The sequence below is a fragment of the Velazquezella soli genome, from assembly GCF_977018685.1.
This window is the reverse complement of record NZ_CDRNXF010000001.1, coordinates 169678-281782: the sequence shown is the minus strand read 5'-3', so window position 1 is coordinate 281782 and position 112105 is coordinate 169678. Positions and strand designations below refer to the sequence as shown.

Here is a 112105-nt window from a genome sequence, read left to right as displayed (position 1 = left end):
GAGATTGCCGCCGTATCCGCAGCCGGCATTCCGGCTGGACGCTACGGACGACCGGAGGAATTCGCCGCCGTTGCCGTTTTCCTCGCCTCCGAGCCCGCCTCATACGTGACGGGAAGCAAGATCAGAGTGGATGGCGGGGCCATCAGATCCGTCTGAAGCCGGATTAAGCAAAACGGACGGACATCAAATGGTCCGTCCGAAACTCCCTCGCCCCGAGCACGACATGCCATCGGATATGCAAGGCTTCGGCAGATGAATGGATCAGGCAGTCAGAGGATCCGCCATCTCCACATTGTGAAAGGTTTTGTGCGCTGGCCCGTGATGTTGGGATCAATAGAGGCAGTACGCATTCCAAGTAGTGCGCGGTCCTGCGGTGCTCATCAAGCGGCCCTGCGGACTTGAATACCTCGTAAATCACAAAGCTGTGGGGGCGCACAAGCGGATAGCCTTGGGTTGTGGGGCTACGGAAGGACCCGCCCGATCTCCGGCAGACTGGCGTGCCGCGCAAGTCCTAAAACGGCAGCGTCCTTCAGCTCCGGAAGGGTTTCAAAGCCTTTGCTACTTTCAATGCTCGAAGATCTATGCGCGTACATTTGTCCAAAACGATTTGACAGGAAGGCGCCAAGTCTGATCTCTTCCTGCCGGACAAACCCAGACGCCGGCAGCTGACCTTCAGCCAGCAAATCGAGCACCGCTGAAATACCTGCAGCGGTGGTGATCTGGATGGCGCTCATCCTGTGGCCTGCCACCGTCCCAGCATAGATTTTGTTGGCATAGGTCTCCTGAAGATATCGCCCGTCCCTCCAGCCGCAAACGGTAACGAAGATCACGACGACATCCTGATTGGTCGCTGGTAGAGCGTTCTCGAAAAGGTCCTTCAGCACGTCACGGCGGTTGCGCAAATTGAAATCGTTGAGAAGAGCCTTCACGATCGCCTGATGGCCCGGGTAGCGGATGGTGCGATAGTTCATTGTACGCACCTTGCCCTCTAGGGTCTTTGCCAAGGTCCCAAGACCACCAGAGGTATTAAACGCTTCGTAGGTCACTCCGTCGAGCGAAAACTCCTCCCGCTCCTCCATTGCTGGAACCGAGATTAAGCGCCCCTCAACTACAGCCTCGCAGGGCTCGATGTACTCGTTGATCAGTCCGTCCGTGCTCCAGGTGAGATTGTAGTTTAGAGCGTTTGAGGGATACTGCGGCAATGCGCCTACACGCATGCGCACGCTGTCGAGCGTATCAAACCGGCCTGCAAGATCGGCCGCGACGATAGAGATGAAGCCGGGTGCAAGACCACATTGAGGAATCAGTGCTGACTTTGCTTGCTCAGCGAGGCTTTCTACCCTGCGGGTGGTTGTCACGTCTTCCGTCAGATCGAGATAGTGAGTACCTGCGTCAACTGCAGCTTTTGCCACGAGACCGGTTAAATGGAAAGGTGCAGCAGACAAAACTGCAAATTTGCCCGTGAGAAGAGATACGAGACTGGTGTGATCTTTGATATCAACGAGGGACGTTGTGATCCCGCCAAGTGAATTGAAGCCTACGAGTTGAGCATCATTCGCATCGGTTAATGTGACTTGATAATCCTTCGTGGCTGCCAACATGCGAGCAACCGCACCGCCAATTTTTCCCGCGCCGACAATAACAATCTGCTTCATTTGAAACCCATGCCTCCGAATTCGCTGTCAGACAGACACTCTTATGAGGCACCTCCGATTCATAGCGGCAAAATCAACGAAATACGGTATCAATTTGTGCAAATCGACTGGAGGATCTGTACGGAATGCAAGTGACTGCGAAAGATCGCGAGCTTCTTGGCCTGCTCGCTGAAAATGCCCGAATGGCTGTGGCAACACTGGCAAGGCGGCTGGGGCTATCGCGCACCACCGTGCAAGCCCGTTTGGACAGGCTGGAAAGAGAAGGCGTCATTGCAGGCTATAGCGTGCGGCTTTCAGACGAGTATCTTTCAGGGCTGATCCGCGCCCATGTGCTGATCACCATTGCCCCAAAAGCACTTGCTGCCGTTACTGTAGAACTTGAAGCGATACAGGAAGTTCGATCACTGCATTCGGTGAATGGGCTCTACGATCTGATTGCCGTTATCGCCTCGCCGTCCATCGCCCATCTGGACCGGCTGATTGACCTTATTGGGGAACTGCCTGGCGTGGAGCGCACGCTTTCCTCCATCATCCTCTCCGACCGGATTGTACGTTGAAGATGTGGCGTGCAGAGAACGCTACGACCCTTGCCTGACTTCTAAACCGCGCCGGGTTCGCCGGAGGCTCCAACTTCTGAGAAAGTCGAGCGATCATGAGCAAGACAACTAACAAGTTTTCACCTGAAGTCCGTCAACATGCCATTCGTATGGTGCTGGATCGCGAAGCCGAGCACCTTCGCGGTGCTTCGGTCTTCTAAAGGCCTTTCGTCGGTGATGAGGAAGGCGTGCTCGAGATCATCGAGCGCGCCAAGGCGGCGGGCTATGCCTACATATGCGCCACCTATTCGCCGATCCGGCAATGGCGGGAACGAATGATGGAAGACCGGTTCTCGCTTCGTTACGAGGTCTCGCCCTCGAACTTCGGTACTGGCAAGTCGGATCCCGCAGCGACGCTGGAATTGCTGCAGCGCGAATTTCGTTTAATGCTCGGTCATCTCGAGTGTTCGTCGGTCGACGAACTTTCGACCACTGTACTTGAAGAGCAGCCGCACAATTTGATGTTCCGAGCCTCCGATTAGCTGTTGTATCGCCTTGAACCAATTCGAACCAACGACCCGGTCGAGAGCTGGTCGTTATCCGCTAAGGTGTATGGTCTAGTTGGCTTCACGTCGGAATCGTACTCAAGAAGCTCTGCGATCATGTTGCCAGCGAAAGGCAGCTCTAGTCCAATGTCCTCTTGGAGATCTCGGTGGCTCATCCATGAGTGCGATCGACTAGAGCCATAATGACCATCCCCGATGCTACGCCGGCTGCGAACAGGCTCAGTCCAAGAGTAACACTCCTGGCTGACAGTCGCCTCGGCTTGGAGACACCTGTATGGGCTTCATTTACAGCTGAGGCCTCAAGCTTGTTGTCTTCCTGTATCTGCTCTCGGGATGGTCGGGGCTCCCGGGCAGCCGGTTGCGTGACTTCCGAGGCCGGGACGTTGGCGACCGTCACCTGCCGAATATTTTCTTCATCGTATTTCACGGTGAATCCTACGGCGCCATCTGACTTCAACTTCGTGAGAACTTTCCGAGCTGCTTCGACTTCATCCGCGCCTTCCATGAGCGACGTCTGGGTGACGAGGTAATATGGCATGCGGGACTGCCTCCTATTCGCGCGATTGCAGTGTGATCGAGCAGAACGACTTGCGCCGTCAAGGGCACCGCAGCCTTGCTACCCCTGCTCCTCTTCCGAAATCGACAAGCAGGCAATGAGCGAGCCGCCGCCGACCGAGCTGCGGCGCGTTGCGCGCTGATCAGCAATGAAACGCGCGCGAGGCGGAAGGTGACCCTTTGCAAAGCCAAGTTCGACCCCAATATCAGCACGGCGTCCAAGACCTCGTCACATTTTGCAGCGTTACCACTCCCCTCATCGCAGCCACAGATCCAGATACGTCAAGTTAGACAATCATTGCCAGCGCGGGCGACTAAAGGCCGCCGTCACCAGGCCGTCATAAAAGTGGACATCGCGCTGGAAACTATCGCGAAAAGTCGGCATCTAGGGGAATGAAGTCTGTCAAGAACGCGTCCAAGCAATCACCTTTCAAGCCGCAAACTCTGCTGCAGCAGTTAGCCCAGATGCCGGACAAGCTGTTCAATGGCAAGTTCAGGCAGCAATATGCAGCACTCTGCTATCGGCACGCGTCTGACCGCGAAGGCATAGAGATACTCGTCATCACCTCGCGCGACAGCGGTCGCTGGGTCATTCCTAAGGGCTGGCCTATGAAAAAAAGAAACCCCATGAGGCCGCGGAGATTGAGGCATGGCAGGAAGCGGGCGTACGTGGCCGGGTCAAGAAAAAGCCGATTGGTAGTTACACATACTTGAAATGGCTCGCCAACGGCGACGTTGCGCCGTGCGTGGTTGAAGTTTACGAAATCGAGGTGGAGGAAGCTGCATCTGACTACAAGGAGCGTGGTCAGCGCGCGCTGGAATGGGTTTCTCCCGACGAAGCTGCTCGGCGAGTTCGAGAAGTGGAGCTGAAATCCTTGCTCGTCGATTTCAAGCCGCGGCGTAAATCTGCGACATCCACTGCAAAGTAAGTGGTCATCCGCTGGACGAAGACTACGCCGTGATCGGATGCGAGCCAGCGACCGTCGGGGCTGCACCATAGGACGTAGTTATCCAAAGCGGCGGCTTATGGACTTGATAGGAACCGAACTTGACCGTCTGCACCGTGCACGGATTAGTTTGCGTCTGCCACTTCATTGATAGGTTAGGCTAGTTCACGAGCATCTGGAACCATAGGTCGAGGAATTTGCTGCGCTTAATCGTGTCGCGATACACCATGAGCTCGGGTCCGAGTTCGATCCTTTGGAGACCATCGAGGCGTATGATGTCGGCGGGATATCTGAATCCCGCCGCGGACAGTCCCGGCATGATTTCTGGCGAATAGAGCGCATGAAGGACGGTGCGCGCACCGTTGAGGTTCGCTGCTCCCTTCGGCATCAACACGGTCCACGGAACGCCTAGCACGTAGTCCTGCGGCACCACTACCTGCACGCCATCTGGCATAGCTTCGCCAGACGAAAGGACGGAAAGCGGGACATTGTAGAGGACATCGACCTCGCCGCTCCGAAATGCCCCCATAAGATCTTCTGGCGTATCATAAATCCTAGCTTGGGCAGCGCCGAACGCCTGCATTAGTCTCCAATAAAGAGACGTGCGTATTAAGTCCTGCGAAGCAAGCAAATAGCTCACATCATCTATGCCAATGTTGACGATGCCAACACGGCGCGAGAACCTGCCGCTATTTTGTTCTAGGGTGCGTACAAGCTCTATGCGAGTTCGGGGCATCCGATCAGGAAATGCATTCTGGCGAAGGACCATAACGGCAGGATCCGACCAATAACTAAATACCTCATGGCGCCACTGCGAGTCAGCGAGGGCGGCGGCCGTTCCGTCAGAGGCAACATAACCTTCGTTAGCCACCGAGACCGCGATGTCTGGAGACGAAAAGATGGCTATGTCGAACGGCGCATTTAAGCGTTTCGCTTCTGTGGCAATCTGCGCGGACGGAAGTCGCACGTAGGACAAATCCGCGCCGGGTAAACGGGCGGCAAGCGCCGTCATCAAAGGTGCTATTCGCGCTTCGGCGACGGTGCCAGCGATCCGGGCAGTCAGGGCCTGCCCAAGGGCCGACGAAGCTAAAAAGCACGTCAAAAATAAGATGGGTAAGGCAGTTCGCAGCGCCAGTGTACGGGACATCATATGCTCACTTCCTCAGCTGCAACCGGAAGGATCACCTCAACGACAAGGCCTCCACCGTCGCGGTCGGCTACAGAAATTACGCCGCCAAAGGCCACGGTGATATCTTTTGCAATAGCGAGACCAAGACCTGTTCCCGGATGTCGTGAACCCGCGCGCGCGAAGCGCTGAAAGACCTTGTGCTTAGAATCATCCGGTATGCCCGGCCCCCGATCCATTACCAGCAAGACCGCACCTTTCTCGGAAACGGCAAGCTTTACAAACGTTGGCCCTGGCGCGTGGATAAATGCGTTCTCGATGACGTTCCGCACCATTTCGCGCAGGACAACAGCTTCCGCAACGACTAGCACAGGGTCCTCTTGGATTTCGAGGATAAGTGAGTGGAGCAGATTGGCATAAGAACTCTCCGCACGGAGCATCTGCAGGGCGTCGGCGACGGTATGGCCAAAATTAACAATCTCTCGTTCTTGCGTTTCAAGTCGATGCATTGTCGTTGCATCGGAAAGCAACATGGTCGCAAGTAGTCCCGCTTCGCGCGCATTGTGATGGATTCGCGAGAGGCGATGCCGCATTTGTGGATCTTGCGCCTCGTCAAGGCCAACCTCAGCCTGCGCCTGGATAGCAGCAAGTGGCGTGCGAAGCTGATGCGCAGCGTCTGCGGTGACACGCTTGATTCCATCTAGCACCGCTCCTAGGCGATCCATGAATTCATTTAGCGCCGAAACAAGTGCAGATATCTCAACCGGGACCTCCTGGTCGATGCGGCCCAGATCCGATGGGCGGCGAGCGCGCAAATTGCTCTCGATCACGCGAAGCGGCAAGAAGGCGGATCGCACCGAAACAAGGATGAGTCCGCCGGACACAAGCGCGATCGCAACGGCCGGAAGAATTCCGTTGAAGGTCAACTGCCTGGCTAGCTCTTGGCGCGCTTCGCGTGTTTCCGCCACCATAATACCGACCCACCCACCCGATCCCGTCGCTGTATCGGCCCGATAGCGCTGGACGGAGGCTATGCGTACTGGATCTCCACGATACATCGAGTCATGAAGATGCAAATGCTCATCATGTGCGATCTCTATGTCCAGTGCCAGGATCGGCGATCCGGTCACGAGACTGCCATCTGGTGCCGTGATCCTATAAAACACTCGATTGAGACGAGACGTACCGAGTATGGCGAAAGCGGAATACGGAATGTCCACCGTAACGGAGCCTTCCTCAATCCCGACCGTGTCGGCAATCGACAGGGCTGAGGCTGTCAGAACTCGATCAAAAGCTTCGTCGGCAGCGCGCCTTGCGTAGGCGCCAACTGTCAGCGCTAGCACGCTTCCGATTACCAAGAAAAGACAGGCGGTGGTGATAAGCAACCGCCTTTCAATCGAGCCTCGAACCATCAGGTAACCGCTTCGATCTTGGCGCGAAGCATGTATCCTACCCCACGATGCGTGACGATCTCAACATCCACGGGTTCCAGCTTCTTGCGTACACGTGATACCAAGAGTTCGACAGCATTGGGCGTTCCAATGTCCTCATGGCCAAATAATTTTAGGTAAAGACGATCTTTGCTAACGGTATTGCCCGTATGAGAAGCGAGCGTTTCGAGCACCTCAAACTCTCGCCGCCCGAGATCAAGTGGCCTGCCATCCGCCCTTGCTGCTCTTGAGGTCAGATCAACTTCCAGCAAACCAATACGGATGAGCGACTTGGCAATCCCTTGGTGTCGGCGCGTGACCGCTCTCAGTCGCGCCTCGAGCTCGCCGAGTGCGAACGGCTTGACGACATAGTCGTCGGCACCAAGATCCAGCAGGCTGATCTTGTCGTTTAGTTGGTTTCTGGCCGTAATGACAAGGACGGGCGTCAGCGAGTTACGGTCCCGCATGTGCATCATGACGTCGAATCCGCTTCGGCCGGGAAGGTTGATATCAAGGACCACCACATCGAACTCGCCATATATCGCCAGTTCTTCGCCTAAAATACCGTCATGCGCCAAGGTCACATGGTGTCCAGCCCGCACGAGTTTCGATTCAATTGCCTCGGCAATGTCAATGGAATCTTCTATAATCAAGACACGCATGAGGTGACAGGACTCTGACAGTAAATTCGGAATACTATTCATCCTACAGGACGTTGCCGAACGCGAGACGGTAAATTTCTTTGGGAGGAGAAATGAAACACAACATTATCGTTGTGTGCGCAGCGCTGGCCACTTCATTGTGGGCCGGCAGTGCCGTGACACAAGCAGGGCTGTGCGAACATAGCGGAACTTTAGATGCGGCATACTGCGATGCCAATGGTGACCTCGTCGCCGACCCGCCGACCGACAAGTCAAAGCTCCGCGATCCTGATAGCTTGGTATGGGCTTTCGCCCCCATCGAAGACCCCGCCGTCTACGCTCAACTGTTTCGCCCGTTTACGAAACATCTCTCGGCCTGCCTTAAGCGCCAAATCGTCTACTATCCCGTGCAGTCGGCTTCGGCGGAGATCGCAGCCATGAAGACCGGTCGGCTTCATTTCGCTGGCTTTTCCACAGGTCCCACCGTTAAAGCAGTCAATGAGGCTGGTGCCGTTCCCTTTGCTGCGAAGGGACAAGGTGGCGCAATTCGCGGCTATCGTCTCGTCGCCATCGTGCGTTCGGATTCTCCTTTCTTCACAATGGCAGATCTGAAGGGCAAGCGAATTGCCCACGTCTCTGTCGCCTCCAACTCGGGCAACTTGGCCCCTCGTGCACTCTTTCCAACAACAGGCCTCAGGCCGGAAACGGACTACCGACCAATTATGTCCGGCGCGCATGACAAGTCAGTTATGGGAGTGCTGTCTGGAGACTACGACATGGCGGCGGTCGCGTCGGACGTTCTTGAACGTCTGGTTGAGCGCGGCGCAATCGAGCGTACGTCTATCCGCATCCTTTATGAAAGCCCTCTTTTCCCGACTGCGGCCTTTGCTTACGCTCACGACCTCGATCCTAAATTGGTGGATCAGTTGAAAGGATGCTTCTTTTCCTTTGTATTTCCACCAGACATGACTGTGGCGTTCAACGGCGACGAACAGTTCGTTCCCGTCCGATACGACGAGGTTTGGCGAACGGTGCGGGCCGTGACTGACGCAGTCGGCGTCCTGCCCGACTGAAGACCAAATACGCTGTTTAACCGAGTAGTGATCCCATGACGTTGCAAAGCACTTTGCCGGGGGGCCCCATGCGTCCTCAGCAAACTTCCGCCTTCAAAAGGCTTGCCTATCTAGCTCGCGTCAACTGCGCTGAGCCGACGCTGTTGCTGGCACTGGTGCTGCTAGCCGTGTTTAGCTATCTAATCCTCGCCCCCATTTTGCTGCTGCTGATGGATGCGGTTACAGTGCACTTCGCCGATCTTGCCCGCACGCGGCAACAGATAGGCGAGCTGACCTATTATTATCTGTACCGCGTCCTGATATCACCGATTTCGCGTGATCTCTTCTGGTGGCCTCTTGCCCATACGGCGATCATTTCCGCCGGCGCCATAATCATCGCTTTTTTCGTCGGAGCACCTATCGGCTGGCTTTTGAGCCGTACTGATTTGATCGGCAAAAAGTGGTTTGCGACCGCCCTACTCGTTCCCTACATGCTGCCATCCTGGACCTTCGCCCTTGCTTGGCTAACCTTATTCAAGAACCGCACCACCGGCGGCCAGCCCGGGTGGATGGAGACCTTCGGCTTCTCCCCGCCTGACTGGCTGGCTTATGGGGCGCTGCCGATCTCTCTCATCCTGGCTCTGCACTACGCCCCTTTCGTCATCCTGCTTTTCGGTAATGCGTTGAAACAGTTTGATACACAGCTCGAGGATTCTGCCCGGAGCCTCGGCGCCGGCCCGGTCGTCGTCGCTCGCCGCATCATCTTGCCCCTAATGATGCCGTCGCTGGTTTCGGCCGCAACGCTGATCTTTGCCAAATGCCTCGGCGATTTCGGTGTTGCCTATGTACTCGGCGTGCCGGTCGGCTTCGACGTGCTCGCCACCTCGCTGTTCCGCGCCATCTCGACCAGCCAGGCGGGCGCCTCTGCTGTGATTGCCGGCGTCATCGTGCTCCTCGGCACCCTATCAATCGTGATCGACATGCGACTGCTTAAAGATGCCAAGCGCTTCGTGACGATCGGGGCGAAGGGCGCCATGGTCCGCGAGACGTCACTCGGCAGATGGCGCATGCTGGCGTTCGTCTGGTCCTTGGCGATTTTCCTTATAAGCGCCGGAATACCGCTTTTCGCCTTGACCATGACCACCCTGATGCGGGTGCCAGGCTCGTTCAGCCTCGACAACTTCACCCTCGACTACTGGATCGGCTCCGACCTCGGAACAACCGCGCTACGTCAGGGCATCCTTCTGACCGGGGAATTCTGGATAGCGCTGTGGAACACTGTCTGGATGGTGGGACTTGCAGCCTTGGGGGCCGGCATGCTGGGTCTGCTAGTCGGCTACAGCGTGGTCCGCTCGCCGGTCCGTTTCGTCTCGGTGGCGTTGCGGCAGATCACCTTCCTGCCCTACCTGGTGCCCGGCATCGCCTTTGCCGCGGCTTACCTTTCCATGTTCGCCGTCGCCCGGCCGCCGCTGCCGGCGCTCTATGGTACGCCGATCATCCTGGTGCTTGCCATCCTTGCGGACCAGATGCCGTTTGCCTCGCGCGCCGGTATTTCCTCGATGATGCAGTTGGGGCGGGATCCGGAGGAAGCAGCTCAAGTGGTCGGCGCCGGCTGGTTCCGCCGCATGCGCTCCATCGTCCTGCCGATTCAGCGTGGCGCGCTGGTTTCGGCGATCCTGCTGCCGTTCATCTCCGGCATCAAAGGTCTCAGCCTCGTCGTCGTCCTTGCCGTTCCGGGCACGGACCTTTTGACCACCTACGCAATCCGCCTTGTCGATTACGGCTACAGCCAGGCGGCCAACGCCGTGGTGGTGATGCTCTGCATCGTCGCCTTTGCCGGCACGATGCTCGTCAAGATGATCGGCAAGAGCAATCTTTCAGACGGCATGGGAACCCAATAATGTCCAGCATCACCTTGGAAAACATCCGCAAGAGTTATGGCGGCAACGGCCCCGCTGCCATCAGCAACCTCAGCATGGAAATCGGCGCGTCGGAATTCCTCTGCCTGCTCGGCCCCTCCGGCTGCGGCAAAACGACGACACTGCGCATGATCGCCGGCCTCGAACACCCGACCGATGGTCGCATCTTGGTCGATGGCAAGGCGATCGTCTCCGTCGCAGACGGCATCTTCACCGTGCCGGAGAAGCGCAATATGGGTCTGGTATTCCAGAACTATGCGCTCTGGCCGCACATGACGATCCGCGAGAACGTTTCCTTCGGATTGACCTTGCGCAAGACGCCTGCCGCCGAGCGCGACGCCATCGTAAACCAGGTTATGACGAAACTGGGTATTGAAAGATACGCCGATCGCTATCCCGCGCAGCTTTCCGGCGGCCAGCAGCAACGCGTGGCACTGGCCCGTATGCTGGCGCTCAGCCCTTCCGTCATCTTGCTGGATGAGCCGCTCTCCAATCTTGACGCCAAGCTGAGGCTCGAAATGCGAGCGGAACTGAAGCGTATTCACGCCGAGGCCGGTTCGACCATCGTCTTCGTCACCCACGACCAATGGGAGGCAATGACACTCGCCACGACGATCGCAGTGATGAGCGAGGGCGCGCTGCAGCAGGTTGGCACGCCGGACGACATCTACGAGCGCCCGGCCAACCGCTTCGTCGCGGAATTCGTCGGCAGCCTGCCGATCAACATCATCGAGCGGGACCGGGGCGGGTCCGGTCCGTTGCACCGTTTCCTCGATCAGGTTCTCGCCCACCTCGGCATAGACGGCGCCGCCGTCGGTTCGGCCGGCATCCGTCCGGAAGCCACGCGGTTGGGGACGCTGTCGGCGCAAGAGGCCACCGGCTGCGCGGCGGGACAAGGAACCGTCGTCGATATAGTTCCGACCGGCGGAAGCTGGATCGTCGAACTAGACGTCGATGGCAGCCGCTTCATCGCCATCGCCACCGAGAACCCGCGCACGGCGGCGGGCCAGCGCACCCATTTCTGGGTTGAAAGACAGCACCTGCATCTCTTCGACCGGGACAAGAAGCGCATCGCCCTTTGATGGGAGATGCAAAGATCATCAACATGGAGGAATACATGCCTAGAACACTGATCCATCTACTGGCGGGCGCGTCCGTTATGACCATCGGCCTGACGGCTGCCGCGGGGCAAGAAGCAAAGGACATCGGCATTGCCGACAGCGCCTACTCGTTGGAGGCGCTGATCAAAGCGGCTAAGAAGGAAGGGCCGATCACCGTCATCGACGCCACCGGCAAGATCGTCTCGATGGCCGAAAACTTTTCGCAAAAATACGGTCTGAAGGCGACCGGCGTCAAGATGAGCGGCCAGGACCAGGAACAGATCATCGCCCGTGAAGCAGCAGCAGGCAATGTACGCACCGACGTCTTCAACATGAGCAATTTGCCGTCGGTGGCGAGCCAGATCCTGCCCCAGGGTTTCGGGATCTCCTGGCTTGCGCCGGACCTCAAGGCTAAGATCCCGATGCAATACCAGAGCCCGGCGATTACCAGCAACAATCCATGGGTCTTCGCCTATAACACAAGCGTGCACGGCGAGACCTGCCCGGTCGACAATCTCTGGGCCTTGACCACACAGGAATGGAAAGGCCGCGTTGCCATTCCTGATCCGCTGCTGCGCAATGAGACCATGTTCTGGTTCAACCAGCTTGCGACCCACGAGGACGAGGCCATGCGCGAGGCCTATAAGGCCCAGTTCGGCGAGGAGTTGAAGACCAACGAGGCAAGTGCGACCGCCGAATGGGTCAAACGCCTGGCCCAGAACAAGCTGAAGGTTACCAAGAGTGATACCGATGTCGGGCCGATCGTCGGCGCTGCGGACGAAAAGCCCCCGATCGGCTTTCTTAGCGCCGCCATTTTTCGCGACGCCAAGAAGGATGGTTATGGCATGGGCATCTGCAAGGAAATGAAGCCTTGGGTCGGCCAACTCACCCCGCGAGTCGCGGTGATCGCTGCCGGCACGAAAAGCCCGAACACCGCCAAATTGTTTGTCCACTTCATGATGACCGAAGAAGGAATGGCACCGCAGCTGTCCGACGGCAAGATCTCAACCAACACGGACGCGAAAATGCCTGCAGACGAAGCATCCGGTATCGCCAACGTCATCGACCGCCTCTACGTCAACCATTCGGAAACGACGCCGGACGACTTCGCCAAGCTTCAGGACTGGCAGGATTTCTGGCTGACCAATTCGCGATAAAGGCTCCGCCCCACGTTGAAATACGTGGGGCTCGTTCTCAACGACTGCTGCTCATCGCCTAAGTAAGCAAGTGTCGGTCGTCTAGTAACGCCCGTTTTCTTGAAGAGTTTAGATGCATCTAATTTCTCGCGTTTAACTTGCGATGATCAGACGAAACCACGACTTGCTCCACTACCAACCGCCCACTATCGGCTTGACACAGTTAGATTTATGACAGTTTTATGACACATCTCACCCACCTAAATCAGAGATTTAGCTTGGGTGTGCATTTCCCGTTTAAAGAAGAAGAATGCTGCCACTAATGCCAATCGGCTGATAGAGAAGGAACCCAAATGCGTCATACCCACTTCCTCACCACAGCAGCACTCGCGATCGCAGCGTTTGCTACTGCGGTAATTCCGAACGCCTTAGCTCAAGAACAAGGCAAAATCGCCGGAACTACACTTGTCGTCTACACACCGAACGAACAAGGCATGCTGGATAGCCTCGTTCCGGTCTTCGAGGAGAAATCAGGCGTCGAAGTCCAAATAGTTACGGCGGGAACTGGAGAACTCTATCAACGAGTTCGCTCAGAGTCGGCAAATCCCCAGGGCGACGTCATGTTCGGCGGCGGTGCTGCGCAGGCAAACACCAATATCGAGCTTTGGGAAAAATACGTCTCGCCACAAGATAGCAACATGGTGGACGCAGGAAAAAACGCGACTGGATTCTTCACGCCGTACCAGGCGGATGGATCTAATCTTCTTGTAAATAAAGATGCGGCCAGCTCGGCAGGCCTTACAATTACAAGCTACGCCGACCTGCTAAAGCCAGAACTTAAGGGTAAGATTGCTTTCGGCGACCCGACCAGTTCGTCATCTGCATTTGCCCAGCTTACAAATATCTTGAAGGCTGTCGGAGGCGATTATGAATCTCAGCAAGGGTGGGATTTTGTTCGCAAGCTTGTCACTCAGCTCAACGGGATTACAATTAGCTCCTCAAGCCAAGTTGCGAAAGACGTGGCTGCCGGCGAATACGTTGTCGGCCTTACCTACGAACCGCTTTCACTAAATTTCGTGAACAGTGGCGCACCCGTTGAGATCGTTTATCCGAAAGAAGGTGCCGCTTTCTTGCCGGCCACGATCCAAGTCATCAAAGGTGGCCCAAACCAGCCTGCTGCCAAGGCCTTTGTCGACTTCGTCATTTCGGAAGAAGGTCAGACTCTCTTGGCCGAGAAAACCGCGGGCCGCCCGCTACGCAACGGAGTTACCAAACCCGGCCTGCCAGCTTTGGCCGACATTCCTACCATTCAGGAAGACGGCCCCTACGTCGCCAAACACCGCGGCGAAATCGTTGCGAAGTACAAAAAGGTTCTTGAGGAAGCGCTCTAACACCGGCTTTGGGTCAGGAACTGTATCATGACAAAAATTGCGCTGCGCTCCCTTCGCAAGGAGTACAATGGCCAGGTTGCTATTGAAGACCTCAGTCTCGAAATCGAAGATGGCGAATTTTTCACTTTGCTGGGTCCGTCCGGTTGTGGAAAGACTACGTTGCTAAGAATGATCGTTGGTTTCAATTCAATTGAGTCCGGAACGATTGCCTTCGACGGAGTTCCGGTCAACGACCAACCCCCTGCCGATAGAAACATTGGCATGGTTTTTCAAAATTACGCTCTCTTTCCGCACATGACCGCAGCCAAAAACGTTGTCTTCGGTTTAGAGACCCGCTCGGTCGGGCGTCCCGAAAGCGAGAGGCGTGTGCAGGAGGCGCTAGCTTCCGTTCATATGGATCACCTCAGAGATCGGCTTCCCGGACAAATGTCCGGGGGCCAGCAGCAGCGTGTCGCACTAGCCCGCGCTCTTGTCATCCAGCCTGCCGTTTTGTTGATGGACGAACCGCTTTCCAACCTTGACGCCAAGCTTCGCGTCGAGATGCGCGACACTATCAAAGACGCACAACGCAAAGCGGGCATCACAACGGTCTACGTCACACATGACCAGGAAGAGGCGATGGCGGTGTCAGACAGGATCGCTATTATGAACCTCGGCGTGGTGCAGCAAGTCGGGCCGCCTTCTGAAATTTATAGAAATCCGGCAAATCGCTTTGTTGCCGAATTTATAGGGAAGACCAACCTCTTACAGCGCGTCTTGACGCTGAAGGACGGCGCTTCTCACGTCGATATGGGTGATGGCGCCGTTATAGATGTATCTTCGGTTATAGATCCGACATTCAGCGGACCTGTTATCGTTTCTATTCGCCCAGAGGCTGTAGCAGCCGCTGCAGACGGTCTGAAGGCGGAGATCGTAGATGAGACATTCCTCGGGTCCCACTCGCAGGTTCGCGCGCAACTGAATAATGGCGAACTAGTCGAATTTCTGGAGTTCTCCCATCGCGCATCATTGTGGAGAAAAGGCGAGAAAGTCTCTCTCACGTTCAACTCTGAGATGCTTACCTTTTTCGATGCCTCGACCGGCCACTCTATTATGACTGGGGGCAGGACATGAGCGCGCGCCGGCAGCGTTTCGATGGATGGACTTCCATCGCCGTTGGTCTAACAACTGGCTATCTGCTGTTGGTGATCTGGCCACTGATACAAGTACTCATCAGCAGCGTCATGCGTGGAGACGAGTTCAGTCTCGAGGGCTTCAGAACGTTCTTCTCTTCCCGCCTGTACTATATGACGCTTTTGAACAGCGTTCTGGTTACGGTTTGCGTGACGGTGCTGGCTCTCGTCGTGGCCTTCCCGCTCGCTTATTTCATGGCGATGTATCGGGTGCGCGGAAACCGCACAATCCAGATCCTTATCCTGGCATCGATGATGTCACCGCCATTTATCGGTGCATACTCATGGATTCTGCTGTTGGGCAATAACGGCATGCTCTCGCGCGCTATGCAGACCATGTTCGGCATAAAGCCGCCAAGCATCTATGGATTTTCCGGTATTATACTCGTTTTGACACTGCAACTCGTTCCGCTCATTTTCACGTACCTGATGGGAGCCTGGCGAACGGTTGATGTCTCCGTTCTCGAAGCCGCAGAAAACCTTGGGGCGACTGGATGGCGTCGCATCCGCAAAGTGATCCTTCCGCTGCTATGGCCAACAGTGCTTGCTGGAAGTCTGCTCGTGTTTGTGAGGGCATTTGCGGATTTCGGAACGCCTATGCTCATTGGACAGGGCTTCCGCACCATTCCTGTTCTTATTTACACTTCCTTCGTCGGGGAAGTAAGTACCGACCATAACTTCGCGGCGGCAATCGCCGTCATTGTCATGGCTGTAACGCTAACGGTCTTCGTGGTTCAGAGATATTTTGTTGAACGCCGCACATTTACCATGACGGCAATGCGCCCTATCGAGCCACGCTCTTTAAATGGTTGGAGGCTGTGGGCAGTACATAGTTATGTGTACGGGTTTGTGACGCTTGCTCTCGCGCCTCTCGTTGTCGTCATTGTTAGTTCTTTCCGCAAAACGCTCTATGGCCAGTTCGTCAATGGCTACACGTTTGAAAACTACACGAAGTCTCAGCGCGATATAATTCGATATGTGACCAACACTTTCGGTATTGGCCTCGCCGCCCTCGCAATTCTTGTCGTGGTCGCCGTTTTGGTCGCGTATCTGACGGTGCGACGCAAAGGTGCTCTCAGCAGCGCGCTCGATACAATGACGATGGTGCCATACGTCGTACCTGGCCTCGTGATCGGCATTGCGCTTGTAGCAACGTTTAACGACGGAGCTTTACCGTTAACGGGCACCATCGCCATTATGATAATCGCACTCACAATCCGGCGGCTCCCTTATTCTGTGCGTTCAACTACTGCTTTGATGCATCAACTCAGCCCGACAGTTGAAGAAGCGGCTATTAGCCTCGGAGCCTCAAAATTTCGCACGTTCACACGGGTCATTATTCCAGCACTCGCGCCAGGGATACTATCAGGCGCCGTTCTTAGCTGGGTAACGATCATTACTGAGCTAAGTACGACGCTATTTTTGTATAATGTTTCGACCCAAACACTTTCGCTCGGGATCTACGCAGAGGTGATTAGAGGTCAGCTCGGGACTGCAGCAGCTCTCTCCACGCTACTACTTTGCCTAACCATTCTTTCTCTTATTCTGCTCATGCGGATGCCTGGAGGTCAGAAGGAACTACGGGTATAACAAGCAGGGCGCCCCTATAGTACGCGTCTGCACCCACATCGGGTACCAGACGCGTAAGGGGATATGTCGCTAATCACCTAACGCAATGTATGGACCGAAGGGCTTCCGCATCTTACTGAAAGCGCAACAACCTACGTGATGCGGAGCACGTCGAGATGCAAAGCTCGACCGCCTTTACAGGGACTCTATCCAGATAGACATAGCTTACCGCAGGAAGACGATAGCATGGCTCCGGGTAGCATCGCCGATATGAAGCGCAGTCTTCATTCGGGCTAAAAAATTGTCATAAAGGGAGCTCATCATGATCCAAAGAAGCATTTGCCTACTTGCTCTATTTACAGCTCTGAGCACATCACCCGCCCTCGGATTCGACCAGTCCAACGCAGGCCGCATCAAGGAACTCGTTGATACTGGTATGCGATATTACTGGACGGGGGGAGACGTCAAAAAGGCCGAGAGTGAAGTCTTCAAGGGCATAACGCTTCACGGAAAGTACGACGTTGTCGAGGCTGCCTTTGCCGAGGCTTCCAAGCTTGCACCGGAGCGTATGGACTTCCGTTACGCCATCGCGTCCACGCAAATCCTCCAGAAGAAGCTGGATGAAGCAGCGTTGACATACCAAGGCATCCTCGAGAAAAATCCTAATGCCTTCGAGGCGCAGGCATGGCTTGAGGCCATCGCCCATATCAAGCAGGACAAGGATAGTGCGGAACTCGCGCACACGGCGCTAGCCGGCATGGATATGGATCGGGCTGACGCCTACCGCAAACGTTTCCTAGCCGCCGAGAAGATCATGGCGAACACCCTGAATTTCGATGTACGAACCATCACCGGCAAGGTCGTCATCCTGACGCTCGGCTACGCCCTCGGAGATGGTGGCATCATGCAACAGCCCTTGCTTGACAGGCTTGATGTTACGCTCAAGGCGGCACTAGCCAATCCGGAGGCCATGATACTGGTATCCGGCGGCGTCCCGAAAAGCGGCGTAACCGAGGGTGATCTCATGATGAAGTGGCTCGTGGAGAAAGGGATCGACCGCGGCCGTATCCTCATTGAGGACAAGTCGAGAGACACGATAGGCAATGTCCTCAACGCCGCGACGTTGTTGACTCGCCACCAGGCAGACACCGTACTGCTCATTACTAGTTCTAGCCACATGCGGCGGGCTCACACGTTGCTAGAAGAAGCACTGGCTCAGAAGGACTTGCGCACTGTCGTCACCCCACTGAATGCGCTTGATGCAGACAACGCTGCCAAGGCTGCGAAGGTTACCGAAGCAGAAAGAATGACGATCTACAGAGATCTGATGCGTGTATCCGGCATTTGGGCCTATCCAGGGCTGCAACAGTGAATGAACTCATGGCCGCTATGTCCCGATGACTGTTCGTTGACAACCCGACCTGTCTACCAGGATCTGCATGATCGCAGTTTCAGTGCGGGGATGCGCCTACCGTGCTAACCCGGACACTGGGCGTCAAAGCGTCGAAGGCTCGCCTTGGACCAATACGAACCATGGACACGTGGTCCGGTGCAAGTAAGCAGATAATTTACGGCTCTTTTCGACGTTCTAAGTTCATTGCGGCATAAGCTACTAGCTGGGAATTCATTTTGCTCGGGCATTTATGAAATGCTCCTTGTTGCACCAACGCGCAATCAGGATATCCAGGGGTGTCCAAAGTGATGCGTGACGTAAACTGTGCCTGATCGCACGGGCTCGCTAAAGCTACAAAATACGAAAGAAGTTGCAGACCGGGTCATACCTGGAAAAGAGCGAGGTTACTGATCGAAGCCGGTGAGTGAGGTATTCTGCACACCTCTTGTTGGAATTTCAGCTCAGCACATCGACTACGGTTCTGGCGAGAGCCATCGTACCGAACGCAATCGAGCGCTCGTCGGGCTGATAGTTTGGACTGTGCACCGTGTCCTTCCGGCCCGGCTGCGATGAGCCCACGAGCAAGCGGAATGACGGCACCATTGCGGCCATGAGCGCGAAATCCTCGCCTCCCATGCTTGGCTCAAACTCTATGGAGACGTCTCCCAGCTGTGCGGCGATCGCTTCGACCGTTTTCGTCAGCATGCCTTCATCATTGAAGATTGGGGGCGTTCCACGGGTGTAGGTCAGGTCGCAGGTCGCCCTGAATGCCAGTGCCACACCGTCGCACAGACGCTGCAAACCGATTTCCGCAGCATCGCGCGCCTCGGGCTGGCGGCTGCGCACGGTCCCCTTCAATTCGCAAATTTCCGGTATGATGTTTCGCGCCTCACCGGCATGAATAGAGCCGACTGTCACCACGCAGGCGTCAAGCGCTCGCACATCTCTGGAAACGATTGTCTGGATTTGACCGACCAAATGGGCGGCAATGACAATTGGATCGACGGCAGCATAGGGCCGAGCCGCGTGCCCACCTTTGCCGCGCACGACGATGTCGAACGAATCTACCGACGACGTGGCGTATCCATGCACGATGCCGAATTTGCCGACTGGCAGTTCCGGACGGTTGTGAAGGCTGAGCGCCATGTCGACGCCCTCCATTACGCCATCGGCAATCATTTCTTTGGCGCCACCGATCGCCTCCTCTGCAGGTTGGAACACCAGCCGGACATCCCCGCAAAGGCGATCTTCCAGCTGCTTCAAAACCCCGCCCACTGCCAAGACGGTAGCGGTATGGAGGTCATGACCGCAGGCATGCATCCGGTTCGGGATCTTGCTGGCATAGCCAAGCCCGGTCTCTTCCTGCATGGGCAGAGCGTCCATGTCTCCCCGGATCAACAGTGTCGGACCTGGCCGTTTGCCCCTGATATGCCCAACAACGCCGGTTCGCCCTATGCCTGTCGTATGTTCAATACCCAGTTCTGTCAGCGTACGGGCTACAAGTGCTGCCGTGCGGACTTCCTCGAAAGCTATCTCGGGATATTCGTGGAGCTGCCGGCGAATCTGAATAAACCGCTGCTCATCTTGTTTCACCAAGTCAGCGATGAGAGCGCCTATGTCGTTGATGCCCGACGTAGAGGATTGTTCAGTCATAGTCTGATTTCCTGATAGATGTGGTAAGGGTCAGTCGTTGAGGTGACAGGCCGAAAAATGACCGGGACCGACTTCCTTTTTGAGCGGGATCTCAACCCGACAGCGGTCCATTGCGAACGGACAGCGCGGATGGAAATGACAACCGTTTGGCGGATTGAGTGGGCTTGGCAGCTCGCCCTCGACCGCCTTGAACCGTCGCTTGCCGGGTTCGATACGCGGGACCTCCGCAAGCAGCGCCTGAGTGTAGGGATGGTTGGGTCGGCGAAATACCTCCTCAACTGGCGCTTCCTCGACGATACGCCCAAGATACATGATCGCCACGCGATCCGAGATGTGCTCGACGACCCCGAGATCGTGGCTGACGAACAGATAGGTCAGGCCGAGCCGGTCGCGCAGGTCCATGAACAGGTTTATGACCTGCGCCTGGATCGAAACGTCCAGCGCAGCGACGCTCTCGTCGCAGACGATGAACTCCGGCTGCACGGCCAGCGCCCGGGCGATGTTGACGCGCTGTCGCTGACCGCCGGAGAACTGGTGCGGATAACGGCTTTTCATCGTCGGATCAAAACCGGCCAAAGTCAGATAGCGGTCGATATAGTCGGCGCGCTGTCCCTTCGGGATAAGCCCATGCGTCCTTGGCGCCTCGGAGACAAGCTCTTCCACCGTCATGCGGGGGTTGAGCGCCGCCATCGGGTTTTGAAAAATCATCTGGGTTGCAAGGCCCGCGATATGCTGTTGGCTCGATGTCATCTTCGCGCGATCGACGCCATTCCATGCCACTTCACCGTCGCTTGGCGGGATAATACCGGCGATAACGCGGCCGAGCGTCGACTTGCCGCAGCCGCTTTCGCCAACCAGGCCGACGACCTCGCCACGGCGGATCGTCAAACTGACATCGTCGAGGGCATGGACGATCGGCGATGGCTTGGCGATGCGCAGCTTCAAAGCGATCTTTTCGGCCAGGTCAGGCTTGGAGCCGAAACGGCGGGACACGTGGCAGGCTTCGATCAAGGGAGTTTCGATCAGGGGGGCTTGTATATCGGTCATCAGGCTTCAGCCTTCCTGTAGGGATGGATGCAGCGGAAGGCGCGGTTGTCTTCGGGGATGAGCGGCGGCATGATCAGACAGCCCTCGGATACGCGTTCACACCGGGTCTGGAAACTACAGCCCTTCGGCAGCCGGGTGATCGACGGCGTCATTCCGGGGATTTGCCGCAAAGGCTCGCCACGACGGTTTTCCGAAGGAACCGATGCGATCAGGCCGCGGGTATAGGGATGTCGCGGGTCCCCCAGCACTTCCATCACCGTGCCGGTCTCGACGAGCCGGCCGGCATACATCACAGCTATGTCGTCCGCGAGCCGCGAGACGATTGCGAGGTCGTGGGTGATCCAAATGACCGCCGTATTCGACTGTTCAGCAAGCTTCTGGAATTCCGAGATGATCTGGCTCTGGATGGTGACGTCCAGAGCTGTCGTAGGTTCGTCGGCGATGATCAGGTCCGGCTGGTGCAGGACGGCGATGGCAATCGCCACACGCTGGCGCATACCGCCTGAAAACTGATGCGGGTAAGCGGACAGCCGCTCTTCCGGGCTCGGGATACCGACGAGCCCAAGTGCGTCACGGGCGCGCTGGCGAGCGACATCCTTGGAGACGTCATCATGCGCGCGAACCGCCTCGATCATCTGGGTGCCAATGGTGAGCACCGGGTTCAGGGTCATCATCGGATCTTGGAAAACCATGGCGATGCGCTTGCCGCGCAGGCGCCGCATGCCTTCGTCCGAGACCTTCGCCAAGTCTTGGCCATCGAACATGATCTGGCCTGATGCCACCCTGCCCGGCTTGTCCAGGAGCCTCATGATCGAAAACCCGGTAACGGATTTGCCGGAGCCAGATTCTCCGACCAGTCCCAGCACCCGTCCGCGCTGCAGGCTGAACGAGACGTCGTTGACCGCCCGCAGGCCAGGGCTTTTTGGGGATCCACCGAATTCGGTGACCAGATTGCTGACTTCAAGAAGAGCTGTCATCAGACATTCCTCGGGTTGAGCACATCACGCAGCCTGTCGCCGACGAGATTGATGGAGACGATGGTGACGAGCAGTGCGATGCCGGGGAAGAAGCTGATCCAGTAAAGACCGGTCAGGAGATATTGGTAGCCGGTGGAGATCAGCATGCCCAAAGACGGTTCGGTGACCGAAGCTCCAAGGCCAAGGAAGGACAGTGTCGCCTCAAGTCCGATGGCGCGTGCCACCTGCATGGTACCGATGACGATCACCGGCGCGAGACAGTTGGGCAGCAAGTGTTTGAAGAGGATGCGCCAGCCCGGCAGCCGCAAAGTCCTTGCCGCCTCAATATACTCCTTCTCCCGCTCGACCAGTGCCGCAGCGCGCACGGTGCGGGCATAGGTGGCCCACTCGGCGATGATCAGCGCGATGATGACGTTGGTGACACCCTTGCCGAGCACCGCCAGCATCATCAATGCCATCAAAATGGTCGGAAAGGACAGCTGGAGATCGACCAGCCGCATCATGAACGTCTCTGTGCGGCCTCCGACATAGGCAGCGAACAGACCGGCGGATGTGCCGATCACCGCTGCAGCAATAGCCGACAGGACGCCGACCGCGAGCGAGGTCCGCAGGCCGTACAGAATGCCCGAAAGAATGTCGCGACCTTGGCTGTCTGTTCCGAGATGATAGGTCAGCCCCGTCATCGATTCCGACCCCGGTGGCAAGCGGCCATCCATGATATCAAGCTGCATCAGGTCATATGGATTCTGCGGCGAGATCAGCGGCGCGAGCAAGGCAAGACAGATGATGACCAAGAGTACCGTGAGGCCGGCGACCGCACCGGGGGAGCGCATGAAATCGCGCAGCTGCCGACGCAGGCGGCTTGGTTCTGGTGGGATGCTGGAGGTTTCTGGAGTGGGGGCTTCGATCATGACTTTAAGCCTTGGAGTCGAGCCGGACACGAGGGTCCAGCAGCGTGTAGCAGACGTCGATCAGGAAGTTCAAAACGACGAATAGCAGGACCATCATCATCAGGTAGGCGACGATAACGGGACGATCGAGCAGGTTGATCGAGTCAATAATCAGCTTGCCCATGCCCGGCCAGGCAAAGATGCTCTCGGTCACGACGGAAAATGCGATTAGTGAGCCGAATTCCAGGCCGATGATGGTGACAACCGGGATCATCAGGTTCTTGAGCACATGCACAAAAATCACCCGCCGCTCGCGCAGTCCCTTTGCACGGGCAAATTTAACGTAATCTTGCGGCAGCACTTCCTGCACGCCGGCACGGGTCAACCGCAGGATCAGCGAAGTCTTGAAGAGTGCAAGGTTGAGCGCCGGCAGCATCAGATGCCAGAGGCCATTCTGGGTCAGGAACGACCATTGTACGCCCAGCAACTCGCGTGTCGGGCCTCGACCATTGGTCGGCAGCCAGCCGAGTTCGACCGAAAACACCATGATCAGCATCAGCCCGACCCAGAATGTCGGCAGCGAGAAGCCGAGGATCGAGCCGGTCATAATAACACGCGACGAGATCCGGTTGGGGTAGAGACCGGCATAGAGGCCGAGCGGCAAGCCGACGACAAGTGCCAGCCCGAGCGCTGTTACCGCCAGTTCCAAAGTTGCCGGCAGGCGTTCGAGGATCAGGCCGAGAGCCGGTCGCCCATAGACGAAGCTGTCGCCGAAGTTACCCTGAGCGAGGCCTTGCAGGAACAGAAAATATTGCTTCCATAGAGGCTGATCGAGCCCGTAGTGGGCAATGACCCTCGCCCGTTCAACCTGATTGGCATCAGGGTTGATAAGGATATCGACTGGGTTTCCAATGACGCTCACACCGACAAATACGATCACCGTCATCGCAAGGACGACGAAGAGCGCTTGGATCAGTCTTCTGATGATAGACGTAACCATGAAGCAGTTCCTTTATCAGTCGACGGACAGCGACAGTCCATCGCGCTGTGGATCGGCCGCGCCCCTCGACACACCGTCTTCGATCTTGATGGCATGGACAGCGGCAAAAGCATAAGTCTGCGGCGTTCGCGCCACGTCGTATCCCTCGCTGCGCAGTTCTTTCTCCACCGAACGACGAATGCGGTTAGAGATATCGATCTTGTTAGACACTCCGACAACGCGCGGAGCGGCGACCGCTTCAAGCACCGGCATGTCGAAATCGATCATGTTCATCAGTGACTGGGCAATTGCCGGGGCTATGTAGCTGCCACCCGGCGCACCGACGACGATGTACGGCTGCTCGTCCTTGAAGACAATTGTCGGTGCCGCGGAACTTGGCCGGCGCTTGCCGGGAGCAATCGAACCCGGCTTGCCTGGGAACGGATTGAACCGGCTCATGGTGCCGTTGTACATGAAGCCGAGACCGTCGGTGATAGCGCCGGACGGGCTGCCAAGCGTATGGGTCATCGCCACCGCATTGCCATGCTTGTCGATCACTGAGATATGCGTGGTGTCGCGCTGCGAGCGGTCCAGGCGAGAAACGGCGACACGTTCGCCGGCCTTGATCGAAGCCGCATGGGCGGCAGCATATTCTTTGGAAAGCAGCTTTTCGAACGGCACGTCGACATAGGTCGGGTCGCCCATATGCGCATCCTTGTCGATCGTCATGCGCTTCATCGCTTCGAACAGCGTGCGGACATGCTTCGTCCCCGAATGCTGCATGGCGCCAATGTCGAAATTCTCTAGGATGAGAAGGAGTTCGAGCATCGGAAACCCGGAGCCAGGTGGTGGCGAAGTTGCGATGCGATGTCCCCGATACTCGCCCCAGATCGGGGCCACCTTCGAAAGTTCGTATTTTGCCAGGTCATTCAGCCCAATGAGACCGCCGTTGGCAGCAAAGTCGGCAGCGATCTGCTGCGCGATCTCACCATGATAGAAAATGTCCGAACCACCACTTCTGGCAATACGCTCCAACGTGTCTGCCATGTCCCGGTTGACCAATGTCTCGCCCACATCGCGTAGCGAGCCGTCTTCCCGGAAATAGACATTACGCCCCGTTGCCGAGTATCGGAGCTTGTCCTGAGTATTAGCAAAGCCATCGTTGGACTGATCCTTCGACCAATACCAATGCATGTGACTGCGGATCATGAAGCCGTTGCGGGCGTAGTCGATAGCCGGCGCCATCAGGTCGGCCCAATCGAAGGTGCCGTAGTCGCGTAGCGCAGTTTCATAGCCCTTCAGCGAACCCGGCGTGCAAACGGCAAGGTAGCCGATGTCAGAGATGTTGCCGTCGAGGATATAGCCGAACCCATCTCGGCTCTCGCCCTTGACCCTTTCCACCCACATGTCAGGTGTCGCGGCCAGCGGTGCACGCGCATAGAACTCGAGGATATCGTGTACGCCCTTGCCGGGCATATAGACATGCATCGAGCCGAAACCACCGATACCCGACATCTGCGGATCGACGACGCCCTGCACGAATGCGCAGGCCAGCGCTGCATCGATGGCGTTGCCGCCGCGCTCGAGAACCGCAGCACCAGCCTCTACGGCCTCCGGTTGCGGCGCGACGATCGTTGCATTCTTCATTTCATGCGTCTTTCATTCAAAATCTTGGCAAGGAAGGCTTTGACGTGGCCGAGAACCTTGATGCGGTCGTGTGACACACCGGCGACCTTGTCGAAGGTTACATCGACGCCAGCCGCGCGGAACGAATCGGCAAGTGCTTCGAGGCGCGCAGGACGGTTTTCACCGGCGTCATTGGCGCCTTCCATGTAATATTTGCTGCCAGGCTTGTGGGTGATTTCCCAGGTTTCGAGATCGGCATCTCCAACCACCATATGCACGGGCACTCTGGATAGCGCTTCGGCGTCAAAAGCCTTGCCGAAACGAACCTCGAGGTCCCGCACGCCAACCCACCAGTCACGCTCGGGGTCGAGCAACGTCACCGAACCTGGTGCGCCGACGGATGCAGCCCAAAGCCGCTCGGGATGCAGGATCGCGAAACGATGCGCGAAGTGGCCGCCTCCTGAAAATCCAAAAATTGCGAACTTCGACCAGTCCTGATCGTATTTCGCAGCCATTTCCTCGACCATTGAAAGCACGATCCGGTCGTAGCGGATGTCGCCCTCTTCCATAAACTTGTAGCCGGATCGGGCACCGTCGCCCAGAACGTTCATCGGGAAGATCGGACAGAGGATGGCACAGTCGTTGTAAAGCCCGAACTCAGCAAAGCCGTCGCGGAAATCGATTGCCGAGGTGCGGCCTGTGCCATGCACGGCGACCAGCAGGTCGATCCTTCGCCCATCCGCCGCTGTCGGCGGGACATAAAGCAGCATATGAAGGCGGGGATCCGCTGTCGACGCGAAGATTGCCGTCTGACCGTAGTCGTAGATCTCCCGCGCACGGGCGGCAGCGCCGCTCGTTCCAAGTTCCTGCATCGTTATCTCCTGAAATTTGCTTGGCGGGTGGCCCGAGGGCCTACCCGCCGTTGCCGCGTTACTTCGCGGGCTTCACATAGTAGGCGAGCGTGTATTTGTCGCCGCGCGTTTCATAGGTCACCGACTTCTTCGCACCGAGAACGACATTCTCGTAATGCATCGGCAGCAGCCAGAGCTTGGAGAAGGCGAGCGTCGAAAGCTCCTCAAGCAGCGGCAGGCGGTCCGCTTCCTCAAGTGTCGAGGTTGCTTTGGCAAGGACTTCGTCGATTGCCGGATCCGAGATGCCACCGCCGTTGTAACGACCGGTACCTTTCTTCTCGTCACGAGTTGCTGTTAGCGCAACAGTCGGATTGGTAGTTTCACCGGTGTTGACTCCCCATGAGCCGAGGAACGTACTGTAGCTGCCCTTCGAATAGCTATCGGAATACATCGACCAGGGCAGTACCTCGACCTTGGACTTGATGCCGATGCGAGTAAACATCTGGCCAACGGCCTGCAGCACTTCGGTATCCTTGACGTAACGGCCAGCCGGACCATGCAAAGTCAGACCGAAGCCATCCGGATAACCGGCTTCTGCAAGCAGCGCTTTTGCAGCCGCCGGGTCATAGGTGACTGGCGCTACATCCTTTGAATGGCCGGCATAGCCTTCGGCGACATATTGGTCGGCGACGGTACCGTTCTTCTGCATGACACGGTCAACGATCGCCGGGCGGTTGATCGACATCAACATGGCGCGGCGGACGCGTTCGTCCTTCAGAGGGTTCTTTTGCAGGGGCGAGCCATCGGATGCCGTCACGAACGGTGAGACATCACGGCTGACATCCATGCCCATATAAACGAAGCGCGAGGAGCGGCCGTTGATGACCTGCAGCTTATCACTTGCTTCAACACGTGCCATCCCGTCGGCCGGAAGGGCTTCAACCACGTCGATCTCGTTCGACAGAAGCGAGGCGAGACGAGCACCATCGTCAGGCAGAAAACGAAGATTGACTTCAGACCAGTCCGACGCTCCGGCGTAATATGCATCGTTGCGCTTCAACTTCAGACTGCTGCCTGGCGCATAGGAGACGAAAGAGAAGGCACCGGTGCCGACCGCGCATTTACCGCCGTCAAAATCCTGGACAGGCGCCTGCGCACAGTCCGCGCTGATGATGCGGATGCGGCTAAGCGAGTTCAAGATAAGCGGATCAGGCACCTTGGTTTCGACCACGATCGTCAGACTGTCGGTCGAGGTGACATTGGCGATGTTGCGCGTATACGAAGCAAAGCCCTGGCTGGGCTTGTCGCGGGCGCGCAGCAGCGAGGCGACAACGTCAGCTGCATCGAATTTGCTACCGTCGTGGAAGGTCACGCCATCCCGCAGCTTGAATTCCCAATGCGTCGGATCAATCAGCTTCCATTCTGTCGCCAGTTCCGGCGCACTACCGGAAGTCCCTGTCAAGTTGACGAGACTATCCCAAATGTGGCGCGAAGTCGCACTGTTGGGAGCCGAGCTGTCTTCGTGCGGATCGAGTGTCGTCGGCGTTGTCGACATGCCGATCGTCAAGGGAGATTCCTGCGCAGCAGCGAGTGCTGGGATTGCGATTGAACCGAGCAGAGCAATCGCTGCACGTTTCCAATATGTAAGGGCCATGATCCCACTCCTTATGGCTTGATTAATGCTCGGTCTTAGCGCCGGCTTTTGAACGAGTTGTCTCCGTTTCCATCAATATTGGTAGGACCCTGTCATCAAGCTGTCAAACTTAATTCGCTCGTGTTACGGTGTACGTAATGCGAGACCGGTGCCTTTTGTTTGGGCAGATATAATTATTTTGGGTGAGAAAGGTCATTGGTCATGGAAGAAAAGAGCCAAATTGTCCAATCTGTCGACACAGCTATTTCAGTATTGATGGCAGTCGCGAAAACTCCAGACATTCGACTGTCGGAAATTTCTCGAAATATCGGTGAAACAAAGCCTCGAGTTCTACGAATGTTACGCACACTGGAACATCGAGGAATGGTTCGCAAGGCCCAAGACGGCGCCTACCGCCTTGGCACCGCAGTGATTGTTCTTGGAACTGCAGCCTCGACCCAGGTGGATTTGGTGAGAGTCGCCAATCCGATCCTCGAGCGGTTAGGTCAAAAGGTGAATGAAACGACGCAGCTCCGTATCATCGACAACGGCGAATCCCTATGCGTGGCAAAATTCGAGCCAACACGTGATCTACGCGTGCACTCGATGATAGGTAGGCGGCGCCCACTTCACGCGGGATCCTACAAGGTGCTGCTGGCCTTCCTGCCACCTCAGATTCAATCGCAAATGTTGCCTGAGGTGCTGGAAAAATTCACATCCCGCACCATCACGGATCGCGACAAGCTTGAAGCTGAGCTCAAGACAATCAAGCGACTTGGCCACTGCATCAGTCGCGGGGAAGTAAGTGATCAGCTGGTTTCCGTTTCGGTGCCAGTCTTAGCGTTTGACGGTTCGGTCATCGCCGCAGTCAACATCGCAGCCCCAGCTTTCCGTACACAGGAGAGCGACATGGAGCGATTTGCTGTGCTGTTGAAAGATGCCTCAAAGCAAATTTCTGCTGGCTTGGGGTGGTAAAGTCAATCTAGGACGCATCGGCGAAACGGTATTTGAACCGACGACCAGTTATCCCAGGCATCAGTTTCGAGGCCCGGCCAGATTGGAGAGTGCTTAGTCACTGCTTCGCGCAATGAAGTGTGAAGATCACGCCGCCGACGGCGCAACGCTTACCTTGCAATCATCGGGCCAACGAAAGGCAAAGAAGCCGTTTTCACGAACCCGCAATGCAGGTGATGGCGCCTGGACCATGCCCGACGTCAGGCATGGTAGCAAGTTCTCATTTCGATAAGACGGCTACGCCCTCCCTGACTTTGACACTGAGCGGCGCCTGACAATCGCGGCAATCAGCGGATAAGACCAGATGATCAACGTCGCTACACCAAGCGTCCCGGAAATCGGACGATTGAAGAAGTTGATGTAGTTGCCGTTTGCCTTGATGATCGAAGACATGAAATTCTGCTCGACTACCTGTCCAAGAACCAGACCGAGTATGAGCGGGGCTGCGGGATAGTTGTTAGCCTGCATCACCCACACGAGGATACCGATAGCCAGAACAATCCATAGCTCGAAGATGTTGTTACTGACAGCATAAGCACCATAGATGCACAGTAGCAGGATCAGGGGGTATAGAATTGCGTCGCGAACCGAAATTACGAACTTCCCAACATAGATCGACACGATGCCGAGCGGGATCAGGATCAGGTTGGCAAGCAGGAAGATTATGTAGATCGCGTTGACCATGTCGGCAGAGTTGACGAACACCAGCGGCCCTGGCTGAATTCCCTTAAGGATCAGCACACCGACGACGATGGCGGTGATGGAGTCACCGGGGATACCAAAGACAAGTGTCGGCACATATGCTCCGGCAATTGCAGCATTGTTGGCCGAGCCTGCGCCAGCAACCCCCTCAGGAGAACCTTTGCCGAAGAGCTCGGGATCTCGAGCGAACCGCTTCGATACGGCATACGTCACCCAAGCCGCGATATCGGCACCTGCACCCGGCAAGGCACCAATCAAGGTTCCCAGTACACCTCCCCTGACGATGTGTTTACGTTCCCGCCACAACAATGCATTAGACGGATAGAGCCGGCCGCTGATCTTGATCTGCGCTTTCAGTTGCTTGCCGTCGAAACTTTCGGACTTCCGGAAGATTTCCGCCAACGCGAACGCGCCAATCATGACGGCAATGAAGCCGATACCGCCTTGGAGGTTGATATTTCCAAATGTGTAGCGCTGAGTGCCGGTAACAAAGTCCAGTCCGACGACCGAAAAGAACAGACCCAGCATCAACGAGATCCAGCCCTTTGCCGCATCATCGCCGGCTACGAGCGTTGCACAGGAAAGCCCCAGAAGGGCCAGCCAGAAATACTCGTAGCTGGAAAAGTTCATAGCAAAATCGGCTAGCAAAGGTGCGCCGAACATCAGCACGATCGTGCCCATGATCCCACCTATCACCGAAGCCAGAACAGACATCCCAAGAGCTTCGTCCAAGCGCCCACGCTTTGTGAGCTCATGCATGTCATCGGTATAAGCTGCCGAGGCAGGAGTACCGGGAATGCGCAGGAAGGCGCCGGGAATGTCACCGGCAAACATAGCCATACCGGAGCACGTGATAATTGTCGCAAGTGCGGCAACCGGCGATAGCGTGAATGTGACTGGTACGAGAAGTGCGACAGCCATGGTAGCGCTCAGGCCGGGGATCATGCCAACGAAAAGGCCGAAGATCGCCGACACAACAATCGTGATCAGCACGTCGACCTGCATCACAAGTGCAAGGCCGTCAAGGAAAGCTGTCATCCTATGAAATCCTCTAGAATACCCGTGGGTAGAGGGATGCCGAGCAGGTGGCTAAATATGATAGATGCCGTAAACCCGGAGATAGCGCCGACGCCGATCGCAGTTAGAGGTCGTACGCCGTATATGAGACAGTGTGTCGTTACGATAAGAATAGCCATTGGAATGGAACCGACCAGCGGAGCAAGCAAACCGTAGGCAATGATGGCAACCGGTATAAACGCGATCAGCGCCATCTGTTGTGGTGAAGAAACCCATGCAGGCATCGCAACGTCCCCTGCGTTGCGCCAGCCGCGCAACGCGATCACGCCGCCCAAGACGGCCATGATGCTTCCGATGATCGTCGGAAGGAGTTTTGGGGAGGCCGCGCCTGCCGAAACGTGAAAGCCTTGTGCCAGCAATGCAATGGCCACGCCAAAGATTGCAAAGGCCAGGCCCGTCCAGAAGTCGGGCAGGCGCATTGTACTACTCCTTGCGCTGGGCGATGCCCAGATCGTTCATGATTGTACCAACCTGCGTGTATTGCTCGGTCAGAAACTGTCCGAAGCCAGCTGTATCAAGAACGCGGATGCCAAATCCCTTATCGTTCATGAACTTCACGAAGTCTTCGGAGCCGGCCACCTTGACGACAGCGTCGCTGAGTTTTTTCTGGACATCCACAGGAAGCTTCTGAGGTCCAACCACCCCGCGCCAGGTGCCACCGCTGAACGCTACGCCCGTTGCCTCTTCGGCAGTCGGTACATCCGGAAACGCTGCGATGCGCTTTTCGGCAAACACGGTCAGCGGCTTTGTCTTCCCCGCCTGCATCATCGCGATGCCTTCAGGTAGCGAAGACAAAACGACATTTGAGCCCCCTGCCGCCAGTTCCTGGAAACCGGGTGCAGCACCTTGCGACGGCACGAGCGTAACCGAAAGCGGATCGACCCCATTTGCTTTCAGGAAGCCGGCAAATGCCAGGTGGTAGGCTGCGCCTGTGCTCGTGCCGGTCACGGTGTAGGTACCGGTCGGCTTCGACTTGATATCCGCGAGAGCGGATTTGACATCCTTCCAGTCACCAGACGTCGATACGTGGAAGGCGCCAGAGTCAAAGTTCACAAGAGCGATTGGATTGAAATCTGTTGCCTTGTACTGGCTTTGGCCAGCCCAATAGAAGCTTGCGAGCTCAGCTGTCGCGAATCCCAACGTATAGCCGTCAGGTTTAGTCGACAGCATTTCCGAATGGCCGATGACGGAACCGCCGCCGGGCTTGTTGACGACGTTGACCGAAACACCGAGTTCCTTCTCCATACCGCCGGCCAGAAGGCGTGCGATCGCGTCCGTACCGCCGCCAGCGGCCCAAGGAACGATGAGCGTGATTGCTTTCTCTGGATATTCCGCAAGAACTGCGCCTGCGGATACGCCAAGGACGGCGGCCGATAGTATCAGTGATTTCATAAATGGCATTGGGTTCTCCTCCTCTTTGCCTTGGTCTATTCGATCAGCTTCGCGACCTTCATTTTCTCCGTCGTAAACTGGATCGTATCGAGCATTGCGCGCTCAGCGGCCGTGGGATCACGAAGTCGTATGGCTTCAAGAACCGCCAGGTGATTGCTAAGATTGGCGCGAAAATTTTCCATGTGGTTGGCGGTGACCCCGAACAGCACCCCGAGGATGCTATCAATCGCACTATCGAACGCCTGCAGGATCGGGTTGCCGGTTGCTTTCAGTATGGCGAGATGGAACTCACGGTCGGCGAGTACAGCTGCCTCCGCGTCGCCACGAAGGGCTGCGTCCTCCATTCGTGCGTAGGCAGTCTCGATGTCGATGATCTGCAACCGCGTCGCTCGTTTCGCCACAAGAGCGGCGGACGCCGGCTCGAAGACCCGCCGTGCCTCATCTATCGCTTCAAGAATGCCCGGTGTCATGACCTTGCTGCCCATCAACCAGCGAAGCACATCTCGGCTGAGCGTATTCCACTCTGAGCGATTGGTGACGGTTGTTCCGCGGCGAGGTGCGGTCGTGACCATGCCGAGACCGGCCAGTGTCGAGACCGCTTCGCGCACCGAAGACCGTCCCACGGAGTATAGCTCCATCAGTTCAGTCTCGGTCGGTATCGTCTGTCCGGTTGTGAGACGACCGGCAGCAATATCGGCGCCGAGCCGATCAAGAACATTATCCGAGCGACGTATCCGCGCGGTTACCGACATATCAGACGTATCCTCCCAATTATGAGATGATTTTTCACATTCATCTGATGATTGTCAACTTCATTCGTGTTAGCGTTCGCAATCGGAGGAAATGTGTGAGGGGAAAAACGGACGCCAATGTCTCTACTCTTTGTTCGTTTTCAGCTTTCATCAATTTTCGTTGGGGTCGCAATGAAGCAATTGACCCGACAACATCAAGGAGGAAATCATGGAAAATCTGACGCCGGAACAGATGGATGCGGAAACCATCCGCCGGATGCCGTATCAGAAACCGCAGCCTGAGGGCATGCTCCCTGACCTCGTCGTTCCGGACGCAATTCCTAAGGATGATCGTATTTGGGTGCCGCAGTCCGAAAATGTCTGGTTTCGCCCGCTCTGTCTGAACCGATCCGCCGGCTACTGGATGAACCTGCTTAAGGTTCGCAAATCCGGCGTGCTCAGCCGACATCGTCATCCAGGCCCGGTTCACGCCTTGGTACTAAAGGGAAGCTGGCGCTACCTCGAACATGACTGGGTCGCGACAGAAGGTTCGTATGCATTCGAACCCCCGGGCGAGATCCATACGCTGGTAGTCGACGAGGGCGTCGAGGAGATGATCACTTATTTCCAGGTAAACGGCTGCATGTATTACGTTGACCCGTGGGGTAACAACAACGGCTACGAGGACGTCTTCACCAAGATCGACATGTGCCGAGCACATTACGAGTCCGTCGGGCTAGGACGCGACTATGTTGAGCAGTTCATTCGCTGATCAGTCTTCTGGCCTGTCCATTCCTGGCCCAGCAAGGTCACGGATGGCAGGTGCTCTCATCGACGCATTCTGTTTTCATTGCACGAGAAATTACCATGACATTCCAAACGGATCTCTTCTCCGGAAAGGTCGCCCTCGTCACCGGCGCCACCACGGGCATTGGCGCAGCAATTGCCACCCATTTAGCCGAATTGGGGGCGACCGTGGTTGCCGCGGGGCTAGGCGCCAACAAGTTTGAGGGTCGGCCGGAGCTAAAACTGTCCGCACAGGAACTGGACGTGTGCGATCAAGCTGCCGTCACCTCTCTGGTTGAGGACCTCGATCGTATCGACATCGTCGTCAACTGCGCGGGCGTTATCCGACGCGCGGAAGAGCATCAGATTGACGTCTTCGAAAAGGTATTGTCGATCAACCTGACGGGAACGATGCGCGTCTGCTCGGCTGCGAGATCCAAACTTGCAGCTTCAGGCGGAAGCATCGTTAACACAGCATCGATGCTGTCCTTTTTCGGTGGCGGCCTGGTTCCTGCATATAGCGCCAGTAAAGGCGGAGTTGCGCAGCTGACAAAGTCTCTTGCAATTGCCTATGCAGCGGAAAAGATCCGAGTAAACGCGGTTGCTCCAGGCTGGATCGCAACTCCTTTGACCCAGGCACTGCAGGATGATGCCGCTCGCTCGAAACCCATTATCGACAGAACGCCCCTAGCAAGATGGGGCCGACCGGAGGATATCGCAGGCGCTGTTGCTTTCCTTTGCAGCCCCGCCGCATCCTTCGTTACCGGCGTGGTCTTGCCGATAGACGGAGGATATTTGATCAGCTGAGGTGAATGAACTTTCGTCAAGCAATGCGGGTCGCCGCATTCGCGTATCGTTTCTATTTATCTAGAAGCGCCGCGCCAAGCGGGCAGCTGTCTCCGGTGCGGACATGACAACTTTCAGCGACTGTTAGCGGCAGGAGGTCATTGACCGTGTTTTATGGGATCGGGCGGCGCTATCGTTTCCTCACGTAACGCTGTTGCGAACAGGCGGGGGGCCAACATCGTCAATGCTCATGCCGGTCACGTCGTCCTTTGGAAGACCTTGTGGAGTGCAAGGTTTCTGTCAGACAGTCCCTCGGCCACGCAGCATTTTACCGCGAGGTCGAGGCCGCACATCTAGGTCTGATTTTTGAATTCTAACCGTCAAGATCGGATCAACTGCGTTTGGTAACGCGGCGGGTCAACCCTTTCGAATCCTGCTTTGCGAACGTTCCATTCTTCTGTCGGGAGGAATAACGCATCCGGATCACGTAGATTGGACCTGATCGCTTCAAGATTGAGGTCCAACCCAAGCCCAGGCCGATCGGGAACGTCAACATATCCGTTGCTCAGATAGTCCGGTGCTAAACCTGTCACTAGTTCTTCCCAGAAAGGCACGTCCAGCCCGTGATGTTCAACAGCCATCAGGCTATTGATCGAAGCGCCGCAATGGACGTTCGCCATGAAACCAATTGGAGAGCAACAGGAATGGAGCGCAGTCGGCAGGCCATAACGCGCGCCGTAGTCCGCGATACGCTTTGTCTCAAGCATACCGCCGGATGTAAGCAGGTCCGGGTGGAGAATGTCGAAAGCCTGGGTCTCGACGGCCTCCCGGAAACCGTCCACCAAATAAAGATCCTCGCCACCTGCAACGGGTGTCAGGAGCGCATCTGCTACTTTTTTGTGCCCCTTGATATCATGCCAGATGACCGGGTCTTCGATCCAGGCGAGATTAAATGGTTCCAGCGCTTGTCCGATGCGTATCGCCTCGTCGGCGGTCACATAACCCTCGCCGAAATGATCGACGCAGAGTGAAATCTCTGGACCAACTTCAGCACGGACTGCACGGACGATCTCGACCGCCGTCTCGATACCCTTTTCCGATATCTTGGCGCCACGCCCCGAGCCTGCAACCCTCGTGCTTCTGCCGAGGTCGTATTCATTTCTCGTTGCGGACCCTACCAGCGCACCCTCGGTTGTCTCGAACAATTTCGGCGGCAGGTCGAACTTGATAAACGTCAGCCCCATGTCTGCCCTGGCCCGCACTGCCTTGGCGTAAGCTTCGGGAGTAAGGTTTTCAGGCGCCGGCGTATCGCCGTAGATGCGGACGCCGTCACGGTATTTGCCGCCAAAGAACTGGTAGCATGGCACGCCATAGATCTTGCCGACAAGATCCCACAGGGCGATCTCGATGCCCGAAATACCTCCCCCCTCGCGTCCATCTCCGCCGTAAAGACGCAGCGCGTTGAAGATCATGTCAACGTTGCAGGGGTTCTGCCCAACGAGAAAGTTCTTGAGACGAAGCGCACTCTCCGGATGACCGCCGTCGCGGACCTCCCCTAGCCCGTAGATGCCCTGATTGGTGTCGATCTTGATGATTGGATAATAGCAGATCCCCGTCACGACAGCGATGCGCATGTCGGTTATCCGAATTTCCGACGGCCTGGAATGTGTCCGCACTGCATTTTCCACAGCGTCCAGTGCCATAGCCGGATTGATGGCCTTGTTCACGTTTATTCTCCTCTTGTCGCAGGCCAGTCTTGGGATCTCGGCCTCTGAATGGATGTCCCAGCCCCGTTGTTTAAGCGGCGTTAAGACGTGCGCCGGACTGTGTGTCGAAGACGTGAACCAGTTCCGGCGCAACCGAAGCCTCAAAAACCTCGCCAGCCGCCACCTGGCGCTCTCCGTCGATGACCGCAACGATGTCGCTCCCGCCGAGATCGAAGGTAATGTGAGTAAGAGCGCCGGTCGGTTCGACGAAGCGAGCAGGACCGGAAAGCTGGTTGCCGCTACCATGCGCGATCAAATGCTCCGGGCGGACCCCGAGCGTCACGGGCCTGCCTTCGTCCAAACGCATGCCATCGACACGGATAGCTGCTCCACTCGCCAGCTTTGCGATTGGACCGCGATCATCGCTACCGCCTACAGCTTCCAGGAAATTCATGGCCGGAGTGCCGATAAAGCCCGCCACGAAAAGATTGGCTGGCTTGCGATAGAGTTCCAACGGATGTCCCTGCTGCTCGATACGCCCACCATGCATGACAACGATGTGATCCGCGAGCGTCATGGCTTCGATCTGATCATGGGTTACGTAGATCGATGTGGTCTTGACCTTCTGATGTAGCGCTTTGATTTCGGAGCGCATCTGCACGCGCAACTTGGCATCCAGATTGGAAAGTGGTTCATCGAACAGAAAGACCTGCGGGTTGCGAACCACTGCGCGGCCCATGGCAACGCGCTGGCGCTGACCACCTGAGAGCTGCGAAGGACGACGTTCGAGGAGCGGTGTCAGGCCTAACATCCGGGCCGCTTCGCTGACGCGCGCTTCTATTTCCGCTGGCGACTTTTTCGCGAGCTTCAAATTGAAGCCCATGTTTTCGGCCACCGTCATATGCGGATAGAGTGCATAATTCTGGAAGACCATCGCGATATTGCGTTCACGTGGCGTTAGATCGTTGACAACTTTGCTGCCGATCCTGATCTCACCGCCAGACGTCTCCTCCAGCCCGGCAATCATCCGCAACAGCGTCGATTTTCCACAGCCGGACGGCCCAACCAGTGCGACGAACGAGCCGTCCTCTATTTTCAAGTCCAGGCTGTGAATGACATTCACTGCACCAAAAGTTTTTTTAACGCCGGTCATTTGAACGGAAGCCATAGATACTCCTCATTTATCGAGTGTGCCGGACGGTCACCCGCCCGGCAGTTGGCGTCAGCCAGCGCGGCGCATGGTGCGTTCCCAGCCGGAAGCAACCTCGTCCATGGCTTCCTTTGGTGACGCAGTTCCAAGCAAGGTCTTGGAGAGCCCGGCGCGTAGTTGGGCCTCGACGGCTCCCCAGTAGGCATCGCGTGGATTAGCAATCGCAGTCTTGAGCTGCTGTGCCATGACTTCGGTAAAACCGTAGGTCTTGATGACTTCCGGATCGGTCAATACCGAGAGGCGCGCAGAAGCATTGCCCTTCTCCATGGATCGTTTTGACCACTCACGGCTGGTAATGAACTGGACGAACTCGAAAGCCCATCCGGTATTCGCGCCCTTAGACGGCACGGCAAAGCTCCAGCCCCCGAGAGACGAACGGCTGTCGGCGGCGCTTTCCAGACCAGGCACCAGCGCCCAATCCCACTTACCCTTGGTCCGTGATTTGTCTGATCGGTTGATCGGCGTTGCAGACGCATTGAGGGTAATCGCCATGGCATAGCGGTCGTTTTGAGCATTAGCGATGATTTCGTCCCATTCCCAAGTCAGGGCATCCGGCGGTACGACTTTATCTTTGTTGAGTAGCCCGGCGTAGAACTCGAGCCCCTTCAGGGACTTCTCGTTATTGATCCAGATCTCCTTGGACTTGCTGTCGTAGAACCCACCCCCGGACGAAAGGAGATAGGGGCCGAAATGGTCAACGATCGCCCCGCCTTGGCGGGCACAGTAGCCAACGCCGTAGCGGTTTGGTTTGCCTGCTTCCGTGAGCTTCTTGGCGGCATCAAGATATTCGGCGAATGTGGCCGGGGGTGCTTTTATTCCTGCTGCTTCTAGCAGTTCGGGCTGGTAGTGCAGGATGTAAGTGGTGCTGCGATAAGGCACGCCACGCTGCACGCCGTCGATGCTGGCGAGATCAAGCGCGGCCTGTGAGAACTCATCCATGCCGAAATCAGCCGCATACTTTCCGCCTGCTTTCCCCATGAGCTCGGTGACGTCAGCCATGTAAGGATGCATCCAGCCGATCATCGATGCGCCCATCTGCATCACATCGAAGCTTGTCGTGCTTCCGCTAGTAAGCTCGGCCCGAGCGCGTGTGATAAGAGGTTCGTTAGGCAACTGGATGTATTCGACCTCGATGCCGGTTTCTTTTGTAAACGCGGGAATGGCATCATCGATGATCGTGCCCTTCCACGGCGCGCTATCGCCAAGAACTGTCAGCTTGGCGGGCTTGCTCTGAGCGAGAGCCGGCGTAAAAAGCGTTGAACTTATCAATCCAGCGCCGGCGACCGTGGCAGCCGATCCGATCAGCATACCTCTGCGGGTGACCGACGGTCCGCTGAGTATTCCTTTGTTCTTTTCCATTGGTGTTCTCCTCCACCGTTGATTTATTCGCGCTTACTTCACCGTACCAGACGACAAGCCCTGCACCAGATGCTTCTGGACAATCATCGAGAAGATGATGACGGGGATGACCACGAGCACGCCAGAAGCAGTGATCGCTCCCCAGTTGGTACCGGTCTCCCCACCGGCATAGCTCGCGAGCAGGACCGGGGAGGTCCGCGTCGCGTTGTTCGTCAAGATGGCTGCAAAGATGAAGTCGTTCCAGGCAAGCAGCAGCGAAAGGATCGCAGCCGTTACAATGCCGGGACGTGCCAGCGGCAGAACAATCTTGCGGAAGGCGAGCATGCGTGAGGCCCCATCGATGTATGCGGCCTCCTCCAGTTCCTTCGGCAGATTGGCAAAATAATCTTTCATGATCCAAACGATCAGCGGCAGGCTGAATGTCGTGTATGCGATAATGATCGAGAACAGAGTGTTGGAAAGACCAACTGCCTTGAACAAGACGAAGAGCGGCAGAAGGATCGCGACTGGTGGCAGCATTCGCATGATCAGCAGCGTTATCATTGCGATATTCTGCCCCGGAAAACGAAACCGCGCGAATGTGTAGGATGCCGGAATCCCGATCAGCAGCGACAATGTTACCGATGCTGTGGTGACCATCAGTGAGTTTCCGAACGACGCCAGAAAATCCGACTGCGTCAGCACTTGCCTGTAGTTCTCGAACGTCGGAACCCACAGGAGGACTGGCGGATTTGTGAATATCTGTTCACGGCTCTTAAGCGAAATGCCGACAATCCACAAAAGCGGGAACAGGAAGACAATTAGCAAGCCTACGAGTCCGGTATAGGTCAGCGTCGTATGAAGAAGCTTGCGGCGCTTGCCGCGAGACAGGCCGGGCATCACTGGATCTCCTTGGGCTTAGTGGCCAATATGAAGAGCACGCAAAACACCATGACAATCGCCAGCATGATCCATGAGGCAGCTGCCGCGAGGGTGAGGTCGAACGACAGGAACGACGCCTCGAACGTGTAGACCGAGAGAAGCTTGGTCGAGTTCGCGGGTCCGCCGCCGGTCATGACCCAGATATTTTCGAATGAACGGAACTCAAAGATGGTTCGCAGCAGCACCGCCACGACGATATAGGGCATGAGCAATGGCAGCGTCACATGACGAAATGTCTGCCACGAGTTCGCACCATCGACTGCCGCCGCTTCTACCGGTTCGCTTGGTAATGATTGCAGCCCGGCCAGAAGAAGAATGGCCACGAAAGGTGTGTTTTGCCAGACATTTACGATGCCGACCGCGACCAGTGCCAGATCAGGATCGCCCAGCCAGACTGTGTTCGTGCCAAGCATGGCATTCACCAGGCCGTAGGTCGGATCAAGCAATAATTTCCATGTCAGGGCGGCGACGATGGGCGTGATCATCATGGGGATGATCAAGGCAGTGCGGAAGATGCGCACAAAAGGTACGCGACTGTTGAGAAGAAGCGCAACTCCAAGTCCAAGCAACAGCTCAACGGTAACCGTCGATACCGTATACCCCATGGTCAGGTATAGACTGGACACAAACAACGGATCGGTAAACAGGTCCTGGTAGTTCGCGAAGCCGACAAATTTGCCAGCCAAAAGGCCGCTGTCGATCTTCCAGCCCTGGAAACTTAGAAGCAGCGAGAACGCCAGTGGTATCCCAAACACAAGAACGCTCGCGACGACGGTCGGTACTACGGTCAGCGGCACGAATATCCGGTCCTGCAACCTAACCCACGCGTTGCGACGTTCTGTCTGGGCATCGTCCTCGATGATGTCGGCGTAGTTACCCGCCGGCTCGAATTGCTGAGCCACCATTTATTCCTCCTCCTCCAGCAAGCCCCTCCAGGCTTGCACCGCCTCACGCTACCTAACGTTAAGCAACTTCATTCAAACCATTTACCTAACAAAATGCAAGACATTATTTCTCCGAGCATATTCTAGAGGCAAAACTGTATGCACAGACACACGCTCGTTACTGCCGAGAGTGCTCGGCGTCGTCGTGACAGAATTTGTTAGGTTGTTAGGTATTTCGCGTGACAGCTCTCGTCAGAAGCACGAGCGCGAACATGCCTGGATCATCCAGTCCGACGCTTTTCTCCGGGAAAAATTTCGCGCGCCCTATTCGGCATGGTTTTTCCTTGAACTCGGCAAGTGCCTCATCGACGGCCCGAGTGGCTGCCGATGCCACGCTTCCGGCATCAGCCTGTCCCGCTATTGCTTCGGCGATCGCATCAAGTCCATCCAGAACCGTTTTATCGCCGAGCTTCGCGCCGCCTCTCGCCATCATTCCATCGCGCGCGGTGGCTATCAGTCCGGCCAGATCGCCCCACGATACCGAAGTCTGGCCTTTGGTGTCTTTGGACAATGACAGCAAAGCGCTTGCGAAAAGCGTTCCTAGACTGGACCCGGTTGACGACATCGCCGCCCGTGCCATCCTGCCGAAAGCGTCGCTGACCGATGTTGCCGCCCCAGGATCGCTGGCCGCCATTGCCCCGATCGCGCGTACCAGCATGGAGCCGGTGTCTCCGTCGCCGAGCTTTGCATCCGCCTCGTTCAGCGTCTGTTCAAGGCTTGCAATCGCAACCGCTGCGCGGCGCACGCCGCTATCAATCTGGGCTACGGTGATTTCCATCAACCAACCCTCCAGAACGGGCACTCAGCCGGGGCCTGCAGGAGAGCCTTCAGCTCTTCATCGAGATGGAACAGGCTAACGGACACTCCCTGCATTTCCATCGATGTCACGTAATTACCAATCAACGGCTGGACGACGGAAAGCCCGGATTGATCGAGACGCGTTTTGACACGCCTGTACACGATGAACAGCTCATCCAGCGGAGTGGCGCCGAGACCGTTCACAAGTACCGACACCTCGCTTTGCTGCGATACCGGAGGCAAATCCGCCAGCAAACGCTCGACCATTTCGTCGGCGATGATGTCGGCCGTCCGCAGCGTGTCGCGCCAGATACCAGGCTCGCCATGGATGCCGATACCCATCTCGATTTGGTCTTCTCCCAAATCAAAACTCGGCTTAGCGGAGGATGGAAGGCGACAGGCGGCGAGTCCCACCCCGATCGTTCTCGTTGCGGCTACAGCTTTCGCCGCAATACGGGTCACCTCCTCCAGATCCGCTCCGGTATCCGCGCATGCGCCAGCAGCTTTATATGCATAGATAAGGCCAGCTACCCCGCGTCGACGTCCAATGTCGTCAGCGCTACCGCTGGCAATGTCGTCTGTGCCGAGTACGGTCGTACAACGAATGCCCTCATCCTCGAGCACTTCGCCCGCCATGTCGAAATTCATCCGATCACCGCCATAGTTACCGTAGAGCCTGAGCACGCCTCGGCCACCGTCGGCGAACCGGATCGCATCGATGCAGCTGTCGATATTGGGTCCTTCAAAAACGTTGCCGATCGAGCAGGTATCTATCAGGCCCTTGCCGACGTATCCCGTGAACAGTGGCAGATGACCGAAGCCCCCGCCGGAGGCGATCCCGACCTTTCCGTGGCGTGCGCCATCTGAACGACGGATGACGCGGCCATTCGCGCCGTCTCGAACAAGCGACGGGAAAGCGAGGGTTAGGCCGTCGAGAGCTTCGTCTACATAGTCGTTCGGATCGTTGATCAGTTTCTTCATGAAACAGAACTTTCAGTCGAGATTGGCATAAAAGCTGAAGGCATTGTCATGGAACAGCATCCGTCGCTCGGCCTCGCTCATCGGCATGAGGATGGCTCGTTTCGGGTCGTCATAGTCCCAGTGTGGATAGTCAGTTGCAAACATCATCCGGTCGAAGCCGATTAAGTCGAAGAGAAGACGGAGATCTTCGCGATGCTCCGGCTCTTCAGCTGGCTGGGTCGTGAACCACACGTTCTGTTTGAGATATTCTGACGGTGGACGTTTGCAGAGTGGGGTTTCATTGCGCATCTTGCGCCAGTGATTATCTAACCGCCAACCCAGTGATGGTACCCAGGCGAACCCGGCCTCAATCATCACAACGCGGACTTTGGGATAAACTTCGAAGACCCCTTCGAGGATCATGCTGGTAACCTGCGCATGAGCGCTGTGCGTCAAAACCTGATGATCCTCGATATAATAATCCGGCCAGCCGCTTGGTGAAGGCGCGTAGGGTGAAGGGCCGCCAACATGAAAGCCGATTGGAATGTCGTTGCGTTGCGCCGCCTCGAAAATCGGCCAATAGCGTTTGCGACCGATTGGTTCGACCGAACGGGATCCGAGCTGGATCTGGGCGAAATTTCGGTTTTGAGCACGTCTGTCGATTTCGGCGACGGCGAGCTCGGCATCCTCCGCACAAATATGGATGGACGCTTTAAGGCGTTTCTCCCTAGAGGTGAATTCATCTATCTGCCAGTCGTTGGTAGCAGTACACAGGGCTGCAGAGAGATCAGTGTTGCGGGTGTTGTTGGCGCCGACGATCGGCTGAAGGATACCGAACCTGATGTCATGAGCGTCCAGATGCTGGGTTTGCATGAATTCAAGATCGGAGCCCGGCGGACTACCGTTGGGCGGCCAGGCGTCACGTCTCGCAGTCTCCGGCGTAAATCGAGGATAGGGTCCACCCCGTGTTGCGTAGACGCTATGCGCCAGGCCTCCGTAAGTATCTAGGTGGTCGCGCCAGCGTTGCTCGATATAGGGATAAAGCGCCTTCTTGTGCTTAAGCGCCGGGTGGATATCGCAGTCGATGAACCGAAAATTCGTCTGTAGCTCACCTGTGTGCTCAATGATCTGCTCAAGGGCGTTCACTGGATCGTCTCCTGCAAGCGAGGATAGGTTGCAAGCGGATTGTCCCGGGCCATTTTTTCAATGAGGCGGCTCGGAATGCCATCTGGCAGGACGCGATCACCATCAAACTGCCAGTGGGGATAATCGGACGCAAACAAGAGCATGTCGTCGGAGCCGATCTGGTTGATAACCCTTTCGAGCACGGCAGGGTCGGCGGGTCCATCCATGGGCTGGGCGGTGAGCCGGACATGCCGACGGACGATATCTATTGGCGACTCGTTGACCCACGGAACCTCTGGCCTGACGGCGCGCCACGTCTTGCGAGAACGCCACAGAAACCCCGGTAACCACGTCACGCCGCTCTCAATCAGGACCACTTTCAAATCGGGGAACTTGACGAAGACACCCTGCGAAATCAGACTTAGAAGCTGGCTTTCGAACGCGTGATTATTGCCGACGTAATCCTGCAGGAAATGGCTCGGCCATCCGTTGGTTGTTGGCGCATAACGGTAAAGACTGCCCGCATGAAGGCCGATGGGGAGACTGTGCCGGACTGCCGCCTCAAAAATAGGCCAGTAGTGTTCCTTGCCCAACATCATATCGAGGGCCACCGGCATTAGAATCTGAACGAAACGGCGATCCCCGGCAATCCGCTCGATTTCCTCTACCGCAAGACGGGGGTTCTGGGTCGGCACTACGATCGAGGCACGCAGTCTGGGGTCGCGCGCCAGCCATTCGGCCTTCACCCAGTCGTTAACCGCAGCGCATATGGCAGCAGCCATAGTCTCGCTGATCGAAAAAGACCCTCCATAGAGCACGTTGCAAATCGCGAACCGTGATCCAAAGCCATCCAAAGCATGCTTCTGGAGGAGATCGAAATTACTGCCTGCAATGGCATCGCCGTCGCGCCAGTCAGGCCGGCAGCTGATGGGCGAATTCGGCAGATAACTGGCTGGTTGGAAACCATCTTGTCCACGGGCAATGAAAGCCTCTCGCCAGTAGTCACTCATATACGGAAGCAGCACCTTAATGGTGGGCACGCCAGGATGAATATCACAATCGATCGCGTCGGTTATGGACAAGACGGAACTCCTCATTCCCAAGCTTAGTTCGCGCGGTCATAGTTCCACGACGATATATTGGTCTTCGACGGAAACCCCGAATGTTTCGGCGACGTACGGCCCGGCGATGAGCGTATCTCCAAGCTCGACACTGAGGTCGTATGGCCTGGTTCGAAACTTCCGAGGGTCACACCATGACTGCCCGGTTCGCAGATCAAACTCCCAGCTATGCCAAGGGCAGCGGACGAATTCACCTGGGCGTGAATGGCAATATTCTCCCGGTTTGACCGATGTCGTTAAGCCGACTGTTGCGCCAGCCGCAAGGCTCCCGCCCTGATGCGGGCACGCGTCCGAAATGCCGAACAGCTCACCGGCAACATTAAACACTGCGATCGCGCGTCCTTTTACATTGACGAGCTTCTGCGATCCCGGAGGGATTTCCGCCAAGGTGGCGATAACATGCTTTGCCATGATTTCGTCCAAGTGCTGCCACCGGATTCTCCTCCTCGGTCCAGCACGCTTCTCCTCTATGAAGGCAATGAGAAGCTAACAACAAAAAACAACAAGCGCAATCTTGTTTTGCAAATATGCCCCTGACTTGACGCTAGACATTGGCTACGGCAAAACAGATCAAATAGGAACAGAAGTCACCATGGTTTCCAGCCGCGTTACGATACAGGATCTAGCCGACAATCTCGGGCTTTCAAAATTCTCGGTTTCAAGGGCTCTTTCCGGCAAGCCGGGCGTTGGGGAAGCAACCCGGAACCGCGTCGTTCGTGCCGCGCATTCAATGGGTTATCGCGTCGGTTTGGAACTGCCTTACACCGCGGGGCACATACTCTTCATCCGTCAGGAAATTGATCCCGTCAGTAGCGAGCTGTGGCTTAACATCATGCATGGCGCGGAACGCGAAGGCGAAAGGCTAGGGTTTTCCATCCTCCCTCGCCAAGCGCGCCACTTGAATGACACAACGGCGCTGGAACCTTCAGTCGTAGGGATAATACTGGCCGTGCCTCGTCCTGTAGAATGGTCGTCTCTTGCTGCCAAAACTGGCCTACCGGTTGTTTGTGCAAGCTATGTGAGCCCTATGGAGCAAATCGACCAAGTCGTTGGCGCCGATTGGGAAGCGGGTTTCGGAGTAGCACAATTGCTACTGAAACTCGGTCACCGGAGCATGGCTTTCGTTCACGGCAGCGCAACGCCGATGGGACGTGTGGAGCGTTTCCGGGGTTTCCGCGACGGAGCTTCTACACGCGATGACACGCAGATCGACGACATCGTCTTTGACGAGTCTGAGGGATTTCGCAGTGCGCTGCTTCGCTATCTTCAGTCGGGTCGAAAGCCGACGGCCCTTTTCTGTGCTCACGATGGTATTGCGATCTCCGTCATCTCGGAGCTCCTTCGATTGGGCGTGCGTGTTCCAGAAGATGTATCTGTAGTGGGTTTTAATGATTTTGCTTCTGCTATGCATGTGTCGCCGCGCCTGACGACAGTTCGTACACCACAGGTCGAAATGGGAGCGGCCATGATCCGATGCATAGCGGAGCGTTTGGCAAGCGCAGAGGCCCGAAACCGGCCACCGATGCGGCTAGCGCTCGTCGCTGATTTGATTGAACGGGAATCAACTTTGAAGGCGAGCAAGTCCGACTGGTCATCGCGCGTGTTGTCTGCAACGAGCTAGCAGTATCAAAATGCCAAACAAACATTCAACGACCTAACAAGTCGCGCAGATACCGCAACTTGATTGCGGTATTAGTTGACTGAAATCTCATGGAATGCGTATGTTGTCTATCGGGTGAGGGGGAGGAAGCCTTATCCGATCATATGACTGAGCGCAGCGCGCGCTCCAGTCTGGAGGATAACGAAGTGATAAAAGGATATCACGCGACGAGACCCGCGGTGCCATCGGCCGCCCCGATCTCGCAGCCTTCTAGTTTAGCTGAGAGTCCACTGCTCTGCGTTCGTCAACGCCCGAGACGGGGGTCGAATGTCGTCGGGGTTTCGTCACCTAGAAAGACTCACAACGGAGAACCAGGTGGGGACGGAGACGATTATTCAAGCCAGCTTTACCTGAAGGCAATTGTTGGTGGGAATAGCGTTGGGCTTGCAATCGGACGGTACAATACGGGAGAGCGGTTATGAGCGCGCTCCCCTGTGATACGGATGCATCACCGCAACAAGCTTTGCCCCCCATCTATCCAGATCGGCGAGCCGGTAATATGGCGGGACTTTTCGGACGCAAGGAAGGTTACGATCTCGGCCACATCTTCGCTCGTGCCAGCCTTACCTCCAGTGATCGGAATATCTCCTTCGGGCCAGATAACCGGAATCCGCGCAGCATCCTGGTTGCGTTTGATGGTGCTGTCCGGAATGTTTGTCTCGATCAGGCCGGGGCAGACCGCGTTGATGCGGATGCGAGATTTTCCGAGTTCGAGCGCGAGCTGCTGCACCATAGCAAGCTGAGCGGCCTTAGTTGCGGAATACGCCGTCGCACCTGCTGTCGTGAAAGTTCGTGTTCCGTTAATCGAAGAAACCACTACGATCGATCCGCCTCCGGCAGCCTTCATAAGTGGGACCGCATAGTGGATGCTGAGATACGTGCCTCGCAGGTTAACAGCAATCGTCTTGTCCCATTCGTCCGGCTGCAGATCGTCGATGGGCGCCCAGACGCCATTTATGCCGGCATTGGCGATCAAAATATCGAGCTTACCCCAATGCGATATCACAGCACCGACAGCGGACTCCATGTCGGCTTCAAGACTAACATCCGCTACAAGGGAAATAGCCTCGCCGCCAGCTGCTTCAATTTCCTGCGCTGTCTTCGAGATCTCGCTCGGAGTTCTGCTGAGAACCGCAACTCTCGCGCCGCGTGCTGCCAACATCAACGCCGACGCTTTTCCTATACCGGAGCCGGCTCCTGTAATCAGCGCAACCTTGTTTTTCAAATCCATCACACATCCTCCATATGGACCTAGCGGAGAACTGTTTCTAGCGCCCCGCAACTCGAATGAGTTTACATGAAGGGCGCGTTGTTTCCAGGCTAAGTTTCTGTTTTGGAACGCTTATCTCTACGCAGCAGGTACTCGAACGAGACTGCCCAGACAAAAAAAGGACCTATAATATGGAATACACAAAACTCGGCCGATCAGGCCTTGAAGTCTCGCGTATCTGCATGGGATGCATGACCTTTGGCGAGCCCGACCGGGGTAATCCCAAATGGACACTGGTCGAGGAAGACAGCAGACCGTTGATCAAGAAAGCTATCGAACTTGGGATCAATTTTTTCGATACCGCGAACATCTACTCAAATGGTTCAAGCGAAGAGATCGTAGGCCGAGCGATCAAAGATTTCGGTAAGCGCGACGAAATCGTACTTGCGACCAAGATAAATTCCCCGCTTCGTGACGGCCCTAATGCAAAGGGATTGTCGCGCAAAGCGATCATGCAGGAGATCGATCACAGCCTGCGCAGGCTGGGTACCGACTATGTCGATCTCTATCAAATCCATCGCTGGGATCCCGTGACACCGATAGAAGAAACCCTTGAGGCTTTGACTGACCTCATCAAAGTCGGGAAGGTCCGATATATTGGTGCATCTTCCATGCACGCATGGAAATTCGCAAAATCTCTTTACCTCTCAGACCGCAAGAACTGGGCGCGTTTCATTTCCATGCAGAACCATTACAACTTGCTCAACCGTGAAGAAGAACGCGAAATGGTTCCGCTGTGTGCTGCTGAAGGCGTTGGACTTATCCCTTGGAGCCCGCTAGCGCGTGGTCTTCTGGCTCGGGAGGAGAGCCATGAATCCCTCCGCAAAGGCACCGATCTCCTGCGACCGGTTCTCTACGGTAATACCGAGGAAGCAGACGGCCGCGTCATCAGTGCGGTGGCCAATGTTGCAAAGCGCCATGGTGTGCCGCGAGCCAGAATTGCCATTGCCTGGCTCCTTTCCAACCCTGCTGTAGCCGCACCAATTGTAGGGGTAAGCCGAGAGAGCCAGATCGTGGATGCTGCAGAGGCTGTCTCGATCCGCCTAAGCCCTGAAGATATCAAGGAGCTGACGGAACACTACGTTCCGCATCAGATCATGGGCTTTGAATAGCAAGTGTTTGCACCCCTCCCTGGTTGGGAGGGGTGTAGCTTAGTTAGATAAGGCCAATTGAACGCGACACGCCGGCCGGTCTATTCTTCAAACACCGGCTCGCGAACCCCCGCCACTGGCGCGCGCATTGCAAATACGCTCCCGGACGTCGGATACTGAAGCATCTCTTCCGCTGACCTGCGGCTTCCAGCACTTGTGACAAACAGAGTGCGCATGTCGGCGCCCCCGAATGCCGGCATTGTAGGGCATTTTACCGGGACCGGATATTCCGCTAGCAGATCGCCGGTAGGCGAAAACCGCTTCACTACCCCAGCACCAAAGATCGCGAGCCAGTAACAACCCTCCACATCAACTGTTGCGCCATCTGGCCGCGCTGCAGGATCATCAGGTATTTCAACCAACACCCGGCCTGCGGAAATGGTACCTGTTACAGTGTCGAAATCATGAGCAGTCACCTTTGAGGCCGGCGAGTCGACATGATAGAGGATTGTGCCGTCGGGAGAGAAACCCAGGCCGTTGGAAGTCCCAAGCCCAGCTATCAGAGGTGCAAGGCCGTTGCGGTCATAGCGATACATATTCGCTTTGTTCTGATGGCTTTCGTCAACCGTGCCTACATAAAATCGCCCATCAGGTCCTACACGCCCATCATTGAAGCGGCTGTGTTCGACGCCTTCAGGGTTATCGGCCAGCTTACGTATGACTTGACCGTGAGCGTCCAGCCGCCAAATACCTGACCGCAGACCAGCAATGAACCCGCCGTCCGAAACAAGACCGATACAGCCAATTTCCTCAGGCTGTACGAACTGCGTTAGTTCGCCTGTCGCTGGATTGAAACGGTTAATCGACGGGCCCCGGATATCTACGAAATAAAGCACCTGCTCAGCTTCACTCCAGACAGGGCTTTCACCAAGTTGAGAGCGGCTGTCGCAGACGAGGCTGAACACGCCTTCCTCCACTTTGTTTTTTTCCATTGACCGAGCCTTATTTCGCAGGGGTCTTTGCACGGACCCATGCTTCGTACTCGGGTCGTGCATCGTCATGTAGCGGGTAGTAGAGTTTCAACTCGCCGCCGGCGAGGAGGCGCTCTTTGGAAAACTCCTCCCAATCATGGTGGTTAGATGCCCTCCTGATGAGTTCCTCGGCATGGGCAACTGGAACGACGACCGCACCATCGTCATCGGCGATGATGATATCCCCTGGCATTACGAACGTTCCACCACAAGCAATCGGTACATTGACGCCCCAAGGCATGAGGTCGGTTTGCGTATGGAAGTTGGGAGTGAGGCCGCGGATCCACAAACCGAGATCGAGATGCTTAGCATTTGGATAATCCCTGAGACATCCGTCGATCACCACGCCTGCGCCGCCTTTCCCGAGAAAATAGGTTAGCATCATCTCCCCGAAGATCCCGCTTTTCATGTCGCCGCGCGCATCAACGACGACCACGTCACCTGGCTGGGTGTGGTAAAGCACGTGGCGATGAACTTGCTTCTCCGGTTGCGCGTATTCGTCCGCATCCTGAAGATCTTCGCGCTTCGGCACGAACTGAAGCGTCAGTGCCGGGCCGCACATCACCACCCCCTCCCTTCGTGAAACCGGACCGCAGATATGAGTATTTCGGATGCCCATCTTGCTGAGTTGGCTAGATGAGGTTGCTGCGCCGATATTCCTGATTGCCTCGATCCACTCCCGAGGAGGGCGCTTGATATCTTGTGTCTGGATCATGCTGGGTCCTGTTTCGCTTTAGGGCTTCAGGTGCAACTCACCAAGCCCACGTTAGTCTAGTCAATTCATATATGAACTACCTCTATTCAGATGAGAATGAAGGCTAGCGGGGCATGTGTCAACAAAGGACTGGTGTCATCACCTCGAAATTCGGGTACTGCTCCAAAAACCGAACGTGCATCATTCGCTGCTAAATTGCGGTAGAGGGCTTCATGAGCAACGAAACAACAGAAGATGAGAGGGACAGGAACGGCGTGCCTGTCCTTGAGAGAATGATGGAAATCCTGTCGGCACTTGAATTGCAGTCCTCCGGCGAAACAATTCGCAGCCTTTCGGATCAGCTCTCCATGCCTCGCAGCACTGTGTACAGGATCTTGAATACCTTAAGTTCTCATAACGTCGTCCGACGTCAGGCAGATGGGACGTATGCGCTTGGCACGCGGCTTTTGAGCCTTGCTTCCAAGGTCGGCGCTGATCCAGCGCTTGATCTTGTTTCTGTAGCACAGGCCGCCATGAAGCGGCTTGCCGAAGCCAGCGGTGAAGCCAACAAACTTTCCGTTCGGGATAATCAGGCGGTCGTTGTCGTTGCATCCGTTGCAGGACAGGGACAATACGCCCTCAATCCTGCCATCGGACAAAGTTTTCCGCTCCATGCGGGAGCCGCCAGCAAGATGTTACTGGCCCATATGCAGCCTGACGAGATCACCAAGTTCCTGTTAGCACCGCTTCAGAAATATACACCTCGCACGCTTACCGATCCGGGCGAGCTTTTGAGCGAACTTCAACGCATTAGGGACCAAGGATGGGCATGCGACCGCGGTGAACACGGCGCCAGTGTGTGGGCCGTTGCTGCACCAATCGCAACTCCGTCTGGACAAGTGATCGCTGCACTTAGCATTCCTTACCTCGCGGCCGACGAGGAAACGGATAAGAACGAGAGGTTACGTGATTTAGTAATTGGCTCTGCTCTTGAAATTTCCGCTCGAATACCAGAAACTTGAGAGGAGGCTCTCGTCGAACGGGAGACGTAGGCGTGACATTCGAGAATTTCATCTCAAACGCAACACACCGTGGGTCCCTTGGGCACTCGAAGATATCTGACGGAAATGTCGCAGGAACAGTTTCGAAGCGCCTATTAGGCAGCTTCTTAGGCGCGCCACGGGTCAACGAGGACAACACCGGTTCCCTGAAAATCTTGAATGTTCCGTGTCACGACAACTAGCCCGTGAACGATCGCCGTGGCGGCAATGAGTGCATCAGCTTCATTGCGGCGATCTGGAATATGCAAGTGAGCGCATCTCGTTGCAACGGCGTCATCGATAGGTATGATGCGCTCGGCGAACTCCGGACGAACTCGGCGATCCATCCAGGCTCGTAACCGGGAGCCCTGTTCAATGTCGCGGCGTTGGATGCCCAGTATCCCACGCTCCAATTCTAAAATCGTTATCGCAGATACATAAAGATCTCGAGCATCCTGCGCACTTATCCACGACGATACGTTCAGATCAGCTTTTCCGTCGCCAACCTTACGGAGTTCGGAGACAACGTTTGTGTCGAGCAGGTATTTCAATTCAGATCAACTTCGCGTGTCGCGAGGATCGATCGCGGTGGATTGAAAGCTATGTCCGACAGTCCGGGCATCGATAAGGCATCCACAAGATTTTGACGTTTGCCGGTCAGACGCTCAAACTCACCGTAGGTCATCAGAACGTGCGATGGTTTGCCTCGGTCAGTTATAACAACCGGGCCCGCTTCTGCTGCTCTTTTTGCTCTGCCAACGTCGTGATTTAACTCGCGGCTGGTCAAGCGGGTGGTAGCCATACAATGCCTCCATGTAGGAACGTACCTACACATAACGTCGTCTACCTCACCTTGCAATGCTTTCCTGATACGACTTACCTGAAATCGCTCTTACGCCTTGAACGGATTTGAACCTTCGACCTGCCGTTATTTCGCAAGCGAGCCGGCTGATGAAGCTTGCGATATCGCTCGCACCCGTGAAATCGTCGGCGATGACGCCTAGCAGCATGGTGTTCCCCTTCTTGCGATTTGCATGTCAGGCACGCTTGAGTTCATCGCGGCAATAGATCTGCACGATCTCCTCGAAACTGGCATCCGGGACAAAGCCAAAATCCAGCGCGGTGCGAGCATCGAAGGCCTTGGGCCAGGTGCTGACAATTGCATGAATGGCCGGATCCGGTTCCTCGCGGATGAGCGCGACCGCCTCGTCCCCGGCAACCTTCCGCAGAGCTTCGATCTGGTCTTCCACCGTCGCCGAAACGCCAGGCATCGTCAGCGTCCGCACGTCAAGGTCCGGGCCTGCAACTTCGGCGGCTCTGATGAGAAAACCGATCGCCGTTCGCGGCGACGCGAACCAGTGGCGCATGTCGCGCGGCACCGGAAGGACGGCTCCTTCGCCATTCAATGGCTCGCGAATGATCCCCGAATAGAAGCTCGATGCAGCCCTGTTGGGCTTGCCAGGCCGCACGCATATCGTCGGAAGGCGAATGCTCAAGCCATCGATGATTCCGCGCCGGGCATAATCGGCCACCAGCAGCTCCCCCATCGCCTTCTGCGCGCCATAGCTCGATAGTGGACGCAGGAGAAAGTCATCGGAGATGACGTCTGGAAGAGGCGCACCAAAGACCGCAAGCGAGGATGTGAACACGAAGCGCGGACGGTAGCCGCCGCCCACTGTGCGAACGGCATCGAGCAGCGCGCGGGTGCCCTCAAGATTGACCCGGTAGCCCTTGTCAAGGTCGGCCTCCGCTTCGCCTGACACCACGGCGGCAAGATGGAAGATGACGTCAGGGCGATGCGACACAATCCGCTCCGCCTCTCCGTCCTCCGAGAAATCAGAAGTCAACACTTCGACTTCAATATTCCCGGAAACGAGTGGCGCCGGATAGATGTCGTGAAGGGTAAATGCAGTGATGGCCTGTCCGGCAAGCTTTCCCTCTGTCGCGAGACGCTCGGTCAGCCGTCTGCCGAGCATTCCAGCTGCGCCCAAGATGGCAATACGCATTGGTCTTCTCCCATATCTGTACTCTTTCTGGCGATCAGCTCGCAGAACTCAAGCGGTCAACCCACGACAGCCCGCCGACCTGGCACCGCGAGGACGTGCCAAGGTGGCCCTCGCTAATATCCGGATCCGGGATAGTAGCCAGTTGGACGTGGCCGGTGAATCGGCGACGATGAACGCGATGTTCGCGGGTAGCTTTGATCTGAAATCGACGGTCCTTGCTCATTTCGATACTCGCCTCGCCGAGTGCGATACGCGCCTGTTCCGATTGGCCTCGATGTCTTTGATGAGGTTCATCGGTTCTGGACGGAACAGTCGTGCGTCCATAAGCCGGAGCTCAGGCGAGATGGCCGGCTTGAATGCCATGTGTGCAAGGATATCACGCTCGAGATCGATACCTGGTGCTATCTCGACAAGCTGAAGGCCGCCGTCTAGCACGTCAAACACCGCGCGCTCCGTGACGAACAGGGCCGTGCGCCCCTCTCTTCTCGCGAAGTCGGCATTGTAGCAGATCTGCTCTATGCGATTGACGAACTTCTTGTGCCGCCCCTCCTGGGCTATGGCAAGTTCTCCTTGCCCGGTCTCCAGCTCCAGCCCGCCGGAGGTAAACGTTCCGCTGAACACCATGTGCTTGGCATTTTGACTTATATTGATGAAGCCGCCGACACCGACGATCTTGGAACCGAAACGGCTGATATTGACGTTGCCGCCGGGATCGACCTCTGCAAAGGACAGGAAAGCGATATCCAGCCCGCCTCCGTCATAGAAGTCAAACTGGTAGGGCTGATCGACGATGGCATCGTAGTTTTGCGACGCGCCGGAATCCGGGCCCGTCAGCGGAGCACCTCCGATGAAACCCTGCTCGTTGGTCAGCACGATATGGTCAAGGACTGCCTCCTCGGACGCAACGGCCGAAATTCCGGTCGAGATACCCGCCCCAAGATTGCAGATTGCGCCGGGCACGATTTCCATAGCGGCGCGGCGCGCAACGATCTTGCGATGATCGAACGGAAGCCGGCGCAAGGCATGGAGGGGAACCTTGAGCTCGCCGGAATAGGCCGGATTGTAATCAGTTGCATAGGTCTGGCGCTGATCAGGATCGACAACGACGTAGTCGACAAGGATGCCAGGGATCTTGACGGTTTTGGCAGGCAGCGCGCCGCGCGTTGCCATGCGCTTGACCTGAACTACGACGATCCCGCCGTTGCGGCGAGCGGCCTGTGCCGTCGAGAGCATTTCACCGAAGATCGCCTCCTGCTCCATGCTGATGTTGCCATCCTCGTCCGCGGTGGTGCCGCGTAGGAAGACGATGTCGAGCGGAAAGGGCTTGAAACGCAAATACTCCTCGCCGTCGACCATCATGAGCTCGACGAGATCTTCCTTTGCACTGGGGCTCTGACGGCCGCCGAGTTGCCGCGGATCGATGAATGTATGGAGACCCGTCTTGGTGATGAGCCCGGGACGGCCCGACGCCATTTCCCGCATCAATTGGGACAGCACGCCCTGCGGCAACGTGTAGGATTCGATCCGGTCGGCGGCTGCGAGGTCTATCAGCACGGGAGAATCGATCAACGCGCTGGTGATTGACCGACGCAGCATTCCCTCGTGGCAGAAGCGTGCGGCACCCTTGGTCGCCCGGTCACCCAGGCCGACGATATGCACGAGGGTCAGCGCCTTGGGGCTCCCTGTCTCCAGGTGTCGGGCCTCGATTGCCTCCAGCACGCGCTCCGGAATGGCATGCCCTCCTCCGGAACCACTGACGAGAACGCTGTCGCCATCCCGCACGAGTTTCGCCGCTTCCTCAGCAGAAATCAGTTTCATGTTTCCTCCATGGCGGTTCCCGAAAGCAGTCCGACCATTGACCACCACGCATTTCTTATGTAACCGGATACATATCCTTCGACATCAGGCTATGTCAAGCAGTTGCTCGGATGGACAGTGAGGCGGAACACCGCAATAGGAGGATGACAGGATGGCGAATTCTGGATTGGATTTTGTCGATATCGGCCAGGTATTTAAGTTTGCAAAGACGGTTGGAGAAACCGACATCGTGCTGTTTGCCGGGATCACTGGTGACTTCAGCGAAACCCATGTCAACGATCAGTACATGAAGGAGAAATCCTCGATCGGCAAACGCATCGCACATGGTGCTTTGACTGTCGGATACATGAGCACGGTGTCGACCATCAGCATCGCTCATATCATCCACCGGGAGGGACTGACCGACTTTCCGGTGTCGGCCGGATACGACCGTGTCCGCTTCCTCAAGCCGGTTGTCCTGGGCGACACAATCACTGCGCATTATACGATCGCTACCGTCGACAAGGAACGCGGCAGAAGTGTCGCCAAGGTCGAGGTCTTCAACCAGCACGACGAGTTGGTGGCCGTCAGCGAGCACATCATGCGCTGGACAAAGAAGCTTGCGTCGGCCTCGGAGGCTGCCTGATGGCCCTCTCAGGATCTGCGGTCCTTGCCATCTGGAACGGCATCAAGTCGGAAGCGGAGGACGAATTCGTTTCCTGGCATATCCAGGAGCATATCCCCGAACGGGTCGGCCTTCCCGGCTTTCTTCGCGGGCGCCGCTATGTGGCAGTGTCGGGGCAACCGAAGTATTTCAACTTCTATGAGACCGAGGACGCGACCGTGCTGTCGTCGGCTGCCTATGTCGCGAGGCTGAACGCTCCCACCGCATGGACACGATCCGTGGTAAGCAATTTTACCGATACGTCGCGCACGGTCTGCACGGTCGCATTTACCCATGGCCTTGGGGATGGCGCGGCCATCATGACGCTGCAGATTTCGACAAGCCTCGCGAAAACAGACTTCGCAAGCAATCTCGGAGAGGTCGCGTCGAGACTGATGCAGGCACCTGGCATTGTCGGCGTTCATCTGCTCGAAGGCGACGCGAGCGCCGGCGGAACGCCGACCGCCGAGAAAGACCTCCGCGACCGCCCAGACGAGACCGCGGCCTGGATCCTTCTGATCGAAGGCACTGATGCCGAGAGGCTCGCCGCTCTCGAAAGCGACGGCCCGCTTTCCCATGCGCTCTCGATTGCGGGCGCCAACGCGGACCTGCGCAAGGGCATCTATTCGCTTCAATACAGCCTGGCACACAGCCAGATCACGACCACCTCAAAGTAATTGGGAGAGAACCATGAAGTTTGTGAGATTTGGCGAAAGCGGCCAGGAAAAGCCCGGACTGGTCGACGACCACGGCAAGATCCGTGACCTGTCGAGCCTCGTGACCGACATCACCGGCGACGTCCTCAATGGTCGGCTCTCCGAAAGCCTGAAAGAGGTGGACATCTCCGCCCTTCCCCTGGCGCCCGAAGGTGCTCGGCTCGGACCCTGCATCGCGCAGGTCGGCAACTTCATTGCCGTCGGCCTGAACTATGCCGACCACGCAACCGAAACGAATGCGGAAATTCCCAAGGAACCGATTCTCTTCAACAAGGCGCGTTCCTGCATCGTCGGTCCCTATGACGATGTCATCCTGCCGCCGGATTCGACGAAGTCCGACTGGGAGGTCGAGATCGCCTTCGTGATTTCGAAGCGGGCATCCTATGTTTCCGAAAGCGAGGCGCTTGATCATGTGGGCGGATACTTCATCTGCAACGACGTCTCCGAGCGGGAATACCAGCTGGAACGCGAAGGCCAGTGGGTGAAAGGCAAGTGCTGCCCGACATTCGGCCCGATCGGCCCCTGGGTCGTCACCCCGGATGAAGTCGGAGATCCGCAGGATCTGTCGCTCTGGCTGGACGTCAACGGCGAACGGCTGCAGAACTCCACGACCCGCAACATGATTTTCCCGATCAAGACGCTGGTATCCTACATCAGTAAGTACATGATCCTCGAGCCGGGCGACATCGTCACGACAGGCACGCCTCCGGGCGTCGGCCTGGGCATGGTTCCGCTTCGCTTCCTCAAGCGCGGCGACACGATGAAGCTTGGCGTCGAGAAGCTGGGCGTTCAGGAGCAGCGCGTGATATGATGATAGCAGCCATGTAAACGCTTGCATCGACCGGTTGCCGGGATTAGGGCGAAGAGCACCTCTTCCCGGCGACCCGTCGTCACAAACGGAAAAACCTATGACCTCAGTCCCGAAGCGTACGCGAACTCCTAAGACCGGAACGCCGACAGGGTCTGAAATCGTTGCCAGGACGTCCGTCGGGCTGCGGGATGTCGCTAGGGCGGCTGGCGTATCGACTGCCACGGTATCGAGGGCGATCAACAAGCCTGACATCGTTTCTGAGGAACTCAGATTGCGCATCGAGGCGGTCATCGAGCACCTCGGGTGGGTGCCAGATGCGGCCGCCCGCGCTCTGTCGACTCGCAGATCAGGCGCTGTGGGCGCGGTCTTTCCAACACTGACCCATGGCGATTTCGCACGGACCGCAACGATCCTCCAGCACGAGCTTTTGGCAGAAGGCTTCACTCTGCTGCTCGCCTGCTCGGAATACGACCCGGAGCAGGAACTGCGACAGGTGAGGAAGTTTGTTGAGCGCGGCGTGGACGGCATCGTGCTGGTTGGCAACGAGCATCTGCCGGAACTGGAAAAGCTCTTGAGCCGCCAGAAGGTCCCGTCCATCAACACCTTCGTCTACAACCAGGCAACGCATGGACGGTCGATCGGTCCGGATAACAGGAAGGCGTTGTTCGACGTAACCAACTACCTGATCGAGCTCGGACACCGGCGGATCGGCGTGATCTGGCAGTCCGTCGCAAACAATGATCGCGCGGCAGAGCGATTGGCAGGCGTCAGCGACGCACTGTCGGCGCATGGCCTGTCCGCCTGGCCCTACCAGATTGCCAAAGAGCTCTCCAGCATCGGCGAAGCCAGGTCCCTTCTGAGGCGTATGATGAGCACGGACTCCCCGCCCACAGCCATCGTCTGCGGCAATTCCTACCATGCGGTGGGCGCGGAACTTGAGGCTCTTGCCATGGGCCTGTCGATCCCGGGAGATGTGTCCATCATCGGCTACGACGACATCGAAATCATGTCGGAACTGCCGGTCCCGATCTCGACGGTTCGTGTTCCCAGCGACCAGATCGGCACCCGCGCCGCCAGCCACATCCTCGCAAGGATCCTTGGACGCGAGGAGGACACCCAATTCGAATGCAAGCCGGAACTGGTTCTGCGCGCCTCAACCGCGCCGCCGCGCTCGCCCCAGGCTTGACCTCACACGCGGTGCAGCTGCAATCCGCCGGCGATCTCGGTGACGGTTCCGGTTGCATAAGGGAAGTCTCCGCGGACCAGAGCGGAGATTGCCGCCGCAACATCCTCGGGCATGCCCCAGCGCGCCATGGGGACCCCCCCCTCCTCAATCAGCCTGTCGTATTTTTCGAGAGCAGGAGCCGTCATTCCGGTGCGAATGATGCCGGGTCTGACTTCATGCGTCACGATGCCGTCGGCGGCGAGGCGCGCCGCAAAGAGCTTGGACATCATCGACACCGCGGCCTTAGACATGCAGTAGTCCGCACGGTTTTCGCCAACCACCTCGCTGTTGATGGATCCCACAAAGATGACGGCGCGATAATCCTCAGCGGGGCCACAGGCAATCATATGGCGAGCAAAGGCCTGCGTGAGGAAAAAGGTCGCGCGGACATTGACATCCATAACCCTGTCGAAGCTCTCAGCCGGGAGGTCCAGCATGTCAGCGCGCGAAAGTGATGTGACCCCGGCGCAGTTCACCAGGGCGACAGGTCGTTGGATAGATGCAACGAGTGCCTGGTGATGCTCGAGGCGGGTCACATCCGTCTGAACATAACGGATCTCCGGTGGGAGACCTGCTTCCGCCTCGAGACTTGCGACCGTGACGTCGAAACCTTCGGACGCCAGCCGGATGGCAGTCGCAAAGCCGATCCCCGCCGCCCCTCCGGTCACCAGAACGCCGCCACGGCGCGTCTCTTCAACACTGTAACCCTGTGACATTGCAAACCTCATATCTGTTTCATTAGAATTCGATGTAGCTCCCTTTCCATCATGACGCAAGACATAGCGTTATCGTGATAGGTAGCATTTAATATCGATTTATCAGTGCTTTCGAGCGCTCGGGGCTTATGTCTTCACAAAGCACCATTCTTGCGGACTTGACATAGTTTCCTGACAATGTAAACGGATACATATTGTTCAGCCGAGGTATCTCGGCAGGTGCGAGGCCGGGAGGAGGCAGAGCCCCATGACTATCGAAAGTCCAAGCCGGGCGGGGATCGATGGCGAAACCCGCCTGATCGCCATCATCGGCGACCCGATCGCGCAGGTGAAGTCGCCGATCCATTACAATCGCATGCTCGCTGCCGCGGGCGTGAATGCAGTGCTCGTGCCGTGGCACGCGTCGTCGGAGACATTCGACGTCGTAATGCGAGGTCTTCTAGAGACCCGCAATGTCGATGGCGTGGTGGTAACCTTTCCGTACAAGCAACGGGCGGTGGCCTTTGCGACGACGCTCGAACCGATGGCAGAGCTTCTAGGCGCTGTGAATGTGCTTCGCCGGGACGCGGACGGGTGCTGGACCGGGGCAATGTTCGATGGCCATGGCCTTGTCGAAGCTGCTCGGAAACGCGGCATTGTCACGCAGGGCGCTCGGGTGCAGCTGATCGGCGCCGGTGGCGCCGGCAGCGCGATTGCCTACGCGCTTGCATCTGCAGGTAATGCCAGCATCTCTATCGCCGACATCGATGCCGGCCGCCGCGATGCGCTGGTCAACGGCGTGAAGGCCCGGTATCCGGATTGCAGGGTCGAGCCGGGACATTCCCCGCTCAATGACATCTCGCTTCTGATCAATGCTACCCAGGTCGGCCTGCAGGACACCGATGGTCTTGCAATGCCGATCGATGGGATGACGGACCGCACAGCGGTCATCGACATCGTGCCGGGCCGCGACACAGAGCTTCTCCGCAAGGCCGCCGCTCTTGGATGCCTAACGCTCAGCGGATCCGCAATGGTGGAAGGACAGACAGGTATCGTCCTCCGCTTCTTGAACAAAATCGAGGCTTTTGAAGCTCCAGCTGACGGAAACGCGGCTGCGCGCCAGGCTTCCCAGGGAGAGTTTACGCATGAATGAGAACGGTTCAGGTTCCAGGCTGTCTGGCTGGGTGGGTTCGGCGCTGATGTCGTCCTCGGTCTTCATCGGCCTGATCATCTTATGGTGGCTCGCCGTGGTGACATTCGATATTCCCAAATATCTGCTGCCTCCGCCGCAGGCCGTCATTCCGGAGCTTATCGCATCACGGCAGAGCCTGTGGAACCATTCCTTGGTAACGATCCAGGAAATCGTGCTCGGCTTTGGCCTGTCTGTCGTGACAGCAATTCCGCTTGGTCTGCTGATCGCCTTGTCGCCAACGGCGAAGCGCATGCTCTATCCGCTTCTTGTGTTCATCCAACTCGTTCCCAAGATTGCCATCGCGCCGCTGTTTGTCGTCTGGATCGGCTTTGGGCCGACGTCGAAGGTGATGCTGACGCTGCTCCTGACCTTCTTCCCGCTTTTGCTTGCCAGCATCGCGGGATTTCAGATCCTTGATCAGCGCTATCTTTACCTCACCAAGTCAATGGGGGCGACGACCTGGCAGACCTTTCGCTATCTGCGTTTCCCGTCAGCCCTGCCGGTGATCTTCGGTGGCCTGAAGACGTCGGCTACCATTGCCGCGACAGCCGCTATCGTCGCTGAATTTGTCGGGGCGAACCAGGGGCTCGGCTACCTGCTGCTGCAGGCGACAGGGGTGATGAATACAACCCTCGTCTTCGCAATCCTGTTCGTCATGACCATCATCGGACTGGCTCTGAACAGCATTGTCGAGGTCACCGAATACTTCATGACCCCATGGCGGAGAAATCAAAACCGCGACTGATTAGTTTCATCAACTCAAGGAGGAGAAGAAGATGAATCCGAACAGACTATTAAAGACGCTTAGATCAATTGCCTTGGCGGCAATGACCGGCACGGCCCTGCTAGGTTCGTCTATGGCCGCAGTATCTCAGGAGACACCCCTGACGTTCTGGCTCAACTATCCGGCTGCCGGCTTCAACGCGGGTTACGAGCTTGCCTCGAAGAACGGCTACTACAAGGCAGCGGGTCTGGATGTGAAGATCGAACCCGGCAACGGTTCGCAGATCACCGCCCAGCTTATTGCTAGCGGCAAGGCAGAAATCGGATTTGCTGATTCCGCGCCGGTGATGAAGCTCATTTCCGAAGGCGCAAAGATCAAAATTCTGGCGACCATTCTGCAGGGCAATCCAAACCAGATAACTGCGCTGAAGGGCAAGGGTATCGCTGCGGTCAAGGACCTCAAGGGCAAGTCAGTCGCGATCCCCAATGGCGGTTCCCAGGCTGCTATGTTCCCGCTGGTATTGGCTGCAAATGGTCTGACTGCGAGCGACATCAAGCAGGTCAACATGCCAAAGGAGTCGATGGTGGCGGCACTCCTGCAAGGCCAGGTCGATGCCATCCTCGGCTCCATCGATTTCTTCGCGATCCAATTGAAGGACCTCGGCGCCGAAACCGCAGACTTCCCGTTCATCGACAATGGCGCGCCAACCGTTTCGACGTCAATTATTGCTTCGGAAAGCTACCTCGCGAAGAACCCGGAACAGGCGAAGGCTTTCGTAGCCGCCAGCCTCAAAGGTTGGTACGCGGCCATCGACGACCCTAAGGCAGCGGTTGCCGCGATGAAGGAAATGTTCCCCGACGCTTCTGAAGCTCAGGCTCCCGCACAGCTTGAGGCGACCAAGTACCTGATGTGCGTCAACCGTGCCAAGTTTGTTGGGAAGGCAACACCTGAACAATGGGCAGACACTGTTAGCATCCTTGGAAAGATCGGAATGCTACCCGCGGACAAGGAAGCAACGACTTACTACACCTATGATTACCTTCCGCCGGAGTCCGACCTTCGCCCCTGCCCCCTGACCTAAGAGATGAAGCTGTCCGCCATGCAAGCATTACAGAAAACAAACCCAAGCAGCGAACTCAGCGGCGTCCGAATTGAGATCAAGGAAGTCGGAAAAAAGTTTGGTGCTTTCGAAGCGCTCCGACCGACGACGATCGATATCAAGCCGGGTGAATTCGTTTCCGTCGTGGGGCCTAGCGGTTGCGGGAAGAGCACGCTGATGCTGATGGTGGCCGGCCTCATGGATACTTCGAGCGGGAAGATCCGTATTAACGAAAAACCCCTGTCAGGAGCATTGACTGACGTCGGCATCGCTTTCCAGGATCATCTTCTGCTCGAGTTTAGAACGGCTATGGATAACGTCCTTCTCCAGGGCGTTATCCGAGGCCTTCCTCTGGCGCCGGTCAGGAGGCGTGCAGAGGAACTCTTCGAGCGCCTGGGCCTGACGAAGGCTGCAAACAGGTATCCCAGCCAACTATCGGGCGGCATGCGCCAGCGAGTATCTCTGGCGCGAGCACTGGTGTTGAAGCCCTCCGTCCTTCTCATGGACGAGCCGTTCGGGGCGCTGGACGCGCTGACACGTGTGCAGGTTCGTCACGATCTTGAACAGCTCTGGATGGCCGAACGCCCAACAGTCCTATTCATTACCCACAGCGTCGAAGAAGCGGTCGGGCTGGGCGACCGCGTCCTCGTCATGGCTCCGTCGCCAGGTCAGGTCGTAGACGAAATCCAGATCGACCTTCCCCGCCCACGTCCGGTTTCCTTAGGCGAAGAGCCCGAACTGTCGGCCTTCTCCAAGCGCATCTACGATCACTTCGCGCGCCTCGGCGTCATTCATAGATAACTGCTATCGATTATCGTGAGCGTAGGGTTTCTTTCGCCTGGCCTCGGAGACGTTGCAACTTCCTCGCAGGCGAACGCTGGTGGCAGAGATGCCACCAGCACAAATCAGAGTACAAGGTCTTGATGGGATCGGAACCAACGACCCGGGTTATCGGAATGAAGCTAACACGCTGAAATCCCTCAGCGCGGGACGGCGGCGTGTGTCACCCGGAGGCTGAGATGGCGCCGAAATCGGACCATGCGGTCCGATTTTAGTGCCGCCAAAAAATTGCCCTCGCCACTGGCGGCGCGCATGTTGATGTCGTAACGAGACCTGCTGCCTGCGAAAACGTGGAGCCAGCGAAGCCATTTACAATGGCGGAGATGGAGCACTTTATGAAAACTGTCTACACGATTGGCTATGAAGGCACCGACATCGAACGGTTCGTGAAGACGCTCACGGCCGTTGGCGTCGAAGCTGTTGCCGACGTGCGGGCTGTTCCATTGTCTCGTAAGAAAGGCTTTTCGAAGAATTCGCTGCGAGATCATCTCGAGAATGCTGGCATCAAGTACCTTTCTATGCAGGAGCTCGGAGACCCTAAGGAGGGACGAGAAGCCGCGAAGTCTGGTGACTATGATCGTTTCCGGACGATCTACTCGGCACATGTCGATCAGCCAGAATCCGTTGCAGCTATCGAGAAGCTCGCCGTTACCTCGCAGGAACAGGCCGTCTGCCTGCTTTGCTTCGAACGCGATCCTAAAACCTGTCACCGATATATCGTGGGCGAGCGCATGGGAGCCTTCGGCTACGAAATGCTACACCTCTTTGGAGACGATCCAGCACGCTACGTGCGCCACTACGATAAGCTGCCGAAGCGTCCCGGTTCGAACTAGAAAAGTTCGCCCTGCAACTGGTGTGGCGGGTAGATCAAACTGATAATCAGCCACTGATCCTGAAATCTATGCTGGTTCCCCATAAGCAGCATCAAGTCCTTTGACGGGATATCCCGCTCAAGCTTATCGCGGAAATGACGCTCCCAATCGGCGCCATAGAGTCGATCGCAGGTCAGGTACAGCGCACCAACCTCCCAGTCGACAAGCTTGTGCCTGAAGACCTTGGTGGCAGCACCCTCGCCGCACTCATATCTGTAATAGAAGTCATAGGGCAGTTTCCGTAATGTCCTGATGGAGGGCTTGTCATCCTTATCGAAGAGCCCCCCTTGAGTCTGGCCGCCAAGAAGCTTCGCCAGATCCTCGTCCGTCCACTGCGGATTGGAGACTGGCTCGATATCCAATCCGAGGATTTTCTCGGGCTTCAATAAAGCCAACGATATGCGATTTTCTTGGCGCGCAGCTTCTATGTCGTCGAAATGGATGAAGGTCTTGACTGGAGACAGTAGACCACGACGCTCGCCCCAGTTCCTTCCGGGTTCGACCACCAACCCGCCCTCGATGGTATCTGTCTTGATCGTGAAGCTTTCAGGTCGGTGGTCTTTCTTGGCCTTTTCGACCTTCGCCTTGATCCACTGCCACTTCTTGAACTGCTGCTCTTCAGCGATAAGACGAAACGGCACGGGAAACAGGCGAACAAGGTTGCCGTTCTCGTGGATGCCAGCCACGCAAGTGGTTTCCGCGTACTTCCCACTGGGCGATGGATACGTTTTGCAAAGTATAAGAATGCGGGCATCGACGACAGGCATAACTTGCTCCCAGACAATCCCCCGTTGACGCACGCCTGCCTCCAAAGCAATCCAGCGTTGCCGTCTAAAACAAAACACGCACAGTCAATTCTGGCATTTGTTTCGATCGTGAATGGCTCCAGTGGCTCCTTACTCCGGCTTCATTCGGCGCGCACGCTTAGGCTTTGCGGGAACTTCATCCGCCTCGCCTTCCGTAGCCGTAACTGCAGCCGCCAACATCGGTTTCACCGGAGTTTTGACTGAAGCGCCGGCCGATGAAGCAGCAGGGGCGGCCTTGGGGATACCCATCAATTCGGCAGCGCGTTCCATTCGGATTCGTGCCAGTCCTTCTTGGCTATGCGCTCTCTGCAGCATTTCTTTATGGACCTGCGAGTACCACGCACTCTCGGAAGCCAGCGCAGGATATTGCGTCAAAACTTTATGTCGTTCCTTAAGTGCGTTACCAATCCAGTACCAACCCGTTTTCGGCGATTCCAGCCACGCATCCACGAATTCCGCCGGATCAACATAAGCAAAGATCGGAATGTCTTCGTATTCCAAAGTCGCGTTACGGCTGTGGCAAACCATGTCGAAGAATTTTTGTCCGCCCGTTTTGACGGCTTCCAGCAACGCTGGGACTTTGCCAGGCAAAGTGTCAGTCAGAACGTCCGTACGAGCCTTGATGAGGTATTCGAGAACATCCTGGAATTCAGTTCGGTAGGAATCGACGACCCAATACATAACGCCGCCGGATGCGTCCTTGAACTCGTCGGTCCACATCCAGCCCGCTTTTCGCGCTGGCAGTCGCTTTGCGGCTACGAGATCATCAATATAGCGCTCGGCGTCGTCGGCGATCTGCTTTGATGTGACCTTCAGCATATCACGGGACGCCATCATCATCTTCAGGGCGACAATATGCAGGAACTCGCCGGAATCCGTCACCTGACGCTTCTCGAACTGCTCGTTCATTCGTGCCAGCGCCGGATCGGTGTACTCATCATCCAGCTTGTCAAAGCTGCCGACGATCTGCCAAGGCGACGCCGCCTCCTTCTCGAGAAAATAGGCACTGTTGTTCAATGACGTGCGGATGTGCTCCTCCGTGAAGCGGCCATCAAAGAGCATTTCGGCCAACACGTCATCGCTCAGCAATGTGCTTCCAATGTCGATTGAAGTATACTTTTGGGCAGCATCGTATAGCCGGGATTTCGGTGGCTCTTCCTTTTTCGCGCGCCCCACATCCATTCTGTGCGAAAAGATCTTTTCCTTTCTCCTGAAGAGGTCTTCGAGCTCCAGCTTGTTCGTTCTTGCTTCCACTGCGAGGGCGGAAAAGAGGCGGACCAATTCCACCATCGCCATGTCGTTCTCAAAATGGCGATCCTCTAGGGCATCGGCGAGGCGACCGACATCCTCAACGACGTGTCGAAGGATTCGCAGAGAGGAAGTTCCGGACTCCCTGAACGTGGAAAGCACCTCCCGACGATGGGCCCCAAGCTTGTCCGGCTTCTGCGGATCGTTGAAAAAAGCGACGAACTCCGCAAAAGCCGCCTCGACATTCGGTTCGACGTGAAGGGTTTGGCCGAAGACCTTTTCCTTGGTGTCCGCGAAGGTCTCAACCACCTTGGTGTCATGCGCGATGACAATCACCCGGCACCCGTGGTGCTCTACATATCGATTGATCATTCCGAGCAGCACAGCGTTTTCGACGGTGCACCGCTCGAGGTCGTCCAAGAGGAGTGGGCGGGAGTTGTCGACCTCATTCTTGATGAAAGGCCCAGTCAGAAGGCTCGCCAGACCTCCGGTTCCGAGAGATCCAAGTACCGGAATGTCGACAGACGTACTGTCCATCTTCTCGGCAAAGCGCCTTAATGCGGAGGCCTTCGGGAACATCTTGGTGAAGATCTGTGCCTCGATTTCGCTGGGCGCATTAAGGCCAAAGAGACTGATGTAGTAGGCATGTGTGTCTGGAAGCGCACGTCGAACCTGATGGGTTTTGCCCGTTCCCCACTCTCCGGTCACTAATACTGCATAGCCCGGCTTCAGCCGCCCGACATAATAGGCCAGATACTTCTCGAGATGACTCTGCGGCTCGATCGCCAGTGAGATTACCGACACAGGTTCCTCGAGCTGGGGGATGGTTGTCTTTACAGGATCTTGCTGTAGAAATGGAATTCTCATCGCGCCGTCAGTCTCCCCGATCTTTGACCAATACCCTCAAGCAGCGCGCCTTGATAAAATCAAGAACCTCCCAAGCCGTGCCGGAAAGCATATACGACAACCGTGCTCCACACACGGCGATGAAGGAACCGCCCACGAAAACCCTAGTTTTTCAATGTGCTGAGCGTCATGGAATTCAACCTCAACCCTTGTTATGCTCAGAAATCGCGCGGAGCCTTACAAGATCCTCATCATCGGCAGCCCGCGAAGGCGTTGGCCTAACGTTGCCGAAATATTTGCGCTCCAATCCACCATAAGTCATTCCATCAGCCACCTGAGTTAGACGCATCTGGAACATCTTCGCACCGACAACGAGCTCGACTGGGTTGTTGCCGTGATTGAACAACTCGACCGAGAAACACCCCCTAAAGCCGGGTTGGACCATCGTGTTCACGGAAATTCCGAGGCGGGTGTAACTGCTCCGGGACAATACGTCAGCATAGCAATCACTCGGCAGGGCAACGTATTCAAGGGTCGTCGCTAGCACGACTTGATCCGGATATAAAATAAAGCGCTCGCCGAGTTCACGCCGGGTCGGCTGAAAATAGGTGGAGATGGCCCGAAACCGTTCATTATCGCGAGCTATTCCGATGTACGGGCGGCGCGTCACAATGGAGACGAGGAAGTCGTATCCCAATCGGAGATCGACAGTCAGCTCTCCTATCTGCTTTTGATCGAGCAGAGGTTCGATCCATAGGCCTAGCCCATCCTCCCGCGAAAGGCGCTCAAGAATTTCTTTCTTGATCACTCAGCTCCTGCCTCCCATAAGTTTCGAACGGATGCATTGCGAATTGATTTTTCGATAAGATCGTTGACGATGCGAACCACGTCGAGGGGATTAGCTCCGACAGCCCATTGTGGACCACCGCCTGATCTCACTCTGCCGAGGTACGACCATCCTGCAGCCATCACGCCGTGCAATTCCTCAGCACCGTCGAGGTTATACGGTCGGATGTCATCAAATGCGCTGTCGATAGACGGTATCCTATACCTTTTCTGAAGCTGTGGCAGGCCAAGCTTCTTCAACGCACTCTGAAACATTAGAACATCATCCGTTTCCTCGTCGTTCAGGAAGCCTCGGATCAAGTCTAGCCTTTCCGCGGTGGAAGGGTGCGTAAGGCTCCTCTCGGCGCGTGGATTGATGGCTTCTAGGCTATCAGAAATGGCGTAGCCGACATAACAGGCGGCAAACAAATCGGCGAAATGTTCACGCCGATAGACTTGGACTAGCTCTTGCACCTCAGGAGAGGCTCCCTCTACCGGGTGCGTTAGGCTGGTAGACGCAGTAACATTGCGCGAGAGATCCACAAAATGGCCCAGCTCATGATACAAGGCTGCGCAAAAAAGCGGCATGTGTTTATAGACGCGTGGCACACCGATGAATATGAGCTTCTCTTCAGGTAGCGTTCCCGGATAGTGAACCATAGTTTTGGCCACGAAGTCCCAAGGATCGCCGAGTGCCAGATGAAAGTCCTTTTCGTCGGTTAATGCAGTTGTCACGATGCATGGGACAGGAAGCCAGTCGGCAATTGCGTGTCTCATGCAATACTCTATCTCGTACGGGGCCTCCTTCGTCGTCGACCCCTGTAGATATCTGTAGCAAATCCACACCTTGTCCGCGAACGGTCGGAGAATTTCATCCTCGTACGCCGGCGACCAGGAAAGCGCGTGCTTGATTACATCGATCAGCGCTTGGGTATGCTTCTCGATTGCATGATTGAAGTATGGTGTTTTGGAAAGCTGCGCCAAGCTTTCCGCAAGAAGCGCAAGATCAGTCCGCGGGTGCAAGTCTCGGCTCCAAATTCTGGAGCACCTTGTGAGCAACGGCTGGGCTGACATCACCTATATCCTCGACACCTTTAAGGGCATCGCGCAACCCCTGATAGACGATCATGTCGCTTGCAAGCTGCACGGCCTGCGGCGTCACGTCCGGTGAGAGGGTATCAGGATCGTCAGACAGAATTCTCGCTTGGTGCAAAACATCATTGAAATGAAGCGTGAGAGGATGCGGAATGTCTCGGCTGCCCCTATCAATTAAAACAAGCACCAAACGAAAAAGCTCAAGGCGCCGACTGTTTTCTGATGGCATGGCAGCAAGCATAAAAGACCCCCAACTCGCGCCGAATCAGAGCGAGGATAACTCGGCAGAGTTGAAGGTGGAACAATATTCACTAATTTTCTGGTAAAATTCCTCCGCTATCTTTGCACCATTCGATCTTTCCTTTTTTCATCCAGAAATGGCAGCGGCATCCATCCGTCCGTTGAACGGACGGCGCGATACTCGGTCGGCCAAGCCAATCGTGCGTTACTTTCCAACGCGGCCGGCGATCCGGGTTCAATGACAGCAGTAGCGGAGTGCCACATCCAGACGGGCATGGAAACGTGACCCATTTCGGTTTTTCGGCCGGCCCGACGACGACTGCTTGCCCCGGCATAAGATCGCCTGGAGCTGGCATGTCGAGAGTGGATTTCACAAGGAATTGCGGCCTCTCAATTATCCCAAGCCAGGCGAGCGTCTTGGCAAGTGTAGTTTGCAGCATCAACCTGCCCTTCCGAGAAAAGGTTCGACATCACCGAGACCGTGAACCCGGTCAGATCGGCAAATCCGGCAAGGCTCCTTTGCCGCGCCCGGCCGAAAATCCTCGACGAGGCTGAACTTACGGACTCGATTGGCGATAGCACCGTCTTCGCCACGAAACTGGTTCAAACGCTGAATCAGCTCCTCGATTGCCATGGTCGCGACTGAGGTCGTGAACGGAATGACCGCAGGCGAAGGACTTCCCTCCCCGTGAACATAAGCTTCTGCCTTCCGCCGCTTATACTCTTCAGGGTCGGACCGTCGGAGGGCTTCCTCTGCAGCCGCCTGTGCATCGACAATACGGCGGCAGACGAGACACGCACTGCCCGGCTCCAAGACCGTGACACGACCATCTGCCTCCAGGCACGAAAACCCAAAGCGCTCGGATACACGAAGCGCAAGGCCAACGTCGATGACGGGGATCAGATAGTAGTATGCGAGCCGATTGAGCAGCAGCCGCCCATCGTGATCATCAGTGCAACCGAAGATGATGTCCATCGACTTCAACGCATCGCGGCACTCTGTCGACCCGATCCATGCATCGTAGGTTCCGACCTGCGTCCCGAGCCCCATCCTTTCGATTTCACGCTTGGCGACATCGACCTTCCTGACCCTCCCCTTGGCGTCTTCATACGTCGCACCATAGAGACGGTTAAGGTTGGTGTCTTCAACATGGTCCGGGTCGAAGATCGCAATGTGCCCGGCCCCCATGCGAGCAAGCTGCTGCAGAAGCGGACTACCGGTTCCGCCGGCACCAACCACGCCGATGCGCATGTGACGCATGATGCGCGTAAAACCGGTGCCCAGAGCAAGTTCCTGCCTGGCCAGGGCCGGAGAAGACACCTCTTCATGCGCGCCGAAAAAGACGACACGCCACTGGCTACCTGTTGTTCGAGCGCGATCGAAGTTGATCACTTCATCCGGCGACGTCCAGACCCGACCCGCAACCAGTTCTCCAGCGGCGAAAAGCAAGCTCGGAAGCAATGCGTGATCTCCGTTTCGGTTCTGTGCAAGGCGAACGAGTTCAGCCTCGTTACGATCGTCCTGAGATGAGAAATGCCGAGGACCGTGGGGGTGCGAGTGAGCAATGCCCACCTGCAGGCCGTCACGATCAGCACGCGCCAACAACTGCACAAGACGCGCAGTGCTCCAAGAGATGTGCTGATGGTCAGAGGATTTGATTTCTGCATCCTCGACCGCCAGCACCTCCTTGACCATCAGACGGAGCCTCGGCTCATTGTCAAACGGATCCGAGTTGATGCGCGACACCCCGAAAAGGACGTAGGCAGCATGCTCATTGCCGTCAGGCCTGCAAAGCTCGGCGGTCAACACGCCGAGATGCAGTTGATTGATGGTAAGGTCGCTTTTCATGCCGCAATCTCCAATGCGCGCTCGATACGGCGGACCATCGTCCAGATGCCATCGATTCCGGGTCGCCATGCATTGTTGTGGCGAGACCACCGCTGCCATGTCTTGCCACCGAATGCATGAGGCTGGTCGGCGGCGTTGGGGTACCGGTGACTGGCCGCCAACCTTACCCACGGCATCAGATAGAACATGTCCGGCGCGCAGTCCGGGTAGGCCGGCGGCAGCATGATCAGGATGTCAGCCGCCCCAACGTCGAACCGCGCCGCCGGCAAGCTCCACCCCTTGAGGACCACGGCTTTGCCCACACCATCAGCCACCTCTTCGAATGCAATACTCTGCTCCTGCAGATAAGTGCAATCCTCGGGCGGGAGCACTGCTGCTCCCGCACCTTCGGTGGTCGTGTCGATGCCGGTGAAGAACCGCTCAGTCCCGTCACCTTGGAGATCGACCTTCTCCTTGTTGCCGATCAGCTTGTCATCGCCGACGCGCTGAGAAAGCCAGACGCCATAAGAGTTCGGGTCGACGCCCGCCAGACGCTTCAACTGCACGCCGGTGATGAAGGGAAGTCCCCACTCGAACTTGCGGCCGTCGAGAACGAAGCGAAAGGAGCGATCGCTCTTGAACGTGATGAACTGTTCACGACCGTCATTGCGAAGGTCGACACTTTCATCCGGGCGGATCTCTTCCAGCTGACCGTCATCCAGCTCCTGAAAGAGGAGATACTCGTCGGTCAGAAAGAGCTTGGCCTTCTGGAGGACCTGGGCGCCAGTGACGATCGGGTCGTTGAAGGTGAATGCGTTGCCGTCGATCTTGATATCGAAGGTGTGACGGCCTGGGAGGATGCTGTCTGCCATTGTGGGAAATCTCCGTTTGCCGACAAGGCGACTGTCGCCTTGGCTGCATCCATAATTAATAGCTAGATTTTAGCTATTCAATAGCCATTGGATGAATTTTTTTTGTTGACTAGTTCAGTAAAAAATATAGGCTCCCTGAGTTGAATTACGCGGGAGCGCTTCATGAAGAAAACCATGACACTGAACTTAACGGATGCGGAAATGCAGGCCCTGCAGGATCTCTGCGATAAAAAGGACCTGTCAAAAACCGCTGTCCTTCGCCAGGCGCTGAGGCTCTACCAGTTGGTAGACGTGCGCCTTGAACAAGGTGGAAAGCTCTTCTTCGAGGATAATGCCAAGAAGGAGAAGGCTGAACTTATGGTGCTGTAACACGTGACCTCCTATCCAGTTTTTCTGACCGATAAACGTACCGGTAAACCGGTAGCCGCCGAACTCATTGACACCATCAGCGATGCTGATCTTCACTCGGTTGAGACCGATTGGAGACCAGTGACTAATGCGAAAATCAGAGAGCTCATGGCGCAGGGCACGAGCCCAGCCGATTGGCCGGAAGGCTGGCATTGGCAGTGGAGGGACAAGATGACCGCAATCCGCGGCTTGCTTGCTTTCCAGACGTTTGCGCTTCGTTGCGAAGGCAAGCTCCAGGGATTGATGCAACTAAATACAGCCCGCTATCGCGGCCGTGTCCCCGAACAGGCTGGCAAGGATCTGGTCTATGTCGACTATGTCGAGACAGCTCCTTGGAACCGCAAGGCGATTGTTGCAGCACCCCGGTTCGGCGGCGTCGGGACCATCATGATCCGAGCAGCCATTGAAGTCAGTCGAGACCAAGAGTTTCGCGGTCGCGTTGGTCTCCACTCCTTGCCGAGTGCTGAGACTTTCTATGCCGACATCTGCGGCATGACCGATGGTGGCCTCGACGGAACCTATGAGGGATTAAGATACTTTGAGATGACGTCCGCGCAAGCAGACGCATTCTCAGGATAGGAACAGCCATGAAACTCGAAATCACGAGGGAGTGGTTCGAACGCAGAGCCAAGCTTGAAGGAGATCTTGAGATCTCCGCAGGTCGGCTCGCCAGGGACCCGGCCCCCGAACAGGCACAAGTTGAAATTGAAGCAAGCGAAGCCCCAACTCCAATTCGGATGGCATTCGGCTCTTTTGTCGAAACGATGCGCCGTCAGAAGGGGCTTTCCATCGAAAAGCTGGCAGAGCGCGCTGACCTTGATGTGTCCGATGTGGTCAGAATAGAGCGAGATGCTCATTTCAGACCAGAGCCGCGTGTCGTCTATCGGCTGGCAGAAACCTTCAATCTGCCGGGTAAAGCTATGCAGCAGCTTTCTGGAAATACGACTGCTCGTCCTGGCCTTCAGGAGCAAGCGCTGAGATTTGCCGCACGATCGGGCGATTCTCCGCAGAAGCTGTCACGCGAGGAGCAACGCGCCCTTGCGGAGTTCATTGCGTATCTGGAAAAGCAACAAGGCTGATGAAGTGCGTAACATTATTCTCAGCCGCGGGACGGCTTCCGATATCGATAAGCAGGTCAATAAAGTGCTCAAGGCACTCGGAAATCCCGAGCCACCTCTGAAACTTGATGACGTTCGTGAGATCCTAAAGCTCGATCGGCGATATTACTCAACCACCGATGACAGCTTTCTTCGGGAGACGATCAACAAATTGACGGTAGCCGGGACGCAGGTGATAAAGCGTCCCGGCCTTCTTCTCGAAGCAGTAAGGAAGATGGACCTTCGTGCGCTCTATCTGCCCGACCGCAGGAGGATCTTGCTGGACTCCGCTCAACCAGACGCGAAGCAGCGATGGAGCGAAGCCCACGAAATCGGACACAGCATCATTCCATGGCATGAAGATTTGATGCTTGGCGACCACGAACAAACACTCGTACCCGGCTGCCACGCGCAGATCGAGGCGGAAGCCAACTATGCCGCGGGCCAACTTCTATTCTTGCAATCGCAGTTCCAAGTCGCCGCAAACGACTCCACTGCTGGCCTCGATTCGGTCCGTACTTTGAAAGACGCCTTCGGAAATACGTACACCACGACATTTTGGCGCTTCATTGAAGATTCACACCGCGACGTTCCGATGATTGGACTGATCGGCGGGCATCCCCGCCACCCTCAGCCTGGTCAAGCGCATTTTCGGCACATCATCGAATCTCCGGCCTATCGAGCTATGTTTGATAGCTTGTCCGTAGAGCACCTGCTGCAGTTAATGCGGACCTATTGCAAATATCAAAAGCGCGGTCCGCTTGGGGCCGGCGAAGTCACCCTGGTTGACAAGAACGGTCAGACCCACGTTTTTCTCTTTGAATCCTTTAGCAACACCTACGACTGCCTAACGCTTGCGACATATCAGCGGCCCTACAGAAATGCCGTTGGCTTCTGAAAACAGATCCGAGGGGCCCGTGACTTAATCCGCATCCCGCTCCAGCAGAAGGTTCTATGAAGCTAATGTCGCTCACTCCACCCTGATGTAGCGCCGCTGTTCCATTACGGATGACGGTGGCATCCGCCAATCTGCATCATATTTGGCGGTAATCAGGGAGACATTCTTTGTCGGAACCTCCACTATAAGATCATCTTCTGTCAGCATGAAAAGCGAAGTGGAAGAGCGCATCAGCAAGTTCCCTCGCAGGCTGCCGCTTCCATTATATTGTAGGCCTTCCAGTTGAATCGCCGCTTCGATCCCGCCTCCGAAGCGTATAACTCGAAGCACAGAGCCGTACGTGTCATATGCGAAAAGGCTTATCGACATGACGACAGCCAATGGGATCGTAAGATATCCCTGAAGAAGCCAAAGCTTTCGATTGGTTCCAGCATACCATACTGAAAATGCAATTAGCGAAGCGGCCGCGGCAAGGAGCAGAGCCGTGTAAAAGCTTTCGTGGTTCAGTATCGGGAAATTGCCCGATGCCCCAACAAGATAGTAACCAACCCCCGAGACGAAAATAGCGACTGCCGCATAAGGCAGCACTGTCCGGACCAACGCGTCGAAAACAACGGAAACTATTTTGGCTGCTTCATCCGAGACGGTAATGGCGACCGATATCGGGTCTATCGCGAGCCCCATGTATACCTCGATTCGCAGTGACTCTATGGAGTTGCTCGCCCAATGAAAAAGAAGCTTGAACTGAAGTAGTACGAACACGCAACATGTGACGAGCACCATGGAGAGCGCAAAACCGATGAATGACCATAGGCCGAGCGTAAACCCTAGATAGGGTGTGCCTTCCAACGGCACGCGCATTCCGAACCTCGCTGCGAAAAGGGCTGTAGCCGGAGTAGCGAGGAATGCCATAATGACGGAGATGACCAGCGACTTTCCGACCAGAACAACCGCGAATTTGGCGACGTCCGGCATTAAAAGAAACAGATACCGGATCTGCCCATAAAGCGCTGTGACTTTCAGCCACCACGATGGCGCTTCGCCGCCGCCAAGAGACCATTTGCTGTCTGGACCCCTTCCATTGCCTTCTTGAAACACTTGCATCGACAACCCCTACTCTCCACGCTGGATAGCACTAGGAGATGGAAGCTGTATTAACCGCAGTTCAGAACGGCTTCCATATTTGGCAGCACAGTCAATTCGGTGATCGATCTAAGCGGTACCCCCCATGCTCGAAACCTCCCCCTCCCCGTCATCTCCCGGAGGCCGAGCTCCGATAGGATCCGCCGCGCCGCCTGCGGCGTCACATCTAGGGTCTTCGCACCATGCCCGCGGACGCAAGCGGTTCCGCCATCACCAACTCGACCATGCCAGACCACTCCACCCCAAATAGGGTCGTGACAGGTGATGCTGCCGCCGGATTCATGTCTCCGCTGACTTGCAACGGCGCAGCTCAAAAGCGCGACGCGGGCCAGATGGTTGAGGTTCTTCTTCACCCCCAGATTCTGAGGGGAAGCCCGCACACCAGTCAATCTAGACGTTCAAAGGCCGCTGTGCATAATGCCGGCAGGTTGGGGAATCTTTACATGAACATCAAGCGCGGACTCTTCCGCATCTGGCTTGTCTGCTCGATCTTCTTCGTCATCGGAAACATCGCGTTCAGCTATTCCCATATCCGTTCCGAATTTGTCCGGGACCGCATGTTCAGGGAGGGCGGCGTTCTGATCCCGGTTAAATGCGGTCAGGCGCGCGGCGAGCTGAAAACGGACTACAAGCTCAGCGAGTGGAAGTCAGAAAAGCTGAACTACGACAGCTGCTGGTATCGCATGGGCAAGTTCCGGACCCTATTTCCGGAATACCGCGACCTCGACGACCTTGATCTCATCGGCAAGGCCTATGATGCAGCCGGTGAGCCCGTATACACTCCCGAGCCTTGGCAGTCTCTGCAGCAGCGGGCCGCTATAGCACTCGGCTTCCCGCTCGGCATTTTCATCATAGGGTTTGCCTTCGTGTGGGCATTCACCGGGTTCGCTCGTCCAAAGGCTTCCTGATGTATGGCTATCTGATCGACCTTTACCATGTGACCGTCGAACATCTTTCGGACCTGAAATTCGACAAGAACAGCGAGGTTCACCGAACGCTGGTGTCTCTCCATGCCAGCATCAGTGAGTTGACGAACAGCGCGATCCAGATCCGCGAGGCCGGAGCCTATACCGGCATGGACGTGCTCCTTCGGTCGGCAATGGAAGCTCACGTCGATCAGATCAATCTGGCAAACAACAGCGAATATCTGAAAGCGATGCTTGCCGTGTACCACAAGGAGTGGATCAAGCTCGCAACCGACGGAGTGAAGGGGGAAAACCCCTTCCTTTCCTACTTCAGGGATAACCCCCAGGCAGTTGACAAGCTGGAGCACCACAAGGCCGAGCTGAAGGCATACACCGACCAGTACGGCATCCCGACCAACTTCGATAAGTTCAAGATGGCGGGGATGGAGAACGAGTACCGCTCGATCTACAACAGCCTGTGCAACGACAGCCATAACAACATCAGGACGCTGACGTCACGGCATTTTCGCGTCCATGACAAGGGCCACGAGCTGGTCATATTCGACAAACCCAGCCGGGAAGATCTAGCCGCGACGCTGGACTCCTTCATCGCCATCCTGAACCAGTCGAATTACATCATGCACGACTACTTCAGGTCGGATGAAGGGGTGAAAGAAAAGCTCTCAGCTTTCAAGCGATACCGGGAGGAGAAGGGTTTGTCGTGGGTGGATGAGCTGGAGGCGTAGGCTCCATCGCCAGCGAAAAGTATTCGCCGCTGCTCATGCCTTCACTCACTTCTTCCAGATAGGTGTGATCCACGCCATAAACCTTGTCCCGCGCCTGGACGATGATGACCTTGTTTGTCCCGGCCACCACCGCATGTGGTGCAGCCATCGAAAGCGCATCGTTGAAACGGATTTTGGCTATCGTGAACAGCTTGTCAGGGCTGATCGGAATGGCGACATGCCCGTTGGGCCCGCCGAGCCCAGACGTCATGATGAGGGGGCGGTCACAGGTCAGGAGGCGGCGGTTTGCCGTTTGCACATCCGTCACCATCCAATCCATGCCCACCAGCGTGTCCAGAACCTTCCTGTTCTGCGCCAGCCTTGTGCTGACGACAAATCGCCGACAGTTCCGGCATATCCGGATTAGTCTGCCTTAATGCCTCCTCAGCCGTCTCCGGCATTCCTTCCTTGCGAATGCGGCGCCAGATCTCCTCCGTTTTGGCGTCGGGCTTGGAAAAGTCCCGCTTCATCCGCTCTTTGAATCTGGCGATTTCGGTGGGATTGCGCATGCCGAACCATAGGAGGAACCGCGCCCCTCGTACTTCTCCTTATCAGTCAAAGGCTCAGCCCGCAGCAGCTTGTCCCGCACCTTGGCGGCGGAGGTGTCCACTTCCTGATTAAAGATCCGCTCGACGTTCTGTTTCGTCTCCTCGGTCGCGCCAGGCCTCCGTCCTTCGTCCACTGCTCACAAGCCTTCCAGCGTTCGAGATCAGCCATGACGACAGCGAGGTCCGGTCTGGGACGATTGCATTCCGCCAACGCTTTCGACTTGCCGACCTTGTTCGGAAAGCTGGAATTCACGAATCCAGGCCAGTCCCCTACCTCGTGCCTTCTCACGCTTTTACGCGCCAGTTCGAGCATCTAATTTGGAAACAGTATTTGCGCTTTAGTGGATTAAAGGCGATACATAATCTGATCGCTCCGGAAGTGGTCGAGGCTACACCACACCCCACGCCCGAAACCTCCCCCTCCCCGTCATCTCGCGCAAGCCCAGTTCCAAAACGATCCGCCGCGCCGCCTGCGGCGTGACCTCAAGCGTATTTGCGACCATCTTGGCAGACACGAGCGGCCGCGCCATCACGAGCTCGATCAACTCCGGCAATTTTGAAGACGCTCGGCGCCCATCGAGCTTTCGCTCCAACAACGTCCGGGCCAGCGCCAGCCTGTCATGCTCTTTCAGACCGAGCTCGGCGGCCGCAATCAGGCCGTGCGCAAGGGCGAGCAACCGGGTTTCACGATAACGATGCCGGCGCCGATCGACGGGAATGGTTTTCAGGCCGACATTGATGGCGGCGAGATGGGCGCCAGTGGTGACGCCGGCCTGGCGCAGGATGGATGCACAAAACAGCCGGCCGAGCCAAGGAGCGTGCTGAAGGACCAAAAATTCGTTCCAGGCATCGAGGGCAACGATGGCCTGCAGCACCGCTGGCAGGTTTTCGGCCTGACGCACTACACCACGCCATTCCTCCAGCCGGGCATCCTCGTCCCAGTCGAGATCATAGATCATCGGATTTTTTTCGGCGCCGCCGCCGCGACCGGGCCGTGTGGCGTTTGCGATCGCCGCCTTCGATCGGGCCAGCATCGCATCGATGGCAGCATAATCGACGCCGGGCAGATTTTTGACGTCATCACCATCATCCGCCTCCCCTTCCGGATCGATTGCGGCGGCGGGCCGGATAGCGGCAGCCGTCCCCGCGTCTTCCGCGCCGACCGAAGTGATCTCCGATGTCTGTCGGAGTGTTCTCAGACCGTCGGCGGACAGCGCCCACGCCGGGAGTTGGGCAGCAATCCGCCGGCGGGTCCTCAAAACGTCGCGAGCGATGGTGAGTTCGTGTGTGGGGGTGCGGATATCGCGGGTGGCGTCGTGCAGGACGAGGTCTTCGAGATGCACCAATTCGCCGTCAATCCACAGCGAGGCACAGGCATCGCTGAATTGGGTGCGTTCGAGGAAGCCCGGACCGACCGGCGATCGGGTGATGCGCTCGTCGAGACGGGTGAGTGCGATGCCGGCGCGGAACGCTGGCTCCATCAAGGTCGAAATGGGCAATTTTGCGAGATCGTAAGCCATTGATTTTATGATAAATGATTTGTTAAAAGAATGCTATTTGAATATCAGAGTTCTCCATAGGGTATAAAGAAGCCCCCGGTGTCTCACCGGCGATAAGTATGGCTTATCGAATGTGATTGATTTCAAGCCGCAAATCAGAAAGAATCCGGTAAATCCTTGGCCGCTGGGCCGTCGATCCGGAGGTTTTCTATGGCCATGCCGCCCCGTTCAAAGACCGCCGTCGATCGCCGGGCCGACGAGCTCGACACCATCGCCAGCGTGCTGCCGATCGACCGCCGCGACGAACTGGCTGAATTGCTCACCGACCAGGACATCGAAACGCTGCGCCACCTGGTCAACGAAGGCATGGGCGAAAACACCCTGCGCGCGCTCACCTCCGACCTTGCCTATCTGCAAGCCTGGTCGCTGGCCGCAACCGGTGCCTCCCTCCCCTGGCCGGCACCCGAAGCCTTGGCTCTGAAATTCGTCGCCCACCATCTCTGGCAGCCTGATCAGCGCGACATCGACCCCCAACACGGAATGCCGGCCGATGTCGAGCAGAGCCTGCGCGAACAAGGGTTTCTTAGATCGCCAGGGCCGCATGCGCCCGATACGGTGCGCCGGCGGCTTGCCAGCTGGTCGACGCTGACGAAATGGCGCGGGCTGACGGGTGTCTTCTCCTCCCCTTCGCTGAAGTCCGCGATCCGTCTTGCTGTCCGCGCGACACCGCGGCCAAGGAAACGCAAAAGCGCCAAGGCGGTGACCGCCGACGTCTTGGCAAAAATGCTCGCGACCTGCAGCACCGACAACCTTCGTGATATCCGCGACCGGGCAATCCTGATGGTGGCTTTTGGCTCGGGCGGCCGTCGTCGCAGTGAGATTGCCGGTTTGTGCAGGGAGCAACTCACGGTCGAGGCGCCAATCACCGTCGAGGGTGCCCCTCCCCTCCCCTCTCTTGCCATCCATCTCGGCCGCACCAAGACGTCTGGTTCCGATCACGACGAAGCCGTTTATCTGACTGGTCGGCCGGTGGACGCGCTCAACGCCTGGCTTGCGGCTGGAAGAATCGAAAGCGGGAGCATTTTTCGCAAGATCGATCGCTGGGGGAATGTTTCGAAGCGCGCGCTGGAGCCGAGTGCAGTCAACCAGATCGTCAAACAACGGGCGGAGATGGCTGGACTGGAGCCTGGGGAGTTTTCGGCGCACGGGCTGCGGTCGGGTTATCTCACGGAGGCCGCCAATCGTGGCGTTCCCTTGCCAGAAGCAATGGAGCAGTCCCGACATAGATCGGTCCAGCAGGCCTCCAGTTATTACAACAACGCAAGCAGGCGAACAGGACGGGCTACCCGCCTTTTGCTGTAAATGATTATTCCATAGTGAGACGCGGCCGAATCTATCAATCGCTGCTAAAACAGCTTTTGGGCCGAGATATGCAAAGAATCGCGCGTACGCACAACTTTACGCGCCAGCCGAAGCTATTGAACAGACCTCAACATTTGATAACTCAGACCTGCTGCGTAGCTCTGTAAAACAAAGCCCTCCCGGTGGGTATCAACTGCAGAAGGTAGTCAAAATCGCTGACATTGGCTGTGAGGACCGTGAAGCCCAATTTCTGCGCCTGTAGAAAGAGAACACAGTCCTGAAGTGCTCGCAGGCGCGCATCTTTTTCATAGCCCTGAAGGCGGCACAGCATGCCGGATAGGAGTGCTGCCCGCCCCAACACGTCAGGATCGGGCGCGAAAATACGGTGCGGCTTCATGTCCATGATGGTCACACCTATCTGCCGGACCGCTCCCTTGGTGCCGGGGTGTTTGGGATCTAGGACGCCGACAGTGTGCATCAACTCCTGAATAGCCACAGTCGAATGATTGCTTATCCTGATATCGAGGAGATCGGCAACGACCTCCGGCGCACGTCCCTGCAGGCCGTCGATATAGACACACGTATCCAGAAGAATATCTTGGCCACTGTCTGCCCGGTCGCTGACGAACGGGAGCTCCTCGTCCTGCCGTCTTGCTAAAGTGCGATAGGGATCAAACCGAGCCCAGCGGAGCGCCGCGTCGAAATCAAAGTCCGACAATTTAGAAACCCAGCTTCAGATCGGGATCTACTGTACCTTGCGTCTTGCGGAACGTGGCTCCGAAATTGTCGTCCAGGGCAACATTTGCCAGTGCGAATTCGATCAGATCCGTGTCTGTCTCGATACCCGTATGTTTTTTTGCCTGTTCAATGAGAGCAGGACTAATACGGCCGCCGATCCGCTTGCTCTTTTCACCCAGCAAGCCGGAATGCTCAGCGGCTTTCATCACGGCTTCGAACCGGGCCTTGCTGACGGTTACAAACTGTCCAGCCTTCGCGGACCGGGCGGCCGCCGTGAGAACGCCGCCGGGCGACGACGATGTGATGGTTTTTTCGCGGCCTTGTTTTGTCATAGACGTCTCCAGAGATCACAACAATGTCTGACATAATCGGCGCTTGTCTGACAATAGTCGATTTGCACCTATTGTTCAAGGCTGCAGCGAGGAACCGAGGTTGCTGCCTTTCCGAACCACCCCTCTCGTTCCGGATCTGCCGGTAATGATCGAGGTCCATCGGTTCGGTTCCATGCGTCATTGAGGGCACGGAGCATAACCCTCCCGATTGGGCTGTTTGTCACCTCACCTGATTTTAATCTCGATGGTCCGAGAACCAACGGCTTTTAGGCGGAGTTCTCTTAGAGATCCTTAAAGCCCGCCGAAAGCGAGAGGATGAAGGACCGACTCGCGAGCCAACGCCTTCTGCCAAGCCGTCTCGCTGATAAGCGTCCCATTGGGTGTCTGCGCCATTGGGACCTCGCAGGCGAAAATCCGGCTTGGCCACTATCAATCGCGACTGATCCCACCATGCTCGCGAACAATGACAGTTGGAAGGCACGTCGAGTCGAGAAAGATGTTTCTGCTGAGGGTCGGTATCGTCCGATATAGCATCATAATTACTGGTATTTGATCTGCCGGTCTCAGGGATTTGAAAATCATTTCCAATAAGTGAGAGTTTGAGCCTCGGCACGGAGACAGCGTTGCAAAATCGACGATTTCATTTGAGGCCGGTAGTCCTTGTCGTGATCGTCGGCTGCGGCGTCCTCCTTGCACTGCACAGGTTCCTCACATCCATTAACGGTCTGGACGAAGGAAAACCTGAGGCTTTTCTTGCCTTCCCGATGACCGTGATCCTGCCGATTGCTGCCCTCGCCTACCTTGTGCGCATGCCAGCGACCCGAACATCCGAAGGCATCCTGATGCGGTTCGCGGCGATGGTTCTCATCCTGATGATCGTCGCTTTGCCAGCCGTCAGCCTTCATCTTGCCCTCGGCTTCCCGGTGGCCTTCCTCGTGGTCGAGATGTTCGAGACACGCGTTCCTGCGCCAGATAGGTTTCATCGAGATCATCAGCCGTCAGTTCGTGCCGCGCAGCCAACCACGTTCCCTCGTCCGACCACGCGGAAACAAACCTCATCGTCTGATCGCGTTCGTGACGGAGGAGGAAGTGAACCAATGACGAGCAAAGCGCACAGTCCGTATCAAACACGACGATTGTCGATGATCTGTCATCGTTCCCATACATGTCCTTGCTCGCTCCAGTGGCCTGAATGTCTCGTCGTGCTCGGCCTCTTGGGCTGTTGGATACCGGTAAACTACAGCCTGCGAAGCGCACGTGAACATCCTATATCGCGTCTTTCCCATCAGGGTTAAGGGAGGGAGTTGTCTCGCTGCAGCCAATTACACGCTGCGGGCATTCACGTCCCTTGCCTATCTGCAGGCCTAGTCGCTCCGCGACCAGCGCTTCCCTCCCCCTGGCCTGCACCAGAAGCCTTGGCTCTGAAAGTCTTCGCGAACCATCTGTGCCGACCGGAACAGCGCGACATCGATCCTCGCCACGGATGCCGGCTGGTTTGCGCGAGCAAGGCTACTCTCGATCTTCGGTACCACATGTGGCCACTACTGTGCGACGGCGGCTCGTCAGCTGGTCGATGCTGACGAAATAACGCGGGCTGTCGAGCATCTCTTTCTCCACTGCCCTGAAATCCACGATACGCCTAACGGCACGGTAGGCACCGCAACCGGGCAATTTTGATGGTAGCGTATGCGCCCGACGAGCGCTGTCCCGCGGATGCGCTCGGTGGCTGGCTTGCGGTTGCCAAGATCGAAAGCGGGAGCAATTTCCTAAAGCTCGATCGCTTGGGCAATGTTTCGAAGCGGGCACTGGATCAGAGTACGGCCAATGTGATCGTCAAAACATAAAGCGGCGTAGGCTGGGCTGGAACACGGGAGTTTTATGCGCATGGATTAAGGTCGGGGCTATCCGATGGTTCACAATTGCTGCGGAAGAACGTTGGACTGAACCGCACCAAATTTGATGGGAGCTCCAAGGTGAGAGACTGGAGCCGTTCCTTGTAAGTTCCGAAGCGAGTGCGTCGATTAAACGAGCCGATAATAAATTTGGCGCGTCTTGCAAATTAGCTCCGACAGCCTGTGGGTCGAACCGACTGTCCTAGACTAACGCACCGTCACCGACAGGCCATACGATGATTAGAATCCTCCGCTGAAGTAGGCCTCTGACAGACCGGTTCGCCTGCTGGTAGCTACTTTAATCACTTGTCTTCGCTACATTGTCCTTTATCAATGGAATCAATGCCTTGCGATGTTGTCAGCTGACGACATCGTTCGCTTTCTGAACGCCCACTACCTTTACGACCGCCGGATTATATTAGGCCCGCATCTCGCCGCCTGAGTTTGCTTTCAGCAGCGCCATCAACATGGGACCAAGCGAAAACTCACCGCGACGGGTTCTCGATGTCAAATTACGTAGATATCCCCCGGCCGAATTGATGTGCCCCGCTCGCTCAAGTATCGCTGCCATTGCAACCGCAGCGTTTTCGGGTCCCATCGCCTCGCAAGCGTCCTGATAGGCCGACGCGGTCACACCCAAAGTCGAGCGGACAACCACCGCGGCCGACATAAGGTCCCTCCAATTTCGGACTTCGCCTCCCGGCCCATAGGACTCTATCTCGGGGCATGCCCGCATAACCAACCCAATTGGGAAAGCTTTTGAAGTTTCGGCCCGAAGGCTGCGATTTTGCACGGCCGTTTTGCCCAACTCCATTTCAGAGCTCGGTTCAAGTTCAGTTATAGAGTCGGTATTTGATTTCTGTATGTGGTGACGGATACCGCTATCATTGGTGTCGGATTCTTGCGGAAAAACTTGGCATTGCAGTATGTTAAGAACGCCGTCACGCAAAAGCGACAGTTCGTCCAGGATTGATTCAAAGTCCGTTTTCGATTTGGCTGTCCGCAGCCGCCCTACTGCCGCGACATACGCGGTCTCGATCGTCGCCCAGTCACCAGCCGCGCCGTCTTCAATCGCAGCAGTAATGAGCTTTCTGACATCCCTGCGGGCGATAGTCGTGCGTTCTTTGACGAACTTTAGACGTCGGGCATCTTCGGCAACCTGTTGCGCCATGAGCGCGAATTCTTCCGACCTTGCAAGTAGGGGGCTAAGACTGAATCCATAAGCGGTCTCGACAGCACCGTCCCTTGCACGCCTCACGTAACGCTTGCCATTGGGGCTGTCGTTGCGATTGATCAACCCAGCATTTACCAACACAGCTAGGTTTTCTCTCAAGGTCGTGCCCGCGATACCGTTTGCTCGAGTGATCAACTGGGCATTAGACGGAAAGACGACGAGGTTTTTGCCGTGGTTCAGTTCCGTTTCGGGAAAAAATGACAGGAGAGCGTTGAGTACGGCAAGCGCACGATCGCGCAAACCAAGAAGCGCTCGCGCATCGCAAACGTCACGGTACACTTTCCACTTATCAGCAGACTTTCCATCCCGAATCTCAGATGTCTTGAATTGGGCTCTGACCAACGCAAGCGTCATAGGCCGCCGCCCGAAGGGCGTCGTTACACTTCCATTATGCATTTTTCTTCTACCTCTCGATCGGCAAAAGAAATCCGCTCACCAAAACGGTGCCAAGACTCTTGACTGTGATTCATGAAAATGCGATTCTCAGGCTGCTTAGACCAATGAGAGAGGCTTCCATGACGGCAACGTTTGGGGGCCTTTTTCTTTTGCGGTTTCTTCCTTTTCTAGCTTTCGGAGTCGGACGTGGTCTTCCGGAAGTTCTCGTAAAGATCGGGGATACGATCCATCACAAAGTTGGCAAAAGCCGCGTCTCGATCTCTATCGATTTGGATCTTGCAGACCTTGCCTGTGACAGCGAGAGTCGCAATCTCTTCTCCATCTACAGACTTCGCGATTAGGGCCGTGGGTCTTACCGAGTTCGGCTTATCGACTGCCTTAACTGCACGAAGGACTGCAATGAAGCGATCATCTGAGGACTTGTGGCTGAACGACTTGTCATTCGTCGCTTTCCGCGCTTTGACATCCACGCCGTCGGCCTTCAGAATGTCAGCAAGTTCTTGCCACCGGGGGCGGCCAATTTTCGGAGCTCTGCCGATCGCTTCGGTCAACCAGCCGGGAACTGCTCGGCCCACGTTGATAAGCTTTGATGCCTCTTGGCGATCAACTGAAAGAGCCGTCTGAATGAGCATCCGGTCAAAGCCACCGTCTTCGAGTTTCAACGCAAATATTGAGCGCTCAATGAAAGTAAGGTCTTCGCGCGCAGAGTTTTCGATGCCCTGCGCAACAACGAGGCGATCGTCTCCTAGCTCGCGTACATAAGCTTTGACCTTGATGCCAAGTTCATTGGCCGCACGCACACGACGATGGCCATAGGCAATCTGGTAGCGGCCTGTCTCGCTCGGATGGATACGAACGAGAATAGGTATCTCCTGCCCGTGCTCCCGGAACGAGGTCTTGAGCGCTTCCACAGCGGACAGGTCCTGGTCCGCGAAACGATCGGCGAAAGGGGAGGGGTCAATAAGAGACGGATCGAGGTCAATCGGCAGAGCGCCTTCCGCAACCCGCCGCTTGAGTTCCTCGTAGTCTCTTTCCACTTCCGAGAAAGTGTCCTTCAGGGACCGCACCGCGCCTGATGCTACACGCTGCATCGGCTGGCGGGTCTCCGCCGTCGGCACGACGTCTGGCCCGGCGGCAAAGAGATTGCGAACTGACTGAGTTCGTTTGCTCATCTATGGTCTCCCCGATCAAAACGTCTCGCTTGTCGACGCACCGGCATCGTGTCGTCAACTGACAACAAGGTAAGCGGTTGATTTTCTTGAGGGTGAAGCATGTTTATCTGCCCCACACATCGTTAATTAGACCGACAGCTTCGTGGTTGACGGCATTGATTGATTCCATGGCGCGGTCGTAGGTCGACCGCCCGACTGCACCGCGCGACAACTCATAGAGCGATTGTTTGGTCAAACCGGCATTGGCGATCGCAGTTGACTTCCAAGCTGCTGCAGCCATGACATCCGTCCCAAATACATCACGAAGCAGGCCGACGATTTCCTGTTCCGGGACGTCTCGCGGGTCATGGCGAGTAACCAGGAAGCGTAAGAAATCGTAATCGAGCTTGCCTCCAGCTTCCTCAATGACGGAGACAAGATCCGATGTCATGAGAAGGAACTGACTCATAGACGCTACGTCCACCATCTGCGGATGAACGGTGACAATCATGCTGGTAGCTGCGTTCAAAGCGCCCATGGTGAGGAAGCCCAGCTGGGGAGGGCAGTCAATTACAACGATGTCGTACTCGTCTTCGACTTGATTGATTGCGCTCGCGACACGTCTAAAGAACAGGTCCTCCGGCCGTCCGCGGTTCTGGAGCATGAAGCGCGGCGTTTGATGCTCGAACTCCATCAGTTCGAGATTGCCTGGGACGATGCTGATGCCCGTAAAGTAAGTCGAACGGATCACATCCTTCATCGGCACACGTTGGTCGTCGTATCTGATTGCGCCATAAATGGTGGCATTTTCAGCAACGTCGAACTCGGGTTGATACCCGAACATCGCGGAGAGCGAGGCCTGAGGATCCAGATCGATTGCGAGAACCCTGTAACCCTGCAGCGCTAAACCCTGTGCGAGATAAAGTGAGGTGGTCGTTTTGGCGGAGCCACCCTTGAAGTTCGCGACTGTGATGATCTGAAGTTTGTCACTTTCCCGACGGCGCGGCCAAAATCGCTCAGCTTCTTTCGGGCGGGCCTCAGCGAGGTATCGCCGCAACTCGTTGATCTGCTCAAGGGTATACGAGCGGCGCCCTCCGGTACCAATGTCGGGAGTGGGCCCGAGACCATCCAGCGACAGTTGGCGCAGGTATCCATCAGAAATTCCAACTATTTCGGCAACTTCACCAGAAGTGAATGAGCGAAGCGACTTTTGCGCTGTCGGTGGGAAAGCGCGTTCGCCAACCGCACGAAGTCGCGCAGATAGCGCCTCAGCACGCTGCGTGATATGCGCGGACGTTGCTGCTCTGTTTATGTGCCTGTCGATCACGTTCAATGTAGCCTCAAGTTCAAGACGGTTTGCAAGCGTCAGACGCGCGTATGCCGTCTCAAGATAGCGCACGATTCTAGCTGTGCTGCAAGAGAATTAGAGTTAACAAGAAGTTAACGTGTTTCCGTCGGATAAACAGCTCAATTCAATTTATTAAATATGAATCAAGGATTTCCATCCGTTCTCTCTTATTGACGCTACAACGGCAAAATGCAGATTTGCACATGAATCTCCTCATCGCAGCTCCCCACACGCTCACTTATAAGAGCCGGACGAACGACTCGCTAGAATCACCTGAGGTGCAGATCTGCACATAGGCACACGCTGAAGGAGATGATTTTTGTCCGCATGACCTTGTTCAAGCGGAGATCATCATGCGGATATTGACCGTCGCACCCGACCAATACGAGCGCTATCGCAACGACCTGAGACAGATGCACCGTCTTCGCGCGACGGTATTTGGCGGACGTCTCGGCTGGGACGTTTCCATCAGCGACGGAGAAGAGCGCGACCAGTACGACGATTGCAAGCCGACTTATCTTCTGGCAATTCCCGACGATGGACTGGTTGCAGGTTGCGTTCGTCTTCTTCCAGCTTCTGGCCCGACGATGCTGGAGCACACCTTCCCCCAGCTTCTCGATGCAGGCTCGCTTCGCCCTCATTCTGGGATGGTCGAGAGTTCACGCTTCTGCGTCGATACCTCACTTGTCTCTCAGAGGGAGGCAAGCCAACTGCATCTTGCGACGCTCACCTTGTTCGCCGGGATCATCGAGTGGTCGATGGCGAATGGCTACAGCGAGATCGTCACGGCAACAGATCTCCGCTTCGAGCGCATCCTGAAGCGAGGGGGATGGCCGATGCGGCGTCTCGGCGAACCGGCTCCGATCGGCAACACCACCGCCATCGCCGGGAGCCTGCCGGCCGACCGCGTCAGCTTTGAGCAGGTATGCCCGCAGGCTTACCGTTCGACCCCGCAGATCGATGGGTCATCGCTCCGGAGCGCTGCGTGACCCAGCTCCGCTCCCATCCCCGCCTGGTCCGCAAACTACAGGACGCGCTTGGCGACCAACTGTGCATCGCCCTCGATGACGCCACCGTTGTCGAGATCATGCTCAATCCCGACGGACGCCTCTTCATCGAACGGCTGGGGCACGGCGTGGCACCGGCCGGCGCAATGAGCTCTGCTGCAGCCGAAGTTGTCATCGGCAGTGTTGCGCATGCCCTGCAGTCGGAGGCCGACAATGAGCGGCCGATCATCTCAGGCGAACTTCCGATTGGCGGACACCGCTTCGAGGGCCTGTTACCGCCGGTGGTCTCCGGACCAGCATTCACCATCCGCCGCCGAGCCTCGCGTCTTATTCCACTGACCGAGTATGTGAAGTCGAAGGTGATGACCGAAGCCCAGGCATCGGCAATTCGAAGCGCGATCGACGCTCGGATGAACATCGTCATCTCGGGTGGCACGGGATCGGGCAAGACCACACTCGCCAACGCCATCATCGCCGAGATCGTCACCGCGGCCCCGGACGATAGGATGGTCATTCTCGAAGACACCGCCGAAATTCAATGCGCGGCCGAGAACGCCGTTTCGCTGCATACCAGCGATACGATCGACATGGCGCGTCTGCTGAAAAGCACGATGCGCCTGCGTCCCGACCGTATCATTGTCGGCGAGGTCCGCGACGGCGCGGCACTGACGCTGCTCAAGGCCTGGAACACCGGTCATCCGGGCGGAGTCACCACGATCCATTCCAACACGGCGATGTCAGCCTTGCGCCGGCTCGAGCAACTGACGGCGGAAGCCAGCCAGCAGCCGATGCAGGAGGTCATCGGCGAGGCCGTCGATCTCGTCGTCTCTATTGAGCGAACGGGAAAGGGGAGGCGGGTCCGTGAGGTGATCCACATCGAAGGATACCGCAACGGCCGCTACCAGACCGAACATTATGCCCAGATCGATGAGGACAGCCATGTCGCGTAAAATCTCCATTCTTCTCACCGGCGCGACGCTTGTCGCCATTTCTATCGGCTTTAGCCATTCCGCATTCGCCTCCTCGGGCGGAGGCGGTCTTCCCTGGGAATCGCCGCTGCAACAGATCCAGCAATCGATCACCGGACCTGTCGCCGGGTTTATCGCGCTGGCCGCTGTCGCCATTGCCGGCGCCATGCTGATCTTCGGAGGCGAGCTGAATGATTTCGCGAGACGGCTTTGCTATGTAGCGCTCGTTGGGGGCGTCCTGCTTGGAGCCACCCAGATCGTCGCTCTCTTTGGTGCGACCGGAGCCTCGATCGGCGAGGCACACGCACAGGCCGAGCAAGAAACTCCCGACCCAACGATGCCCCCGGCCACAGAAGGGGAGGGGGCTCATGGCTGAGGTAGGCTCCGCTCTTTCGCGCTCGCGTGTGCACAGGGCACTATCGCGTCCGAACCTGTTGATGGGTGCCGACCGCGAGCTCGTGCTGCTGACGGCGCTGGCCGCCATCATCCTGATCTTCGTCGTCCTGACCTGGTACGCGGCACTGTTCGGCATCGCGATCTGGCTGGTCGCAGTCGCGGCGCTGCGCATGATGGCCAAATCCGATCCACTGATGCGCCGGGTCTATCTCCGCCACATCTCTTACAAGACGTCGTATCGCGCGACGTCGTCGCCTTGGCGCAAGTTCTGAGGGATTGGAGATGGTTGCCCTCAAATCATTCCGCCATTCCGGACCGTCATTCGCCGATCTGGTGCCTTATGCCGGCCTCGTCGATAATGGGGTCATCCTGCTGAAAGACGGCTCGCTGATGGCCGGCTGGTACTTTGCCGGGCCGGATAGCGAGAGCTCCACCGACGCCGAGCGCAACGAGGTGTCGCGACAGATCAATGCCATCCTGTCGCGGCTGGGCTCGGGATGGATGATCCAGGTCGAGGCGGTGCGAGTGCCGACCGGCGACTATCCCACAGAGGCTGAATCCCACTTTCCCGATCCGGTCACACGCGCCATCGACGACGAGCGGCGGGCGCACTTTCAGACGGAAAGGGGGCATTTCGAGAGCCGGCATGCACTGATCCTGACCTGGCGACCACCGGAGCCGCGACGCTCCGGCCTGACGCGCTATATCTATTCGGATGCAGCCAGCCGCTCCGCCACATATGCCGACAAGGCGCTTGAGAGTTTTCTGACCTCGATCCGTGAGGTCGAACAGTATCTCGCCAATGTCGTGTCGATCCGGCGGATGATGACGCGGGAAACGCCGGAGCGTGGCGGGTTCCGCGTAGCGCGCTACGACGAGCTGTTCCAGTTCATTCGCTTCTGCGTCACCGGCGAGAACCATCCGGTGCGCCTACCTGATATTCCCATGTATCTCGACTGGCTGGTGACGGCCGAGTTGCAACATGGACTGACCCCATTGGTCGAGAACCGCTTTCTCGGTGTGGTGGCGATCGACGGTCTGCCGGCCGAAAGCTGGCCGGGGATCCTCAATACGCTCGACCGGATGCCGCTCACCTATCGCTGGTCGTCCCGCTTCGTCTTCCTCGATACTGAGGAAGCACGAGCAAGGCTCGAGCGCACCCGCAAGAAATGGCAGCAGAAGGTCAGGCCGTTCTTCGACCAGCTGTTCCAGACGCAATCACGCTCGGTCGATCAGGACGCCATGCTGATGGTGGCAGAAACCGAAGACGCTATTGCCGAAGCCTCATCGCAGCTCGTCGCCTATGGCTATTACACGCCGGTCATCGTTATCTTCGAAGAGGATGCGGTCCGGCTCCAGGATAAGTGCGAGGCGATCCGCCGCCTGATCCAGGCCGAAGGGTTTGGCGCCCGCATCGAGACGTTGAACGCCACGGACGCTTTCCTCGGCAGCCTGCCCGGTATCTCTTACGCCAATATCCGCGAGCCGCTGGTCAACACCCGCAATCTCGCCGATCTTATTCCGCTGAACTCCGTCTGGTCGGGCAGTCCTAACGCGCCTTGCCCATTGTATCCGCCAGCCTCGCCACCTTTGATGCAGGTGGCATCCGGCTCGACTCCGTTTCGGCTCAACCTGCATGTTGACGATGTCGGCCATACGCTGATCTTCGGTCCGACCGGCTCCGGCAAATCGACGCTACTGGCGCTGATTGCCGCGCAGTTCCGGCGTTACGCCGATGCCCAGGTGTTCGCCTTCGACAAGGGCGGCTCGATGCTGCCGCTAACACTCGGTCTCAACGGCGATCACTACCAGATCGGCGGCGATATCGGCCCCTCGGCTGGTGGTGAGGTAAAGGCGCTTGCCTTTTGCCCGCTCGCCGAACTGTCGACCGACGGCGACCGGGCCTGGGCGGCCGAATGGATCGAGATGCTGGTGGCGCTGCAAGGTGTGATCATCACTCCGGACTATCGCAACGCCATCTCCAGGCAGTTGGCGCTGATGGCAGAATCGCGCGGCCGCTCGCTTTCGGACTTCGTCTCCGGCGTGCAGATGCGCGAGATCAAGGACGCACTGCATCACTACACCGTTGACGGGCCGATGGGCCAGTTGCTCGACGCCGAAGAGGACGGTCTGGCGCTTGGCGCGTTCCAGTGCTTCGAGATCGAGGAGCTGATGAACATGGGCGAGCGCAATCTCGTACCGGTGCTGCTCTATCTATTTCGTCGCATCGAGAAACGCCTGACCGGCGCTCCTAGCCTGATCATCCTCGACGAGGCCTGGTTGATGCTCGGCCATCCTGTGTTTCGCGACAAGATCCGCGAATGGCTGAAAGTGCTGCGAAAGGCCAATTGTGCTGTCGTGCTCGCCACCCAGTCGATTTCCGACGCGGAGCGGTCCGGGATCATAGATGTGCTGAAGGAGAGCTGCCCGACGAAAATCTGCCTGCCGAACGGCGCGGCACGCGAACCGGGCACACGCGAGTTCTATGAGCGCATCGGTTTCAACGAGCGGCAGATCGAGATCGTCGCAACCGCCATTCCCAAGCGCGAATATTACGTCGTCTCACCGGAGGGTCGTCGGCTGTTCAACATGGCGCTGGGTCCAGTCGCGCTCTCGTTTGTCGGGGCTACGGGCAAGGAAGACCTCAAGCGCATTCGCACCCTCCGTTCCGAACACGGGGCCTCGTGGCCTCTTCACTGGCTCCAGCAAAGGGGGATCGCCCATGCCGAGACATTTTTCCCGACCCTTTGAGACCTACCGTGCGGTGGTCATCGTGGCGACGGGCCTCGCAATCGCAACGCCAATCCAGGTCCAGGCCGGTGGTGTCACCGGGCAGGCAACGGAATGGACACAGCTTGCCAACAATGCCGAGCTGATTTCGCTCGTCGGCAAGTCGGCCGAACAGGTCAACAACCAGATTACCCAGATCTCGCAGCTTGCCGAGCAAATCCAGAACCAGATCAACATCTACAACAACATGCTGCAGAACACCGCGCAATTGCCAAACCACATCTGGGGCCAGGTCGAAAGCGACCTGAAGAACCTCCAGAACGTCGTGGAGCAGGGGCAGGGCGTCGCGTTTTCGATGGGCAATATCGACGACGTGCTCAAGCAGCGTTTCCAAAGCTTTGCCGAAATGAAAAGCAACCTGCCTGACGGAGCAAGCTTCTCATCCACCTATCAGAACTGGTCCGATACCAATCGCGACACGATCGCTGGCTCCCTGAAGGCCGCAAACCTGACGGCCGACCAGTTCTCAAGCGAGGAAGGTACGATGTCGTCGCTGCGCTCGATGTCGGAAACGGCCGACGGACAGATGAAAGCGCTGCAGGTCGGCCACAAGATCGCCGCCCAGCAGGTCGCACAAATGCAAAAACTGCGCGGTCTGGTCTCCCAGCAGATGACCATGATGGGCACCTGGTATCAGTCCGAGCAGGCGCAAAAGGATCTGGCGCAAGCGCGGCGCGAACAATTCTTCAGCGGGACCGAGCGTGACATCCGCGGCGGCCAGACGATGGAGCCGCGCTGGTGAGCCCGCGCCTTGTCATCATCCTCGTTGTCGTGGGGATCATCGCGTCCGGCGTCGGCATCGCCAGGTGGATCGTCCAGCCGGGACCGACTCCCATGTCCGGAGCGGAAGAAGCATCGCCAGAGGCTGCATCCGACGCCGACCGCCGTGCTCACCGGGAAAAGTTCTTTGGTGGCGACACCACTCGCGACATTCGCGGCGGCCAGGAGATGAAGCCGAGATGGTGATCGTTCCTGCCTCCCGGCGCTTTGAGTCCGCCCTTATCGCAATCGGACTCGTCCTGATTGCAAGCACGCCGGCTCTGGCGCAGCAGGGTCAAGTGCTGACGACCCTGGAAAACTCCGTCGTTGCGGCCGCCAAGGGCTGGGAGACGACGGTCATGAATGCGGCGCGGTCGTTGTTTTGGATCCTGGCCGGCATCGAGGTCGGCATCGCCGCTGTATGGCTGGCGATCAACGTTGCCTCGCTCGACAGCTGGTTTGCAGAGCTCGTGAAGCGTATCATGTTCATTGGGCTATTCGCTTTCATCCTCGACCGGGGGCCTGCCTTCGCCAAGGCGGTCGTCGATAGCCTATACCAGATCGGCGCTGGCGGCGGCTCGGCCTCGCCGGCCAATATTTTTGACGCCGGCATTCGTGTCGCAACCAAGATGTCGGAACAGGCGAAGTTTGGCCTCTTCGAGGATAACTCCCTGGCGATCGCCGCCGTCTTCGCCATGGTCGTGGTCGTCGTCTGCTTCTCGCTCGTTGCTGCCATCTTCGTCTCGGTCATGGTGGAGATGTATGTCGGCCTGCTTGCCGGAATGATCATGCTCGGATTGGGCGGTACTTCCTATACCAAGGACTTTGCCATCGAATATCTGGTGTACGCCTTTTCCGTCGGGATGAAGCTGATGGCGCTGGTGATGATTGCCAAGATCGGCTCAGACATTCTGCTGGGCCTGGCCGAGGCACCGACAGCAACCTCCGAGCAGTTCATCACCACACTCGCGATCGCCGGCATATCGGTCGTAGTCTTCGTCATCGCCATGTATGTGCCGCCGATTCTGCAGGGCGTGGTCCAGGGTGCTTCCGTATCCGGCGGCATGGAAGCCATCCGTCACGGCGGGCAGGCCGCATCTTTTGCGGCGGGCGCCGGCTTTCTGGCGACGGCAGCAGCCAGCAGAGGGTTTCAGGCAGCAGGCGCGGCGAGGGCAGGCGGAGCGTCCCTCGGCAGTGCCGCCATGCGTGGCATGGAGGCAGGCATCGGCGGTGCGGCAGGTGCCGTCGGGTCTGCTGCGAAGGACAAGGCGGTCGGGTCACCCGGCGCCTATGCCGGATCTTTGCTCGGGCTTGCCAATGCTAAACTCGACCAGCAGTCGGGTCGGACCGCATCGCCGCCTCCACCGCCGCCCCTTAACGAGACCAAATAACTGGAGGCCGATCCGTCATGACTGGGCCCAATCCGCTCGATAATCCCGATCTTGCCAATCCCTATATCGCCGCCCGCAACGAATGGAACGAGCGCTATGGCTCGTACGTCAGATCCGCCGCCGCATGGCGCATCGTCGGCATAACTGGCATGACCATGGCCGTGATTGGCTTTGGCTATGCGCTCTACCAAAGCACGCAGGTCAAGCTCGTTCCCTATATCGTCGAGGTCGACAAGCTCGGCACGGCCGTCAACGCCGGATTTCCTCAGCAGATCGAATATGCCGATCCGCGGGTTGTGCGCGCCACCCTCGGCAGCTTCGTCTCGAATTTTCGAAGCGTCACGCCCGACGCCGTGGTGCAGAAGCAATATATCGACCGGACCTATGGGCTGCTCAGGACATCCGATCCGGCGACCGAGAAGGTCAATGCCTGGTTTCGCTCCAACTCACCGTTCGAGAAAGCGAAGAACTCGACCGTGGCCATCGAGGTGAACAACATCGTCGCGCTGTCGAACCAAAGCTACCAGGTGGACTGGACCGAATTCGAGCGCGACCGGCGCGGCAAGGAAACCGCCGTCCGCCGCTTCCGTGGGATCGCCACCGTGACCCTGACGCCGCCACAAGACGAGGGCGTCATTCGCTTGAACCCCATCGGTCTTTATCTCCGCGACTTCGACTGGACAGCACAGCTTTGAAAGGCATGGCCCCTGATATGATCACCCTACGCACAAGAACACGGGCCACGCTGACGGGCGCTCTCGCCTCGGCGGTTTTGGCGTCTTCAGCAATCGCTCCTCTCCATGCATATGCTGCCGATAGCGTCACAGCCAACGAAGCAAAGGGCATGGGTATCTCCACCCAGTGGCGAGGGTCTCGCGGCTTGGTGACCAAGGGTGCCGACGGAAAGGTGATCTTCCTTTATGGCGAGGTGCAGCCCTCCGTCGTCTGCTCGCCGCTACAGGTTTGCGACATTGAATTGCAGGGCGGCGAGGTGGTCCGCGACGTTCTGGTCGGCGACACCGTGCGCTGGAAGGTTGAGCCCGCGACTTCGGGTGCTGCCGGCGGCCAGGCGATCCACCTGATCGTCAAACCGTCGGAGCCGGGTCTCGTGACCTCAATGGTCGTGACGACGTCGAGGCGCACCTATCACATTCAGCTCAAGTCTCATCCGACGCAATATATGGCGCGTGTCGGGTTCGAATATCCTGAAGATGTTTCGGCGAAGCTGGCCGACATAAATGCACGGATCGAGGCCAGCACCATCCCAGGCGCAGGCGTCCCCGCCGAGCAGTTGAACTTTTCCTATTCGGTCTCGGGCAACGCCGGCTGGCGACCGACGCGGGTCTATTCCGATGGGCTCAAGACCTACATCCAGTTTCCACGCTCGATCACCAGTCAGGATGCGCCGGTTTTGTTCGTCACGTCAGGCGGGCAGAACCGGATCGTCAACTACCGGATGAAGGGCGACATGATGGTCGTCGATTACCATGTCGATCGCGCGGTGCTCGTGTCGGGGGTCGGTTGGAAACAGGAAAAGATCACCATCAAGCGGGGAGGGCGGTAATGAACATCCTTTTCTCCCGTTCACGAACTTTTCGAGCTCTCCCTAACTTTGCCGCAGCCTGCGCCATCGCTATCCTTCTTTCCGGATGCCAGACGATGGAAACTGAGGGGCTCGTTTCCAGCAGCGCGCCACCGGAAATCTCCGGTCCTGCGGCCAGCGCAATCGCCGGCGATATGGTGAGCCGCCTTGCCGAACAGATCGGGCCGGGAAAAGCGACCGTTGCGCTCAAGACTGATACCTCGCCCTTCGGACAGGCGATGGACGCGGCGCTGAAGGGATGGGGCTATGCCGTCGTCACCGACCAGAAGACAGATCGCGGCGCAACGGTCATCCCGCTCGGCTATGTGATCTTAGACGTCGATGGTCAGGTGCTGGCCCGTCTATCGACAAATAGCGTCGAACTCGGCCGCGCTTATTCCGTCACGGCAAATGGCGCGACGCCAGCGAGTGCCTTGTCGCTCATGCGGCGCGGGTGAGGGAGGATCATATGGTGCAATCTCTCAATCTCGGCGGGGCCCCAAACACCCAGGCCCCATCGACTATCCGGCGGATCAACCGTCTGCCGATCATCGTCATTGTCGTCTTGGCAGTCACGTTTCTTGGCGTCATCTTTTATGGGCTCGCCTCGCGCGGATTGTATTTCGGCAAGGACAGCGGCCCGGAGACAAGTTCGGGAAACCCCGCCTCAACGTTTGCCGACCAGATCAAACGCGGCGTCACCGACGGTATCATCGGCGAGCCACAGCAGCAGACCACCTTCCAGCCGACGCCGGTCGAAACAAAACAGGTCGATGAAAAGGCCAGCAATCCCTTCACGCCGCAGCCGGGGCAACACGAGGTGCTGCAGCGCGGTCAGGATCTCGAAGCGGAAGGGGTCTGGCGTGCCCGTCTTCAGCGAGAACAACAGGAGCAGCTTCTGCGTGAGCAGCAGCGCCAGCGGATGGCCCGCTTGCAGGCAAACAACGCTGCCTATGACGCGCCGCTTGCCATCGATCGCGGCAAATTGGATGGGCGTGCTGAAACGCATGATGCGACCGCAGACACGGCTGCAAGAGCCGCGACAGTTCCGACAAACACCGGAAGCTCCCCCGATCTCTATGGAGCGGCGCTCCGCGCCGGGCTCGGTGGTCAAAACGTTGATCCCAATGCACAAGGCGCTAAGGAAGACTTTTTTAACGCCGACCTGAAAGAGCTTGGCTACCTTCCGAACCGTGTCGTGCCCCAACAATCACCCTTTGAGCTAAAGCGCGGTTCGGTTATCCCGGCAATACTGATCACTGGCATCAATTCGGATCTGCCGGGGCGGATCACCGCCCAGGTGAGCCAGAGCGTCTACGACAGCGCGACAGGGCATCGTCTGCTCATTCCGCAAGGCACGAAACTCTTCGGTCGCTATGACAGCAAGGTGTCCTTTGGACAGAAACGCGTTCTTGTCGTGTGGACCGACATCATCTTTCCGAACGGCTCGACTTTACAGATCGGCGGTATGTCGGGGACGGATGCGCAAGGAAATGGCGGTTTCAGCGACAAGGTGAACAATCATTATTTGAAGACTTTCGGCTCGGCGGTGCTGATTGCCCTGATCGGGACCGGAATCGACATGGCCGTTCCCGAAAGTTCGACGCTCGCGACCGAGGACACGGCCTCGGATGCGACGCGGCGGAGTTTCGCCGAGACATTCGCTCGGGTAGCGGACCGTACCATCCAGCGCAACATGGATGTTCAGCCGACGCTCGAAATTCGGCCTGGCTACAAGTTCAATGTCCTTGTCGATCAAGACATTGTTTTCCCGAACACTTAAAGTAAGTAGCCACTTGTCCTTGGCTCAAATACCATCAAGAATTTCGATTAGCGCTTGTAAGGTGGCTTGCCTTGAAGCCATCGGGGTACTTCAAACCAAAACCAAGGGCCCGATCAAACCCGATGTGAGCAACCCAAATCAGACCTATCGCAGCGATGGTGCTCTTCGTGTAAAAGCCGAACGTTATAAGAGCGATCGGCAAGCCATACCAGTGTCCAGCATTGTAGATTGCTGCGCCTAGCCGTGGCCCACGCAGGTATCCGACCATGGAGATGTCGGGCACAAGAAATAATATGGCAAAAAGCCACCAGCTCTTATCAAGCCATTCGTATGCGATGGTCGCAACGATCATAACTGCAAGATTCTCCGTCCGGACGAGAAACCGCGGCGCTCCCAGCACAACACCATTCATTGAAGGGTTCCTTTCTGTATAGTATCGACCCGACCAACACCCATCCTCTGACCATCAACAGACCTTCTTACCAGCCAATCCTATCGTAGAAGGCGAATCTTAGCCTGGGATTATGCTCGGGGACCAAGATGTTGATACGATAGTTTCGCCACTTGCCCAAGTCATCGCGGAGCGTAATGTCAGTGTCGCCGATCCGCACAATTTCAGGATCATCCCACCATCCCTTCGCTTCTGGAACGGCCTCAAGAACTTCATCGAGGATGGACTTTAGAGTCGCGGCCCTTCCGCCCGTCAGATAGTCATGGCGTGCTTTGAGTAGGACGAGCCTAGCAGCGAGCCGCCAATCTCGGATCTTCTGCCGATAGTGGTCAGAAAAGAAGACTATGCGAAGGATGTTCGGTCGCGGCGCGGTGAAGTCCTCAAACAGAACTCTGGCCGCTTCATTATGCGCCAACACATCCCAGGAGCTGTTCATCAGATAGGTAGCTTGGTCGAGAGTATTGATCATTCTCAGTAGAGACGGAGCAAACTCACTGCTTTCAGAGCCGCCCGCAACTGTTTCACGACCAGCCAATGCAAAAAGATGCTCCCGTTCGGCCCGGTCGAGCCGAAGCCCTCGCGCCAGACGTTGGAGAAAATCATCCGATACCGCTATGTCCCGTCCCTGCTCGAACCAAGTGTACCACGTCAAACCGACGCCAGCGAACGCAGCAAGCTCTTCGCGACGAAGGCCTTTAGTCCGACGACGGCGCGCCGGCGGCAAACCAAGCAATTCTGGTGAAGTCCGCTCGCGACATTGGCGGACGAAGTCCGAGAGCGCTTGTCTGGCCGGGACGCGCGTTAAACGATCGGGCATACCTTCTTACCTCATAATCCGTTACTTTAGTAACAGCATAAAAAACACATTGTAACACGATAAGCAGCCCATAATCTATGCGCCATAGACCTTAGATAAATGCCGAAGCGGAAGGTTAAGTCGTATGCTCCTCTACCAGTTTCAAAAGGGAACCAATCCGCGTCGCGTTATCATCTACCTGAACGAAAAGGGAATCGACGTCCCACGTTATGAACTTGATTACGCGGGAGGAGAGCACAAGTCTCTTGAATACCGCGCAATTAATCCCAGCGGCCGAGCCCCGACGCTCATCACGGATATGGGAATGCCCATCACAGACTCGGCGGCCATTGTTGAGTATCTGGAGGAGCTGTTTCCCGAGAGGCCCATGATCGGGACGGATGCCGTTTCTCGCGCGAAGATCCGCTCGCTGGAGCGTCTGGGAACGGATCTGGTTGGGCGCTCTCAGCTTTGGCTGTGGAACGTTACACAGTCTTTTCCTGGCAAGGAGCCGTCTCCATCGCTGGACCTTGCTTCCAGGCTTTTCGGGTACATTGCCGAGATATTGGACGTCCTGGAGACGACAATTGGCGATAACGATTTCCTGGCAGGCGACATGCCCACAATCGCCGACTGTACGGTGTTTGCAATCTTTCAAACGTGCCGGGAGAGGTTTGACCAACCCTTCGGTTCGGCCCACCCGCGCCTCGACGGCTGGTACAAGAAGTTTCGCCAGCGGCCGAGCGCGGAATATTGAGGGGCTGATAACTTGAGCGAGCCAGAAACCATAACCCGCGATCTAAGATGTATCCAGGCAAGCGATGGCGCAGTCGTCAGTCCAATCAGACCATCGAAAATCAGACTGACAATCGTGATGATTGGGTTCGTCTACCCCATCGTGACGCTCTTACTCTACGCATTGAACCCGCTGGCTGACGACTGGGCTGTATGGCATCGAACGCTTGTTCTAACGCCAGTGACTGTTAGCCTCATCGTCTTTGTGGTTAGCCCGCTAGTGGCAAAATATTTTGACAGGTTTCTGCGTCCTCGATCAGCGCGTTGAAGGTCACCAATGCATCTCTCCGCACCAACGGTGCCGGCATAAACGGAATTAGCGTCACCATGCAGAGCGGTGGAACTGAATGCAGCGTTCAGCTTCCATATAAATGGCGACACGAACTCAAACTCAGAAAGGAATTTGAAGATGGTTATGAATCGACGTGCATTCTCGGCTACCTTAGTCGGAGGAGCAGCGACTATGCTTTTAGCGACAAGGGGCACGGCAACTCCGGCATCGCGTCGTGCGCCAAAAGCCCGAAACATCGTTCTTGTGCACGGCCTTTTTGCTGATGGCTCTTGCTGGAACGACGTTATAACCCTCTTGCAGGCGAAAGGGCTCAACGTTACCTCCGTCCAGAACCCACTGACGACGCTCCCTCAATCGGTTGCAGCAGCAGAACGCGTTCTCAACCGCCAGGACGGTCCAACCGTTCTCGTCGGTCACTCATTCGGCGGAATGATTGTTACCCAAGCCGGGATGCATCAAAACGTCTCTGCCCTTGTCTATGTCGCGGCTCGTGCTCCAGATGCCAACGAGGACTTCGCAACTCTTGCAAAGACCTATCCCACCCCGGCTGCGAGTGCGGGGATCGTCTATGACGGGGAGGAGGGAAGGCTTACCGAAGAGGCATTTCTGCGGGACTTCGCCGGCGATGTCCCCGAGGCAAGGGGCAAGCTCCTTTATTCGACGCAATATCCCTTTCAAAAGACCTTACTGGCAGGTGTTGTAACAGACGCGGCATGGCGCTCGAAGCCTGTCTATTATGCGGTATCAGCTGAAGACCGAACCATCAATCCGGAGCTGCAGAGGTATCTGGCCGAGAGAATGGGGGCAAAAACGGTAGAATTACCAGCCAGCCATCTTTCGATCATCTCGCATCCACGAGAAGTTAGCGAGCTCATCCTGGAAGCTGCTGGCCACGGCTGACATTGTGTTGGTCTTCATCGGGTACCGTGCTCCGGCAATGGCTTGGTTCCATTGGTTCGGTCGTTTCCATTGCAGTGGCCGCACTGGGTTTCAATGTGATCGGTTGGGCTCGCTCTGATAAGGGCACGACGTACTTTCGTGTCTTCGTTGGTGCCGACGCTATGGATGAGTATTTCAAACAGAGTAATTAATTGGTCTGTCTACTGCCGGATGAACCGCAAACCTCCGGACTTCGAGACCGAAAATGCCTTTCAAGGTTGCCCAAGGAAGCTATTTGATCAATGTGCGCACGGAGGATCCTGATGGTATCTTGCGATGCAGGGTCCTTCGCGCGATCTGCCCCTTTTCCTCCGTTCCCTCTTGAATTCCATAAGCTATCTTATACAATTTAGGGTTGATTTTCGAGCGCATATAATAACAGACGTCGAGGGGCTCTCGTGACCTGTTCCACCTGACCACCAAAACGGAGTGAATAAATGCAGCACTGGCTGGACAAGCTGACCGATCTTGCGGCGATACAAGGCGACGAAAGCATTCTGACGCAGGGCCTTTCCGACCTCACCCAACATTTTGGTTTCACCGGCTACGCCTATCTGCACATCCAGCACAAGCACAGCATCGCAGTCACCAATTATCATCGCGAGTGGCGGTCGACGTATTTCGAGAAGAGCTTCGACAAGGTAGATCCCGTCGTCAAACGCGCGAAGTCACGAAAACAAATATTTACGTGGTCCAGCGAACAGGATCGCGCGAGGCAATCGAAGGAAGAGCGTGCCTTCTACACGCAAGCTGCAGATTTCGGCATATGCTCCGGGGTAACCGTTCCGATCAAGACTGCCAACGGCTCGATGTCGATGTTCACTTTAGCGTCGGAAAGGCCAGCAATCGATCTCGACCGCGAGATCGACGCGATCGCGGCCGCTGCTGCCGTCGGACAGATCCATACTCGTATTTCGTTCCTCCACACCACTCCGACTATGGAAGATGCCGCGTGGCTTGACCCGACAGAGGCGACTTATCTCAGGTGGATTGCTGTCGGAATGACGATGGAAGCAATTGCTGATATTGAGGGCGTAACTTATAACAGCGTCCGGGTGAAGCTTCGCGAGACGATGAGACGCTTCGATGTTCGGAACAAGGCCCACCTCACCGCACTTGCAATACGTAGAAAGCTGATCTGATTAACGGTGACCGACCGCTTGATCTATTAGCGCACCAGGCTTGATCCCAATAAGGCGGGTCAGCTCGCGATCTTGGGAACGTAACCAAGAACCCCGATGAGCGTGTTGACCGCGCTCATCTGTGAATGCATTTCGATCATTGCTTCGATGTATTCGAGATGCTGAACGCCGCCAGTGGATTTTCCTGTCCTGTAGTCGTCAGGCAAGGCCTGGAACAGTTGCTCCGCCTTCACAACGAGCTGCCTGTGCAGCCGGATGGCATTGACCGTCAAAGTCGCGACGTCTCCCGCGGAAAGGCCGTGTGTCAGCCCGATCACAGGGCGCAGTTCACATGTGTCCACTGATGAATGTTCAGAATCCATTTATGATCTAACCCTGCGCAATGTCCGCGGTCCGCCCCCGCTGACGATAAACCCTGTGAACCCTGACCGGGGGTTAGAATCCGAGATGAATCGGCCCTGCGACCTTTAGCCGGAGCCTGGACATACGTCACAGGCCCCCGGACACAAAGTCAGAGGGTTCCTGGCGCCGTTTCGGTCAGCACCAACCGTTCATCTGCGGATTCTAAGCCGCAACGCAGTGCGTACTGCGTCGGGCTTCTTATAAAAGGTTTGATCTGCTTTCGCTAGGGGAACAGCAAGATAAACGTTTCGAAGACCTGCAGAAACCCGGCTTAACGCTCTGCGCCAATGCCGGACAGGTCGACTCTTATCCCTGCTTTGTTGGGATCAGACGGCGAAGCTTGGGCCGGCACCTCGGGTTTGGTTTCTTCCGGAAGGCCAGCTTGTGTGTCGGCGCCATCGTGGCGGTCCGGCTCCGGCTCGGCGAGCTTTACATCACCTGGATCTTCCGCCCGAAACACTGCCGTTCCCTCAAAATATCCACTCTGCCAGGCGATAATCGCATCGTCGAACACTTGCGTCAGGACTTGCCTCTCGGACGGCTTGCCATACCATTTTGTCACGATCCGATAGACCTTGGCGAACAGGGCCGTGCCCATGCGCACGTTCTCGCAAGCATCGACCAGGTCCGGCTTCAGCTGGCCCGTCTCCAGGATTCCGAGCCCTGCGGGATATTGCGTGATGCCAACGCGCACGGTATTGCGACCGAGGTTGGCTCGGATAAGAGCCAACGCTTGCTCCGCCGTCTTCGGCCTGGGCACGAGCACCACCCGGTTTCCGGAGCGAATCGTGACCGCCAATGGATCCTGAGATCCTGCCCTCTCGATGAACTGTTCGACTATCGCCGGCTTCAGGCCGGGATCGCTGCATTTCTTGATGAGGGCGGGATCGACCATTGCGAACAATTCCTTATCTGTTGAAAGCTGCGACGACGGGCAGTCCGAACAGTTTTGCCCAGGCGATCACACTCGCGTTTTGAATGGCGACGATCGATGTTCCCGCGGTCCACCATCCATTGCCGGTCGCCACGATGATGTCGGGAGCTTGAAGCATCGAATGCAGGATCGGCCAGAGGATAAGCTGCTCGTAGCAGATCAGCGGAGCGATCTTGATGCCGGCGACCTCGACCACCGGATTGGCAAAAAAGTGAGCGCGTGCGCCGCCTCCCTCTCCCGTCAAGATCCGCCATGGCTGCCACATAGAAACCGGGACCGGCATGCGTTCTCGATAGAGAATACGCACCCCGCTGGCCGAAATCGCGACCATGACATTGTCGTAGCCGCCCGGATCGATGACGGCCGTGCCGGCGATCACAGTGAGCTCCGAGCCTCGCAAGCCTTGGCTCCAGAGCCGCACGACGGTCGGCGTCCAGAAGCTTAGTGCACTTTCGGGAAGAACGATGAACCGGGTTTTCACTGATGCCGCCGCGCGCACCGTTGCGATCAGGTCACGGTGATAGTCGAGCGAGCCGTCTCGTCCGAGGCTCTCGCCCTGTTCGAGATCGACGCCCATCCATCCCACGGGTAGATCAGGTGGTGTCCACGTGGCAGTGGACCAGAGCCACAATCCTCCCAGGACGATGGCGGTTGCCGGCCAATATCGCGATGTCATCATCGCGAGGCCGGCTGTCATCGCGACCAGCCCCCACCATCCCCATCCCGGAAAGAGCACGCCAGCTGCGGTCAGCGGATGTGCCCAGCCGGTTATCCCGAGGGGCGGCAGGCCTAAGAGCATCGCCGCCGCCAGATAGCTTGGCCCCATCGCCATTCCCGTTCGACCTACTCCGCGAGACTTCCCTTCCGGTCGCGCCTTCCAAAGCGCCGCATGCACGCCGGCGAAGGAGATTGAAGCAACTGTCCAGAGCAGAAGCCCAGGCCAGAGATCGGCGGCATAGAAGTTGGCGACACCCAGTGGCAGCCCACGCGAGGCGCCTAAAAAATATCCGGCGGACACGAGCGACGCCGTCAGCCGCGACGGCGACATCGCCCACAGCGTCGGAAACAACACTGCGACCGGAAACGCCAGCACATGACCGCTCCAGGCAGTCCAGCCGCAAGCGACAGATACGGCGATGAGCAGGCAGGTTAGCTGCCAATTACGGTTCGAAAGTGAGGACCGGCCGCGCCAGGCCGAGAAGGCCCGTGTCGGGAACCGGTCCAAAATACCGACTATCATAGGAGCTCGCAAATGATGAGTGAAGGAACAGATTTCTCAGTGGTACGATGCCGGTTTTGAACGGTGTGATCGGCCTGCCCTCGCCATCGCTTGTTCGGACGATCGATGAGGCGAGAGGGCTGCCGTCGACAGTGACATTCTCGGCAATTTCCACATGCTGCCCGGGAAGCGCCGCCACTGTCTTGATCAGCGGCGCAAAGCCACCGAGGCAGAGGCCACGCCTGACATAGCCGCGGCGGCGTGCCTCCTCGAATGAGGCGGTCACCGGTGGGCATATGAACACGAGATCGCCGACCTCGACCGGACGCTGCAGGGCCACGATACGCCAGAGCCCAAGCGGCTCGCTCGGCGTCAAGTTCAACCGAAAGCCGCCCATATAAGCGACTGCCGACATAGCGGCGATCGCCCCGCCCGCGCCGGCCACGAACAGGAGAGCGCGCCGCCTCATTGTTTCATCACCGGCGCCTGGCGCTGGGCTAGACGCAAATCCTCGGCCTGCCGAAGGGTCTGGACGGTGCGCTCGTGAGCGGCGAGTTGCTGGGACGTGCGCATGATCGGCCATGCCTGCTTCAGACGCTCCTTCTGCTCGGGCTGCATCCTGTCTGAGAGTTTGCCGAAGAGCTTGCCGGAGGGTTCGCGCGCAGCATTGGTGAGCAGGGTACGCTCGCCGAAGCGTTCGGTGACGGCCTGGTTGAACCCGTCAATTTCCAGCCTGGTTTCCCGATTGCTGAGGGCATATGCCATGGCCGCTGGCAGATCGTTGCGGTCGATCGCATCACGCACGCGCTCCAGCACCAAATGTGCTGCCGGCGACAATGCCGGGATGTCGATCGACACGCGCTGACGCAATACCTGTTCATCCGCCTGCAGCCGCTGCACCGCGGTCTCGCGCATCCTCAGATACTGCTCAAGATCGCGCTTCAGGGCCGGAACATTGAGGTCTGCAACGCGACGGTCCTCGCGCTCGGTCTTGCTGGCAAGAATGCCGGTCTTGCCCTTCAGCGGTCCGATCGACGCCGGGGCGGTCGTCAGCGTCTGAAGCGCCAGTTTGGCCGTTTCCTTATCCACTAGCACCGCATCGAAGTTCAGCGCTCGGAAGGCGGTCTCGGGATCGGCAAAGACGTAAGCAAAACGGGTCGAAACCTCTTCCCATTGTTGTCTGAGGGCTGGATCGGTGTCGAGCTTGTTCTCTACTGTGTTGGCAACGGAACCGGGGAATGTCTTGATGCCTGCGACCATGGGCGCGGCCTCCTTCATCGTTTGGGTTTTTAAGGGGTGGTGCAGACCGAGACGCTCGGCAAAATCTGCAAGGCGCTGGCCGAGATCGACCAATCTCGTCTTCTGGCGCAGCGTCCAGTCGAGCCGGTCGCGGACAAGTGTGCGGGCCACCTGGACGATGTTAAGGCCGCGACTTTCCGCGAACCGCAGCGCCTCGCGGTAAAGCTTTCCGCGCTCATAATCGAGCGTGGTCTCCTTGGCTTGTCTTCGGGAGAGTACCTTGGCCAGGACCTCCATTAAAGGCGAAGGACCGGCGTCCGTAATAAAGCTGCAAATCCTCGCGATGGCGGGTCATCGCCACATAGGTCAGATGCCGGTCCAGCGAGAGGCTTGCCAACACCTTCACGCGGTCAACGGTCGCGCCCTGGCTTTTATGGATCGTGGTGGCGTAACCATGATCGAGATTGCTGTAGAAGCGTTGCTCGACCGTTACATACCGGCTTTGATCACCCTCTCCGATCACAGCAACGATCCTGTTCGGTGCGGCCTCAACGACATGAGCGATCATGCCGTTCTTGACGCCGAGCGAGGTCTCGTTCTTCAGGAAGACGATCTGGTCGCCCACGTCGAACTGCCTGACACCGTCAGCCGTTTTGAAGACATGGCCCTCACCGACAATGCCGCGTTCAACGAGTTTTTCGCGGGCCATGACGTTGAGCATGCGCACGTCGCGGCGCAGATGCGCGAGGATCAGCGTTGTCTTCGTCTGATCGTAATCGTGGTTCCAGTCACCGATGAGCCGCTCGACCGCCTCGGCCTTTAGGCGCGTTCCCGTGATCCTGGCACTGGCATCATAGGCGGTCAGCGCCTTTTCCACGTTGCCTCGCGCCAGATCGAGCGACGCCTTGCGCATCCAGTCCTCACGCTGGCGATAGATTGTCTCGAGTTCGGCATAACCAATGCGGTCAACGATGGCGCGGAAGGCAGCCCCCGCCTCGATCGGCTGGAGCTGTTCGGGATCGCCGACCAGAACGATCTTGGCACCTGCCCTGACGACGGCATCGACGAAGCCGGCCATCTGCTTTGAGGCGACCATGCCCGCCTCGTCCATGACGAAGACTGTCTTGTCATTGAGAGCGTCACGACCACGGTTCCAGCGCAGCTCCCACGATGCCAGCGTGCGGCTTTGGATGCCGGCTTCTTTTTCCAGACCCTCCGCCGCCTTGCCGGCAAGTGCTCCGCCAACCACACGATATCCAGCCAGCTCCCACGCCTCGCGGGCAGCCTTCATCATCGTGGTCTTGCCGGCGCCGGCGCGTCCAACCACGGCCGCGATCCGGGCGGGACCGGCGATCTGCACGATCGCGGTTTTCTGCTCTTCCGAGAGCCGCTCATGCCTCCGGAACGTTGCGTCCAAAGCAGCTTCAGAGACAGCATGACCGTCCCGGTTCGACAGCCATAACGTCTGTCGCACCATCGTCGCTTCCAGCCGGATCATCGCCCGGGTCGAATAACGGGCCGGCAGCTTTTCTCCGGTCGCAAACTCGATCGTGTCGCGCTGAAGCCGGAGAACCTCGGGGTTCAGGATGATGCGTAACATCAGTTGCTGGAAGACAGCCGGATCATCGACATAGCGATGCAGGACCTTGGCGATATCGCGTTCATCGAAGACACTCTTTTCTCGCGTGATCAGGTCAAGCACGATGGCTGGATTGTTCAGAATGCGGCGGGTGTTTTCGCTTCGCCGCTCTTCGTTCAGTTCGATCCGTTCGAGTTCTGGCCGGACGCCCCGCTCCTGCGCCTTGCGCTCGATGGCTTTCGCCCCGACGCCGAGATGAATGGTGGGTTCAAGCTTGATGCCCTGCTTCTCATAGGAACGCCCATCAATACGGAGATCGATCCCTCCAAGCGCAAGATGATGGTTCAGCCGCTCGAACCATCCATCGCGTAAGGAATTGAAGTCATCCGTCGATCCGGCCCAGAGCTCATAGAGGATTTTGCCGGACTTCGTGCGGACCGGCTGGTCACCCTCGCCATTGACCGCAACCTTCTTCGATCCGAACCCCTCCTCGGTCAGCGGGCGCAATGTCGTCATCAGATGGATGTGCGGATTGCCTGGATTGTCATGGTAGACCCAATCGGCAACCATGCCCTTGGCGTGGATGTGTCTTTCCAAGAAGTCGCGAACTAACGCGATGTTCTGCTGCGGGGTGAGCTCCAGCGGAAGAGCGATTGTCAGGTCCCGGGCAAGCTGCGCATCGGAGCGCTTTTCGAAAGCCTCGACCTTGTTCCAGAAGGCTTCCGAAGCTCCGGCAACAGAGCGGTCGACAATCATCGCGCGGACCCATTTCGGCGCGTCGGCCGGAAGCATGAATTCCTCATGCAGCAGCCCCTCTTTACGGGTGTAGTCGATGGTGCGGGCCTCGCGCTCATATTCCATCTTCGCGCAGTGCCGGTAGGCCGCAGACAGCACCACGCTGCGGCCGCCGCCGCGGCTGACGATGCAGGCTGAGAAATGGGCGATGGCCACGGCGTAAAACACTCCCGGTTCGAACCTCGTTCCCAAAGAGCAGCCAGGTCGAGCGGCAACCCTACGGCGGCCCCGCCAGGGCCGTGGGCAAGCACGTCGCATCAGCGACGTATAATTGCGCCCTTGTATCGGCTCCTTCGGAACGGCGGGATCATCCTCCAAAGTGTCGGCTTTGCCGACGTGCAGATCTGCACATTCCTTCGGACGTGCTTTTGAGGAAGTCTTGCAACGGAACAGACGCCCAAGATTTCCAGGGAGATGCGACCGGAATGAAGAAACCATCATCGAAAATCAGGGAAGAAATCGCCAGATTGCAGGATCAGCTGAGACAGGCAGAAACACGCGAGGCCGAGCGCATCGGCCGGATCGCGTTGAAGGCCGGCCTCGGTGAGATCGAGATCGAGGAAACCGAGCTGCAGGCCGCGTTCGAGGAGATCACCAGGCGGTTTCGCGGAGGCAAAGGAAGTGCGACCGGGAAGAGAAATGGCGGCGACGGCAGGACCGCAGGTGAGACGGTCACGACGATCGAAACTGGCGCGCCTGCGGGCAGGCTTGGTGAGGCTTGAACGGATGGCCCGCACGATGACGAATGACGCGCGAAAGAAAGACACGCGCGAAAAAATCGAACTCGGTGGCCTGATCGTCAAGGCAGGATTGCGCTTTGAGAAGCGGGCACTGCTGCTCGGCCTGCTGCTCGATGCCAGTCGCCGCCTCAAGGGCAACGATGCCGAGCAATCGCGCCTCACGGCGATAGGCGCGGAGGCGTTCGCTCATGACGGCGAGTAAAGTGTTCCTCGCCGTCATCCCGGCCACGACGATGATCGTCGTCGTGGTGTTCATGCCGGGGATCGAACACTGGCTGGCCGCGTTCGGAAAGACCGCGCAGGCCAAGCTGATACTCGGGCGTATCGGCCTCGCGCTGCCCTATGCCACCGCGGCTGCAATTGGCACGATCTTTCTGTTCGCGGCAAATGGCCCAGTGGGTATCAAGGCTGCAGGATGGGGCGTCGTCAGCGGAACTGGAGTGGCAATCCTCATCGCTCTCCTGCGCGAAGGGGTTCGCCTGGCCGGGATCGCTGGCGACATCCCGAAAGGTCAATCCGTGCTCGGATATGCGGACCCCGCAACGATGCTTGGCGCATCGACAACGTTCCTCGCCGGCGTCTTCGGGCTACGCGTCGCGATGAAGGGTAACGCAGCTTTTGCCAAAGCGCACCGCGGCGGATCGGGGGAAAGCGAGCGGTGCATGGCGAGGCCGACTGGATGAAGGTGCAGGAGGCTGCAAAGCTCTTCCCCGATCCCGGTGGCATCGTCGTCGGCGAACGGTATCGCGTCGATCGCGACAACGTTGCCGCTTTGTCGTTCCGCGCCGACGATCCGTCGACCTGGGGCGCGGGGGGCAAAAGCCCGCTCCTATGCTTCGACGGCTCCTTCGGCTCCTCGCATGGCATCGTCTTCGCCGGATCCGGTGGCTTCAAGACGACTTCGGTCACGGTCCCGACCGCGCTCAAGTGGGGTGGTGGTCTCGTCGTCCTCGATCCATCGAGCGAGGTCGCGCCAATGGTAGCGGAGCATCGCCGCAAGGCTGGCCGGAAGGTGATCATTCTCGATCCCTCGGCATCAGGCGTCGGCTTCAACGCGCTGGACTGGATCGGGCGACACGGCAGTACGAAGGAAGAGGACATCGTCGCCGTCGCGACCTGGATCATGACCGACAATCCGCGATCGGCGTCTGCCCGCGACGACTTCTTTCGGGCATCTGCGATGCAACTCCTGACGGCCCTCATCGCAGACGTCTGTCTGTCCGGTCACACGGACGAGGAAGACCAGACGCTGCGCCGTGTACGTAAGAACCTTTCGGAGCCTGAACCACAGCTGCGGGCGCGCCTAACTAAGATCTACGAGCAGTCGGAGTCGGACTTCGTGAAGGAGAATGTCTCGGTATTCGTCAACATGACACCCGAGACATTCTCCGGGGTCTACGCCAATGCGGTGAAGGAGACGCACTGGCTGTCCTATCCGAACTATGCCGCGCTCCTCTCAGGCGACAGTTTCTCGACCGACGATCTTGCCGATGGCGGAACCGACATCTTCATTGCGCTCGATCTGAAGGTCCTCGAAGCCCATCCAGGACTGGCGCGTGTGGTTATCGGATCGCTGCTCAATGCCATCTACAATCGGAACGGCGATGTGAACCGTCGCGCGCTCTTCCTGCTCGACGAAGTCGCAAGGCTCGGCTATCTGCGCATCCTCGAAACAGCCCGCGACGCCGGGCGCAAATACGGCATCACGCTGACAATGATCTTCCAGTCCATCGGCCAGATGCGCGAGGCCTATGGCGGGCGGGACGCCACGAGCAAATGGTTCGAATCCGCGTCGTGGATTTCGTTTGCCGCGATCAACGATCCCGATACTGCCGACTATATCTCGAAACGCTGCGGCGATACGACGGTCGAGGTCGACCAGACAAACCGCTCTTCAGGTATAAAGGGATCGTCGCGCTCCCGCTCCCGGCAGCTCAGCCGCCGGCCGCTGATCCTGCCACATGAGGTGCTGCGTATGCGCAGCGACGAGCAGATCGTGTTCACATCGGGCAATCCGCCGCTCCGATGCGGACGCGCCATCTGGTTCAGACGCAAGGATATGAGCGCGTCCGTCGGTGAAAACCGCTTTCACAAGCAAATCACGGACGGGGTGAAGAGCTATAAGGCCGCTCCGATCATAGACACTGAGGAGACATGATATTGAGACATATCGCGACTATTGCAAGCCTATCCCTCTTCGCCGATGGCATCCTTGCATCTGTTGCCTCAGCGTCGCCAAGCCGCGCAAGTGAAACCTTCTCGATGTGCAACGGCGGCCATAGGATCACCTGCGTGGTGGATGGTGATACGTTTTGGTTTCGAGGTGAAAAGATCAGGATCGCGGACATCGACACGCCGGAGCTAAGTCCGCCGAGATGCGAGAGCGAACGAGAGCTCGGCCTTGCGGCGAAACAGCGTCTGCTCGACATCCTCAATTCGGGTCCGCTCTCGTTCAAGACGACCGCCAGGGATGAAGATCGCTTCGGTCGCAAGCTCAGGATCGTTTACCGCGATCGGCGATCGGTCGGCGATATTCTCGTCGCCGAAGGCTTGGCTCGGAAGTGGGAAGGATCACGACAGAGTTGGTGCGAATGATCCGGGCGCCGGCGGATCACTGTTGTGAATCGATGATGCCCGACCGATTCAAAAGTGTCATTGGACGGCAGATTCCGAACGCGCGATTCTTCTGTTATGATCACGCAGCCCT

At 57.1% G+C, this 112105-nt stretch carries 113 protein-coding genes and 4 pseudogenes (2 of these 117 running past the window's edge); 55 read left to right on the top strand and 62 right to left on the bottom strand.

Annotated elements, in window-relative coordinates; all coding sequences use genetic code 11:
• Nucleotides 1-156: the final stretch of an SDR family oxidoreductase gene (locus tag AC0JZ8_RS01415; RefSeq protein WP_113165939.1), read on the top strand. The gene continues 627 nt to the left of window position 1, outside the view; the window shows 156 of its 783 coding nt (coding positions 628-783); its start codon lies beyond the left edge, outside the window; its stop codon occupies nucleotides 154-156.
• A 305-nt stretch (nucleotides 157-461) separates the two neighbouring features.
• On the opposite strand, the gene AC0JZ8_RS01410 is transcribed toward AC0JZ8_RS01415, so the two are convergent.
• On the bottom strand, nucleotides 462-1655 hold the full coding sequence (locus AC0JZ8_RS01410) for a saccharopine dehydrogenase family protein (RefSeq protein ID WP_113165940.1): 1194 nt from the start codon (nucleotides 1653-1655) through the stop codon (nucleotides 462-464).
• 125 nt (nucleotides 1656-1780) lie between these two features.
• On the opposite strand from AC0JZ8_RS01410, the gene AC0JZ8_RS01405 reads away from it, so the two are divergent.
• Nucleotides 1781-2212, top strand: coding sequence for an Lrp/AsnC family transcriptional regulator (locus AC0JZ8_RS01405; protein ID WP_113165941.1), 432 nt, complete (start codon nucleotides 1781-1783; stop codon nucleotides 2210-2212).
• A 227-nt stretch (nucleotides 2213-2439) separates the two neighbouring features.
• Nucleotides 2440-2733, top strand: coding sequence for a hypothetical protein (locus tag AC0JZ8_RS01400; RefSeq protein WP_471891448.1), 294 nt, complete (start codon nucleotides 2440-2442; stop codon nucleotides 2731-2733).
• A gap of 175 nt (nucleotides 2734-2908) precedes the next feature.
• Here AC0JZ8_RS01400 and AC0JZ8_RS01395 read toward each other — a convergent pair whose 3' ends face one another.
• On the bottom strand, nucleotides 2909-3295 hold the full coding sequence (locus AC0JZ8_RS01395) for a hypothetical protein (RefSeq protein ID WP_471891447.1): 387 nt from the start codon (nucleotides 3293-3295) through the stop codon (nucleotides 2909-2911).
• Between the two features lie 410 nt (nucleotides 3296-3705).
• On the opposite strand from AC0JZ8_RS01395, the pseudogene AC0JZ8_RS01390 reads away from it, so the two are divergent.
• A pseudogene (locus tag AC0JZ8_RS01390) lies at nucleotides 3706-4241 on the top strand (NUDIX hydrolase).
• A 178-nt stretch (nucleotides 4242-4419) separates the two neighbouring features.
• On the opposite strand, the gene AC0JZ8_RS01385 reads toward AC0JZ8_RS01390, so the two are convergent.
• The 3 genes from AC0JZ8_RS01385 to AC0JZ8_RS01375 are packed head-to-tail and all read right to left on the bottom strand — an operon-like array spanning nucleotide 4420 to nucleotide 7477.
• Nucleotides 4420-5409 carry an ABC transporter substrate-binding protein gene (locus AC0JZ8_RS01385; protein ID WP_113165945.1) on the bottom strand — a complete coding sequence of 330 codons (990 nt, stop codon included), beginning with the start codon at nucleotides 5407-5409 and terminating at the stop codon, nucleotides 4420-4422.
• Nucleotides 5406-6770 (bottom strand): sensor histidine kinase, encoded by a 1365-nt coding sequence (locus AC0JZ8_RS01380; protein ID WP_249407685.1) that lies wholly within the window; start codon nucleotides 6768-6770, stop codon nucleotides 5406-5408. Before AC0JZ8_RS01380 ends, AC0JZ8_RS01385 begins: the two co-directional genes overlap by 4 nt.
• 26 nt (nucleotides 6771-6796) lie before the next feature.
• Complete coding sequence (locus AC0JZ8_RS01375) at nucleotides 6797-7477, bottom strand: response regulator transcription factor (protein ID WP_471891446.1); 681 nt, start codon at nucleotides 7475-7477, stop codon at nucleotides 6797-6799.
• Nucleotides 7478-7569: 92 nt separating this feature from the next.
• On the opposite strand from AC0JZ8_RS01375, the gene phnD reads away from it, so the two are divergent.
• The 8 genes from phnD to AC0JZ8_RS01335 all read left to right on the top strand — a co-directional run bounded on the left by phnD (nucleotide 7570) and on the right by AC0JZ8_RS01335 (nucleotide 18167).
• Entirely contained in the window at nucleotides 7570-8529 is a 960-nt protein-coding gene (gene phnD / locus AC0JZ8_RS01370) for a phosphate/phosphite/phosphonate ABC transporter substrate-binding protein (RefSeq protein ID WP_113166043.1), read from the top strand.
• 68 nt (nucleotides 8530-8597) lie between these two features.
• Nucleotides 8598-10409, top strand: coding sequence for an ABC transporter permease (locus AC0JZ8_RS01365; protein WP_249407684.1), 1812 nt, complete (start codon nucleotides 8598-8600; stop codon nucleotides 10407-10409).
• Complete coding sequence (locus AC0JZ8_RS01360) at nucleotides 10409-11509, top strand: ABC transporter ATP-binding protein (RefSeq protein WP_113166041.1); 1101 nt, start codon at nucleotides 10409-10411, stop codon at nucleotides 11507-11509. The genes AC0JZ8_RS01365 and AC0JZ8_RS01360 overlap by 1 nt, the downstream gene beginning before the upstream one ends.
• Nucleotides 11510-11544: 35 nt before the next feature.
• Nucleotides 11545-12684: an ABC transporter substrate-binding protein gene (locus tag AC0JZ8_RS01355; protein WP_113166049.1), complete on the top strand. Its 1140-nt coding sequence runs from the start codon at nucleotides 11545-11547 to the stop codon at nucleotides 12682-12684.
• A 332-nt stretch (nucleotides 12685-13016) separates the two neighbouring features.
• The gene (locus tag AC0JZ8_RS01350) at nucleotides 13017-14054 is read left to right on the top strand and encodes an extracellular solute-binding protein (protein ID WP_113166040.1); all 1038 of its coding nucleotides are present in this window, start codon (nucleotides 13017-13019) and stop codon (nucleotides 14052-14054) included.
• 27 nt (nucleotides 14055-14081) lie between these two features.
• Complete coding sequence (locus tag AC0JZ8_RS01345) at nucleotides 14082-15167, top strand: ABC transporter ATP-binding protein (RefSeq protein ID WP_471891445.1); 1086 nt, start codon at nucleotides 14082-14084, stop codon at nucleotides 15165-15167.
• Entirely contained in the window at nucleotides 15164-16816 is a 1653-nt protein-coding gene (locus AC0JZ8_RS01340; RefSeq protein WP_192088214.1) for an ABC transporter permease, read from the top strand. The genes AC0JZ8_RS01345 and AC0JZ8_RS01340 overlap by 4 nt, the downstream gene beginning before the upstream one ends.
• A gap of 301 nt (nucleotides 16817-17117) precedes the next feature.
• Nucleotides 17118-18167, top strand: coding sequence for an ElyC/SanA/YdcF family protein (locus AC0JZ8_RS01335; RefSeq protein WP_471891444.1), 1050 nt, complete (start codon nucleotides 17118-17120; stop codon nucleotides 18165-18167).
• 477 nt (nucleotides 18168-18644) lie between these two features.
• On the opposite strand, the gene AC0JZ8_RS01330 is transcribed toward AC0JZ8_RS01335, so the two are convergent.
• From AC0JZ8_RS01330 to AC0JZ8_RS01295, 8 genes are read right to left on the bottom strand one after another with little or no spacing between them, the layout of a single operon-like run.
• A complete protein-coding gene (locus AC0JZ8_RS01330; protein WP_471891443.1) occupies nucleotides 18645-19841 on the bottom strand; it encodes a M20 metallopeptidase family protein in 1197 nt (398 codons plus the stop codon).
• A 30-nt stretch (nucleotides 19842-19871) separates the two neighbouring features.
• Entirely contained in the window at nucleotides 19872-20888 is a 1017-nt protein-coding gene (locus AC0JZ8_RS01325) for an ABC transporter ATP-binding protein (RefSeq protein WP_471891442.1), read from the bottom strand.
• Nucleotides 20888-21865 (bottom strand): ABC transporter ATP-binding protein, encoded by a 978-nt coding sequence (locus AC0JZ8_RS01320; protein ID WP_471891441.1) that lies wholly within the window; start codon nucleotides 21863-21865, stop codon nucleotides 20888-20890. The genes AC0JZ8_RS01325 and AC0JZ8_RS01320 overlap by 1 nt, the downstream gene beginning before the upstream one ends.
• Nucleotides 21865-22776: an ABC transporter permease gene (locus AC0JZ8_RS01315; RefSeq protein ID WP_113166033.1), complete on the bottom strand. Its 912-nt coding sequence runs from the start codon at nucleotides 22774-22776 to the stop codon at nucleotides 21865-21867. The genes AC0JZ8_RS01320 and AC0JZ8_RS01315 overlap by 1 nt, the downstream gene beginning before the upstream one ends.
• A gap of 4 nt (nucleotides 22777-22780) precedes the next feature.
• Nucleotides 22781-23755 carry an ABC transporter permease gene (locus tag AC0JZ8_RS01310; protein ID WP_471891440.1) on the bottom strand — a complete coding sequence of 325 codons (975 nt, stop codon included), beginning with the start codon at nucleotides 23753-23755 and terminating at the stop codon, nucleotides 22781-22783.
• Nucleotides 23756-23770: 15 nt separating this feature from the next.
• Nucleotides 23771-25381: a gamma-glutamyltransferase gene (ggt, locus tag AC0JZ8_RS01305; RefSeq protein WP_471891439.1), complete on the bottom strand. Its 1611-nt coding sequence runs from the start codon at nucleotides 25379-25381 to the stop codon at nucleotides 23771-23773.
• Nucleotides 25378-26232: an alpha/beta hydrolase gene (locus AC0JZ8_RS01300; RefSeq protein WP_471891438.1), complete on the bottom strand. Its 855-nt coding sequence runs from the start codon at nucleotides 26230-26232 to the stop codon at nucleotides 25378-25380. The genes ggt and AC0JZ8_RS01300 overlap by 4 nt, the downstream gene beginning before the upstream one ends.
• Nucleotides 26233-26290: 58 nt before the next feature.
• A complete protein-coding gene (locus tag AC0JZ8_RS01295) occupies nucleotides 26291-27865 on the bottom strand; it encodes an ABC transporter substrate-binding protein (RefSeq protein ID WP_471891437.1) in 1575 nt (524 codons plus the stop codon).
• A 201-nt stretch (nucleotides 27866-28066) separates the two neighbouring features.
• Here AC0JZ8_RS01295 and AC0JZ8_RS01290 point away from each other — a divergent pair, with 201 nt between their 5' ends.
• A complete protein-coding gene (locus tag AC0JZ8_RS01290; RefSeq protein ID WP_192088208.1) occupies nucleotides 28067-28819 on the top strand; it encodes an IclR family transcriptional regulator in 753 nt (250 codons plus the stop codon).
• Nucleotides 28820-29095: 276 nt separating this feature from the next.
• Here the strand turns inward: AC0JZ8_RS01290 and AC0JZ8_RS01285 are convergent, their stop codons facing one another.
• The 4 genes from AC0JZ8_RS01285 to AC0JZ8_RS01270 are packed head-to-tail and all read right to left on the bottom strand — an operon-like array spanning nucleotide 29096 to nucleotide 32781.
• Complete coding sequence (locus AC0JZ8_RS01285) at nucleotides 29096-30598, bottom strand: tripartite tricarboxylate transporter permease (RefSeq protein WP_471891436.1); 1503 nt, start codon at nucleotides 30596-30598, stop codon at nucleotides 29096-29098.
• Complete coding sequence (locus tag AC0JZ8_RS01280; RefSeq protein ID WP_113166026.1) at nucleotides 30595-31056, bottom strand: tripartite tricarboxylate transporter TctB family protein; 462 nt, start codon at nucleotides 31054-31056, stop codon at nucleotides 30595-30597. The genes AC0JZ8_RS01285 and AC0JZ8_RS01280 overlap by 4 nt, the downstream gene beginning before the upstream one ends.
• Nucleotides 31057-31060: 4 nt before the next feature.
• Nucleotides 31061-32038, bottom strand: a complete 978-nt coding sequence (locus tag AC0JZ8_RS01275; RefSeq protein WP_471891435.1) for a tripartite tricarboxylate transporter substrate binding protein — start codon at nucleotides 32036-32038, stop codon at nucleotides 31061-31063.
• Nucleotides 32039-32064: 26 nt separating this feature from the next.
• Complete coding sequence (locus AC0JZ8_RS01270; protein ID WP_113166025.1) at nucleotides 32065-32781, bottom strand: FadR/GntR family transcriptional regulator; 717 nt, start codon at nucleotides 32779-32781, stop codon at nucleotides 32065-32067.
• A gap of 208 nt (nucleotides 32782-32989) precedes the next feature.
• Here AC0JZ8_RS01270 and AC0JZ8_RS01265 point away from each other — a divergent pair, with 208 nt between their 5' ends.
• Nucleotides 32990-33532, top strand: coding sequence for a 2,4'-dihydroxyacetophenone dioxygenase family protein (locus AC0JZ8_RS01265; RefSeq protein WP_249407683.1), 543 nt, complete (start codon nucleotides 32990-32992; stop codon nucleotides 33530-33532).
• Nucleotides 33533-33627: 95 nt separating this feature from the next.
• Nucleotides 33628-34353, top strand: a complete 726-nt coding sequence (locus AC0JZ8_RS01260; RefSeq protein WP_471891498.1) for an SDR family NAD(P)-dependent oxidoreductase — start codon at nucleotides 33628-33630, stop codon at nucleotides 34351-34353.
• A 359-nt stretch (nucleotides 34354-34712) separates the two neighbouring features.
• On the opposite strand, the gene AC0JZ8_RS01255 is transcribed toward AC0JZ8_RS01260, so the two are convergent.
• The 10 genes from AC0JZ8_RS01255 to AC0JZ8_RS01210 all read right to left on the bottom strand — a co-directional run bounded on the left by AC0JZ8_RS01255 (nucleotide 34713) and on the right by AC0JZ8_RS01210 (nucleotide 44887).
• Nucleotides 34713-36059, bottom strand: coding sequence for a mandelate racemase/muconate lactonizing enzyme family protein (locus tag AC0JZ8_RS01255; protein ID WP_471891434.1), 1347 nt, complete (start codon nucleotides 36057-36059; stop codon nucleotides 34713-34715).
• A 70-nt stretch (nucleotides 36060-36129) separates the two neighbouring features.
• Entirely contained in the window at nucleotides 36130-37206 is a 1077-nt protein-coding gene (locus AC0JZ8_RS01250; RefSeq protein WP_471891433.1) for an ABC transporter ATP-binding protein, read from the bottom strand.
• Between the two features lie 54 nt (nucleotides 37207-37260).
• On the bottom strand, nucleotides 37261-38607 hold the full coding sequence (locus tag AC0JZ8_RS01245) for an ABC transporter substrate-binding protein (RefSeq protein ID WP_471891432.1): 1347 nt from the start codon (nucleotides 38605-38607) through the stop codon (nucleotides 37261-37263).
• A 33-nt stretch (nucleotides 38608-38640) separates the two neighbouring features.
• Nucleotides 38641-39486 carry a carbohydrate ABC transporter permease gene (locus tag AC0JZ8_RS01240; protein WP_471891431.1) on the bottom strand — a complete coding sequence of 282 codons (846 nt, stop codon included), beginning with the start codon at nucleotides 39484-39486 and terminating at the stop codon, nucleotides 38641-38643.
• Nucleotides 39486-40433, bottom strand: a complete 948-nt coding sequence (locus AC0JZ8_RS01235; protein WP_471891430.1) for a carbohydrate ABC transporter permease — start codon at nucleotides 40431-40433, stop codon at nucleotides 39486-39488. Before AC0JZ8_RS01235 ends, AC0JZ8_RS01240 begins: the two co-directional genes overlap by 1 nt.
• Before the next feature lie 205 nt (nucleotides 40434-40638).
• Complete coding sequence (locus AC0JZ8_RS01230) at nucleotides 40639-41250, bottom strand: dihydroxyacetone kinase subunit L (RefSeq protein WP_471891429.1); 612 nt, start codon at nucleotides 41248-41250, stop codon at nucleotides 40639-40641.
• Nucleotides 41250-42251, bottom strand: a complete 1002-nt coding sequence (locus AC0JZ8_RS01225; RefSeq protein WP_471891428.1) for a dihydroxyacetone kinase subunit DhaK — start codon at nucleotides 42249-42251, stop codon at nucleotides 41250-41252. Before AC0JZ8_RS01225 ends, AC0JZ8_RS01230 begins: the two co-directional genes overlap by 1 nt.
• 12 nt (nucleotides 42252-42263) lie before the next feature.
• Nucleotides 42264-43376 (bottom strand): amidohydrolase family protein, encoded by a 1113-nt coding sequence (locus AC0JZ8_RS01220; RefSeq protein ID WP_471891427.1) that lies wholly within the window; start codon nucleotides 43374-43376, stop codon nucleotides 42264-42266.
• A complete protein-coding gene (locus tag AC0JZ8_RS01215) occupies nucleotides 43373-44452 on the bottom strand; it encodes an amidohydrolase family protein (protein ID WP_471891426.1) in 1080 nt (359 codons plus the stop codon). Before AC0JZ8_RS01215 ends, AC0JZ8_RS01220 begins: the two co-directional genes overlap by 4 nt.
• A gap of 21 nt (nucleotides 44453-44473) precedes the next feature.
• Nucleotides 44474-44887 (bottom strand): Rieske (2Fe-2S) protein, encoded by a 414-nt coding sequence (locus AC0JZ8_RS01210; protein ID WP_471891497.1) that lies wholly within the window; start codon nucleotides 44885-44887, stop codon nucleotides 44474-44476.
• A gap of 181 nt (nucleotides 44888-45068) precedes the next feature.
• Between AC0JZ8_RS01210 and AC0JZ8_RS01205 the strand changes: the two genes are divergently transcribed.
• Nucleotides 45069-46097, top strand: a complete 1029-nt coding sequence (locus AC0JZ8_RS01205) for a LacI family DNA-binding transcriptional regulator (protein ID WP_471891425.1) — start codon at nucleotides 45069-45071, stop codon at nucleotides 46095-46097.
• 487 nt (nucleotides 46098-46584) lie between these two features.
• Here AC0JZ8_RS01205 and AC0JZ8_RS01200 read toward each other — a convergent pair whose 3' ends face one another.
• Nucleotides 46585-47367: an SDR family oxidoreductase gene (locus AC0JZ8_RS01200; RefSeq protein ID WP_471891424.1), complete on the bottom strand. Its 783-nt coding sequence runs from the start codon at nucleotides 47365-47367 to the stop codon at nucleotides 46585-46587.
• Nucleotides 47368-47537: 170 nt separating this feature from the next.
• Between AC0JZ8_RS01200 and AC0JZ8_RS01195 the strand changes: the two genes are divergently transcribed.
• A complete protein-coding gene (locus AC0JZ8_RS01195; protein ID WP_471891423.1) occupies nucleotides 47538-48518 on the top strand; it encodes an aldo/keto reductase in 981 nt (326 codons plus the stop codon).
• A gap of 80 nt (nucleotides 48519-48598) precedes the next feature.
• Here AC0JZ8_RS01195 and AC0JZ8_RS01190 read toward each other — a convergent pair whose 3' ends face one another.
• Entirely contained in the window at nucleotides 48599-49489 is an 891-nt protein-coding gene (locus tag AC0JZ8_RS01190) for an SMP-30/gluconolactonase/LRE family protein (RefSeq protein ID WP_471891422.1), read from the bottom strand.
• A 10-nt stretch (nucleotides 49490-49499) separates the two neighbouring features.
• On the bottom strand, nucleotides 49500-50243 hold the full coding sequence (locus AC0JZ8_RS01185; protein ID WP_471891421.1) for a ribonuclease activity regulator RraA: 744 nt from the start codon (nucleotides 50241-50243) through the stop codon (nucleotides 49500-49502).
• A gap of 212 nt (nucleotides 50244-50455) precedes the next feature.
• Between AC0JZ8_RS01185 and AC0JZ8_RS01180 the strand changes: the two genes are divergently transcribed.
• Complete coding sequence (locus tag AC0JZ8_RS01180) at nucleotides 50456-51244, top strand: IclR family transcriptional regulator (protein ID WP_471891420.1); 789 nt, start codon at nucleotides 50456-50458, stop codon at nucleotides 51242-51244.
• Between the two features lie 146 nt (nucleotides 51245-51390).
• Here the strand turns inward: AC0JZ8_RS01180 and AC0JZ8_RS01175 are convergent, their stop codons facing one another.
• From AC0JZ8_RS01175 to AC0JZ8_RS01160, 4 genes are all read right to left on the bottom strand, one after another.
• Nucleotides 51391-51813: a PIN domain-containing protein gene (locus AC0JZ8_RS01175; protein WP_471891419.1), complete on the bottom strand. Its 423-nt coding sequence runs from the start codon at nucleotides 51811-51813 to the stop codon at nucleotides 51391-51393.
• Nucleotides 51810-52064, bottom strand: coding sequence for a type II toxin-antitoxin system prevent-host-death family antitoxin (locus AC0JZ8_RS01170; RefSeq protein WP_471891418.1), 255 nt, complete (start codon nucleotides 52062-52064; stop codon nucleotides 51810-51812). The genes AC0JZ8_RS01175 and AC0JZ8_RS01170 overlap by 4 nt, the downstream gene beginning before the upstream one ends.
• A gap of 235 nt (nucleotides 52065-52299) precedes the next feature.
• Entirely contained in the window at nucleotides 52300-53268 is a 969-nt protein-coding gene (gene denD, locus AC0JZ8_RS01165) for a D-erythronate dehydrogenase (protein WP_471891417.1), read from the bottom strand.
• A 219-nt stretch (nucleotides 53269-53487) separates the two neighbouring features.
• Nucleotides 53488-55086: an acyl CoA:acetate/3-ketoacid CoA transferase gene (locus AC0JZ8_RS01160; RefSeq protein ID WP_471891416.1), complete on the bottom strand. Its 1599-nt coding sequence runs from the start codon at nucleotides 55084-55086 to the stop codon at nucleotides 53488-53490.
• Between the two features lie 151 nt (nucleotides 55087-55237).
• Between AC0JZ8_RS01160 and AC0JZ8_RS01155 the strand changes: the two genes are divergently transcribed.
• The 4 genes from AC0JZ8_RS01155 (at nucleotide 55238) to AC0JZ8_RS01140 (ending at nucleotide 58442) form a co-directional block, all read left to right on the top strand.
• Nucleotides 55238-55711, top strand: coding sequence for a MaoC family dehydratase (locus AC0JZ8_RS01155; protein WP_471891415.1), 474 nt, complete (start codon nucleotides 55238-55240; stop codon nucleotides 55709-55711).
• Nucleotides 55711-56406, top strand: a complete 696-nt coding sequence (locus AC0JZ8_RS01150) for a hypothetical protein (RefSeq protein ID WP_471891414.1) — start codon at nucleotides 55711-55713, stop codon at nucleotides 56404-56406. The genes AC0JZ8_RS01155 and AC0JZ8_RS01150 overlap by 1 nt, the downstream gene beginning before the upstream one ends.
• A gap of 13 nt (nucleotides 56407-56419) precedes the next feature.
• Nucleotides 56420-57256: a fumarylacetoacetate hydrolase family protein gene (locus AC0JZ8_RS01145; protein ID WP_471891413.1), complete on the top strand. Its 837-nt coding sequence runs from the start codon at nucleotides 56420-56422 to the stop codon at nucleotides 57254-57256.
• A 97-nt stretch (nucleotides 57257-57353) separates the two neighbouring features.
• A complete protein-coding gene (locus AC0JZ8_RS01140; RefSeq protein WP_471891412.1) occupies nucleotides 57354-58442 on the top strand; it encodes a LacI family DNA-binding transcriptional regulator in 1089 nt (362 codons plus the stop codon).
• Nucleotides 58443-58444: 2 nt separating this feature from the next.
• Here the strand turns inward: AC0JZ8_RS01140 and AC0JZ8_RS01135 are convergent, their stop codons facing one another.
• Nucleotides 58445-59197, bottom strand: a complete 753-nt coding sequence (locus AC0JZ8_RS01135; protein ID WP_471891411.1) for a 3-ketoacyl-ACP reductase — start codon at nucleotides 59195-59197, stop codon at nucleotides 58445-58447.
• A gap of 247 nt (nucleotides 59198-59444) precedes the next feature.
• Here AC0JZ8_RS01135 and AC0JZ8_RS01130 point away from each other — a divergent pair, with 247 nt between their 5' ends.
• The 5 genes from AC0JZ8_RS01130 (at nucleotide 59445) to AC0JZ8_RS01110 (ending at nucleotide 63864) form a co-directional block, all read left to right on the top strand.
• Nucleotides 59445-60329, top strand: coding sequence for a shikimate dehydrogenase family protein (locus tag AC0JZ8_RS01130; RefSeq protein WP_471891410.1), 885 nt, complete (start codon nucleotides 59445-59447; stop codon nucleotides 60327-60329).
• The gene (locus AC0JZ8_RS01125) at nucleotides 60322-61113 is read left to right on the top strand and encodes an ABC transporter permease (protein ID WP_113110387.1); all 792 of its coding nucleotides are present in this window, start codon (nucleotides 60322-60324) and stop codon (nucleotides 61111-61113) included. Before AC0JZ8_RS01130 ends, AC0JZ8_RS01125 begins: the two co-directional genes overlap by 8 nt.
• 31 nt (nucleotides 61114-61144) lie before the next feature.
• Nucleotides 61145-62173: an ABC transporter substrate-binding protein gene (locus tag AC0JZ8_RS01120; RefSeq protein WP_113110386.1), complete on the top strand. Its 1029-nt coding sequence runs from the start codon at nucleotides 61145-61147 to the stop codon at nucleotides 62171-62173.
• 3 nt (nucleotides 62174-62176) lie between these two features.
• Nucleotides 62177-62992 carry an ABC transporter ATP-binding protein gene (locus AC0JZ8_RS01115; protein WP_471891409.1) on the top strand — a complete coding sequence of 272 codons (816 nt, stop codon included), beginning with the start codon at nucleotides 62177-62179 and terminating at the stop codon, nucleotides 62990-62992.
• Nucleotides 62993-63366: 374 nt separating this feature from the next.
• Nucleotides 63367-63864 (top strand): DUF488 domain-containing protein, encoded by a 498-nt coding sequence (locus AC0JZ8_RS01110; protein ID WP_471891408.1) that lies wholly within the window; start codon nucleotides 63367-63369, stop codon nucleotides 63862-63864.
• Here the strand turns inward: AC0JZ8_RS01110 and AC0JZ8_RS01105 are convergent.
• From AC0JZ8_RS01105 to AC0JZ8_RS01070, 8 genes are all read right to left on the bottom strand, one after another.
• Nucleotides 63861-64670 carry a hypothetical protein gene (locus AC0JZ8_RS01105; protein WP_471891407.1) on the bottom strand — a complete coding sequence of 270 codons (810 nt, stop codon included), beginning with the start codon at nucleotides 64668-64670 and terminating at the stop codon, nucleotides 63861-63863. The genes AC0JZ8_RS01110 and AC0JZ8_RS01105 overlap by 4 nt on opposite strands.
• A gap of 129 nt (nucleotides 64671-64799) precedes the next feature.
• Nucleotides 64800-66824 (bottom strand): hypothetical protein, encoded by a 2025-nt coding sequence (locus AC0JZ8_RS01100; protein ID WP_471891406.1) that lies wholly within the window; start codon nucleotides 66822-66824, stop codon nucleotides 64800-64802.
• Between the two features lie 181 nt (nucleotides 66825-67005).
• Entirely contained in the window at nucleotides 67006-67611 is a 606-nt protein-coding gene (gene dcd / locus AC0JZ8_RS01095; protein ID WP_471891405.1) for a dCTP deaminase, read from the bottom strand.
• Nucleotides 67608-68612: a hypothetical protein gene (locus tag AC0JZ8_RS01090; RefSeq protein ID WP_471891404.1), complete on the bottom strand. Its 1005-nt coding sequence runs from the start codon at nucleotides 68610-68612 to the stop codon at nucleotides 67608-67610. Before AC0JZ8_RS01090 ends, dcd begins: the two co-directional genes overlap by 4 nt.
• A 22-nt stretch (nucleotides 68613-68634) precedes the next feature.
• Nucleotides 68635-68964 carry a hypothetical protein gene (locus tag AC0JZ8_RS01085; RefSeq protein ID WP_471891403.1) on the bottom strand — a complete coding sequence of 110 codons (330 nt, stop codon included), beginning with the start codon at nucleotides 68962-68964 and terminating at the stop codon, nucleotides 68635-68637.
• A 70-nt stretch (nucleotides 68965-69034) separates the two neighbouring features.
• Nucleotides 69035-69298: a ubiquitination-like system serine protease family protein gene (locus AC0JZ8_RS01080; RefSeq protein ID WP_471891496.1), complete on the bottom strand. Its 264-nt coding sequence runs from the start codon at nucleotides 69296-69298 to the stop codon at nucleotides 69035-69037.
• Nucleotides 69299-69402: 104 nt separating this feature from the next.
• Nucleotides 69403-70812, bottom strand: a complete 1410-nt coding sequence (locus AC0JZ8_RS01075) for a ThiF family adenylyltransferase (protein ID WP_471891402.1) — start codon at nucleotides 70810-70812, stop codon at nucleotides 69403-69405.
• On the bottom strand, nucleotides 70809-71663 hold the full coding sequence (locus AC0JZ8_RS01070) for a multiubiquitin domain-containing protein (protein ID WP_471891401.1): 855 nt from the start codon (nucleotides 71661-71663) through the stop codon (nucleotides 70809-70811). Before AC0JZ8_RS01070 ends, AC0JZ8_RS01075 begins: the two co-directional genes overlap by 4 nt.
• Nucleotides 71664-71825: 162 nt before the next feature.
• Here AC0JZ8_RS01070 and AC0JZ8_RS01065 point away from each other — a divergent pair, with 162 nt between their 5' ends.
• From AC0JZ8_RS01065 to AC0JZ8_RS01050, 4 genes are read left to right on the top strand one after another with little or no spacing between them, the layout of a single operon-like run.
• Nucleotides 71826-72032, top strand: a complete 207-nt coding sequence (locus tag AC0JZ8_RS01065; RefSeq protein ID WP_471891400.1) for a transcriptional regulator — start codon at nucleotides 71826-71828, stop codon at nucleotides 72030-72032.
• 3 nt (nucleotides 72033-72035) lie between these two features.
• Entirely contained in the window at nucleotides 72036-72650 is a 615-nt protein-coding gene (locus AC0JZ8_RS01060) for a GNAT family N-acetyltransferase (RefSeq protein WP_471891399.1), read from the top strand.
• 8 nt (nucleotides 72651-72658) lie between these two features.
• Entirely contained in the window at nucleotides 72659-73150 is a 492-nt protein-coding gene (locus AC0JZ8_RS01055) for a helix-turn-helix domain-containing protein (protein ID WP_471891398.1), read from the top strand.
• Nucleotides 73122-74066: an ImmA/IrrE family metallo-endopeptidase gene (locus tag AC0JZ8_RS01050; RefSeq protein WP_471891397.1), complete on the top strand. Its 945-nt coding sequence runs from the start codon at nucleotides 73122-73124 to the stop codon at nucleotides 74064-74066. Before AC0JZ8_RS01055 ends, AC0JZ8_RS01050 begins: the two co-directional genes overlap by 29 nt.
• Before the next feature lie 72 nt (nucleotides 74067-74138).
• Here AC0JZ8_RS01050 and AC0JZ8_RS01045 read toward each other — a convergent pair whose 3' ends face one another.
• On the bottom strand, nucleotides 74139-75170 hold the full coding sequence (locus AC0JZ8_RS01045) for a hypothetical protein (RefSeq protein WP_471891396.1): 1032 nt from the start codon (nucleotides 75168-75170) through the stop codon (nucleotides 74139-74141).
• Nucleotides 75171-75286: 116 nt separating this feature from the next.
• A pseudogene (locus AC0JZ8_RS01040) lies at nucleotides 75287-75435 on the bottom strand (helix-turn-helix domain-containing protein); the annotation flags it as partial.
• Between AC0JZ8_RS01040 and AC0JZ8_RS01035 the strand changes: the two are divergent.
• Together AC0JZ8_RS01035 and AC0JZ8_RS01030 are read left to right on the top strand one after the other, a co-directional pair.
• Entirely contained in the window at nucleotides 75392-76117 is a 726-nt protein-coding gene (locus tag AC0JZ8_RS01035) for a hypothetical protein (protein ID WP_471891501.1), read from the top strand. The pseudogene AC0JZ8_RS01040 and the gene AC0JZ8_RS01035 sit on opposite strands and share 44 nt — an antisense overlap.
• On the top strand, nucleotides 76117-76860 hold the full coding sequence (locus AC0JZ8_RS01030; protein ID WP_471891395.1) for a DUF5677 domain-containing protein: 744 nt from the start codon (nucleotides 76117-76119) through the stop codon (nucleotides 76858-76860). The genes AC0JZ8_RS01035 and AC0JZ8_RS01030 overlap by 1 nt, the downstream gene beginning before the upstream one ends.
• Here AC0JZ8_RS01030 and AC0JZ8_RS01025 read toward each other — a convergent pair.
• From AC0JZ8_RS01025 to AC0JZ8_RS01015, 3 genes are all read right to left on the bottom strand, one after another.
• Nucleotides 76805-77179 carry a DUF4238 domain-containing protein gene (locus tag AC0JZ8_RS01025; RefSeq protein WP_471891394.1) on the bottom strand — a complete coding sequence of 125 codons (375 nt, stop codon included), beginning with the start codon at nucleotides 77177-77179 and terminating at the stop codon, nucleotides 76805-76807. The genes AC0JZ8_RS01030 and AC0JZ8_RS01025 overlap by 56 nt on opposite strands.
• The gene (locus tag AC0JZ8_RS01020) at nucleotides 77124-77408 is read right to left on the bottom strand and encodes a hypothetical protein (RefSeq protein WP_471891393.1); all 285 of its coding nucleotides are present in this window, start codon (nucleotides 77406-77408) and stop codon (nucleotides 77124-77126) included. Before AC0JZ8_RS01020 ends, AC0JZ8_RS01025 begins: the two co-directional genes overlap by 56 nt.
• 428 nt (nucleotides 77409-77836) lie before the next feature.
• On the bottom strand, nucleotides 77837-78967 hold the full coding sequence (locus AC0JZ8_RS01015; RefSeq protein ID WP_471891392.1) for an RHE_PE00001 family protein: 1131 nt from the start codon (nucleotides 78965-78967) through the stop codon (nucleotides 77837-77839).
• Nucleotides 78968-79156: 189 nt separating this feature from the next.
• On the opposite strand from AC0JZ8_RS01015, the gene AC0JZ8_RS01010 reads away from it, so the two are divergent.
• A complete protein-coding gene (locus AC0JZ8_RS01010) occupies nucleotides 79157-80308 on the top strand; it encodes a site-specific integrase (protein ID WP_471891391.1) in 1152 nt (383 codons plus the stop codon).
• A gap of 142 nt (nucleotides 80309-80450) precedes the next feature.
• On the opposite strand, the gene AC0JZ8_RS01005 is transcribed toward AC0JZ8_RS01010, so the two are convergent.
• From AC0JZ8_RS01005 to repA, 7 genes are all read right to left on the bottom strand, one after another.
• Entirely contained in the window at nucleotides 80451-81026 is a 576-nt protein-coding gene (locus AC0JZ8_RS01005) for a type II toxin-antitoxin system VapC family toxin (RefSeq protein ID WP_471891390.1), read from the bottom strand.
• A 1-nt stretch (nucleotide 81027) separates the two neighbouring features.
• Nucleotides 81028-81378, bottom strand: coding sequence for a hypothetical protein (locus AC0JZ8_RS01000; protein ID WP_246454178.1), 351 nt, complete (start codon nucleotides 81376-81378; stop codon nucleotides 81028-81030).
• Nucleotides 81379-81956: 578 nt separating this feature from the next.
• Complete coding sequence (locus AC0JZ8_RS00995) at nucleotides 81957-82370, bottom strand: hypothetical protein (protein WP_471891500.1); 414 nt, start codon at nucleotides 82368-82370, stop codon at nucleotides 81957-81959.
• Nucleotides 82273-82545, bottom strand: a complete 273-nt coding sequence (locus tag AC0JZ8_RS00990) for a DCC1-like thiol-disulfide oxidoreductase family protein (RefSeq protein ID WP_471891389.1) — start codon at nucleotides 82543-82545, stop codon at nucleotides 82273-82275. The genes AC0JZ8_RS00995 and AC0JZ8_RS00990 overlap by 98 nt, the downstream gene beginning before the upstream one ends.
• A 1143-nt stretch (nucleotides 82546-83688) precedes the next feature.
• Nucleotides 83689-84900 (bottom strand): plasmid replication protein RepC, encoded by a 1212-nt coding sequence (gene repC, locus AC0JZ8_RS00985; RefSeq protein ID WP_471891388.1) that lies wholly within the window; start codon nucleotides 84898-84900, stop codon nucleotides 83689-83691.
• A gap of 167 nt (nucleotides 84901-85067) precedes the next feature.
• Nucleotides 85068-86072 carry a plasmid partitioning protein RepB gene (repB, locus tag AC0JZ8_RS00980; protein ID WP_471891387.1) on the bottom strand — a complete coding sequence of 335 codons (1005 nt, stop codon included), beginning with the start codon at nucleotides 86070-86072 and terminating at the stop codon, nucleotides 85068-85070.
• A 103-nt stretch (nucleotides 86073-86175) separates the two neighbouring features.
• Nucleotides 86176-87384, bottom strand: a complete 1209-nt coding sequence (repA, locus tag AC0JZ8_RS00975) for a plasmid partitioning protein RepA (protein WP_471891495.1) — start codon at nucleotides 87382-87384, stop codon at nucleotides 86176-86178.
• Nucleotides 87385-87752: 368 nt separating this feature from the next.
• On the opposite strand from repA, the gene traI reads away from it, so the two are divergent.
• The 12 genes from traI to trbI are packed head-to-tail and all read left to right on the top strand — an operon-like array spanning nucleotide 87753 to nucleotide 98075.
• Nucleotides 87753-88388, top strand: coding sequence for an acyl-homoserine-lactone synthase (gene traI, locus AC0JZ8_RS00970; protein WP_471891386.1), 636 nt, complete (start codon nucleotides 87753-87755; stop codon nucleotides 88386-88388).
• Nucleotides 88385-89356, top strand: coding sequence for a P-type conjugative transfer ATPase TrbB (gene trbB / locus AC0JZ8_RS00965; protein ID WP_471891385.1), 972 nt, complete (start codon nucleotides 88385-88387; stop codon nucleotides 89354-89356). Before traI ends, trbB begins: the two co-directional genes overlap by 4 nt.
• Nucleotides 89346-89750 (top strand): conjugal transfer pilin TrbC, encoded by a 405-nt coding sequence (gene trbC / locus AC0JZ8_RS00960; protein ID WP_471891384.1) that lies wholly within the window; start codon nucleotides 89346-89348, stop codon nucleotides 89748-89750. Before trbB ends, trbC begins: the two co-directional genes overlap by 11 nt.
• Nucleotides 89743-90042, top strand: coding sequence for a conjugal transfer protein TrbD (locus tag AC0JZ8_RS00955; RefSeq protein ID WP_471891383.1), 300 nt, complete (start codon nucleotides 89743-89745; stop codon nucleotides 90040-90042). The genes trbC and AC0JZ8_RS00955 overlap by 8 nt, the downstream gene beginning before the upstream one ends.
• Nucleotides 90043-90052: 10 nt before the next feature.
• Nucleotides 90053-92521 (top strand): conjugal transfer protein TrbE, encoded by a 2469-nt coding sequence (locus AC0JZ8_RS00950; RefSeq protein ID WP_471891382.1) that lies wholly within the window; start codon nucleotides 90053-90055, stop codon nucleotides 92519-92521.
• On the top strand, nucleotides 92493-93302 hold the full coding sequence (trbJ, locus tag AC0JZ8_RS00945) for a P-type conjugative transfer protein TrbJ (RefSeq protein ID WP_471891381.1): 810 nt from the start codon (nucleotides 92493-92495) through the stop codon (nucleotides 93300-93302). The genes AC0JZ8_RS00950 and trbJ overlap by 29 nt, the downstream gene beginning before the upstream one ends.
• On the top strand, nucleotides 93299-93526 hold the full coding sequence (gene trbK, locus AC0JZ8_RS00940; RefSeq protein WP_471891380.1) for an entry exclusion protein TrbK: 228 nt from the start codon (nucleotides 93299-93301) through the stop codon (nucleotides 93524-93526). The genes trbJ and trbK overlap by 4 nt, the downstream gene beginning before the upstream one ends.
• Nucleotides 93520-94710, top strand: a complete 1191-nt coding sequence (trbL, locus tag AC0JZ8_RS00935; RefSeq protein ID WP_471891379.1) for a P-type conjugative transfer protein TrbL — start codon at nucleotides 93520-93522, stop codon at nucleotides 94708-94710. Before trbK ends, trbL begins: the two co-directional genes overlap by 7 nt.
• A 17-nt stretch (nucleotides 94711-94727) precedes the next feature.
• Entirely contained in the window at nucleotides 94728-95405 is a 678-nt protein-coding gene (locus tag AC0JZ8_RS00930; RefSeq protein ID WP_471891378.1) for a conjugal transfer protein TrbF, read from the top strand.
• 17 nt (nucleotides 95406-95422) lie between these two features.
• Nucleotides 95423-96274: a P-type conjugative transfer protein TrbG gene (gene trbG, locus AC0JZ8_RS00925; RefSeq protein ID WP_471891377.1), complete on the top strand. Its 852-nt coding sequence runs from the start codon at nucleotides 95423-95425 to the stop codon at nucleotides 96272-96274.
• The gene (gene trbH, locus AC0JZ8_RS00920; protein WP_471891376.1) at nucleotides 96274-96750 is read left to right on the top strand and encodes a conjugal transfer protein TrbH; all 477 of its coding nucleotides are present in this window, start codon (nucleotides 96274-96276) and stop codon (nucleotides 96748-96750) included. The genes trbG and trbH overlap by 1 nt, the downstream gene beginning before the upstream one ends.
• An 11-nt stretch (nucleotides 96751-96761) precedes the next feature.
• A complete protein-coding gene (trbI, locus tag AC0JZ8_RS00915) occupies nucleotides 96762-98075 on the top strand; it encodes an IncP-type conjugal transfer protein TrbI (RefSeq protein ID WP_471891375.1) in 1314 nt (437 codons plus the stop codon).
• A 34-nt stretch (nucleotides 98076-98109) separates the two neighbouring features.
• Here the strand turns inward: trbI and AC0JZ8_RS00910 are convergent, their stop codons facing one another.
• Nucleotides 98110-98487 (bottom strand): DUF4260 domain-containing protein, encoded by a 378-nt coding sequence (locus AC0JZ8_RS00910; protein ID WP_471891374.1) that lies wholly within the window; start codon nucleotides 98485-98487, stop codon nucleotides 98110-98112.
• A 67-nt stretch (nucleotides 98488-98554) separates the two neighbouring features.
• On the bottom strand, nucleotides 98555-99343 hold the full coding sequence (locus tag AC0JZ8_RS00905) for an MmyB family transcriptional regulator (RefSeq protein WP_471891373.1): 789 nt from the start codon (nucleotides 99341-99343) through the stop codon (nucleotides 98555-98557).
• A gap of 124 nt (nucleotides 99344-99467) precedes the next feature.
• Between AC0JZ8_RS00905 and AC0JZ8_RS00900 the strand changes: the two genes are divergently transcribed.
• The 4 genes from AC0JZ8_RS00900 to traR all read left to right on the top strand — a co-directional run bounded on the left by AC0JZ8_RS00900 (nucleotide 99468) and on the right by traR (nucleotide 102490).
• Entirely contained in the window at nucleotides 99468-100079 is a 612-nt protein-coding gene (locus AC0JZ8_RS00900; protein ID WP_471891372.1) for a glutathione S-transferase family protein, read from the top strand.
• A 365-nt stretch (nucleotides 100080-100444) separates the two neighbouring features.
• The gene (locus AC0JZ8_RS00895; RefSeq protein ID WP_471891494.1) at nucleotides 100445-100672 is read left to right on the top strand and encodes a hypothetical protein; all 228 of its coding nucleotides are present in this window, start codon (nucleotides 100445-100447) and stop codon (nucleotides 100670-100672) included.
• Nucleotides 100581-101309 (top strand): alpha/beta fold hydrolase, encoded by a 729-nt coding sequence (locus AC0JZ8_RS00890; RefSeq protein WP_471891371.1) that lies wholly within the window; start codon nucleotides 100581-100583, stop codon nucleotides 101307-101309. The genes AC0JZ8_RS00895 and AC0JZ8_RS00890 overlap by 92 nt, the downstream gene beginning before the upstream one ends.
• 476 nt (nucleotides 101310-101785) lie before the next feature.
• Nucleotides 101786-102490 (top strand): autoinducer-binding transcriptional regulator TraR, encoded by a 705-nt coding sequence (gene traR, locus AC0JZ8_RS00885; protein ID WP_471891370.1) that lies wholly within the window; start codon nucleotides 101786-101788, stop codon nucleotides 102488-102490.
• Between the two features lie 59 nt (nucleotides 102491-102549).
• Here the strand turns inward: traR and AC0JZ8_RS00880 are convergent, their stop codons facing one another.
• From AC0JZ8_RS00880 to traA, 5 genes and pseudogenes are all read right to left on the bottom strand, one after another.
• Nucleotides 102550-102852, bottom strand: coding sequence for a transcriptional repressor TraM (locus AC0JZ8_RS00880; protein WP_471891369.1), 303 nt, complete (start codon nucleotides 102850-102852; stop codon nucleotides 102550-102552).
• A 311-nt stretch (nucleotides 102853-103163) separates the two neighbouring features.
• Nucleotides 103164-103787: a TraH family protein gene (locus tag AC0JZ8_RS00875; protein WP_471891368.1), complete on the bottom strand. Its 624-nt coding sequence runs from the start codon at nucleotides 103785-103787 to the stop codon at nucleotides 103164-103166.
• Between the two features lie 13 nt (nucleotides 103788-103800).
• Entirely contained in the window at nucleotides 103801-104970 is a 1170-nt protein-coding gene (locus AC0JZ8_RS00870) for a conjugal transfer protein TraB (protein ID WP_471891493.1), read from the bottom strand.
• Nucleotides 104971-104986: 16 nt separating this feature from the next.
• Entirely contained in the window at nucleotides 104987-105514 is a 528-nt protein-coding gene (traF, locus tag AC0JZ8_RS00865; protein ID WP_471891367.1) for a conjugative transfer signal peptidase TraF, read from the bottom strand.
• Nucleotides 105511-108814 (bottom strand): annotated as a pseudogene (traA, locus tag AC0JZ8_RS00860) (Ti-type conjugative transfer relaxase TraA). The gene traF and the pseudogene traA overlap by 4 nt, the downstream one beginning before the upstream one ends.
• A 269-nt stretch (nucleotides 108815-109083) precedes the next feature.
• Between traA and traC the strand changes: the two are divergent.
• The 5 genes and pseudogenes from traC to AC0JZ8_RS00835 form a co-directional block, all read left to right on the top strand.
• Entirely contained in the window at nucleotides 109084-109380 is a 297-nt protein-coding gene (traC, locus tag AC0JZ8_RS00855; RefSeq protein WP_471891366.1) for a conjugal transfer protein TraC, read from the top strand.
• Nucleotides 109381-109384: 4 nt separating this feature from the next.
• Nucleotides 109385-109600, top strand: a complete 216-nt coding sequence (gene traD, locus AC0JZ8_RS00850) for a type IV conjugative transfer system coupling protein TraD (RefSeq protein ID WP_471891365.1) — start codon at nucleotides 109385-109387, stop codon at nucleotides 109598-109600.
• Nucleotides 109587-111556 (top strand): annotated as a pseudogene (gene traG, locus AC0JZ8_RS00845) (Ti-type conjugative transfer system protein TraG). Before traD ends, traG begins: the two are co-directional and overlap by 14 nt.
• Entirely contained in the window at nucleotides 111553-111993 is a 441-nt protein-coding gene (locus AC0JZ8_RS00840; RefSeq protein ID WP_471891364.1) for a thermonuclease family protein, read from the top strand. Before traG ends, AC0JZ8_RS00840 begins: the two are co-directional and overlap by 4 nt.
• A 96-nt stretch (nucleotides 111994-112089) precedes the next feature.
• A protein-coding gene (locus tag AC0JZ8_RS00835) for a WGR domain-containing protein (RefSeq protein ID WP_471891363.1) crosses the window boundary here: on the top strand, nucleotides 112090-112105 show its 5' end (the start). It continues 251 nt past the right edge of the window; 16 of the gene's 267 nt are visible here — the first part of the coding sequence; the start codon lies at nucleotides 112090-112092; its stop codon lies off the right edge, out of view.

Bases quoted from the DNA above. Each gene is read 5' to 3' on its own strand.
- AC0JZ8_RS00990 (WP_471891389.1), bottom strand. From the start codon at position 82,545: ATGTATGGGAACGATGACAGATCATCGACAATCGTCGTGTTTGATACG.
- AC0JZ8_RS01025 (WP_471891394.1), bottom strand. From the start codon at position 77,179: ATGGATTGGATGGTGACGGATGTGCAAACGGCAAACCGCCGCCTCCTG.
- AC0JZ8_RS01110 (WP_471891408.1), top strand. From the start codon at position 63,367: ATGAAAACTGTCTACACGATTGGCTATGAAGGCACCGACATCGAACGG.
- AC0JZ8_RS01385 (WP_113165945.1), bottom strand. From the start codon at position 5,409: ATGATGTCCCGTACACTGGCGCTGCGAACTGCCTTACCCATCTTATTT.
- AC0JZ8_RS01185 (WP_471891421.1), bottom strand. From the start codon at position 50,243: ATGATCCAGACACAAGATATCAAGCGCCCTCCTCGGGAGTGGATCGAG.
- AC0JZ8_RS00875 (WP_471891368.1), bottom strand. From the start codon at position 103,787: ATGGTCGATCCCGCCCTCATCAAGAAATGCAGCGATCCCGGCCTGAAG.
- AC0JZ8_RS01130 (WP_471891410.1), top strand. From the start codon at position 59,445: ATGACTATCGAAAGTCCAAGCCGGGCGGGGATCGATGGCGAAACCCGC.
- AC0JZ8_RS00905 (WP_471891373.1), bottom strand. From the start codon at position 99,343: ATGCCCGATCGTTTAACGCGCGTCCCGGCCAGACAAGCGCTCTCGGAC.
- AC0JZ8_RS01325 (WP_471891442.1), bottom strand. From the start codon at position 20,888: ATGACCGATATACAAGCCCCCCTGATCGAAACTCCCTTGATCGAAGCC.
- AC0JZ8_RS01045 (WP_471891396.1), bottom strand. From the start codon at position 75,170: ATGCAAGTGTTTCAAGAAGGCAATGGAAGGGGTCCAGACAGCAAATGG.
- AC0JZ8_RS01270 (WP_113166025.1), bottom strand. From the start codon at position 32,781: ATGTCGGTAACCGCGCGGATACGTCGCTCGGATAATGTTCTTGATCGG.
- AC0JZ8_RS01195 (WP_471891423.1), top strand. From the start codon at position 47,538: ATGGAATACACAAAACTCGGCCGATCAGGCCTTGAAGTCTCGCGTATC.
- AC0JZ8_RS00950 (WP_471891382.1), top strand. From the start codon at position 90,053: ATGGTTGCCCTCAAATCATTCCGCCATTCCGGACCGTCATTCGCCGAT.
- AC0JZ8_RS01315 (WP_113166033.1), bottom strand. From the start codon at position 22,776: ATGATCGAAGCCCCCACTCCAGAAACCTCCAGCATCCCACCAGAACCA.
- AC0JZ8_RS01140 (WP_471891412.1), top strand. From the start codon at position 57,354: ATGACCTCAGTCCCGAAGCGTACGCGAACTCCTAAGACCGGAACGCCG.
- AC0JZ8_RS01340 (WP_192088214.1), top strand. From the start codon at position 15,164: ATGAGCGCGCGCCGGCAGCGTTTCGATGGATGGACTTCCATCGCCGTT.
- AC0JZ8_RS01160 (WP_471891416.1), bottom strand. From the start codon at position 55,086: ATGAAACTGATTTCTGCTGAGGAAGCGGCGAAACTCGTGCGGGATGGC.
- traC (WP_471891366.1), top strand. From the start codon at position 109,084: ATGAAGAAACCATCATCGAAAATCAGGGAAGAAATCGCCAGATTGCAG.
- AC0JZ8_RS01205 (WP_471891425.1), top strand. From the start codon at position 45,069: ATGGTTTCCAGCCGCGTTACGATACAGGATCTAGCCGACAATCTCGGG.
- AC0JZ8_RS01215 (WP_471891426.1), bottom strand. From the start codon at position 44,452: ATGAGGAGTTCCGTCTTGTCCATAACCGACGCGATCGATTGTGATATT.
- traD (WP_471891365.1), top strand. From the start codon at position 109,385: ATGGCCCGCACGATGACGAATGACGCGCGAAAGAAAGACACGCGCGAA.
- AC0JZ8_RS01330 (WP_471891443.1), bottom strand. From the start codon at position 19,841: ATGACTGAACAATCCTCTACGTCGGGCATCAACGACATAGGCGCTCTC.
- AC0JZ8_RS01300 (WP_471891438.1), bottom strand. From the start codon at position 26,232: ATGCAGGAACTTGGAACGAGCGGCGCTGCCGCCCGTGCGCGGGAGATC.
- AC0JZ8_RS01355 (WP_113166049.1), top strand. From the start codon at position 11,545: ATGCCTAGAACACTGATCCATCTACTGGCGGGCGCGTCCGTTATGACC.
- AC0JZ8_RS00890 (WP_471891371.1), top strand. From the start codon at position 100,581: ATGCTTTTAGCGACAAGGGGCACGGCAACTCCGGCATCGCGTCGTGCG.
- AC0JZ8_RS01245 (WP_471891432.1), bottom strand. From the start codon at position 38,607: ATGGAAAAGAACAAAGGAATACTCAGCGGACCGTCGGTCACCCGCAGA.
- AC0JZ8_RS01155 (WP_471891415.1), top strand. From the start codon at position 55,238: ATGGCGAATTCTGGATTGGATTTTGTCGATATCGGCCAGGTATTTAAG.
- AC0JZ8_RS01410 (WP_113165940.1), bottom strand. From the start codon at position 1,655: ATGAAGCAGATTGTTATTGTCGGCGCGGGAAAAATTGGCGGTGCGGTT.
- AC0JZ8_RS01295 (WP_471891437.1), bottom strand. From the start codon at position 27,865: ATGGCCCTTACATATTGGAAACGTGCAGCGATTGCTCTGCTCGGTTCA.
- AC0JZ8_RS01065 (WP_471891400.1), top strand. From the start codon at position 71,826: ATGAAGAAAACCATGACACTGAACTTAACGGATGCGGAAATGCAGGCC.
- AC0JZ8_RS01310 (WP_471891440.1), bottom strand. From the start codon at position 23,755: ATGGTTACGTCTATCATCAGAAGACTGATCCAAGCGCTCTTCGTCGTC.
- AC0JZ8_RS01350 (WP_113166040.1), top strand. From the start codon at position 13,017: ATGCGTCATACCCACTTCCTCACCACAGCAGCACTCGCGATCGCAGCG.
- AC0JZ8_RS01285 (WP_471891436.1), bottom strand. From the start codon at position 30,598: ATGACAGCTTTCCTTGACGGCCTTGCACTTGTGATGCAGGTCGACGTG.
- AC0JZ8_RS01170 (WP_471891418.1), bottom strand. From the start codon at position 52,064: ATGGCTACCACCCGCTTGACCAGCCGCGAGTTAAATCACGACGTTGGC.
- AC0JZ8_RS01230 (WP_471891429.1), bottom strand. From the start codon at position 41,250: ATGGAAATCACCGTAGCCCAGATTGATAGCGGCGTGCGCCGCGCAGCG.
- traR (WP_471891370.1), top strand. From the start codon at position 101,786: ATGCAGCACTGGCTGGACAAGCTGACCGATCTTGCGGCGATACAAGGC.
- AC0JZ8_RS01070 (WP_471891401.1), bottom strand. From the start codon at position 71,663: ATGGCAGACAGCATCCTCCCAGGCCGTCACACCTTCGATATCAAGATC.
- AC0JZ8_RS00895 (WP_471891494.1), top strand. From the start codon at position 100,445: ATGCAGAGCGGTGGAACTGAATGCAGCGTTCAGCTTCCATATAAATGG.
- AC0JZ8_RS01210 (WP_471891497.1), bottom strand. From the start codon at position 44,887: ATGGCAAAGCATGTTATCGCCACCTTGGCGGAAATCCCTCCGGGATCG.
- AC0JZ8_RS00995 (WP_471891500.1), bottom strand. From the start codon at position 82,370: ATGATCTCGATGAAACCTATCTGGCGCAGGAACGCGTGTCTCGAACAT.
- trbG (WP_471891377.1), top strand. From the start codon at position 95,423: ATGATCACCCTACGCACAAGAACACGGGCCACGCTGACGGGCGCTCTC.
- AC0JZ8_RS01280 (WP_113166026.1), bottom strand. From the start codon at position 31,056: ATGCGCCTGCCCGACTTCTGGACGGGCCTGGCCTTTGCAATCTTTGGC.
- AC0JZ8_RS01120 (WP_113110386.1), top strand. From the start codon at position 61,145: ATGAATCCGAACAGACTATTAAAGACGCTTAGATCAATTGCCTTGGCG.
- AC0JZ8_RS01320 (WP_471891441.1), bottom strand. From the start codon at position 21,865: ATGACAGCTCTTCTTGAAGTCAGCAATCTGGTCACCGAATTCGGTGGA.
- AC0JZ8_RS00840 (WP_471891364.1), top strand. From the start codon at position 111,553: ATGATATTGAGACATATCGCGACTATTGCAAGCCTATCCCTCTTCGCC.
- AC0JZ8_RS01080 (WP_471891496.1), bottom strand. From the start codon at position 69,298: ATGCCGGGGCAAGCAGTCGTCGTCGGGCCGGCCGAAAAACCGAAATGG.
- AC0JZ8_RS01180 (WP_471891420.1), top strand. From the start codon at position 50,456: ATGAGCAACGAAACAACAGAAGATGAGAGGGACAGGAACGGCGTGCCT.
- AC0JZ8_RS01200 (WP_471891424.1), bottom strand. From the start codon at position 47,367: ATGGATTTGAAAAACAAGGTTGCGCTGATTACAGGAGCCGGCTCCGGT.
- AC0JZ8_RS01360 (WP_113166041.1), top strand. From the start codon at position 10,409: ATGTCCAGCATCACCTTGGAAAACATCCGCAAGAGTTATGGCGGCAAC.
- trbC (WP_471891384.1), top strand. From the start codon at position 89,346: ATGTCGCGTAAAATCTCCATTCTTCTCACCGGCGCGACGCTTGTCGCC.
- AC0JZ8_RS00910 (WP_471891374.1), bottom strand. From the start codon at position 98,487: ATGAATGGTGTTGTGCTGGGAGCGCCGCGGTTTCTCGTCCGGACGGAG.
- AC0JZ8_RS01375 (WP_471891446.1), bottom strand. From the start codon at position 7,477: ATGCGTGTCTTGATTATAGAAGATTCCATTGACATTGCCGAGGCAATT.
- AC0JZ8_RS01395 (WP_471891447.1), bottom strand. From the start codon at position 3,295: ATGCCATATTACCTCGTCACCCAGACGTCGCTCATGGAAGGCGCGGAT.
- AC0JZ8_RS01275 (WP_471891435.1), bottom strand. From the start codon at position 32,038: ATGCCATTTATGAAATCACTGATACTATCGGCCGCCGTCCTTGGCGTA.
- AC0JZ8_RS01020 (WP_471891393.1), bottom strand. From the start codon at position 77,408: ATGCGCAATCCCACCGAAATCGCCAGATTCAAAGAGCGGATGAAGCGG.
- AC0JZ8_RS01335 (WP_471891444.1), top strand. From the start codon at position 17,118: ATGATCCAAAGAAGCATTTGCCTACTTGCTCTATTTACAGCTCTGAGC.
- phnD (WP_113166043.1), top strand. From the start codon at position 7,570: ATGAAACACAACATTATCGTTGTGTGCGCAGCGCTGGCCACTTCATTG.
- AC0JZ8_RS01405 (WP_113165941.1), top strand. From the start codon at position 1,781: ATGCAAGTGACTGCGAAAGATCGCGAGCTTCTTGGCCTGCTCGCTGAA.
- AC0JZ8_RS01105 (WP_471891407.1), bottom strand. From the start codon at position 64,670: ATGCCTGTCGTCGATGCCCGCATTCTTATACTTTGCAAAACGTATCCA.
- denD (WP_471891417.1), bottom strand. From the start codon at position 53,268: ATGCGTATTGCCATCTTGGGCGCAGCTGGAATGCTCGGCAGACGGCTG.
- trbI (WP_471891375.1), top strand. From the start codon at position 96,762: ATGGTGCAATCTCTCAATCTCGGCGGGGCCCCAAACACCCAGGCCCCA.
- AC0JZ8_RS01260 (WP_471891498.1), top strand. From the start codon at position 33,628: ATGACATTCCAAACGGATCTCTTCTCCGGAAAGGTCGCCCTCGTCACC.
- repB (WP_471891387.1), bottom strand. From the start codon at position 86,072: ATGAGCAAACGAACTCAGTCAGTTCGCAATCTCTTTGCCGCCGGGCCA.
- AC0JZ8_RS01085 (WP_471891403.1), bottom strand. From the start codon at position 68,964: ATGCTTGCTGCCATGCCATCAGAAAACAGTCGGCGCCTTGAGCTTTTT.
- AC0JZ8_RS01075 (WP_471891402.1), bottom strand. From the start codon at position 70,812: ATGAAAAGCGACCTTACCATCAATCAACTGCATCTCGGCGTGTTGACC.
- AC0JZ8_RS01145 (WP_471891413.1), top strand. From the start codon at position 56,420: ATGAAGTTTGTGAGATTTGGCGAAAGCGGCCAGGAAAAGCCCGGACTG.
- AC0JZ8_RS01010 (WP_471891391.1), top strand. From the start codon at position 79,157: ATGGCCATGCCGCCCCGTTCAAAGACCGCCGTCGATCGCCGGGCCGAC.
- AC0JZ8_RS01235 (WP_471891430.1), bottom strand. From the start codon at position 40,433: ATGGTGGCTCAGCAATTCGAGCCGGCGGGTAACTACGCCGACATCATC.
- AC0JZ8_RS01290 (WP_192088208.1), top strand. From the start codon at position 28,067: ATGGAAGAAAAGAGCCAAATTGTCCAATCTGTCGACACAGCTATTTCA.
- AC0JZ8_RS01015 (WP_471891392.1), bottom strand. From the start codon at position 78,967: ATGGCTTACGATCTCGCAAAATTGCCCATTTCGACCTTGATGGAGCCA.
- AC0JZ8_RS01365 (WP_249407684.1), top strand. From the start codon at position 8,598: ATGCGTCCTCAGCAAACTTCCGCCTTCAAAAGGCTTGCCTATCTAGCT.
- AC0JZ8_RS01190 (WP_471891422.1), bottom strand. From the start codon at position 49,489: ATGGAAAAAAACAAAGTGGAGGAAGGCGTGTTCAGCCTCGTCTGCGAC.
- AC0JZ8_RS01035 (WP_471891501.1), top strand. From the start codon at position 75,392: ATGCCCGCGGACGCAAGCGGTTCCGCCATCACCAACTCGACCATGCCA.
- AC0JZ8_RS01000 (WP_246454178.1), bottom strand. From the start codon at position 81,378: ATGACAAAACAAGGCCGCGAAAAAACCATCACATCGTCGTCGCCCGGC.
- AC0JZ8_RS00900 (WP_471891372.1), top strand. From the start codon at position 99,468: ATGCTCCTCTACCAGTTTCAAAAGGGAACCAATCCGCGTCGCGTTATC.
- AC0JZ8_RS01030 (WP_471891395.1), top strand. From the start codon at position 76,117: ATGTATGGCTATCTGATCGACCTTTACCATGTGACCGTCGAACATCTT.
- trbH (WP_471891376.1), top strand. From the start codon at position 96,274: ATGAACATCCTTTTCTCCCGTTCACGAACTTTTCGAGCTCTCCCTAAC.
- AC0JZ8_RS00880 (WP_471891369.1), bottom strand. From the start codon at position 102,852: ATGGATTCTGAACATTCATCAGTGGACACATGTGAACTGCGCCCTGTG.
- AC0JZ8_RS01150 (WP_471891414.1), top strand. From the start codon at position 55,711: ATGGCCCTCTCAGGATCTGCGGTCCTTGCCATCTGGAACGGCATCAAG.
- trbJ (WP_471891381.1), top strand. From the start codon at position 92,493: ATGCCGAGACATTTTTCCCGACCCTTTGAGACCTACCGTGCGGTGGTC.
- traI (WP_471891386.1), top strand. From the start codon at position 87,753: ATGCGGATATTGACCGTCGCACCCGACCAATACGAGCGCTATCGCAAC.
- AC0JZ8_RS01240 (WP_471891431.1), bottom strand. From the start codon at position 39,486: ATGCCCGGCCTGTCTCGCGGCAAGCGCCGCAAGCTTCTTCATACGACG.
- AC0JZ8_RS01225 (WP_471891428.1), bottom strand. From the start codon at position 42,251: ATGAAGAAACTGATCAACGATCCGAACGACTATGTAGACGAAGCTCTC.
- AC0JZ8_RS01100 (WP_471891406.1), bottom strand. From the start codon at position 66,824: ATGAGAATTCCATTTCTACAGCAAGATCCTGTAAAGACAACCATCCCC.
- trbL (WP_471891379.1), top strand. From the start codon at position 93,520: ATGGTGATCGTTCCTGCCTCCCGGCGCTTTGAGTCCGCCCTTATCGCA.
- AC0JZ8_RS01055 (WP_471891398.1), top strand. From the start codon at position 72,659: ATGAAACTCGAAATCACGAGGGAGTGGTTCGAACGCAGAGCCAAGCTT.
- traF (WP_471891367.1), bottom strand. From the start codon at position 105,514: ATGAGGCGGCGCGCTCTCCTGTTCGTGGCCGGCGCGGGCGGGGCGATC.
- AC0JZ8_RS00955 (WP_471891383.1), top strand. From the start codon at position 89,743: ATGGCTGAGGTAGGCTCCGCTCTTTCGCGCTCGCGTGTGCACAGGGCA.
- AC0JZ8_RS01265 (WP_249407683.1), top strand. From the start codon at position 32,990: ATGGAAAATCTGACGCCGGAACAGATGGATGCGGAAACCATCCGCCGG.
- AC0JZ8_RS01345 (WP_471891445.1), top strand. From the start codon at position 14,082: ATGACAAAAATTGCGCTGCGCTCCCTTCGCAAGGAGTACAATGGCCAG.
- repC (WP_471891388.1), bottom strand. From the start codon at position 84,900: ATGCATAATGGAAGTGTAACGACGCCCTTCGGGCGGCGGCCTATGACG.
- AC0JZ8_RS00930 (WP_471891378.1), top strand. From the start codon at position 94,728: ATGACTGGGCCCAATCCGCTCGATAATCCCGATCTTGCCAATCCCTAT.
- AC0JZ8_RS01250 (WP_471891433.1), bottom strand. From the start codon at position 37,206: ATGGCTTCCGTTCAAATGACCGGCGTTAAAAAAACTTTTGGTGCAGTG.
- AC0JZ8_RS01125 (WP_113110387.1), top strand. From the start codon at position 60,322: ATGAATGAGAACGGTTCAGGTTCCAGGCTGTCTGGCTGGGTGGGTTCG.
- ggt (WP_471891439.1), bottom strand. From the start codon at position 25,381: ATGAAGAATGCAACGATCGTCGCGCCGCAACCGGAGGCCGTAGAGGCT.
- AC0JZ8_RS01135 (WP_471891411.1), bottom strand. From the start codon at position 59,197: ATGTCACAGGGTTACAGTGTTGAAGAGACGCGCCGTGGCGGCGTTCTG.
- AC0JZ8_RS01115 (WP_471891409.1), top strand. From the start codon at position 62,177: ATGAAGCTGTCCGCCATGCAAGCATTACAGAAAACAAACCCAAGCAGC.